This window comes from Aeromonas ichthyocola (assembly GCF_046087985.1).
In the GTDB taxonomy this organism is placed as follows: Bacteria; Pseudomonadota; Gammaproteobacteria; order Enterobacterales; family Aeromonadaceae; genus Aeromonas; species Aeromonas rivipollensis.
On sequence record NZ_JBJSWH010000006.1, the window covers coordinates 1 to 110,604 of the forward strand.

The following is a 110,604-nucleotide window of genomic DNA, read 5'->3' on the forward strand; positions in this document are numbered from 1 at the left end:
CAGTTGAGGCAGTTGAGGCAGTTGAGGCAGTTGAGGCAGTTGAGGCAGTTGAGGCAGTATCAGAATCCATTAAAAGAAAAGCCGGGACAAGCCCGGCTTTTTCTTTATCACTCAGCAGCTGCTTCAGCAGCGGCCGGGCGGTCTACCAGCTCAATGTAAGCCATAGGAGCGTTGTCGCCTGCACGGAAACCGCATTTCAGAATGCGAGTATAACCGCCGGCGCGCTCCAGGTAGCGCGGGCCCAGTTCATTGAACAGCTTAGCCACGATCGCGTTATCGCGAGTACGGGCAAATGCCAGGCGACGATTAGCAACGCTATCAGTCTTGGCAAGGGTGATCAGCGGTTCAACTACACGACGCAGCTCTTTTGCCTTAGGCAGAGTCGTCTTGATGATCTCATGACGAACCAGGGAGCTGGCCATGTTGCGGAACATAGCCTGACGATGGCTGCTGTTCCGGTTCAGTTGACGACCACTCAAACGATGGCGCATGACCTTATCCTTCTAACTAAATCTGTGAAACCCGTAATCTGGATTACTCGTCAGCGATGCTGGCGGGCGGCCAGTTCTCAAGGCGCATGCCAAGAGACAGACCACGGGAGGCCAACACATCCTTGATCTCAGTCAGGGACTTCTTACCGAGGTTAGGAGTTTTAAGCAACTCAACTTCGGTACGCTGTACCAGATCACCAATATAGTGGATAGCTTCTGCCTTCAGACAGTTCGCTGAACGAACTGTCAGCTCCAAATCATCGACAGGACGCAGCAGAATCGGATCAAACTCGGGTTTCTCTTCTTTCTTCTCGGGCACGCTGACATCGCGCAGATCCACGAAGGCTTCCAGCTGTTCGGCCAAAATAGTGGCAGAACGGCGAATGGCTTCTTCCGGATCCAGAGTACCATTGGTCTCCATGTCGATAACCAGCTTGTCCAAGTCGGTGCGCTGTTCCACACGTGCCGCCTCAACATTGTAGGCGATGCGAACGATGGGGCTGAACGCGGAGTCCAGCAGCAGGCGACCAATAGGACGCTCTTCATCATCGTTGTGAACACGAGCAGAAGCAGGCACATAACCACGACCGCGCTGAACTTTCAGACGCATGCTGATTTCAGCATTGGCCCCTGTCAGGTGGCAGATTACGTGCTCCGGGTTTACGATCTCGACTTCATCACCGTGAGTGATATCACCAGCGGTAACGGGGCCTGTTCCAGACTTGGTCAGGGACAGAGTTACCTCGTCCTTGCCTTCCAGCTTCACAGCGATACCTTTCAGGTTGAGCAGGATTTCAAGAATGTCTTCCTGTACACCTTCTTTGCTGCTGTACTCGTGCAGTACTCCGTCGATCTCGACTTCAGTAACTGCACAACCGGGCATAGATGACAGCAAAATACGACGCAGGGCATTACCCAGCGTGTGGCCAAAGCCACGCTCAAGCGGCTCGAGAGTCACTTTCGCGTGAGTCGGGCTAACTTGCTCGATGTCAACTAGCCGCGGTTTAAGAAAATCTGTTACAGAACCCAGCATTGTGTCCTCTCTTTAGAAGCTAGCTTTACTTGGAGTAAAGCTCGACGATCAGCTGTTCGTTAATGTCGGCAGACAGGTCGGAACGCTCTGGCAGGCGCTTGAAGGCACCTTCCATCTTAGCAGCGTCAACCTCTACCCAAGTCGGCTTCTCGCGCTGACCAGCAACTTCCAGGGAAGCTTTGATACGCGCTTGCTTCTTAGCCTTCTCGCGAACGCAGATCACGTCCTCAGGGGATACCTGGAAAGAAGGAACATTCACAACGCGGCCGTTTACCATGATGGCTTTGTGGCTCACCAGCTGACGAGACTCAGCACGAGTGGCGCCGAAGCCCATGCGGTAGACGACGTTGTCCAGACGACCTTCCAGCAGCTGCAACAGGTTTTCACCGGTGTTACCCTTTTGACGGGCAGCATCGCGGTAGTAGTTGCGGAACTGTTTTTCCAATACGCCGTAGATACGACGTACTTTTTGTTTCTCGCGCAGTTGCACGCCATAGTCAGACAGACGCGCTTTACGCGCACCGTGTTGACCAGGAACGGTGTCAATCTTGCACTTAGAATCAATCGCACGAACACCAGACTTCAGGAAGAGGTCGGTGCCCTCACGACGGCTAAGCTTAAGCTTAGGACCGATATATCTTGCCATCTTCTTTCTCCAACAATCCTAGACCAAGTAGCTACAGCGTTATACGCGGCGCTTCTTGGGAGGACGACAACCGTTGTGCGGGATCGGAGTCACATCAGTAATATTAGTGATGCGGAAACCAGCCGCGTTCAGAGCGCGGATGGAAGACTCACGACCGGGACCCGGACCTTTGACCATGACTTCCAGGTTCTTCACGCCGTATTCTTTGGCGATCTCACCAGCACGCTCAGCAGCTACCTGGGCAGCAAACGGAGTGGACTTACGGGAACCACGGAAACCTGAACCACCGGAGGTAGCCCATGACAGAGCATTGCCCTGACGGTCAGTAATGGTCACGATTGTGTTGTTGAAAGATGCATGAACGTGCGCAATACCGTCGCTCACTTGCTTTTTAACGCGCTTGCGAGCACGAGTCGGAGTTTTAGCCATTTTCTACCTTCCCGTTACTTCTTGATAGCCTTGCGCGGACCCTTACGGGTACGAGCGTTGGTCTTGGTACGTTGACCACGAACAGGCAGGCTACGACGGTGACGCAAACCACGGTAGCAACCCAGATCCATCAAGCGTTTGATGTTCATGGAAATCTGACGACGCAAGTCACCTTCAACGGTGAATTTACCTACTTGCTCGCGCAGACTTTCGATCTGAGCTTCGTCCAAGTCTTTAATTTTCACATTCTCAGCAATACCGGCTGCGGCACAGATGGCCTTGGAGCGGGTACGACCGACGCCATAAATCGCAGTCAACGCAATGACTGCATGCTTATGGTCAGGAATGTTAATGCCAGCGATACGGGCCACTGTTCACTCCTACTTAGCGTAGATAACGACCACCACAAAGCCCGTGAGCGGATACGTGGCGGTCAACCAATACACAACAAAAGTTGGCTGGCTATATTAGCCAGCACAACTATTTGTTGCAAGTACTAACCGTAAAAATTTAGCCTTGGCGCTGTTTATGCTTTGGCTCGCTGCAAATCACACGCACCACACCGTGACGCTTGATGATTTTGCAGTTACGGCAGATTGCCTTAACGGAAGCACGAACTTTCATTGCTTAACTCCGTAACTACGCCGACCTTTAGCGGCCGTAGCCCTTCAGGTTGGCCTTCCTCAGGACGTCACCATATTGATGAGACATCATATGGGTTTGTACCTGAGCCATGAAGTCCATGATAACTACCACGATAATCAGCAGCGAAGTGCCACCGAAGTAGAACTGTACGTTCCAGGCAGTCATCAAGAACTGGGGTACCAGACAGATAAAGGTTATATAGAGCGCACCTGCCAATGTCAGGCGAGTCATAACCTTATCGATGTAACGTGCTGTCTGCTCGCCCGGGCGGATCCCCGGGATAAAGGCTCCACTCTTCTTCAGATTATCTGCTGTCTCGCGGGGGTTGAACACCAGCGCGGTATAGAAGAAGCAGAAGAAGATAATGGCTGCTGCATAGAGCATCTCATACAAGGGTTGACCCGGCTGCAGGACCATAGAGACCTGTTGCAGGATATCAGCCACCTTGCCCTCGCCCTGACCAAACCAAGAGGTAATGGTCCCTGGGAAGAGGATGATGCTGGATGCGAAAATCGCAGGAATCACACCGGCCATATTCACTTTCAACGGCAGGTGTGTGCTTTGCGCGGCGAATACCTGGCGGCCTTGTTGACGCTTGGCATAGTTGACGACGATACGACGCTGACCACGCTCCACGAACACCACAAAGTAAGTCACTGCGAAAACAATCAAGCCCAGCAACAACAACAGCAGGATGTGCAATTCCCCTTGACGTGCCTGTTCGGCCGTAGCGCCAATGGCATGAGGCAGACCAGCAACGATACCCGTGAAAATAATCAACGAGATACCATTACCAATCCCACGCTCGGTAATCTGTTCACCCAACCACATCAAGAACATGGTACCGGTGACCAGACTCACAACGGCCGTGAAATAGAAGCCCAAACCCGGATGAGTCACGAGTCCCTGCATCATATTCGGCAGACCGGTTGCAATACCAATGGCCTGGAACGTTCCCAAAACCAGCGTGCCCCAACGGGTATATTGGCTAATCTTGCGACGGCCGGATTCACCCTCTTTCTTGAGTTCAGCAAGAGCAGGATGAACCACAGTCAGCAGCTGGATAATGATCGACGCCGAAATGTACGGCATGATCCCCAGCGCAAGAATAGAAGCACGCGAGAGTGCACCACCACTGAACATGTTGAACATCTCAATGATGGTGCCCTTCTGTTGTTGGAACAACTCGGCCAGTACGGCGGCGTCAATACCAGGAATCGGCACATAAGAGCCTGCGCGGAACACGATAATTGCCCCGAGAACGAAGAGCAGACGGCTCTTCAGTTCACTCAGACCACCTTGTGCTTTAACATCCAATCCTGGTTTCTTAGCCATTGTACTGATTATTCCTCGATTTTACCGCCAGCGGCCTCGATGGCTGCACGTGCACCTTTGGTGACGGACAGACCACGAACGGTCACAGCACGGTCAATGTTGCCAGACAGAACAACTTTAGCGAAAACGATGTTCTTGGTAACAACACCGGCTTGCTTCAGAGTGCTCAAATCGACCACATCACCTTCTACCAGGGCGATTTCGTTCAGGCGCACTTCGGCAGAAACCAAAGATTTGCGAGAGAAGAAACCGAACTTCGGCAGACGGATTTTCAAAGGCATCTGGCCACCCTCGAAACCGTTGCGGACTTTACCGCCACCGGAACGAGAAGTTTGACCTTTCACACCACGACCACCGGTCTTGCCCAGACCAGAACCGATACCACGGCCCGGACGGTGCTTAACACGCTTGGAACCAGCGGCCGGAGACAGAGTATTCAGACGCATGCTTAGCCCTCCACCTTAACCATGTAATAAACCTGGTTGATCATGCCGCGTACGCAGGGAGTATCTTCCAGCTCAACGGTGTGACCAATGCGACGCAGACCCAGACCACGCAGAGTCGCCTTGTGCTTTGGCAGACGGCCGATAGAGCTGCGAGTTTGAGTTACTTTTACAGTGTTAGCCATGTCGCATTACCCCAGAATTTCTTCAACGCGCAGACCACGCTTGGCAGCGATCTGTTCCGGTGATTGACCGTGAACCAGAGCGTCTACAGTTGCGCGAACAACGTTGATTGGGTTGGTGGAACCGTAGGTCTTGGCCAGCACGTTGTGGATACCAGCAACTTCCAGTACGGCACGCATGGCGCCGCCTGCAATGATACCAGTACCTTGTGAGGCCGGCTTCATGAACACGGTGGAACCGGAGTGAACACCGCGCACCGGGTGGTGCAGAGTGCCATTGTTCAGTTCAACCTTGTTCAGGTTACGCTTAGCCTGTTCCATTGCCTTTTGAATGGCAGCCGGAACTTCACGGGCCTTACCGTAACCGTAACCTACACGGCCGTTACCATCACCCACCACGGTCAACGCGGTGAAGGACATGATACGACCACCTTTAACAGTTTTCGAAACACGGTTTACTGCAATCAGCTTTTCTTGCAGTTCGCCGGCTTGAGATTCGACTTTAGCCATCTTCGACTCCTAGCTTAGAACTGAAGACCAGCGTCACGAGCAGCGGTAGCCAGAGCGGCTACACGACCGTGATACTTGAAACCGGAACGATCGAAAGATACGTTCTGAACGCCTTTGGCAATAGCACGCTCAGCGATTGCTTTACCTACAGCGGTAGCAGCATCTGCGTTACCGGTAGATTTGAGCGCTTCACTGATGGCTTTCTCTACTGTAGAAGCAGAGGCCAGAACTTCGGAACCGTTGGCTGCGATAACCTGCGCATAGATATGACGCGGGGTACGGTGAACAACCAGACGGGTAGCTCCCAGTTCCTGCATCTTTTTCCGAGCACGAGTAGCACGACGGAGACGAGCTGCTTTCTTGTCCATAGTGTTACCTTACTTCTTCTTAGCTTCTTTAGTACGCACTTGCTCGTTGGCATAGCGTACACCCTTGCCCTTGTAGGGCTCCGGAGCGCGGTAAGCACGGATATCGGCGGCGACTTGGCCAACCAGCTGCTTGTCCACACCACGCAGAATGATCTCTGTGGCGGACGGACATTCAGCGGTGACACCAGCCGGCAGCGCATGCTCAACCGGGTGAGAGAAGCCCAGAGCCAGCGCGACAGCATTGCCCTTGATGGAGGCTTTGTAGCCAACACCAACCAGCTGCAGCTTGCGCTCGAAGCCTTGGGTAACACCGATTACCATGTTGTTAGCCAATGCACGGGCAGTACCGGCCTGAGCGTCAGCACCAGCGATGCCGTCGCGCGGGGCGAACTTCAGTACATTGTCTTCTTTGGTCACTTCTACACCGGCGTGGATGGAACGAACCAGAGAACCTTTACCACCTTTGATGGACAGTTCCTGACCGTTCAGAGTCACCTCTACGCCAGCAGGAATAGTGACGGGTGCCTTAGCAACGCGAGACATTTCCGACCTCCTATTAAGCGACGTAGCAGATGATCTCACCACCCATGCTTGCCTTGCGGGCAGCACGGTCGGTCATCACACCTTTAGACGTGGACACGATAGCAACACCGAGACCGCCCATGACTTTCGGCAGATCAGTAGTGCGCTTGTAAATACGCAGGCCGGGACGGCTCACGCGTTGGATCAGTTCTACAACCGGCTTGCCCTGGAAATATTTCAGTTCAATTTCCAGTTCCGGCTTCACATCACCTGCTACGGAGTAGCCAGCGATGTAACCTTCTTCCTTCAGCACTTTGGCAATAGCCACTTTCAGCTTGGAAGAAGGCATGGAAACCGCAACTTTGCTCGCCGCCTGACCGTTACGGATGCGGGTCAGCATATCCGCGATCGGATCTTGCATGCTCATAGTCTAACTCCCGAGATTCTTACCAAGAGGCCTTTTTGAGGCCCGGAATTTCGCCCTTCATGGCATGCTCACGCACCTTGATGCGAGAGAGGCCAAACTTCCGCAGGAAACCGTGCGGACGACCAGTGATGTTGCAACGGTTACGCTGGCGGGACGGACTGGAATCACGGGGCAGCTGTTGCAGTTGCAAGACAGCATCCCAACGCGCTTCTTCAGAAGCGTTCATATCAACGATGATAGCTTTCAGCTCGGTACGCTTGGTCGCGAACTTGGCTGCCAGCTTCGCACGCTTTGCTTCACGTGCTTTCATGGATGTTTTAGCCATAACCCTAACCTTACTTGCGGAATGGGAAGTTAAAGGCAGCCAGCAGAGCACGGCCTTCTTCGTCGGTATTCGCGGAAGTGGTGATGGTGATATCCAGACCACGGACGCGATCGACCTTGTCATAGTCGATTTCCGGGAAGATGATTTGCTCACGCACGCCCATGGAGTAGTTACCACGGCCATCAAACGCCTTAGCGTTCAGACCACGGAAGTCACGGATACGCGGTACGGAGATGCAAATCAGCCGTTCCAGGAACTCCCACATACGCTCGCCACGCAGGGTTACTTTACAACCTATCGGGTAGCCTTCACGAATCTTGAAGCCCGCAACAGATTTGCGTGCTTTGGTGATCAGCGGTTTCTGACCGGAAATGGCAGCCATATCGGCAGCAGCATTTTCCAGCAACTTCTTGTCAGAGATCGCTTCACCAACACCCATGTTCAGGGTGATTTTCTCGATCCGAGGGACTTGCATGATAGTCTTGTAACCGAACTGCTTGGACAGTTCATTTACTACATCGGATTTGTAGTAATCATGCAGTTTCGCCATCGTTAAACTCCAATTACTTCACAAGTTCGCCGGTGGATTTGAAGAAACGGACTTTCTTGCCGTCTTCAATCCGGAAACCAACGCGGTCAGCCTTGCCAGTGGCAGAGTTGAACAGCGCGATGTTAGATACATCGATGGGGGCTTCTTTGGTGACGATACCGCCAGCCTGACCCAATGCGGGTACCGGCTTCTGGTGTTTCTTCACCTGGTTGATGCCTTCCACGATTACCTTACCTTTTGCAATCAGGACTTGAGTGACTTTGCCACGCTTGCCCTTGTCTTTGCCGGTAAGAACAATTACTTCGTCTTCGCGACGGATTTTCGCTGCCATCGTTCGACTCCTTACAGTACTTCGGGTGCCAGGGACACAATCTTCATGAACTTCTCATTACGGAGTTCACGGGTCACCGGGCCAAAAATACGAGTACCGATTGGCTGTTGGTTGTTGTTAAGCAACACAGCCGCATTGTTGTCGAAACGGATGACAGAGCCGTCCGGACGACGAACGCCTTTACGGGTGCGTACGACCACCGCGTTATACACATCACCTTTCTTCACTTTACCGCGAGGAATAGCTTCCTTGATGGAAACCTTGATGATGTCGCCGATGCCGGCATAACGGCGGTGCGAACCACCCAGAACCTTAATACACATTACACTGCGAGCGCCGGAGTTGTCGGCAACACCCAGCATACTTTGCATCTGGATCATCTTAGTGCTCCGCTTTGTTTACTTCTTATCCCTAATGGGATCTGGCTGCCTTCAAAAGGCGCGAAACTATAACACAGGTATTTTTGAAAAGGTAGCCTAAAAAACAAACGGCCCCGATGGGGGGCCGTTTGGGCTAAAAAGTACCGAATTAGGCCTTTTCTACGACAGCAACCAGGGTCCAGGACTTGGTCTTGGACAGCGGGCGGCATTCGCGGATTTCCACGAGATCGCCAGCTTTACACTCGTTGTTCTCGTCATGTACGTGCAGCTTGGTAGTGCGCTTGATGATCTTACCGTAGATCGGGTGCTTTACCTTGCGCTCGATAGCGACAGTGATGGACTTGTCCATCTTGTCGCTAATTACACGACCTTGCAGAGTACGGATCTTGTCAGTCATTACGCACCTGCCTTCTCAGTCAGTACAGTCTTGATACGTGCGACGTCACGACGCACTTGTTTCAGAGTGTGAGTCTGAGCCAGCTGGCCGGTGGACGCTTGCATGCGCATGTTGAATTGCTCACGCAGCAGACCCAGCAGCTCCTGGTTCAGTTCATCGACGCTCTTTTGACGCAGATCTTGGGCTTTCATCACATCACCGTCTTAATTACGAAAGTGGTCTGAACGGACAGCTTAGCTGCGGCCAGGGCAAACGCTTCACGCGCCAGAGCCTCAGGTACACCATCCATCTCGTACAGAACCTTGCCAGGCTGGATCGGGCAGACCCAATATTCCACGTTGCCCTTACCTTTACCCATACGAACTTCGAGGGGCTTTTCGGTGATGGGCTTGTCCGGGAACACACGGATCCAGATCTTACCTTGACGCTTTACGTGACGGGTCATGGCACGACGGGCTGCTTCGATTTGACGAGCAGTCAGTTGACCACGAGATGTCGCCTTCAGGCCAAAGGTACCGAAGGATACTTCGTTACCAGAGTTGGCCAGACCGCGGTTACGACCCTTATGGGTCTTGCGGAATTTAGTACGCTTAGGTTGCAACATTTACCGAATCTCCTTACTTAGCAGCGCGGCGCTTGTTGTCACGCTTGGGCTTTGCAGGAGCTTGCTCTTGAGCAGCGGCAGCGTTAACAGCAGCCAGACCGCCCAGAACTTCGCCCTTGAAGATCCAAACTTTGACGCCGATCACACCGTAAGTGGTGTGGGCTTCAGAAGTTGCGTAGTCGATGTCGGCACGCAGGGTGTGCAAAGGCACACGACCTTCACGGTACCATTCGGTACGCGCGATTTCAGCGCCGCCCAGACGACCGGACACTTCTACTTTGATGCCCTTGGCACCCAGGCGCATGGCGTTCTGTACGGCGCGCTTCATAGCGCGACGGAACATTACGCGACGTTCCAGCTGAGAAGTGATGCTGTCGGCAACGAGTTTGCCATCCAGCTCCGGCTTGCGGACTTCGGAAATGTTGATCTGAGCAGGCACGCCAGCAATAGCGGCTACGGCTTTGCGCAGTTTCTCAACGTCTTCGCCTTTCTTGCCGATCACGACACCCGGACGAGCGGTGTGAATGGTCACACGGATGCTCTTGGCCGGACGCTCGATAGTGATCTTGGACAAGGAAGCGTTTTTCAGCTCCTTGGTCAGGAACTGGCGTACTTGGAAATCGCTGTACAGGTTGTCAGCGAAGTCTTTGGTGTTCGCGAACCAGGTAGAATTCCAAGGCTTGGTAATACCCAGGCGAATGCCATTAGGATGTACTTTCTGACCCATTGCTTATCTCCCAGCCTTAGCGTCGGATACCACTACAGTGATGTGAGCGGTACGCTTGAGGATACGATCCGCGCGACCTTTGGCACGCGGGCGGATGCGCTTCATGGAGGGACCTTCGTCTACCATGATGGTGGCAACACGCAGGGCGTCGATGTCGGCGCCTTCGTTGTGCTCAGCGTTTGCAATGGCAGATTCCAGCACTTTCTTCACCAGAACCGCAGCCTTTTTCGGGCTGAAGGTCAGGATGTTCAGAGCCTTGTCTACGGACAGACCACGTACTTGATCGGCTACCAGACGAGCTTTCTGGGCAGAAGTACGGGCATAACGGTGTTTAGCGATAGCTTCCATCATTTATCCCTTAGCGCTTCTTAGCCTTCTTATCAGCAGCATGGCCGCGATAAGTACGAGTCGGTGCGAATTCACCCAGTTTGTGACCGATCATTTCTTCGGTAACGAAAACCGGAACGTGCTGACGACCATTATGGACAGCGATGGTCAAACCGATCATGTTCGGGATGATCATTGAACGACGGGACCAGGTCTTAACCGGCTTTTTATCCCCGCTTTCCACCGCTTTCTCTACCTTCTTCAGCAAGTGCAGGTCAATAAATGGACCCTTCTTGAGAGAACGTGGCATGGTGATTCCTCTATGTTAACAATTACTTGTTACGACGACGTACGATGTACTTGTCGGTACGCTTGTTCTTACGGGTCTTGAAGCCCTTAGCCTTCTGGCCCCATGGGGACACAGGCTGCATGCCCTTGTTACGACCCTCACCACCACCGTGCGGGTGATCAACCGGGTTCATCGCCATACCGCGAACGGTCGGACGAATACCACGCCAGCGGTTTGCACCGGCTTTACCCAGTTGACGCAGCATGTGCTCGGAGTTACCCACTTCACCAATGGTGGCGCGGCACTCGGCCAGAACTTTACGTACTTCGCCGGAACGCAGACGCAGAGTTACATAGTTACCTTCACGAGCCAGAATCTGGATGAAAGTACCAGCGGAACGAGCCAGCTGGGCACCTTTACCAGGTTTCATTTCTACGGCGTGAACGGTAGAACCAACCGGGATGTTACGCATCGGCAGGGAGTTACCTACCTTGATCGCAGCATCAGCACCAGAAGCGATAGCATCACCTGCTTTCAGGCCTTTCGGAGCCAGGATGTAACGACGCTCACCGTCTGCATACAGCACCAGGGCGATGTTTGCGGTACGGTTAGGATCGTATTCCAGACGCTCTACTTTGGCCGGAATGCCGTCTTTGTCGCGTTTGAAGTCGACGATACGGTAGTGTTGCTTGTGACCACCACCGATATGACGGGTGGTGATACGGCCGTTGTTGTTACGACCACCGGACTTGCTTTTGCTGTCCAGCAGAGCGGCGAAGGGCTTGCCCTTGTACAGCTCTTGGTTGACGATCTTGACGACGTGGCGGCGGCCCGGAGAAGTAGGCTTGCACTTAACGATTGCCATTTTTGAGAACTCCTCTTACTCGGCTGCGCCCATGAAGTCGATGTCCTGACCAGCTTTCAGGGTCACATAAGCCTTTTTCCAATCGGAACGACGGCCTACACGCGCACCTGAGCGCTTGGTCTTACCCTTCATGTTCAGGGTACGGACGGTCTCAACTTCGACCTCGAACAGTTTCGCAACTGCAGCTTTGACTTCCGCCTTGGTGGCATCAACAGCAACTTTGAACACGATAGTGTTCTGCTTTTCTGCGACCATGGTGCTCTTTTCAGAGATGTGCGGAGCCTTCAGAACTTTCAACAGACGTTCTTCGCGGATCATGCCAGCATCTCCTCGATTTGCTTAACTGCGTCAGCAGTCATCAGAATCTTGTCGAAAGCGATCAGGCTGACCGGGTCGATACCGGCAACATCACGCACGTCGACCTTGTACAGGTTGCGAGCAGCCAGGAACAGGTTCTCATCGACTTCAGCAGTCACGATCAGAACGTCAGTCAGTTCCATTTCTTTCAGCTTGGCGATCAGTTCTTTGGTCTTCGGCGCTTCGATGCCGAATTTCTCGACAACGATCAGGCGCTCTTGACGTACCAGCTCGGACAGGATGCTACGGATAGCGCCGCGGTACATCTTCTTGTTTACTTTCTGGCTGTGATCTTGCGGCTTAGCAGCAAAGGTCACACCACCGGAACGCCAGATGGGCGAACGGATGGAGCCAGCACGGGCACGACCAGTACCCTTCTGACGCCACGGCTTTTTGCCGCCACCAGACACTTCAGAGCGAGTCAGCTGCGCACGAGTACCCTGACGGGCACCAGCGGCATATGCAACGACGACCTGGTGAACCAGAGCTTCGTTGAATTCGCGCCCGAAGGTAGTCTCGGAAACTTCAAGAGCGCTCTTGGCGTCTTTCATTACCAATTCCATTACTATCTCCTCAGACGTTACGCTTTGACGGCAGGTTTGACGATCACGTTGCCGTTGGTTGCACCCGGTACTGCGCCTTTGATGAGCAGCAGGTTGCGTTCAGCGTCAACACGAACCAGTTCCAGGTTCTGAGTCGTTACACGCTCAGCACCCATGTGACCAGCCATCTTTTTGCCCTTGAATACACGGCCCGGGGTCTGGTTTTGACCGATGGAGCCAGGTACACGGTGGGACAGGGAGTTACCGTGGGTCATATCCTGGGTGCGGAAGTTGTGGCGCTTTACAGTGCCCGCAAAACCTTTACCCTTGGATGTGCCGGTAACGTCAACCATCTTAACGTCAGCGAGAAGATCTACTTTCAGCTCGCTACCAACAGTGAAAGTTTCACCGTTGTTCAGGCGGAACTCCCACAGACCGCGACCGGCTTCTACACCAGCTTTGGCGAAGTGGCCAGCTTCCGGCTTGGTCACACGGCTGGCTTTCTTGGCGCCAGTGGTAACCTGAATAGCGTTGTAGCCGTCGGTTTCTACAGATTTGACCTGAGTTACACGGTTAGCTTCAACTTCGATAACAGTCACCGGGATAGAAACGCCATCTTCAGTGAAGATGCGAGTCATACCCACTTTGCGACCTACAAGACCGATTGTCATTGTTATCAACCTCTTTCCGTAATTAACCCAGGCTGATCTGGACGTCTACACCAGCTGCCAGATCCAGACGCATCAGGGCGTCTACGGTCTTGTCAGTCGGCTCAACGATGTCTACCAGACGCTTGTGAGTGCGGATCTCGTACTGATCACGCGCATCTTTGTTGACGTGCGGGGAGATCAGGACGGTGAAGCGCTCTTTGCGAGTCGGCAGCGGAATAGGACCGCGAACCTGCGCGCCGGTGCGCTTTGCAGTTTCAACGATTTCCGCAGTGGATTGATCGATCAGGCGATGATCAAAAGCCTTCAGGCGGATACGGATTCTTTGGTTCTGCATTGACAGAGCTCCAATAGATAAAAGAACATAAATCAACACCGCCCGACCGAGATTACTCCCGCCAGAGGTGTGATTTTTCACGTTTCCTCCCATATCGGGAGGACTGTATGGCTGGCGACTCGTAAACGGGAAGCTCAGCAGCAGACATATCGTCTGGCATGCCTCATGGGCAAGCGGAGGGGATTATACGGATTTTTTCAATTCGCGCAAGAGAAGGCGGACAGATTGTGCGCAATTTTGTGTGACGGATGGATCTCGCCGGCGATCGCTCTCCTGCCAGCCACAAAGCGGTAACGACAATGTTGCAAACAGGCTGATAGACTGCCCCCTTGCCTCAGTCAGCGGAACGACCCAGATGCTCAAGAATCAGAAGAAAGCCTATCAATACGGACTCTGCGCCGTCGCCCTCTGGTCGACGGTAGCCACCGCCTTCAAGATATCCCTCGCCTACTTCGAGCCGGTGCAGTTGCTGCTGGTCGCCGCTATCACCTCAACCCTGACCTTGGGGTCCATCGTGGCGATCCAGGGCAAGCTGCCCCTGCTGCTGAGCTATCTCAGGGCCCGCCCCTTCTACTATCTGGCCCTGGGGGTGCTGAACCCCTTCCTTTACTACCTGCTGCTGTTCAAGGCCTATGACCTGCTGCCTGCCCAGCAGGCCCAGACCCTCAACTACACCTGGGCCATCACCTTGAGCCTGCTGGCAGTCCCCTTCCTCGGCCAGAAGCTCCGGCGCCGTGACGGCGTGGCCATAGTGCTTGGCTACTTCGGCGCCCTGGTGATCGCCACCAGGGGGGATGTGTTCGGCCTGCAATTCGACAGCCCGCTCGGGGTGACGCTGGCCCTGGTCTCGACCCTCATCTGGGCCGGCTACTGGATCCTCAATACCCGCAATCAGGGGGATCCCATCGTCAGCCTGCTGCTCGGCTTCCTCATCAGCCTGCCGTTCATCGTGGTGGCGACCTGGCTGCTCGCCGACTTTGCCATGACCGCATGGCAGGGCTGGCTCGGGGCCATTTATGTGGGACTGTTCGAGATGGGCTTTGGCTTCGTGCTCTGGCTGATGGCCCTGCGCCACGCCACCAACACGGCCCCCATCAGCAACCTCATCTTCATCTCGCCGTTTGCTTCGCTGGTGCTGCTCAACCTGCTGATCGGTGAAGCCATTCATCCCGCCACCCCCATAGGGCTGGCGCTGATCGTCGCCGCCCTGCTGATCCAGCAACTCAAATACGGCAAGCGCTACCGCAAGACGGCAGAGCCACAAGCCTGACAATGCAGAAGGACGCATCCACAGATGCGCCCTTCGTTCAATCCATCCACTCCAGCGGCTGGTGCTTGGGTAGCCGGATCTCCACCAGCAAGCCCCCCAGATCAGAGCGGCCCAGCTTGATGGTGCCGTGGTGCTGGGACACTATCTTTGCGACTATGGCCAGCCCCAGGCCACTGCCACCGCCGGTGCGCGCCAGATTGCCCTGGGTAAAGGGCTTGAGCACCCGGGAGTAGTCCTGCTCCGCAATCCCGGGGCCATTGTCGGAGAGCCGCAACCTGACCCAGTGACCATCGTCCTTCAGCTCGGCCTGCAACCGGGTCGCGCCGTAGCGCAGCGCATTGCCCGACAGGTTGTTGAGGATGCGGCGGATGCTGATGGGATGGCAGGCCACTCGCACCGCCTGCTCCGGCAGGAGCAGCTCCACCTCCAGCCCCTGATCGGTCTGCATCAGCAGCGCATCGTGGATGAGCTGGGTCAGGTCGATCGGATGGGCCTCCAGCCCCTCGTTCGGGCGTATGTAGTCGATGAACTGATCTATGATGCCGTTGGACTCGTCGATATCCGCATTGATGCTCTCCTTGAGGTACTCATCCCCGGAGGACATCATCTCGGTCGCCAGCCGGATGCGGGTCAGGGGCGTACGCAGATCGTGGGAGACCCCGGCCATCATCAGGTTGCGCTCTTCGATAAGGCCCTTGATGGAGTGCGACATGTGGTTGAAGGTGCGGGTCAGGCGGCGTACCTCCCGCGATCCGTGCTCTCCCAGGGCATCGGGGAACTGGCCCCGCGCCACGGCCACGGCCCCCGCCTCCAGATCCTCCAGCGGTCGCACCAGTTGGCGGGCGAAGCGCCAGGCCGCAAACAGGGTCACCACCAGCAGCACGCTCATGTAGATGATGAGAGGCTCTATGTCGTCATCCTCGATCTCGGTCAGGGGGATGCGCACCCACATCTGGCTGACCTGGGGCGGCTGGATCCAGATGATGTAATGGTCCTGGATCTCGACTCTGACCTTGGTTTCCCCCTTCAGCTCGCGGCTGATGTTCTCCTCCAGATAGGGGTAGGGCTTGGAATCCTTGAGTCCGTGCTGCTCCGCCTCGCTCTGGGTGTAGATGTCGCTGCCCGTGGTCACATAGACCAGCGCCTCGGCATCCTCGCTCAGCGCCAGCTGGTTGCTGTCGGCAGGGAAGATGAGCTTGACCTGATTGGCCAGCAGGTGGCTGATCTGCTTGACGGTGGGCGCCAGCAGATAGTTGTAGAAGGTGGCGTAGGAGACCACCTGATAGACCACCAGCACGGCGGCCAGGAACCAGAGCATGCGGGAGAACATGCTGCCCACTTTTTTCATTCCCCGTCACCGTCCGGCACGAAGACATAGCCCAGGCCCCACACTGTCTGCAGGTAACGGGGCTGGGCAGGATCCTGCTCCAGCAGACGGCGCAGGCGGGAGACCTGCACATCTATGCTGCGCTCTGTGGCTGTGTATTCCCGGCCCCGGGCCAGGTTCATCAGCTTGTCCCGGGAGAGCGGCTCGCGAGGGTGGCTCACCAATACCTTGAGGACGGCAAACTCGCCGCTGGTCAGGGCGACCGGATCCCCGTCGCGGCTCAGCTCGCGGGTCGCCAGGTTGAGTTGATAGGCGCCAAAGCTCACCATCTTCTCGGCGGTGGACGGTGCGCCGGGCAGCTCGACGGTATGGCGGCGCAACACGGCGCGGATCCGGGCCAGCAACTCACGGGGGTTGAACGGCTTGGGCAGATAGTCATCCGCCCCCATCTCCAGACCGACGATGCGATCCACTTCGTCCCCCTTGGCGGTGAGCATCAGCACCGGGATCTGGTTGCCCGCCTCTCGCAGGCGGCGGCAGATGGAGAGCCCGTCCTCCCCCGGCAGCATCAGGTCGAGTACCATCAGGCTGAAGTTCTCGCGTGTCAGCAGGCGATCAGCCTGCTCTCCATTGGCAACGCCCCGCACCACAAATCCCTGTTCGGTGAGGTAACGCTCCAGCAGGGAGCGTAGTTTCAGGTCGTCGTCGACCACCAGGACCTTGTATTGCTGACTCATTGCCGCCTCTCCTCTCTGTCTCCTCCCAATACTAGGGCTCGCTCTGGCAACCACAAAGCATAAATATGTTACCGGTTATTACCCTTGGCCGGGGGATCTCTGGGATGGAACGGCGCCGAATGGGCCGCTTGCAATGCATTTCTGCTCGACACTCGGACGCCAATGGCTAAGATCCCGAGCAAGACGACGCAACCCACCATGCAGGCAGCAGGGACTGATAAGCCCATGAAAACCAAACTCATCACCCGTGAAGGCTACAACCAGCTCCGGCAGGAGCACGACACCCTGTGGCGTGAGGAGAGACCCGAGGTCACCAAGAAGGTAGCCTGGGCGGCGAGCCTCGGGGATCGCAGCGAGAACGCCGACTACCAGTACAACAAGAAGCGGCTGCGGGAGATTGACCGCCGTGTCCGCTACCTGCGCAAGTGCCTGGAGGAGCTGACCATAGTCGATTACTCCCCCTCCCAGGAGGGCAAGGTGTTCTTCGGCGCCTGGGTCGAGGTGGAGAGTGAGGAGGGAGAGACCAAGCGCTTTCGCATCGTCGGCTATGACGAGATCTTCGGTCGCAAGGATTACATCTCCATCGACTCCCCCATGGCCCGCGCCCTGCTCAAGAAAGAGGTCGGCGACGAGGCCATAGTGCGCACGCCAGTGGGCGACGCCTGCTGGTATGTCAACGACATCAGCTACCCCAAGTGACCTTGCCGGGAGAGCGCGGGCCCACCCGCCCCCGCGGGGTCAGGCTGGCGTCCTTGCCCGGGGTGGCATCCCCGGCGTCGACCTCATATAGTGCTCACACCCGGCGCCTTGCGGCGCCAACCGGCCGCAGAAGCGCACCGGGAGTCAGCTGACGAGCCAGCAGCCCGCCGCGACAACTCCCAACCACTGCCGGCCCGTAGGACAGACCCGACCACAGAGACCCCAGATGCACAGCCATGTAATTGAGAGACAGATTGCCGGTGAGCTGAATGCCCGCCCGGAACAGGTGCAGGCCGCCGTGCGCCTGCTGGATGAAGGCTCGACCGTTCCCTTTATCGCCCGTTATCGCAAGGAGGTGACCGGCGGTCTGGACGACAGTCAGCTGCGTACCCTGGAGAGCCGCCTCGGCTATCTGCGTGAACTGGAAGATCGCCGCCAGGTGATCCTTCGCTCCATCGAGGAGCAGGGCAAGCTGACCCCCGAGCTGGCGCGCGAGCTGAACGGTGCCGACAGCAAGACCCGGCTGGAAGATCTCTATCTCCCCTACAAGCCCAAGCGTCGCACCAAGGGGCAGATGGCCATAGAAGCTGGGCTGGAGCCGCTGGCCAACCTGTTGCTCACCGATCCCATGCAGGATCCCGAGCAGGCGGCAGCCCGCTTCCTCAATGCCGACCAGGGGATCACCGACAGCAAGGCCGCCCTCGACGGCGCCCGTTACATCCTGATGGAACGCTTCGCCGAGCAGGCCGATCTGCTGGAGAAGCTGCGGGACTACCTGTGGCAGAACGCCACCCTGCGCGCCCGCGTGGTGGCGGGAAAGGAGCAGGAAGGGGCCAAGTTCAAGGACTACTTCGAACACGACGAGCCGCTGCACAAGGCCCCCTCCCACCGGGTGCTGGCCATGCTGCGCGGCCGCAACGAGGGGATCCTCAACCTGGCGCTGGTCACCGGTGACGATGAGAGTGCCAGCCCTTGCGAAGGGATCATCGCCCATCACCTCAAGCTCAATCTGCAGAGCCGTCCGGCCGACAAGTGGCTGCAGGGGGTGGTGAGCTGGACCTGGAAGATCAAGCTCTCCCTGCAGATGGAAACCGAGCTTATCGGCCGCATCCGCGAATCGGCAGAGGACGAGGCGATCAAGGTGTTCGCCATGAACCTCAAGGATCTGCTGATGGCAGCGCCGGCCGGCATGCGTTGCACCATGGGGCTGGATCCCGGCATCCGCACCGGGGTCAAGGTAGCCGTGGTGGACGCCACCGGCAAGCTGGTCGATCACGCCACCATCTACCCGTTCGAACCCAAGCGCCAGATTGACCAGAGCCTCAAGACCCTGAGCGAGCTGTGCCAGAAGCACAAGGTCGAGCTCATCAGCATAGGCAACGGCACCGCCTCCCGGGAGACCGACCGCCTGGTGAGCGATCTGTTCGAGCGCTACCCCGCCGCCAAGGCGCAGAAGATAGTAGTGAGCGAAGCGGGGGCCTCGGTCTACTCCGCCTCCGAGCTCGCCTCCCAGGAGTTCCCGGATCTCGACGTCTCCATCCGTGGTGCCGTCTCCATCGCCCGCCGCCTGCAGGACCCCCTTGCCGAGCTGGTCAAGATCGACCCCAAGAGCATAGGCGTGGGTCAGTACCAGCACGACGTCGGCCAGAGCCAGCTGGCCCGCCGGCTGGATGCCGTGGTCGAGGATTGCGTGAACGCGGTCGGTGTGGATGTGAATACCGCCTCGGTCGCCCTGCTCAACCGGGTTTCCGGCCTCTCCCAGACCCTGGCCCAGAATATCGTCGCCTATCGGGATGAAAACGGCGCCTTCAAGAGCCGCCAGCAACTGCTGAAGGTGAGCCGACTCGGGCCCAAGGCGTTCGAGCAGTGCGCCGGCTTCCTGCGCATTCGCGGCGGCAACAATCCGCTGGACGGCTCGGCGGTGCACCCGGAATCCTATCCGGTGGTGGAGCGGATCCTCGCCCAACTTGAACAGACAGTGGACAGCCTGCTCGGCAACAGCAGCCTGCTGCGCAGCCTGAAACCGGCCGACTACACGGACGAGCAATTCGGCGTGCCCACAGTCACCGACATCATAGGCGAGCTGGACAAGCCGGGCCGGGATCCGCGCCCCGAGTTCAAGACCGCCACCTTCAGGGACGGGGTGGAGAAGATAAGCGACCTGGTGCCCGAGATGGTGCTGGAAGGTGTGGTCACCAACGTCACCAATTTCGGCGCCTTCGTCGACATCGGCGTCCATCAGGACGGGCTGGTGCACATCTCCTCCCTGACCGACCGTTTCGTCAAGGATCCCCGCGAAGTGGTCAAGGCGGGTGACATTGTGCGGGTCAAGGTGCTGGAGGTGGATGTACCGCGCAAGCGCATCAGCCTGACCATGCGCCTCGACGAGAAAGCGGGGCAACCCGCCCGCAAGCCGGCGGAATCCCGCCCATCGGGTGCAGGCACCGCCAGACCCAGGCAGGAGTCGAAACAGAGCGCCCCAGCCGGTGGCGCCATGGGCAACGCCTTCGCCGCCGCCCTCTCCAAGATGAAGACGTGATTGCCCCGAAACGACAAAAGCCCCGCGAGGGGCTTTTTTACATCGCCTGCATAGACCCGGACTAGCTCAGATGTCCTGGCTGAAGGTCTGACGAGGAGCGGGCCTGACGGCCTGCTGGTAGTGCTGGGCTATCACCTGATTGCGCCTCTCCATGTAGGCACCGAGCGGCCCGATTGAAGCGCCCTTGACCTCCATCAGCTCCTTGCGGGCCTGGGCCTCTTTGGCGGTGGCGGCGCGGGCCACGCTCAGATCCTGTGACGAGGGCTCTGCCGGTGCCAGGGCGGCGGCACGCACCTGCTGCATCTTGGCGAGAGTGGCAGCCGGGTCGCCCGGGATGGCGCCGATGTCGATGGCCACCTCACCCCCGGTGGCATAACGCTTGCCATCCGGCCCATGGGAAAACTGGTAGCTGGGGCTGCCCGCATGCTCGCCGCCTGCCATCTGGTGCGCCTGCTCATGCTTGCGTACCTCGAGATCCCGCTCAACCAGCGCGGCCAGCTGGCGCTGCTGCCTCTGTTGCTCCTGCTGTTCGGGATCCTGCTGCTGCCGGCGCTGGCTCTCCTCCCCCGTGGCCTCGACGAAGCGATGGGACGGGGGCGTCGGGCTGGCCTGCGCATTATCCCGGGTCGAAGCGGCGGGCGGATTGGGATTGGCCTGGGCGGCTCTGGACTTGTCTTTCTGGGAGGCAACGCCGGACTCGGCGGCGGAGGCCTCACCCTGGCGTGCGGGAGGCACCAGCTCAGCACGGCGGTTGTCAGTCTGCGCCGATTCAGTCTGCGGTTGCAGCTGATTGGGGATCAGGGGCGGCAGGCTGACGTTGATGTTCATCTCACACCTTGATGTCTATCAGGGTGCCCAACATGTCGCTGGCGGTCTGGATCACCTTGGCGGAGGCGCCGGCATGCAGCTCGGCCACCTTGAGATTGACCAGCTCGTCCGTCACCTGTACCTGGTCGCCCGCCGGGGTGTTGAGGCGGGCGAGCTGCCCGGATGCCTGACCGGCCAGTTGCTCGGCCCGCTGGAATCCCTGTACGCCCGTGGTCATGGCAGAATCGATACGCATCGGCTCACTCCTTTCATGGTTGGCTGATTATCCACCACCTAGAGGCGTTATTGAAGCATGTCGCTCAAGGATCAGCCAATGAACTGTCGCAACAGGGTAATGAAAGGCTCTGGGTGGGAGATGAAGGGGGCGTGGGAGGCCTTCTCCAGCACCAGGCTGCGGCTCGCAGGATAGCGCTCGTCCAGCAGCGGTATGGCCGCCTTGGGCACCAGGGAATCCAGCCTGCCATAGATGCGCAACCAGGGCAGATCCAGGTCGGCCAGCTCATCCCGCAGATCCACGTCGGCCAGCAGGCCGAGACCCGCCTCCAGCGCGGCAAGCTGGGGGGCAGGACGCTCCGCCAGCCAGTGGCGCAACTGGCGAATGTCGTTTCTGGCATGCTCGCTGCCCATGGCCTGGATCGCCAGGAAGCGCTCTATGGTCTGCATGAAGTCCCCCGCCAGCATCTGGTTGAACCCCGCAAGCACCTTGGGGGCAATCCCGGGCCAGTCTTCGCGGGCCATGAAGCAGGGGGAGCTGGCGACCGTGATGAGGGAGTGAAGCCGCTCGGGCCGGGTCAGGGCCAGCTGGCTCGCCACCAGACCACCGAGGGACCAGCCAAGCAGATGGCATTTTTCCGGCAGGACTGTGGCAACCTGCTCCGCCAGCCAGGGCAAGGAGTAGTCACTCCCCTCGCCAAGGGGGCTGTTGCCAAACCCGGGCAAGTCCACCAGGTGCAGCCGATAGTGGGCCGCCAACTGCTGGGCAATACCGTGCCAGACAGCACCATTCATGCCCCAGCCATGCAACAACACCAGGTCCTGACCCTGGCCAAACCGCTCAACCGATACGCTCATCTAGACTCAAGATCCCTGTTCATCTGCTTGGAGCCTGCATGTTAAAGCGGCTGCTCGCCAAAGCAAGTCCGATCCTCGGCAGCCGGTCCGACTGGCTCGGCCTCTGCCTGCTCTGTCGCCAGCCCTGTGATGATCAGCCTCTGTTGTGCAGTTGGTGTCAGCACTCCCTACACCAGCCTTGCCGCAAATGCAGGCTGTGCGCGACCCCCTTGCCAGAGCACCATGCAGGAAACGAGCTGCTGTGCGGACGCTGCCAGCGCAGGCCGCCGCCCTGGGAGCGGCTGCAGGTGATAGGTGACTATCAGCTCCCCTACTCCCTGCTCATTCCCCGGCTGAAATACTCGGGCCAGATCCTGCTGGTGCCGCTGCTCGCCCGCCTGCTGGCCGACCATCTGGAGGGAGACGATCCCCCCGAGGCCATCATTCCGGTCCCCCTGCACTGGTGGCGCCAGTGGTGGCGCGGCTTCAATCAGGCGGAAGAGATTGGACTGGCCCTTGGCGCGCTCACCGGCATCCCCTGCGACACCCGGCTGCTGCGCAGGATCAGGGCCACTCCGCAGCAAACCCGGCTCAGTGCCGGCCAGCGGCGGCGCAACCTGCGCGGCGCCTTCCAGATAGCACCTCACAGCTATCGTCATGTCGCCCTGCTCGATGACGTGGTGACCACGGGCGCCACCGCCGGCCAGCTCAGCCGTTTACTCCGCAAAAGTGGCGTTGAGAAGGTGGAAGTGTGGGCACTTTGCCGAACGCAGAGGCACATCAAATAGCCGGGACGGCATGGATAGGAGGAAATAGCGGTCTGGCGTCTTGTCATGCGCTTGTTGCGCTCAGGGTCACATAGGGTAGCCATCGACACGCTACCCAAGCCCCGCCAAGCGAGTTATCATGAATACCCTAGTCGTACACTCAGGTTTATGAGGATAGTGATGATCAGCATTTCCGACACCGCCCAGGCCCACTTCCGCAAGTTGCTGGAGAAGCAGCCTGATGGCACCAACATCCGGGTGTTTGTGGTCAATCCGGGAACCCAGAATGCCGAGTGCGGCGTATCCTATTGCCCACCCGACGCGGTCGATCCGGAAGATCAACACCTGCCCTTCAGCGGCTTCGACTGTCTGGTCGATCCCCTGAGCGCCCCTTACCTGGTCGATGCCACCATCGACTTCGTCACCGATCAGATGGGCTCCCAGCTCACCCTGAAGGCGCCCAACGCCAAGATGCGCAAGGTGGCCGACGATGCCCCCCTGGCCGATCGCATCGAATACGTGCTGATGTCAGAGGTGAACCCCATGCTGGCCGGTCACGGCGGCAAGGTGACCTTGATTGACATCACCGACGACAAGCTGGCGATTTTGCAGTTCGGTGGTGGTTGCAACGGCTGTTCTCAGGTGGATTACACCCTGAAAGAGGGGATCGAGAAGCAGCTGCTGGAGAAATTCCCGGGCGAGCTCAACGGCGTGAAGGATGCCACCGAGCACCAGCGTGGCGATCACTCCTACTATTGATCTCCCCGCCCTGCCCATGAAAAAGGCCCTGCCAATTGGCAGGGCCTTTTGCTATCCGGCAAACCGAATGCAAGGGCGACTATTCGTCCTTCTTGTCTCGCGACAGCAGGGCGATGGCCGCCTCTTTCGGGTTCTTGCCTTCGTACAGCACCTTGAAGATCTGCTCGCAGATGGGCATCTCGACGCCACAACGGGCCGCCAGCAGATGCACCTCCTTGGTGTTGCGATAGCCTTCCACCACCTGACCGATCTCGGCCATGGCGGTATCCACGCTCTTGCCGGCCCCGAGGGCCAGACCGAAGCGACGGTTGCGGGACTGGTTGTCGGTACAGGTCAGCACCAGATCCCCGAGCCCTGCCATTCCCATGAAGGTCTTGGCATCCGCCCCCAGTGCGGCACCGAGGCGCTGCATCTCTACCAGGCCCCGGGTGATGAGCGCGGTTCTGGCGTTGGCGCCAAAACCCAACCCGTCGGAGAGACCGGCACCGATGGCGATGACGTTCTTGACCGCCCCGCCCAGTTGCAGACCGATGAAGTCCGGATTGGTATAGACCCGGAACGAGCGGCCGCAGTGCAGCAGTTGCGAGAGATCGTCGGCGAAGTCGTCGTGAGTCGATGCCACAGAGATGGCGGTCGGCAGGCCGGCGGCCAGCTCTCTGGCGAAAGTCGGACCCGAGATCACCGCCAGCGGGATAGTCTCCCCCAGCACGTCACGGGCCACGTCCTGCAGCAGCCGGCCGCTGTCCGGCTCCAGCCCCTTGGTGGCCCAGGCGATACGGGTATCCGGGCGCAGGAAGGGTTTGACCCGGGCCAGCACCTGACCGAACACATGGCTCGGCACCACCAGCAGCAACACGGGAGCGGCCTGCACCGCAGCTTGCAGATCGGCAGTCAGCTGCAGATCGGCGGGGAAAGGGACATCAGGCAAAAACGCCTTGTTGCAGCGATCTTGTTCCAGCTCGGCGACATGGGCGGGATCGTGACCCCACAGCAGGGTCGGATGGCCGTTGCGCGCCAGAGAAATGGCAAGGGCGGAGCCATAAGACCCCGCCCCCAAGACCGAGATTGCGATCTGGTCGGCCATTATCAGGCTTCCGCAGTCGCCTGCTGGGCCTGAACCTGTGCCATGTGCTGGGCAAACAGGGCGTCGAAGTTGACCGGTGCCAGGTTCAGCTGCGGGAAGGAACCCTTGCTCACCAGGTTGGCCACGGCTTCGCGGGCATAGGGGAACAGGATGTTCGGGCAGAAGGCGGCCAGGCAGTGTGCCAGCTGCGGCTCCGGCAGGTTGCCGATGGTGAAGATACCGGCCTGCTGCACTTCACACAGGAAGGCGGTCTCGGTTTCCAGCTTGCAGGTCACGGTCAGGGTCAGCACGACCTCGTACACGCCGTCAGCCAGGACATTGGTCTTGGTGTCCATGTCCAGCTTGACGTCCGGCTGCCACTCTTTCTGGAAGATGTGCGGAGTATTGGGGGCTTCGAAGGAGACATCCTTGGTGTAGACACGCTGGATGTGGAATTCCGGTTGCACTTCCTGATTGTTGATTTCGTCAGCCATTTCGTTTGATTCCTTTTTAAGACAATGAGTGGGCGCAGGCCCTTAAATCAGCGTTTTTTGGTCACCGGCAGATTATCTGCACGCCATTGGGCCATGCCACCGCTGAGCACATATACCTGTTTGAAACCGGCTTTGCTCAGTTGGCGACCCGCGCCACCAGCGGTCATCCCCGACTCGCACACCACTATGATGGGGGCATCTTTGTGCTTTTCAACCGGTCCCAGATTGTTCGCCTGGATCTGGGTGAGGGGCAGGTGATGGGCGCCGGCCAGATGACCCTTGGCAAACTCATCCTGACTGCGAATGTCCACCACAGTGGCATTTTCACGGTTGATCAGCAGGGTGGCGCCGTGATTGTTCACCGCCTTCACCGGAGAAAAACGAGCACGCACAGTGGTGTACACCAGGGTGCCTGCCAGGCCGAACCAGGCTGCTGCCAGCAGCGGGTTGCGGGCCGCAAAATCCAAATACTCTTGCATCTTCTACTATCCAGGGACCAAGACAAGGGCCCGAGTATACATGGGGCCCTTGATAAGATCAGCCATCTTGGCGGCAAAGCGAGAGCAAGCTCCCATCAGGGATTGTCCGCCCCCAAACCGGCTTGGGGACGGGGCTGCCACCCGCTGCGGGGGAGAGGCGCCAGGGGGAGAACCCTGCACAAAGACAAGCCGGCAACATGCCAAATACAGCCGGATAACAGGTAAAAACAGAGGTGGAAGAGGGACTTGGCTATCAGGTGACTATTTCGGCAGATGTAGTAATATTACGCTAGTTTCACTTCCCGCAATTCATTCCTATCCGAGAGGACATAGTCTTATGTCAACAGCTAAGAAACCTTTGGTTCTGGTCATCATGGACGGTTGGGGCTACAGCACCAAGCAAGAGCACAACGCCGTTGCCGCCGCCAAGACCCCGAACCTGGACCGCCTGGCCCGTGACTACACCAGCACCCTGATCTCCGGCTCCGGCCTGGATGTGGGTTTGCCGGACGGCCAGATGGGCAACTCCGAAGTGGGCCACGTCAACATCGGCGCCGGTCGCATCGTCTATCAGGAGCTGACCCGCATCTCCAAAGACATCCAGGACGGCGACTTCTTCCAGAACGTCGAGCTGGGCAAGGCTGTTGACGCTGCCGTGACCAAGGGCAAGGCCGTGCACATCATGGGTCTGATGTCCCCGGGTGGCGTACACAGCCACGAAGAGCACATCATGGGCATGATCGAAATGGCCGCCAAGCGTGGCGCCGAGAAGATCTACTTCCACGCCTTCCTGGATGGCCGCGACGTGCCGCCGCGCTCCGCCCAGTCCTCCATCGAGCAGTTCGACGCTCTGTTCGCCCGCCTGGGCAAGGGTCGTTTCGCCTCCATGATCGGCCGTTACTTCGCCATGGACCGTGACAACCGCTGGGATCGCGTGCAGCAAGCCTATGACCTGATGACCCAGGGCAAGGGCGAGTTCACCGCCGACAACGCCACCGACGCCCTGGCTGCCGCCTATGCCCGTGAGGAGAACGACGAGTTCGTCAAGGCCACCCGCATCGGCGACGCCGCCCCTATGATCGACGGCGATGCGCTGATCTTCATGAACTTCCGTGCCGACCGTGCCCGCGAGATCACCCGCGCCTTCGTCGACAGCGACTTCACCGGCTTCGCCCGTGCCGCCACCCCGGCGCTGAACTTCGTGATGCTGACCGAGTACGCGGCCGACATCAAAACTGCCTGCGCCTACCCGCCCACTGCCCTGGTCAATACCCTGGGCGAGTGGCTGGCCAAGCAGGGCAAGACCCAGCTGCGCATCTCCGAGACCGAAAAGTACGCTCACGTCACCTTCTTCTTCAACGGTGGCGAAGAAGATTGCTTCACCGGTGAAGACCGCGAGATCGTCGCCAGCCCGAAAGTGGCCACCTATGACCTGCAGCCGGAGATGAGCTCCGAAGAGCTGACCGACAAGCTGGTCGGCGCCATCAAGAGCGGCAAGTACGATGTCATCATCTGCAACTACCCGAACGGCGACATGGTTGGCCACACCGGTGTGTTCGATGCGGCCGTCAAGGCCTGCGAAGCCGTTGACCACTGCATAGGTCGCGTCACCGAGGCCCTGGCGGAAGTGGGTGGCGAGTGCCTGATCACCGCCGACCACGGCAACGCCGAGAAGATGCTGGACGAAGAGACTGGTCAGGCCCACACCGCCCACACCAATCTGCCGGTTCCCCTCATCTATTTCGGTCGCAAGGCCGAGGTACTGGAAGGCGGCAAACTGTCCGATCTGGCCCCGACCATGCTGACCCTTATGGGTCTGCCTGTGCCGCCGGAAATGACTGGCAAGCCCCTGATGATTCTGAAATAATCCTGCCCCATGCGGGGATGCGAAGTTATTTCACAGAAAACCAGTCGCGTCGGCCTGTTGGCCGGCGCGCTGTTTTTTTGCCTGGTCGGCGGCGCCGGCACGGCCCAGGCTGCGAACCAGCAGCTGGGGGCCATGCAGTCCGAGATCAAGGAACAGCAGAAGACCCTCAAGCTCAGCAAGCAGGAGCTTGCCAAGCTCAACACCCAGCTCAAGGCTGACGAGCAGGCCATCTCGGCCGCCGCCGCCAAGCTGGATCAGACCAGACTGCAACTGAAGCAGAACCAGCAGAAGCTGGCCGACCTGCAGCAGGACAAGCTGGCGCTGGAACAACAAGCCAAACACCAGAAACAGTTGCTGGCCAAGCAGGCGGAAAGCGCCTTCCAGGCGGGCAACCACGACTACCTCAAACTGCTGCTAAATCAGCAGGATCCGGCCAAGCTGAGCCGCTCTCTTGATTACTACGACTATCTCAACAAGGCTCGCATCGAGGCCATAGACGCCCTGCGCGCCACCCGCAACAAGCTGGCGAAAAACCAGCTGGCCACCAAAGAGACCGAGACCAGGCTGCAGACCCTGCTGAGCGAACAGCAGGAGCATCACCAGAGCCTGCTGGCCAGCCAGCAGAGCCGTGCCAAGGTGCGCAACCAGTTGCAGCAGTCGGTGCAAAACGACGAACAGAAGCTCACCAAGCTGGTCAAGGCGGAGAAGGCCCTGAAGGCCAGGCTAGAAGAGTTGCGTCGCCAGCAGGAAGAGAAGGAACGCCGCGAGCGGGCCGAGCGGGAGCGCCTCGCCAAGATCAAGGCCGAGCAGGAGCGCCAGCGCCGCCTGGAGGCCCAGCGCCTGGCCGCAGAGCAGAAGCGGATTGCGGAGCAGCAACGGATCGCGGCCCAGCAGCAGAAGGCCGGCGAACAACAACGGCTCGCCGCCGAGCAACAAAGGGTCACCGAACAGCAGAACCGGGTGGCGAAGCAGCAAGCCGCCGCGCGCAGCAGCAGCACCAAGGCCAGTGGCGGCTACAACGGCCTCAGCACCAACGGCAGCCTGCGCTGGCCGGTACAGGGCCCCATCCTCATCTCCTACGGCTCGCCGCGCACCGCCGAACTGAAGTGGAAGGGCACCCTGATAGGCGCAAGCGAGGGGACCCAGGTCAAGGCGGTGGCGCCTGGCCAGGTGGTCTATGCGGACTGGCTGGACGGCTTCGGCATGCTGCTGGTGATAGACCACGGCCGCGGCTACATGAGCCTCTACGGTCACAATCAGTCGCTGCTGCGTCAGGTGGGCCAGAGCGTGGAGCAGGGCGAACCCGTGGCCCTGGTCGGCGACAGCGGCGGCCAGGACAGACCCGGCCTCTACTTCGAGATCCGCTATCAGGGCGAGGCCATCAACCCGACCAAGTGGCTGGCCAGACGCTAAGCCCACCTTGGCGAGGCCATCAACCCGCCCACGACAGCTGGCCAGATGCAAAGCCCACCCTTGGCGAGGCCATCAACCCGGCCAACAACAGCTGGCCAGGCTGAGCCAGCGCCCCCTCATCCCCAGCCCTTCTCCCGCGAGGGGAGAAGGGAGCGAACGACGGCATACCCTCACCGCTCCCCCAGCAAAAAGCCTGCATCACGCAGGCTTTTTGCTTTGCAGGGGAAGAGCCGTACCGCCCGTCCTGGTTGATGAAAACTTACATCGTTTTCCCCGTCTCAGGGGAAGACGACCAGGCCTATCTGCTCCAGCAAGGCCTGCTGCTGCTCCTCGTTTATCTGCACCCCGTCCAGGTTGACCCGGCGCAGATCCAGCCCGGGCAGATCGCACTGGCGCAGATCGCAGCCCTGCAGGTTGAAGCTGGTCCAGTCGATCTGCCCAAACTCGGAGCCGCTGAGATCGGATCCCGCCAGGGAGGCCCCCAGCAGGCTGGCCCCCTGCCAGCGGTTGCCGCCGAGTTCGCACTTCTCCAGCAGGCAGCCGTCGAAGTTGGCGTAGCTGAAATTGTTTCCCGTAAGATGAGCCTCGCAGAAGTAGCTCTTTGCGGTGATCTGGTTGGCGAAGCTGGCGTGGCCGAAGTTGATGCCGACCGCCTGACAGTCGCGCATCTCCAGCCCAAGGCACTGGCTGCGGCTGCAATCCGCCAGAGTGAGATCGCAGCGCAAAAAGCTCGCCTCCCGCAGGTCGCAGCCTTGCAACAGGCAGCCCCGCTCACTCTCCCGATCGTAGAAGCTGCAGTCGACGAAGCGGCTATCGCTCAGATCCAGCCAGGAGAAGTTGCAGTCGATAAAGCGGCACTCCGAGAACTGCGCCCCCTCCACCTCCTGCTGCTCGAACCTCTTCCCCTCGAAACACTTGCCCTTGATCATCCCCAGCCTCTCCTGTGATGGCGTCATATGCTGACTTTGTTGCGCAAAAACGGTAATGTTACCTGTAACATTCTTTGCCGGATCCCGAGATGAACGACACCCGCAAGCGCCGCCCCACACTGCAGGACATCGCCGACCTGACCGGGGTCACCAAGATGACGGTCAGCCGCTACCTGCGTGACCCGTCCGCCGTGGCCGAAGGCACCCGTGAGCGGATCGCCGCGGCGGTGGAGGAGCTCGGCTACATCCCGAACCGGGCGCCGGACATGCTCTCCAACGCCACCAGCAAGGCGATCGGCATACTGATCCCCTCCCTCTCCAACCAGGTCTTCTCGGCGGTGATCCACGGCATAGAGGCGGTGACCCGGCCCGCCGGCTACCAGACCCTGCTCGCCCACTACGGTTACAGCCCGGAGCGGGAGGAGGAGCAGGTTGCCTCCCTGCTCTCCTACAACGTGGATGGCCTCATCCTCTCGGACACCCAGCACACAGAGCGCACCCGCAAGATGATCGCCACCGCCGGCATTCCCGTGGTGGAGACCATGGATCTGCCGCTCTCCCCCATCGACATGGTGGTCGGCATGGATCACCGCGCCGCCGCCCGGGCCATGGTAACAGAGATGCTGCGCCGGGGACGGCGCAAGGTGGTCTACCTGGGGGCGCGCCTCGATGTGCGTACCCAGCTGCGGATGGAGGGCTACTACCAGGCGATGGCGGACTTCGGCCTGGATGGCCAGCACCTGCTGACCGAACAGTCCTCCAGCTTCACCCTGGGCGGTGAGCTGCTGGAGCAGGCCATGGCCCGCTACCCCGATCTCGACGGCCTGTTCTGCACCAACGACGACGTGGCGGTCGGTGCCCTGCTGCAGTGCCAGGCCAAGTGGATACCCGTGCCCCAGCAGATCGCCATCGCCGGCTGCAACGCCCTCGACATAGGCCACGCCATGACCCCCAAGCTGGCGAGCATCAGCACCCCCCGCGAGGCCATAGGTCGCGAGGCGGCCGCCATGTTGCTGGCCAGGCTCAATGGGCAACCCCAGGCCGAGCACCGCAAGGACATGGGCTTCTCCCTCTATGAGGGGGAGAGCCTGGGCTGATCCCGCCCCTTCACACCCACCCGGCGCCACTTTGGCGCCTGTGACCGCCATGATGGCGCGTCCTCCCGGGATCCTTCCCTGCTCACAGACTTATGCTGGCGCAGCTTGTCCCACAATCAGGAGCAGAAGATGAATCACACCGAAAGATTGAAGACCTGCCTGCAGCGCGTCATCTGCGATCCCGGCTTCACCCTGGCCGAGCTCGACACCTGGTTCAGCCCCGACTATTGCCAGCAGGTGAACGGCGAGACCCTCGACTACGCCGCCTTTCGCCAGCATATCGCCGCCTTGAGAGGCCATCTGGCGGGGGCCGCCATCGAGTTTGTCGCCACCCTGGAGCTGGGGAAACGGGTACATTCTACCCATCTGGTTCGAGCCACCCGCCAGGATGGCGGCACCCTGACCTGCAAGGTGAGCGGCCTCTTCACCTTTCGCGATGGCCGGCTCTGCCACACCGAGGAGGTCACCTGCCTGCTGGCGGGGGGCAAGGAGGACGCAGACATAGGCTCAAGGCGCTGAGCCACGGCCCTGCACCCGCGCCAGGGCCGCCGAGAAGGCCTCGGGATCCTCATAGCCGAGGATCCCGGCGATCTCGGCAGGCGCCATTCCCTGGTGTTGCAACTGACGGGCCCGCCCCATCAGCACCCGCTCCCGCCACTGGCGGAAACTGCACCCCAGCTGCCGGGCAAAGAGGCGATTGAGGGTGCGCACCGAGGCGCCGCAGTCACTGGCCAGTGCCTCCAGCGTCACCTTGACGGAGGGGGCCTGGCACAGCTTCTCCAGCACCCGCAGCAGGCGCGGATCCAGATCCGCGGCCAGGGGGAGCTGCCCCGCCAGCGGAGCGGCGAGTCCCAGCTCGTGGTGAAGCACCCTCAGATAGGCGTCCCGCGTCTCTCCCTCCCCCAGCTCAGGCAGGCGGGCAAAGAGGCCCGCCAGCATGGGGCTCACCTGCAACTGACTGAAAGTGGTGCATGCCGGTTGCGGGCTGTAGAGCAGCGAGAGCCGGGAGTAGCGCAACACGCGAAACTCGTGGGCCCAGCCGGCGGGGATCAGGCAGAGCTGGCCGGCCACCAGCAAGCCGCCCCCATCGTGACCTGTGATGACCCCGCCGCCCTGGTGCAGGTAGCAGTATTGGGCCTGGGGGTGGCTGTGCAGGGTGGTGAGGTGCCCCAGCGGGTAGGAGTGGTGAAGAAAGCTCATAAGGGGCGGCAGGGTGAGGAACCGACCCCGACCTTAAGACAGCCGGCGGCTCCATGCAAATGGCTTTCCTGCCTCCCGGAGCCGGAAAAACGACAGGCCACCCAAGGGTGGCCTGTTCAATTTTTCTAAACGATGTTCGCTTAGCGTTTAACCATTTCAACCGCTTCGCGGGAGAGGCGGGTCACCTCCTCCCAGTTGCCGCTCTTGACCGCATCGGCGGGCAGCATCCAGGAGCCGCCGACCGTGGCCACGCACTTGAGCGCCAGGTAGTCGGCCACGTTTTTCGGGCCTATGCCGCCGGTGGGGCAGAATTTCACCTGGGGCAGGGGCGCGGCTATGGCGGCCAGCGCCTTGGTGCCGCCGTTGGCCTCGGCCGGGAAGAATTTCAGGTGGTCATAACCCGCTTCCAGCGCCTGCATCACCTCAGACGGTGTCGCCACCCCCGGGATCAGCGGCGCCGTGCTCCTGGCCGCGTGGGCCAGCAGCGCCGGAGTCATCCCCGGGGAGATGACGAAGCGGGCACCGGCGGCCACGGCGGCGTCAAACTGTGCACAGTTGAGCACAGTACCGGCACCGACCATGGCATCCGGCATCGCCTTGGCGATGAGGGCGATGGCGTCGAGGGCCACCGGGGTGCGCAGGGTGATCTCGAACACAGAGATGCCGCCATCCAGCAGCGCCTTGGCCATGGGCAGGGCCTGCTCCAGGTCGTTGATGACCATCACGGGTACCAGCGGAGAGGCGGCAAACACCTCGGCAGGGGTCACTTTCCAGTTCTGCATAACTCTTCCTCAGTCAAAGATGGTGGCGCCGCACTCGGCGCTCGATACCGCGCGACGCATCACGCTGAACAGTTCACGGCCCCACCCCTCTTGTTCCTGGGTGAGGTCGATGTCGGCCTGGGTGCGGCCGCTCAAATCGGTCAGGCAGTCGAGGCGACCGCTGTCGGCGTCCACCCGCAGCAGATCGCCATCCCGCAACAGGCCTATGGCCCCGCCGTGCAGCGCCTCCGGGGTAACGTGGATGGCGGCCGGGATCTTGCCGGAGGCGCCGGAGAGGCGACCGTCGGTGACCAGGGCCACCTTGTGGCCGGCCTTCTGCAGGTTGCCGAGCACCGGCATCAGCTTGTGCAGCTCCGGCATGCCGTTGGCGGCAGGGCCATTGTGGCGCACCACTATGACGGCGTCCTGATTGAGCTCACCGGCCTTGTAGGCCGCCTCCACAGCATGCTGGGAGGAGAAGACCCGGGCCGGCGCTTCAATCACCCTGTATTCGGGGGCAACCGCCGAGACCTTGACCACGGCGCGGCCCAGATTGCCGGAAAGCAGCTTGGTGCCGCCTGTGGCCTGAAACACGCTGCCAGCGACGGACAGCACGCTCGGATCCGTGCTCTCCCCCACCGGCTGCCACACCAGCTTGCCATCCACCAGCGCGGGGCGGCTGAGGTAATCCTGCATCTCGCCAAACACAGGGGTGGCATCCAGGTGGATCAGGTCCGCCTCGGCCAGACGGCGCATCAGGCCGGGCACGGCGCCCGCCTGCTCGAAGGCATTCACGTCCGCCGGGCCGTTCGGGTACATGCGCACCAAGAGCGGCACCACGTCGGAGAGATCGCTCAAGTCGTCCCAGGTCAGCTCCAGGCCGGCGGCGCGGGCCAGCGCCACCATGTGGATGCTGTGGTTGGTGCTGCCGCCGGAGGCGAGCAGGGCCACCAGGCCGTTGACCAGGGCGCGCTCGTCCAGCACCTGGCTCAAGGGGCGATAGGCCGGGGAGCCCGGGATCATGGCGCTGATGCGGCGGGCAGCCTCTTCGGTGAGGGCGTGGCGCAACTCGCTGTGGGGGTGCACGAAGGCAGAGCCCGGCAGCATCAGGCCCATGGCCTCGAACACCAGCTGGTTGGTGTTGGCGGTGCCATAGAAGGTGCAGGTGCCGGCCGAATGGTAGGCGCCGCACTCCATCTTCAGCAGGGCATCGCGGCCCACTTCGCCGGCGGCGTACTGCTGGCGCACCTTCACCTTCTCGTCGTTGCCTATGCCGCTCGCCATGGGGCCGGCGGGCACGAAGGCGGTGGGCAGGTGCGCATGGGAGAGGGCCCCCATGATCTGGCCCGGGGCTATCTTGTCACAGATGCCGAGCAACAGGGTGGCGTCGAAGGTGTTGTGGGAGAGGGAAACCGCGGTGGCCTGGGCGATGAGATCCCGGGAGAACAGGGACATGTCCATCCCCGGCTGGCCCTGGGTCACGCCGTCGCACATGGCGGGCACGCCGCCGGCGACCTGGGCGCTGTGGCCCAGCTCGGCCAGCGCACCCTTGATGATGTCCGGATAGCCCTGATAGGGCTGATGGGCGCTCAGCATGTCGTTGTAGGCGGTGACTATGGCCACGTTGGCGCGGGTCATGTCGAGGATGCGCCCCTTGTCGTCACAGCTGGAGGCGGCCACGGCGTGGGCCAGGTTGCCACAGGAGAGGGAGGCGCGGGTCTTGCCCTGCTCGGTCTGACGCTGGATGCGGGCCAGGAAGGCCTGGCGGCGGGCGACACTGCGCTCGCGGATGCGGCGGGTCACTTCGGTGATCACGGGATGGGTCATAGGATTGTCTCCAACACGGAAATACGGACGCGATCGACAAAGGCCGGGATCGCGAAATGGCTCATTGCACCTGCGCCAGGGCGGTGACGGCGCGGTCAACCACCTGCTCGAAGGTGCCATCTATGTCGACGCGAAACACACCGGCCTCGCCATCCGGCCGCTCCAGGGTCTCAAACTGACTTTTTACCATGCCTTCCCGCATGAAGTGGCCCTTGCGTGCCCGCATCCGGTCGAGAATGAGGGACTGGCTGCCGTCCAGAAACAAGAAGTGCACCGATTCGTTGCCCTCGCGGATCTGGTCGCGGTACTGCTTCTTGAGGGCCGAGCAGACGATGACGCCCAGCTCGTTCTTCTGCTCCAGGCTGTAGGCCGCATCGCGGATCCGCTCCAGCCAGGGTGCCCTGTCTTCATCGTTGAGAGGGTTGCCGCCCGCCATCTTCTGGATGTTGGCGCGGGGGTGCAGATCATCACCGTCGATGAACTTGGCGCCCAGGGCGCTGGCCACCTTGAGGCCTATGCTGGACTTGCCACTGCCACACACACCCATCACGATAATGCTCTTGCCCGCCATTATTTGACCTCTCTCTCACTTTTCAAAAAACGTTTACCTGATGGGTTCTAAGTTAGCACGTTACCGGTAACATGTTACCGGTAACGTTGCGCAATGTGAAGTGGAGCACAGAAATGTGCAGAACAACTACTAGAACCATTTGAGGACATTTTATGGACGGAGCGATGAACACACCCGATGTCGCCTACCTGCTCTCGGTAGCCGCTGGCGCTATCGTCATGCTGCTGGTGCTGATCATGCGATTCAAGGTACATGCCTTCGTGGCATTGACCCTGGTCAGCATGCTGACGGCCCTGGCCACCGGGGTCACCTATGACCAGGTGATCCCCACCATGCTGACCGGTTTCGGCGGCACCCTGGCCTCTGTCGCGCTGCTGGTCGGCCTGGGGGCCATGATAGGTAGGATCCTGGAGATGACGGGGGGCGCCAAGGTGCTTGCCGACACCCTGATCAACCGCTTCGGCTCCCACCGCGCCCCCTTCGCGCTGGGGATCGCCTCCCTGCTGTTCGGCTTCCCTATCTTCTTCGATGCCGGCCTCATCGTCATGCTGCCCATCATCTTCAGCGTGGCCAAGCAGTTCGGCGGCTCAGTCCTCAAATATGCCCTGCCCTCCGCCGGTGCCTTCGCGGTGATGCACGCCTTCCTGCCACCCCATCCGGGCCCGGTGGCCGCCAGCGAACTGCTGGGTGCCAACATTGGGCTGCTCACCATAGTGGGTCTGCTGGTTGCGCTGCCGACCTGGTATCTGGGTGCCTATTTGTTCGGGCTCTGGTCCGGCAAGAAGTTTGAACTGCCCCTGCCCCCGAGCTTCACCGAGACCGCAGAGCGACTCTCCGACAAGGCGCCGAGCTTTGGCCAGGTGCTCTCCATCCTGCTGCTGCCGCTGGTGCTCATCTTCATGGATACCGGCCTCAACACCCTGAGCGTCATGGGGGTGATCGACAAGGGTGCCGACTGGGTGAACGTGCTGCGCATGGTCGGCAAGACCCCGGTGGCCCTGCTCATCACAGTGCTCTATGCCCTCTGGCTGTTCCGTCAGACCCAGGGCAAGGTGCAGCTCGAGAAGTTCTGCAACGACGCCCTGGCCCCCGTCTGCGCCGTCATCCTGGTAACGGGTGCCGGTGGCATGTTCGGCGGCGTGCTGCGTGCGAGTGGCATTGGCACTGCCCTGGCTGACGTGCTCTCCGACACCGGCATGCCGGTGATCCTGGCCGCCTTCCTGGTCTCCACCGCCCTGCGGGTGGCCCAAGGCTCGGCCACGGTAGCCCTGACCACCACGGCCGCCCTGATGGCGCCGACGGTCGCGGCCACGGCCGGGTTGAGCGATCTGGACCTGACCTTCATCGTCATCGCCATCGCCGGTGGGGCGACCGTGCTCTCCCACTTCAACGATTCCGGTTTCTGGCTGGTCAGCCGCTTCCTCAACATGGACGAGAAGACCACCCTCAAGACCTGGACAGTGATGGAGACACTGCTCGGTACCATCGCCTTCCTCATCGTTGCCATGGCAAGCATCGTCTTCTAACTCCCCCATATCGGGGCCCCATCCGGCGGCCCCGATATGGCGTTCCATCGACATTTTTACGGATTCTTGCTTGGGCCCATCGCCGCAGGTTGCTAGAATTGCCTATTCATCGCCCCGAGTGGAACGCTTCATCCCGTGATTTCAGGCTTCTCTATGCATTCATCGGCACATTATCGACAGTTGCTGGCACGTTTACCCCAGATCGCGGTTGCCGCAGATCAGTTCCAGGTACTCAACAGCGCCAAAGATTTCAAGAGCCGTATCCTCTCGCTCATCGCCAACGCGACCCAGCGTATCTATCTGATCGCCCTCTACCTGCAGGATGACGAGGCGGGACGGGAAATCCTCTCCGCCCTCTACGCCGCCAAGCAGCGCAACCCCGCCCTCGACATCAAGGTCTTCGTCGACTTCCACCGCGCCCAGCGCGGCCTGATCGGCAAGGGCAAACAGGGGGGCAACCACCTGATGTATCAGGCCATGGCCGCCCGCCATGAACACCAGATCGAGATCTACGGCGTGCCGGTCAAGGGCCGCGAGCTGCTCGGCGTCCTGCACCTCAAGGGCTTCATCTTCGACGACATCCTGCTCTACTCGGGTGCCAGCCTCAACGACATCTACCTGCACCAGCAGGAGCGCTACCGCTTCGATCGCTATCACCAGATCCACAGCCAGGCGCTGACCCGCAGCATGGTCAACTACGTGGATGACGTCTTCCTCAAGAGCGAGGCCGTGCAGCGGCTGGATCGCACCGGCATCCCGGGCGCCAAGCAGCTCAAGGGGCAGATCCGCCGCTTCAAGCACAACCTGCGCACCAGCCAGTACCGCTTCGAGAGCATACCGGCCAACAGCCAGGAGATCGCCATCACCCCCATGGTGGGCCTGGGCAAGCGCGGCAACCAGCTCAACCGGATGATCCGCAACCTGGTAAGGGCCACCGAGCGGGAGATCTTCATCTGCACCCCTTACTTCAACCCTCCCAAGGAGTTGAACAAGGACGTGGAGGCCCTGCTCAAGCGCGGCTGCAAGGTGACCATAGTGGTGGGCGACAAGACAGCCAATGACTTCTTCATCCCGCCGGAGGAGAAATTCTCCACCATAGGCGGCCTGCCCTATCTCTACGAGACCAACCTGCGCAAGTTTGCCGAGCGCAACCAGCACCACATCGACAGCGGCCGTCTCAACCTGATGCTCTGGTGTTGCGACAAGCACTCCTATCACCTCAAGGGGATCTTCGTGGACGAGGAGTGGGCCCTGCTCACCGGCAACAACCTCAATCCCCGCGCCTGGGCGCTGGATCTGGAGAACGGCCTGTTGGTTCATGACCGTCACCACCACCTGCGCGTGCGCTTCCAGGAGGAGCGCGAGAACATACTGGCTCACACCCGTCGCATCAGCCACTTCGATCAGATCGAGCAGATCAAGGATTACCCCGAGCAGGTGCGCAAGCTCCTTGCCAGGATCCACAGGGTCAGGGCCCACATCCTGCTCAAGCGGATCATCTAGGCCTTATCAGCCTCCCCTGTCTGCCCCTCCAAAGGCCTGCCGTTTCGGCAGGCCTTTGTCCTATGTGCCCTCTCACCCAGCTTGGGGGGCCCCTGCCCCTGCAACGCGGCTTGCATCGAGACAGCAACAACCCCTATCATCTGGACATATTTACAGTGTTTTCGGGCATCTAATTGATGAAATTGGATAAAATTCCTCTCGACAGTCTCAAGGGCGTCGGCAGCAAGATGCTGGAGAAGCTCGAGCGGCTGGGGCTGGCCACGGTACAGGACCTGCTGTTCCACCTCCCCCTGCGCTACGAGGACCGCACCCAGGTATGGCCCATCGGCGATCTGCCGCCTGGGCTGCACGGCGCCGTCGAGGGCGAAATCCAGGATACCCAGCTGGTCATGGGGCGCCGCCGCATGCTGGTGTGCCGCATCAGCGACGGCACCGGCAGCCTGACCCTGCGTTTCTTCAATTTCACCGCCGCCCAGAAGAACAGCCTGGCCCAGGGCCGGTTGATCCGCTGCTTCGGCGAGGCCCGTCCCGGCAAATACGGGCTGGAGATGGCCCACCCCGAGTACAAGCTGCTCGGCGAGGAGCAGGCCGGCCAGACCGAAGAGGCGCTCACCCCCGTCTACCCGACCACCGAAGGCTTGCGCCAGCTCAGCCTGCGCAGCCTCACGGATCAGGCGCTGGCCCAGCTCGATCTCTACGGAGTGGAGGAGCTGCTGCCCGCCGGCCTCTACCCCCAGCAGATAGACCTCGCCGCCGCCCTGCGTCTGCTGCACCGCCCGCCCCCCTCGGTAGCGCTGGCCCTGCTGGAGAGCGGCCAGCACCCGGCCCAGCAGCGACTGGTGCTGGAAGAGCTGCTGGCCCACAACCTGTCGGTGCTGAAAGTCCGTGCTCAGGCGCAGACCCAGCTGGCCCGTTCCCTCAAGCCGGCCCCCACCCTGGTCAAGCAGCTGCTCGGCGCCCTGCCGTTCAAGCCGACCGGGGCCCAGAACCGGGTGGTGGCCGAGATCAGCCAGGATCTGCAACGCAGCCATCCCATGATGCGGCTGGTGCAGGGAGACGTGGGCTCAGGCAAGACGCTGGTCGCGGCCTTGGCGGCGCTGCAAGCCATAGGCAACGGCTGCCAAGTGGGGCTGATGGCGCCGACCGAACTGCTGGCCGAACAGCACGCCGTCAACTTCGCCAACTGGCTGGCACCCCTCGGCATCAAGGTGGGCTGGTTGGCGGGCAAGCAGAAGGGCAAGGCGCGGGAGGCTCAGCTCGCCGCCATCGCCGACGGCAGTGTCAAGATGGTGGTGGGCACCCACGCCATCTTCCAGGAGCAGGTGGTGTTCCAGCGCCTGGCCCTGGTGATCATCGACGAACAACACAGGTTCGGGGTGCACCAGCGTCTCGCCCTGCGGGAAAAAGGGGAGCGAGAAGGGGTGCATCCCCATCAGCTCATCATGACCGCCACCCCCATTCCCCGCACCCTGGCGATGACAGCCTATGCCGACCTCGACACCTCCGTCATCGACGAGCTGCCACCCGGCCGCACTCCCATCACCACTGTCGCCCTGCCGGACAGTCGCCGTCAGGATGTGATCGAGCGGGTGAAACTCGCCTGTACCGAGGGCAAGCAGGCCTACTGGGTCTGCACCCTGATCGAGGAGTCCGAGGTGCTGGAGTGCCAGGCCGCCGAAGACACGGCCGCCGAGCTGCAAGCCAGGCTGCCCGGCCTGCACATAGGCCTGGTCCATGGGCGGATGCGCCCGGTCGAGAAGCAGCGGGTGATGGAGGAGTTCAAGGCAGGCATCTTGCAGCTGCTGGTCGCCACCACAGTCATAGAGGTGGGGGTAGACGTGCCCAATGCCAGCCTGATGATCATCGAGAACCCGGAACGGCTGGGGCTGGCCCAGTTGCACCAGCTGCGCGGCCGGGTCGGCCGGGGCTCGGTGGCCTCCCATTGCGTGCTGCTCTACCATGCTCCCCTCTCCAAGACGGCCCAGAGCCGGCTCGGGGTGCTGCGGGAGACCAACGACGGCTTCCTGATCGCCCAGCGGGATCTCGAGCTGCGCGGCCCGGGGGAACTGCTCGGCACCCGCCAGACCGGGTTGGCGGATCTCAAGATCGCCGATCTGGTGCGCGACCAGTCGCTCATTCCCCAGGTGCAGAAGATGGCGCGCTTCCTGATGGACAAGCATCCGAGCCATGTCGAACCCCTGATCCGCCGCTGGCTGGGGCTGCGGGATCACTATTCCAATGCCTGACCCGGGTAAATAATGCAGAAGATGGTCAGATTCTTGATGGACCTGCACCCATGCCATGTCGAACCCCTGATCCGCCGCTGGCTCGGCCTGCGGGATCACTATTCCAATGCCTGAGGCGGGGATGTGCATATGCAGAAGATGGTCAGATTCCTGATGGACCGACGTCGGATCCGCCGCTGGCTCGGCCTGCGGGATCACTATTCCAATGCCTGACCCCCAACAGATCACAGGAGGAAAACACCGATGAATTCCTGGCTACGCGCCCTGCTCTATCTGTTTGCCTTCCTGCTGCTGTTCGTCTGGGTTGGTCTCGGCCTGTTCGACGCCGAGCGTGCCAAGGGCCCCATCGCCAGCTGGATCAGCCAGCAGACCGGCGTGCCTGTCACCATAGGGCGACTGGTGTTCAACCCGCTTCACCCCTACACCCTGCTGGCGGAGCAGGTGCAATACGGGGATGCGGTGCAGCTGGAGAAGATCTATCTGGAGATAGACAACATCGACTGGCTGAACCGGGACGTACGCATCGCCCACCTGGATCTCATCCGCCCCGTCATCAAGTTGCCGCTACCGAACCAGCTGCCGACCCTGCCGGTGCACTCCCTCACCATCAGCGACAGCACCATAGACAACCTGAGCCTGCTGAGCCCGGAGCTGACCCTGCGCGGCCTGAGCGCCACCCTGAGCGACTGGGAGCTGATCGACCCTAAACGCCAGCCCCAGGCCAACCTCAGCCTCGGCATCAACCAGCTGGAGACGCCGCAGCTCACCCTGGCCCGCCTCAGCCTCAAGGGGCGACTGGAGGGGCAGGTGCTGAGCACCGACAAGCTGACCACCAATCTGTTCGACGGTCTGCTGGAAACCGGCATGGTGCTGAACTGGCCGGATCGCAGCCTGCAACTGCACACCTTGAAGGCCCGTGGCATGCGGGTCGAACTGGGGGACATCCCCCAGGGTGAGTTCCCCCTGCGCCGCATCACCCTGGATCGGGGCCAGCTCGATCGGGTCAGCGTCAACGCCATAGAGCAGGAGCTCTCCCTCAACAACTTCAGCGGTCAGCTCACCGCCTTCGACTGGCAGGCGGGCAACCAGCCAAGCGGCTATCTCTCCGGCACCCTGTCAGATCTCGGCCGCGGCCTGTTCCAGCTGGAAGCCATCGAGGGCAAGCTCGCCTTCTCCCCCGGGCAGATTGATGCCGAGCTGCAGGGCAAGGCATACGACGGGGAGTTCAATGTCGAGCTTGCCCTCGACACCCAACAGCAAAAGCTGACCCTCAAGGACCTGGCCCTGAGCGGCATGGACATCAGCCTGCCGGAAGGGTGGTGGCAGGAGTGGCAGGGCTGGCGCCCGCAGCAGATCGACGTGCGCAAGCTGGCCTTCGACAAGCTCAAGGTGCTCTCCTTCGACGACACCCTGCCACTCTCCCTGACCGGCTGGCAGCTCTATCTGAGCGATCTCAGCCTGAAGGGCAACCAGCCGGGCCCGCTGCTGGGCCGGGCCAGCATCGAGAGCAAGTGGTTCGAGCTGGTATGGGACGGCTTGAGTGCCCGCAACGGCGCCCTAGACGCGGAGCTGACCCCCGGCGCCTGGCAGCTCAACAGCCTCAGCAGCGAGCTGCCGGATGAGGGCTCCCTCAGCCTCAGCGGCCAATGGGGCAAGGTGCCCGGGCAGGAGAGCCACCTGCAACTGCAGGGCAAGCAGCTGGATCTGGAGAAGTGGGGCGAACTGCTCCATGCCCCCGTTTCGCTGGCGGGCAAGGTGGATCTGGAGACGGATCTGCAGGCGGATCTGGCCCCGCAACCGGAGCAGACCACCGACAACTGGCGCCGCACCCTGCAGGGCAGCCTGAGCCTGGAGGCCAGGGATCCCTTCTGGGACAAGGTCGGGATAGACCCTCTGCTGGACAACTGGTTCAAGGAGGCGGCCCCGCCCACCCTGACCCCCGAGTCCCTGTGGCAGGCGATGCAACAGGGGGATACCCCCTTCTACCACATCAAGCTGAAGGCCAGGGCCGAGCAGGGCAAGCTGCAGATCGAGCAGGGCGGGGCCTCCACCATCACCCACCTGCTGGCGCTGCAGGGCGGGGTCGATCTCGCCAGTGACCAGTGGCAGCTGGATCTCGGCGTGCTGAACAAACGGCGCTGTGCCGAGTTGCTGACGCTCTGGCGCGGCCCCCTTGAGAGCCCGACCCTGGAATGGCGCTTCCCGACCGGGGAAGCCACTTGCGACTGGGAGACAGGCGTACGCTATCCGGCCCAGGGGCGCAGCGGCCCGCTCCGGCGACCGCAGACGCCCCCCGCCACCGCGGCGCAATGACGAACAAGGCCTCATCATGAGGCCTTGTTGCTAACGGATGTCGGACGGCGGGGTCAGTGTCCCGCCCGCTTGATGGGCAGCACCACGTACTGGCCGACAAACTCCACCGCCAGCTTGCGACCGCTGAACAGCTGCACCCGCAGGCTGAACTTGGCGGACTCCCCGTTCTTGAGCGGCGCCAGCACGGCGGGCATCCCCTCCCGGGCGACCCTGGCCTCCGGCTCCTCGCTCACGGGTCTGTAATATTTGATGTTGCCCTCAGCCAGCACTGTATCCCCGCCCAGACCGGCCTCCTTGAGCTGCAGCCAGATGAGGCCCCAGCCCGCCAGCACGCACTGACTGTAAATGCTGCCGGCGAACATGGTGTCGTGGACGTTGAGGTTGGCCGCCAGGTTGGCCTTGAGGTGGAAGGTCTGGCCATCGTAGTGGGTGATGTGCACCCCCATCTTCTCGCTGATGGGGATCCCCCTCGACCAGCGGGTGGTGAGATCCTGACACCACTCGGGGCGGTACTGTATGGTCTGCAGCGGACTGATGGATTTGATCATCTGACGATGGGGAATGCGGCCGAAGGAGACGGGCCCCTCACCCACCTCGAGAAAACCGCACCTGCGATAGAACTCCACCGCCTCCTGGCGCGCGTTCATCACCAGCCGTTTCACCTTCTCGTCCCGGGCAAGCAGCTCGAGATCCTCCACCATACGGGCCCCCAGCCCCTGACCGCGAAACTCTGGGCGCAGCGCCATAAAGCGGATCTGGGCCTCGTCCCCCCCGATGAAGAGGCGACCGACGGCAATGGGGGTGCCGTCTTCGGCCAGCATCAGCCGATGAATGGCGACGGTATCGTATTCGTCACGCTCGGAGCCCACGGGCAGATTGAAGGGCTTGCGTAGGAGTTCCCAGCGTAACTGGTAGTAGGCATCCAGCTCGGCTGGCGTTTGGGGGGTGACTACCCGGTACATAAAGAGATCCTTGAGTTTGCGCCGACGGGCAGATTGAAGAGCTTGCGCACCAATGCCTCCCAGCGCAGCTGGTAGTAAGAGCCCAGCTCGGCTGCAGTTTGAGGAGTGACCACCCGGTACATAGCGACATCCTTGAGTTACACTGGTCGAAAGCCATCTTGCCGTGCAAATTCATGGACTTCAATCTGCAAGCGTACCAAGCCGACCACTTATTGCACCTCAGCGCCAAACCCGAACGCCGCCTCTCCATCCTGGAAAATGCCCGCCACCGCTGGCTGGAAATGGACGGCGTGGTGCAATCCGCCATGAGCCTGAGCCAGCCGGAACACCTCTGCCTGCCCCATCAACAGAGCATCGCCGAGCGGCTGCCCGCAGAGGCGAGCCGGATCCTGGAGCTGGGGTTGGGAGGGGGGGATCTCACCCGCCATCTGGGGGCACGCTGGCCCGAAGCACGCCACGACTGCGTGGATCTGGACGCCGAGATCCTCACCCTGTTCCAGCAGTTCTTCCAGGACGCCTCGCAGCGCCCCCCTAGGCTGCATCATGCTGACGCCCTGCACTTCCTGCTCCAGAGCCAGGACGCCTACGATCTGGTGCTGCTGGACTTGTTCAGCCAGGACGGCAATCCCCTGCTGCTGTTCCAGGCGCCCATCTATCAGGCGCTGGCCAGATGCCTGCGCGGCACCCTCATCGTCAACCTGCTGCCACGGACCCGCCTCGAACTGGCGCAGGCCAAACGGCTGGCCGAGGAGTGGATAGGCCCCACCAGCGCCCACGGGGTGCCGGGTTATCGCAACGTCATACTGCACGCCACCAATCTCGCCTAGGGCCTGTTGCGGTCCCTCACTCTTGCTGGCGGGTCACCACGAGAGCCCTCGGCAGGGTGAAAAGCCAGGCATCTTCGGCCTGACGCCAGCAATGATACCTACACCTGCAGCCAGAAGGTCACGGGGCCGTCGTTGAGCAGCCTGACCTTCATGTCGGCGGCAAAACGTCCCGTCTCGGTCGGCATGCCGCCCTCCTTGGCCCGGGCAACGAAGTAGTCATAGAGCCGCTCGGCATCGCTCGGGTGGGCACCGCCGGAGAAGCTGGGTCGCATCCCCTTGCCGGTATCCGCCGCCAGGGTGAACTGGGAGACCACCAGCAGGCTGCCCCCGACCTGGCCCACGTTGAGGTTCATCTTGCCCTCTGCATCGGAGAAGATGCGATAGCCGCTCACCTTGTGCAGCAGCTTGTCGGCCTTGGCCTCATCGTCCCCCTGCTCTACCCCGAGCAGCACCAGCAACCCCTGGCCTATGGCCCCGGTCACCTCTCCCTCGACGGTCACGCTGGCCTCTGACACCCGCTGGATCAATGCAATCACATCCCTCTCCTCTCAAAACAGAACGACCGCCGCCGTCGTCATGACGGGGCGGTCGTTGATGCTACCAATAAATGCCCTGCCCGGGCCAACGCCTTTCCCGCCAGGGTCGGCGCTATGTCAGGCCAGCTCCTCGTTGCCCGGTTTCTCGTATTCCCCCAGGCAGGCGGTGGTCTCCGCGCCGAGCAAGACCACCAACCAACTTAGATACACCCAGACGAACAGAATGGGGATGGTCGCCAGGGCGCCGTAGATGGCCTGATAGGAGGGGAAGTTGGTGATGTAGATGGAGAAGCCACGCTTGGCCAGCTCGAACAGGGTGGCCGCCACCAGGGCGCCGATCAAGGCGTGGGTCAGCCGCACCTTGCAGTTCGGCACCACGGTATAAATAAGCAGGAAGCCGAACACAGAGAACAGGAAGGGCAGGCTGCGCAGCACCAGATAGCCGGCGCCAAACAGGCTGTCAGCGGCAAACAGCTTCAGCGACAGTATGTAGGAGGAGATGGCGAGGCTGGCCCCGATGAGCACGGGGCCCAGGGTCAGTATCATCCAGTACATGGCAAAGGCCTGGGCCAGCGGTCGATTCTGGGTCGAACGCCAGATGTAGTTGAGGTTCTTGTCGATGGCCGAGATCAACATCAGGGCCACCACTATCAGAGCGCCTATGCCGACCGCAGTGGTGTTGGTGGCATTGGCCACGAAGCCGTCTATGTACTCCTTGAGCATCTCGCCGGCGGTGGGCACGAAGTTGTGATAGACGAACTGCTCCATCTGCTGTTTCAGGGTCTGGAACACCGGGAAGGCCGACATCATGCCGAACACCACGGCGACCATGGGCACCAGAGAGAGCAGGGTCACATAGGCCAGGTAACCGGCGGTGACCGTCAGCCTGTCCTGCTGGAAACGGCCCCAGACAAACTGGGCAAAATGGGCGCCATCGTGGCGCAAGAAGGAGACTGCGTGGGCCAGGCGGCCGCGGATTTGCTGCTGCATCTTGATTCTCGTAAGCGTCATCATGCGGATATTGTGTCAGATAGGGTGCCCATCTGACCACCCATGAGCCGGTTCGCGGTCATCACCATCGACCATACCGGGGTGAGAACCCACCGCGCGACCATAAAAAAAGAGGCCATAAGGCCTCTCTTTGGTCTGTCGATGAACAGCTATCGATCAAGCACGACCGGCGCGCTTGCGATCCATCTCGGTCAGCAATTTCTTGCGGATACGGATGGCCTTCGGAGTGATCTCCACCAGCTCATCGTTGTCGATGAACTCGAGAGCCTGCTCCAGGGTCATGCGGATCGGCGGAGTCAGCACCTGGGCTTCGTCGGTACCGGAGGCACGCATGTTGGTCAGCTGTTTGCCCTTCAGGCAGTTGACGGTCAGGTCGTTGGAGCGGGAGTGGATCCCGATCACCTGGCCTTCGTACACTTCGGTCGCGTGACCGATGAACAGACGACCGCGGTCTTGCAGGCCAAACAGGGCGAAGGTCAGGGCCTTGCCGGTGGCGTTGGAGATCAGCACGCCGTTCTGACGCTCACCGATGCTGCCACCCTTGTGCGGACCGTAATGGTCGAAGGTGTGGTACAGCAGGCCGGTACCTGAGGTCATGGTCAGGAACTCGGTCTGGAAACCGATCAGGCCACGGCTCGGGATCATGAAGTCGAGACGGACACGGCCCTTGCCATCCGGGGTCATGTTGGTCATCTCGCCCTTACGCAGGCCGAGTTGCTCCATGACGGAACCCTGGTGGATCTCTTCCACGTCCACGGTCACGGTTTCGAACGGTTCGTGCAGCACGCCGTCAACGGTGCGCAGGATAACTTCCGGACGGGATACCGCCAGCTCGTAGCCTTCGCGACGCATGTTTTCGATCAGGATGGACAGGTGCAGTTCACCACGGCCGGAGACGCGGAACTTGTCCGGATCTTCGGTCTCTTCCACACGCAGGGCCACGTTGTGGACCAGCTCCTGGTTCAGACGCTCCAGAATGTTGCGGGAGGTCACGAACTTGCCTTCTTTGCCGGCGAACGGTGAGGTGTTGACCTGGAAGGTCATGTTCACGGTCGGCTCGTCGACGGAGAGCGGTGGCAGGGCTTCGACGGCATTGTTGTCACAGATGGTGTCGGAGATCTTCAGCTCGCCCAGACCGGTGATGGCGATGATGTCGCCCGCTTGCGCGTCGGCCACTTCGGTACGGGACAGACCCAGGTAACCCAGCACCTGACCGACCTTGCCGGTACGGTTCTTGCCGTTGGCACCAACGATGGTGACCTGCTGGTTGGTCTTGACGCGACCACGGGTGATACGGCCGATACCGATAACACCGACGTAGGAGTTGTAGTCCAGCTGGGAGATCTGCATCTGGAAGCCACCGGCGGGGTCACCCTTCGGCTGCTCGACGTTGTCAACGATGGCCTGGAACAGGGGTTCCATGTTGTCGGACTCGACGCTCTGGTCCAGGGTGGCCCAACCGTTCAGTGCAGAGGCGTAAACAACCTTGAAGTCCAGTTGCTCATCGGTGGCACCCAGGTTGTCGAACAGGTCGAATACCTGATCCATTACCCAGTCAGGACGAGCACCCGGACGGTCGATCTTGTTGATGACCACGATCGGCTTCAGACCCTGGGCGAAAGCTTTCTGGGTCACGAAACGGGTTTGCGGCATAGGGCCGTCAACGGCGTCGACCAGCAGCAGCACGGAGTCAACCATGGACATGACGCGCTCAACTTCACCACCGAAGTCGGCGTGACCCGGGGTATCGACGATGTTGATGCGGTAGTCATTCCAGCGGATCGCAGTGTTCTTGGCGAGAATGGTAATACCACGTTCCTTTTCCAGATCGTTGGAATCCATCAGACGCTCTTGACCATCAGTGGTACGGTCCAGGGTTCCAGACTGCTGCAGCAGCTTATCAACCAGGGTAGTTTTGCCGTGGTCTACGTGCGCAATAATCGCAATATTGCGTAAATTCTCTAACATTCTCGCCTCAAATCACCGGGTAAAATTGGGCGCTAATTGTACTCTCGCCTTTGTGATCTGCCTAGCAGAATTGCAGACCATTCGTGTACGACAGGGGATCTGGATCATGGACCCCGCGCCAAAAGCCTGCTTAGATGGTCTTGACACGTAGGCGCACCATACTGGTGCACCAAAACGATCCAACGTTGCACCACTTTGAGGCGCAGCCAAGCATGAAAGCGGGAGTCCCGACAGCCTGAAAGGGTGCAAATGCACTGAAATCAAGCTGTCACAAACTTGGCACGATACTGGCTTATGTGAATGTGATGACGCATTCACCCAAAGAGTTTTAACACCGGAGGTTACTTAGCATGTCAGCCCAGAACGTTTTGGCCCTGATCCAGGAACACGAAGTCAAGTTTGTTGATCTGCGTTTTACCGACACCAAGGGTAAAGAGCAGCACGTATCCATTCCTTCCCACCAGGTCGACGAAGACTTCTTCGAAGACGGCAAGATGTTCGATGGCTCCTCCATCGGCGGCTGGAAGGGCATCAACGAGTCTGACATGGTGCTGATGCCGGATCCGGCCTCCGCCAAACTGGACCCGTTCACCGAAGAGACCACGCTGAACATCGTCTGTGACGTGCTTGAACCCGCCACCATGCAAGGCTATGACCGCGATCCGCGCTCCATCGCCAAGCGTGCCGAAGATTTCCTGAAAGCCAGCGGCATCGCTGACACCGTGCTGTTCGGGCCGGAGCCGGAATTCTTCATGTTCGACAACATCACCTTCTCCAACACCATGGGCCACAGCTTCGTGAAGATCGAATCCGAAGAAGCTGCCTGGAACTCGGGTACCGAGTACGAGCACGGCAACAAGGGGCACCGTCCCTTCGTCAAGGGTGGTTACTTCCCGGTTGCGCCGGTTGACTCCTCCCAGGACATCCGTGCAGCCATGTGTCTGGTGCTGGAAGAGATGGGCCAGGTCGTTGAAGCTCACCACCACGAAGTGGCCACTGCCGGTCAGAACGAGATCGCAACCCGCTTCAACACCCTTACCCTGAAAGCTGACGAAGTGCAGGTGCTGAAGTACGTGATCCACAACGTGGCCCACGCCTACAACAAGACAGTCACCTTCATGCCGAAACCCATGTTCGGTGATAACGGCTCCGGCATGCACTGCCACCAGTCCCTGGCTAAGAACGGCGTCAACCTGTTCGCCGGCGACCTGTACGGCGGTCTGTCCGAGATGGCGCTGCACTACATCGGCGGCATCATCAAGCACGCCAAGGCCATCAACGCCTTCGCCAACCCGACTACCAACTCCTACAAGCGTCTGGTGCCGGGCTATGAAGCTCCCGTCATGCTGGCCTACTCCGCCCGCAATCGCTCTGCCTCCATCCGTATCCCTGTGGTGCCGAGCCCGAAAGCACGCCGCATCGAAGTGCGCTTCCCGGATCCGGCTGCCAACCCCTACCTGGCCTTCGCTGCCCAGCTGATGGCCGGTCTGGACGGCATCATCAACAAGATCCATCCGGGCGATGCCATGGACAAGAACTTGTATGACCTGCCGCCGGAAGAAGCCGCAGAAGTGCCGACCGTTGCCGGTTCCCTGGACGAGGCCCTGTCCGCACTGGATGCAGACCGCGAGTTCCTGACCCGTGGCGGCGTCTTCAGCGACGACTTCATCAACTCCTACCTGGAGCTGAAGCAGCATGACGTGGATCGTGTCCGCATGACCCCGCACCCGCTGGAGTTCGAGCTGTACTACTCCGTCTAATCCGGTGCCCATTGCTTCATCATGACAAACCCGCCATCTGGCGGGTTTTTTATCTAAGGGGCTGAAATATCATGACTCATTGCCTCACGCAGCATGGTGCTAGGGCTCGGCGAGCCCGTTCTTCACCGCGCATCCGACAATAAACCCGACATTTTTTTCTCTGATAGGATTAAGGTGAACCCCGTCAAGGAGAGATGGATGAAAACAGTACACCCGACATGGACGCTGGGCCTCTTGCTGATGATCTCCTGCACAGCCCAGGCAGCCAGAGTCTATTCCTGGGTCGATCCCCATGGGGTAACCCACTACACCGACGCCCCTCCCCCCGGCAAGAACGCCAGGGAGTTAGACCTGCGGGTCTCCCCTCTCATCGGCACCTCGCCCCATTCGGTCCAGGTCGATGACTTCAACAGCCTGACCGGGGTCGATGCCAGGAAGGCCCAGGAAGCAGCCCCCCTGGAGATAGAACTGCTCTCACCCGAGCCGGGCAGCACATTGCGCGACAACACGGGCAACATCGTCTTCCAGGCACAGGTCCATCCCCAGGCACCCGTGCAATATGACGTGCGCCTGCTGCTGAACGACAAGGCCATTCCCCTCGTTCACAACAGCCTGGCCATCCGGGTTGAGAACCTCCCTCGCGGCGCCTACGAGGCGCGGCTCGAGCTGCTCACCAAAGACGGTACGATCCTTGCTAAATCCAAAGCAGCCACCTTTTACCTGCATAGAACGACTGTGAATCCGGCTCCCAAAGCCACCCCCAAGGCCAATTAGGGGTGATGTGACGCACCGATGCGGGTAAACTCAATGCACCATATCGGTGCATAACAGGTGTAAAGCACCGTTTTAGGGAGAAACCTGTGCCAACCCGCTCGGATCACGCCAAGACACTCTTGGACAACCTGCTGACCGCCGTCATCCTGATGGATGAGCGGCTCTGCATTCAATTCGTCAACCCGGCGGCTGAACAGCTGCTTTCCCTCAGCGAACGGCGACTGATCGGGATCGAACTGCCCCATCTGCTGGAGCACATCTCCCTCGACCTGCAACGATTCAAGCAGTGCCTCATTTCGGGGCAGGGCTTCACCGACAGCGAAGTCACCCTGGTGGTGGAGGGAGAACCCAGGCTGGTGGAGATTAGCGTGAGCCCCATGGCCGACCACGAGCAGCGGCTGATGGTGGTGGAGCTGCGCAAAATAGATCAGCAGAAGAAGATCAGCCAGGAGCTGCAGCAACATGCCCAGCAGCAAGCCGCCAAGGAGCTGGTACGAGGGCTGGCTCACGAGATAAAGAATCCCCTCGGGGGTCTGCGCGGCGCGGCCCAGCTGTTGCAAAAGGAGCTGCCGGACCCGGCCCTGCGTGAATACACTGGCATCATCATAGAGCAGGCTGATCGCCTGCGGGTGCTGGTCGATCGTCTGCTCGGCCCCCAGCGGCCGGGACGCCATCAGATGCACAATGTGCATTCGGTGCTGGAGCAGGTGCGCCGCCTGGTAGACCTGGAGCTGCCGCCCCAGATCCGCATCGAGCGGGACTACGACCCCAGCATTCCCGAGTTCGAGATGGAGCCGGACCAGCTGCAGCAGGCGTTTCTCAACATAGTCCGCAATGCCGCCGAGGCTCTCGGTGATCAGACCGGGCTCATCCGCATCAAGACCCGCACCGCCTTCCAGATCACCATCCACGGCCAGCGCTACCGCCTGGCCGCCGAAATCAAGATCATCGACAACGGCCCCGGCATTCCCGATGCCATTCGCGACACCCTCTTCTACCCCATGATCACCGGCAAGGAGGGGGGCACAGGCCTCGGCCTCTCCATCGCCCAGAACCTGATCGATCAGCACAAGGGACGCATCGACTGCATCAGCTGGCCCGGCCACACCGAATTCACCATCTACCTACCACTTCGCAAGTAAGGGAACCTCATGACAGCAAAAGTGTGGATCGTCGATGACGACAGCTCCATCCGGTGGGTCCTGGAGCGCACCCTTGGTAGCGAAGGCTTCGAATGCGAGAGCTTTGCCGACGGCGAAGCCCTGCTGAGCTCGCTGGAGATGCGCTCGCCGGACGTGATCCTCTCCGATATCCGCATGCCGGGCATCGACGGCCTGAGCCTGCTGGAGCAAATCCACCGCCGCCAGGCCGATCTGCCCATCATCATCATGACGGCGCACTCGGATCTCGACAGCGCGGTCAACGCCTACCAGCGCGGCGCCTTCGAATACCTGCCCAAGCCGTTCGACATCGACGAGGCGGTCACCCTGGTGCGCCGCGCCGAGAATCATCTGAAAGAGCAGCGCACCAAGCGCAAGGCTCGCCAGCAGGAGGCCACCACCACCCCGGAGATCATCGGTGAGGCCCCCGCCATGCAGGAGGTGTTTCGCGCCATAGGCCGACTGTCCCGCTCCAGCATCTCGGTGCTGATCAACGGCCAGAGCGGCACCGGCAAGGAGCTGGTCGCCCATGCCCTGCACAAGCACAGCCCCCGCGCCCACAAGAATTTCATCGCCCTCAACATGGCCGCCATCCCGAAGGATCTCATCGAATCCGAACTATTCGGCCATGAGAAAGGGGCCTTCACCGGCGCCAACAACATCCGCCACGGCCGTTTCGAGCAGGCCGACGGCGGCACCCTGTTTCTCGACGAAATAGGCGACATGCCCCTCGACGTCCAGACCCGGCTGCTGCGGGTGCTGGCCGATGGCCAGTTCTACCGGGTCGGTGGCCATCAACCGGTGCAGGTGGACGTGCGGATCATCGCCGCCACCCACCAGAATCTGGAGAAACGGGTCGCCGACGGCGAGTTTCGCGAAGACCTGTTCCACCGCCTCAACGTCATCCGCATACATATCCCCGCCCTCAAGGAGCGGCGGGAGGACATACCCCAGCTGGCCCAGCACTTCCTGCTGAGGGCCGCCAAGGAGCTGAACGTAGAGGCCAAGAGCCTGCACCCGGATACCCAGACCTACATCAGCCGCCTGCCCTGGCCCGGCAACGTTCGCCAGCTGGAGAACGTCTGCCGCTGGTTGACCGTGATGGCCTCGGGCCAGGAGGTGCTGGTCGGCGATCTGCCCACCGAGCTGCTGACCCCCATCACCAGCACGGCGGAGCCGGGCCAACCCGCGCTGACCGGTGGCTGGCAGCAACAACTGCAGGACTGGGTGGCCGCCAAGCTGGCGCTGGGGGAGACCGACATCCTGGCCGACGCCATGCCCCAGTTCGAGCGGATCATGCTGGAGACGGCACTGGAGCACACCCATGGCCACAAGCAGGAGGCCGCCCGCCTGCTCGGCTGGGGTCGCAATACCCTGACCCGCAAGCTCAAGGAACTCGACATTCCCTGAGTCTTCGGGAAAAACGATTCCCATCACGCCTTGAGGGAAAGCCTGACCAATCAGACCCCGTTTGCCTGCAAACGGGGTATCTTTTTCAAGATCCCCGCCTAGAATGACAGGCTTTCCAACCCGACTCGCAGAAGGCGCCATCATGATTGACAGATCCCTCCCCCTGACCGACCTGCACCGCCATCTGGATGGCAACATCCGTCCGCAGACCATTCTCGAGCTGGGTCGCCTGCACAACATCCAACTGCCAGCCGATGAGCTGGAAGCCCTGCGCCCTCACGTTCAGATCGTCGAGAACGAGCCGAGTCTGGTGGCCTTCCTGAAGAAACTGGACTGGGGCGTGGCCGTGCTGGCCGATTACGACGCCTGCCGCCGGGTCGCCTACGAGAACGTGGAAGATCTGCTGCGCGCCGGCATCGACTATGCCGAGCTGCGCTTCAGCCCCGCCTACATGGCGATGGCCCACAAGCTGCACCCGCAGGGCGTGGTGGAAGCCATCATCGACGGCGTGGCCGCCGGCAGCCGCGACTTTGGCATCAAAACCAATCTGATCGGTATCATGAGCCGCACCTTCGGCACCGAGCAGTGCAACAAGGAGCTGGCCGCCTGTCTGGCCCATCGCGACAAGCTGGTCGCCATCGATCTGGCCGGTGACGAGCTGGGCTTCCCGGGGGAACTCTTTACCGAACATTTTCGCAAGGTGCGGGATGCGGGCATGCGCGTCACCGTGCACGCCGGTGAAGCGGCGGGCCCCGAGAGCATGTGGCAGGCCATTCGCGATCTGGGCGCCGAGCGTATCGGCCACGGTGTCAAGGCCGTCCAGGATCCGGCCCTGATGGCCTATCTGGCGGAGCACCGCATCGGCATCGAGTCCTGCCTCACCTCCAATATCCAGACCACCACTGTCGCCAGCCTGACCGAGCACCCGATCCGCCAGTTCCTGGCCGCCGGCGTGCTGGCCTGCCTCAACACCGACGACCCTGCGGTGGAAGGCATTGACCTGCCCCATGAATACGAGGTGGCCGCCCCGGCCGCCGGCATGACGGCGAGCGAGATCCGCACCGCCCAGCAGAACGGTCTGACCCTGGCCTTCCTGAGCGATGGCGAGAAAGCCGAACTGAGCGCCCGCGCAGCCCAACGCTGAGTGCAGGCAAACCCAATAAAAAAACCGCCGAGGCGGTTTTTTTTTATGTTCAACGCTGAGCGACGGCTCAGATCACCCGGGAGAACTGCTGCTGGCGCGCCTTGCTACGCAGGTAGACGTCGAAGCACATGCAGATGTTGCGAATGAGCAACTGACCGGTGGAGACCACCTCCAGTCCATCGTCTGTCATGCGCACCAGACCATCGTCGATGAAGGTCTGCAGCAGCTTGAGATCCTCGGCGAAGTACTCCCGGAAGACCAGGCCATGGGCCTGCTCGACGGCGGCGAAGTTCAGGGAGAAGTCGCAGATGAGGCGCTTGATCACCTCGCGGCGGATCAGGTCATCCCGGTTGAGGGAGCATCCCTTCCACTGGGCGTGGCCGAGCGTCTCCACCTGGGCGTAATAGGTTTTGAGATCCTTCTGATTCTGGGAGTAGGCATCCCCCATCATGCTGATGGAAGAGACCCCCAGCCCCAGCAGATCGCAATCTCCCTGGGTGGTGTAGCCCTGGAAGTTGCGGTGCAGCTTGCCTTCACGCTGGGCCACCGCCAGCTCGTCATCGGGCTTGGCGAAGTGATCCATGCCGATGAACTGATAACCCTGACCGGTGAGGAAGGCGATGGTGTCCTGCAGCATGGCCAGCTTCTCCCGGGGGGCTGGCATGTCTTCCTCCTTCAGCTTGTGCTGGGCGGCGAAGCGGCTCGGGAGGTGGGCATAGTTGAAGATGGAGAGGCGGGCCGGATCCGTCTTGAGCACTTCCTCCAGGGTGTGGTGGAAGCTATCCCGGTTCTGGTGTGGCAGGCCGTAGATAAGGTCGAGATTGGTGGAGCGGAACCCCAATGCCCGGGCGCGCTCCAGCATGGCACGGATGAAGTCGTTGTCCTGCTCGCGGTTGACCGCGACCTGGACCGCCTTGTTGAAATCCTGCACACCGAGGCTGATGCGGTTGAAGCCGAGCTCCCGCAGCACATCCAGCATGGAGAGTTCGATCTCGCGCGGGTCGACCTCTATGCTGATCTCCCCCTCATCCGCAAACCGGAAGTGCTCCCGCAAGATGGCCATCAGGCGACGGGTCTGCCCTTCGTTCAGATAGGTGGGGGTGCCGCCGCCCCAGTGCAGCTGGGTCACCAGCCGGTCCTTGAACAGGGGGGCCTGCGCCTTGATCTCCTGCTCGAGGTAATCGAGGTATTGATCGGCCTTGTGCTGGTGACGGGTGATCACCTTGTTGCAGCCGCAGTAGTAGCAAAGCTTGTGGCAGAAGGGGATGTGCACGTAGAGCGACAGATTGCGCGCCGGATACTGGCCCGCGGCCTGGACGAAGTCCGGATAACTGAAGCCCTCGTTGAACTCCAGCGCGGTGGGATAGGAGGTGTAACGCGGGCCGCTGTAGTTATATTTCTCGATCAGGGCCTGATCCCACACAATCTGTTCTGCTTGCACGCTTGCTTCCTCTTTCTTTGTTATCCAGGGCTCACCGGCTTAGCTGAAAGTCCTTCAGTCGGGCGACATCCTTGAGGATCTGCGCCTCCAGCTCGGCCTCGTAGCCGCTGCGTTCGAGATCCATCTTCATCACTTCGTTGCGCTTGAGGGCTCGCCTCGCCTCGTGAGTCGGCATCTCCTTCACCTTCTCGTAGAGGCCATAGAGACCAGGGAATTCATTGGCGAAGGCTCGCCCACCCTTGATCTGCAACGCATCAACAGGTTAGTCAGTCGAATGGCACCTTCGGAGTAGTCGCACTGCCCCTCCTGCACCGCATGGGCAATAACTCGCACGCTATCCAGAATTAGCTCATTGCGAGCAGCAATCGCCTGCCACTGCATCGCTTGCTGTCGTTTGAGCCTGGCTAGCAGCATGCCGGCATAGATGGCCAAGCCTGACAAAATCAGGCCGCCCAACAGGGCGGCCAGCATCCACTCACTCATCACTTTTTCTTCGGCTCAGGTTTTGGCTCAGGCTTGTAATCGACCTGAGTGAAACGATCCCACAGCTCCTCTTCGGAGCAGGCTGTTGTGGTTCGTCGAACCCGCCATCATCATCACCATCGAACGGGAGGTCATCCTCATCCTCGTCATCGTCGTTGTCGATGATGCCCAGCTCATCCATCAGCTCCTGATAACGGTCGACACGCTGATCAACCCAGGCCTGCTCGGCCGCTTCCAGCGTTTCACCGGCATCAAGACGATCCAGCAGATCATTCAAGCGATCATCATTTTCGATGGAAGCCAGCTCCTGCTCGGGCGTCATCACCAGCTTCTTCTCTTTCACCGGCTTGGTCGTCGTCGGCTTCTTCTGCTTTGTCATCCAGCACCAATACAACCGGCTTGCGGGAACCGATACGCGGATCTTTGGGCTGCTGTTGCCAGTTATTGTTTTGTTGCTCGGCTTGCTGACGAGAACCTGCCTTCAGGCCCTTGCGCTTGGCAGCCCGCTTACGCTCACGACCTTCCTGAGCACTGACATCAGATTCTTGGCGCTTACCGGTAGGCTTGCGAGTGGGTTGTTTAGCAGACATGAATGGCTAACTCCGAAAAATAACTGGATTGAACCCGAACCCGGGATGATCTGACCCGGTGGGATACGATGCGAGGAACAGTAAAGCTGGAACAAGAACAGGATCTCGCCCCAACTTGGCCAAAAGTGGCCACTGAACACCGCAGGATCGGTATCCTCTGGGCATGTTGCTGGTATTTTGACACAGAATGGCTAATCGGGTTAATGACCCAACAGAAAAAAGGCAGCCGAAGCTGCCTTGATATGTTTATGCGAGTAGATCCTGAAGGGCAAAACAGTATGCTTTACCCTTTCTACTTAAGACTTCTCATCACGTCATATCTTGGTGTGGTCATCCTGACCTTATGTTAAGTCGTTCCTGAATGTGCGTGTGCCTGTTTGACCCGCCTCGACCGCATCCTGCCATCGTGCCGGGGAGTTGCATCCCGCAACCCATCCCGCTCCGGAGATGGTCACCATCCTGATCCTTCAATCCCTTGCCAGCTCATGCAGCCCATGGCATCCCGCCACGCCTGCCATCCTCTGCTCACAACATCCCGTTGCGAAAACCGCCACCCAATCCGTGGGTGAATCCATTGAGCCTACTGTATCAACTCTATAAGGTGGCTCAATCCACTCAAAACATTCTCAATATGCCGAAAAATATCAAATTGCACATAATCGATTGATAAATAATAAATATTTCAAATTGTATGCAATTTAATGAGCCTTGGCCTGCCGCGAGAATGAAGATCTTTACAGAACGGGGGGATTAAACCGAGCATTATCGCCAAGCCATAAAAAACGGGGAGCCAAGGCTCCCCGTTTCAACTCAAATCGACCATATCGGTGGTATCAGTGCAGACCCGCCACATATTTAGACAGGACTTCGATATCCTGATCAGTCAGCTTCTTGGCAACGTCCCGCATCATACCATTCGGATCGATTGTCCCGCGCAGCTGCACGAAATGCGGTGAGCTGAGCTTTGATATACGCAGGATGCTGGCCGGACAGGCTTGGATACTTGGCCTGTTCGACACCCGAGCCTCGGGGGCCATGGCAAGCCGTACAGGCGGCCAAACCACGGCTCATATCACCGCCCATATAGAGCGCCTTGCCAGCTTCGACCACGTCGTCAGGCACGGCGATCGGGGTAACCTTCAAGCTGGAGAAGTAAGCCGCCAGGTCGTCCATGTCCTGATCGGACAGAGGCAACGCCATGGGTCCCATGATGGGAGCAACCCGACCAGTTTGGCCAGAAGCTGCAGCCTTCAGTTCAACTAATTGTTTTTTGATATATGATGCGTGCTGACCAGCAATCTTGGGATACATGTCGACTGGGCTGTTGCCGTCCGGTCCATGACAGGCCGCACAGACGGCAGCCTTGGTTTGTCCCGCAGCGGCATCGCCCTTGGCTTGTGCCATCCCAGTTACGCCAACCATCAGAGCAAGTGTAATGACTAGGTTCTTCATGGCGTTCCAACTTTCTCGTTATTAGACTTCCAGATCCCATGCCGCCGAAGGCATGTTAAAATAAACGCGTTTAAACGACGCCATTTTACACGATTTCACAAAAAAGTAACTCTATAACCCTCTATCTCTATGGGGAATTTACGTTGGATACACAAACTCTGAATTTCAATAAGGTGCATTTTGTGACCAGCGCACCCGACATCCGCCACCTGCCAAATGATGGGGGTGTCGAGATTGCGTTTGCCGGGCGTTCCAACGCCGGTAAATCATCTGCATTGAATACCTTGACCAAACACAAGAACCTGGCACGGACCAGTAAGACACCGGGCCGTACCCAGCTGATCAACCTGTTTGAACTGGAACCGGGCAAGCGCCTGGTCGACTTGCCGGGCTACGGTTATGCGCAGGTTCCACTGGAAATGAAGCTCAAGTGGCAAAAGTCACTGGCTGAATACCTGCAGCGCCGCGAATCCTTGAAAGGTCTGGTGATCCTGATGGACATTCGCCATCCGCTCAAAGAGACCGACATGAACATGCTGGAGTGGAGCTCACACCGCGAGCTGCCGGTGATGCTGCTGCTGACCAAGGCAGACAAGCTGAGCCCGGGCCCCCGCAACAACCAGGTGATCAAGGTGCGCCAGGCAGTAGCCGAGCTGGGTCCGCAGATCCAGGTTGAGGCCTTCTCCTCCCTCAACAACATAGGCGTCGAGAAGTTGGCCCAGACCCTGAGCGGCTGGTATCTGTCCAATGCCGAAACCGCTTCGATCGACACAGAAGAAGACCACCAGATCGAGGAGTAAATCGCTCCTCTTCTTGCTGCAATGAGCGGAGTTGGCCCTCCGCTGATTGAAAGACTTTCAGTTTTTCCCTGCCTGGGCCTGTCCCGCGCCCCCTTCTGTTACAACCTCTGTTACAACCCACCCCTATAGCTTATAAGTCTTTTCGATCAGAGAGATAGAGCGTTAGGCTGCTGTGAAAATTAACTTTCACTCTCTTTGACATCGTTTTCATCCGTCCCACCAAACAAACCGGGAATAATGCCGAACATCAACAAAACTGAAAATTTATTACAAGATAGGCCTGAAGAGAGATAAAAATGAGGCCAGTCTCGCTGTCGCGGACCGGCCTGAAGAAATGAGTTCAAAAAATTGGGAAAAAGCGAGTTCTCGAGAACAAAGACGATTGGTTTTCCTCAAGAAACATCCCTATTCTAACAAAAGATTGCCCAATTTAAAGCATTTACTCTAAATGCTGCGCATAAAAAAACACCCCGACGATGACTCATCGGGGCTGCTATTCAGCCACATTCAATTACGTGAAATAAAAGGTCTGAAAGATAGAACATCTTACCTCTGTACCCTACGCCGATAACTGTATAGCAAAGCAGCAGAAAGTGAAAGTAATTTATGTAATTTAGTTTCACCCAAAACGGGAAAGGTAAATTTCTATATTTTTCAAATGGATAAAAAAATCCCCAGTATAAATACCGGGGAGTTATAAAGGTGACTAGCTAGCACTTCCTCAACTATCTAGTTAGTCAGCACCATTTCGCACAAGTTCCGCTGCTTTGAGAAAAAACTTGATAAACGTGAGCGACACTAGCCTGAAATCATCGCAACCCATTGTTACCTATCGATTTATATTTATTTTTATAATGGTGCTAATTTCATTCTCCCACGCACGGGGAGCACTTTCCCCCCGAGGAAGAGAGAGATTCTGCTCAGACATAGGGTGTGACATCGCAACAGCCCGTCAGCAGGAGCGCACACTCGCGGTTGTGCCACTCCTCACCCGCTTGATAAGCGGACCGATTTACAGGGTGCCCAGATTGCGCTTCAGTTCTCTCAATACCTGCTTGGTGCCAGGCCGGATGCCGCGCCACACGGTAAAGGCTTCAGCAGCCTGCTCCACCAGCATGCCGAGCCCGTCCATGGTCTGACGAGCGCCATGCTGCTTGGCCCAGCCGATGAAGGCCGTGTCCGTCGCACCGTACATCATGTCGTAAATGGCGATATCGGCGTGGATCAGGGCCGGTGCCAGCGGTGGCAACTCCCCTTGCAGACTGGCGGAGGTGGAATTGATGATGAGATCGAACGGCCCCGCCAGCTGCTCATAAGTCTTGGCACTGAGCGCTCCCAGATCCTGGAATTCGGCAGCCAGCTGCTGCGCTTTTCCATGAGTGCGGTTGGCGATCACCAACTCGCCCGGCTTCTCCGCCAGCAGCGGCGCCAACGCACCGCGAGCCGCCCCACCGGCCCCCAACAACAGGATCCGGCTGTCCGCCAGCGTCACCCCATGGGACTTGAGATCGGCTACCAGCCCGGCACCATCTGTGTTGTCCCCCAGCAGCACGCCGTCATCGGTCAGCTTGATTGTATTGACCGCCCCCGCCCGCTTGGCCCTTGGACTCAACCGATCGACCAGGGCGAACGCCTGCTCCTTGAAGGGCACCGTGACATTGCACCCCTTGCCCCCCTGGGCAAAGAAGCTGCGCAGGGTAGCGGCAAACTCGTCGACGGCGGGCTCGGCCAACCCATACTCCAGCTCTTGCTGGGTCTGTCTGGCGAACAGGGTATGAATGAAGGGGGACTTGCTGTGGCGCACCGGGTGGCCAAAAACCAGATAACGATCCATCAAAGAGTTCCATCAGAGGGTGATCACCCGATTTAACGGGTTTTCTCAGTCGGGAACAAGCCGAATATCGGCCAGTAAAAAGGGGCCCGTCATGGCCCCTCGAGTCACAGCCACTCTCGTGGCGTGAGGTAGTCGGTATAGAGCAAAGCCTCGGGGCTGCCTGCCTCCGGCTGCCAGTCATACTCCCAGCGGGCCAAGGGGGGCATCGACATCAGGATCGACTCGGTACGTCCGCCAGTCTGCAACCCGAACAGGGTACCCCTGTCATACACCAGGTTGAACTCCACGTAACGACCACGGCGATAGAGCTGGAACGCCCGCTCCCGCTCGCCATAGGGCAGCGTCTTGCGTTGCTCGACAATGGGCAGATAGGCATCGAGATAACCCCGACCTACCGCCTGCATGAAGGAGAAGCAGTCGGCAAAGGGCCAGCGGTTCAGATCATCGAAGAAGAGGCCGCCCACCCCTCTGGTCTCGTTGCGATGCTTGAGGAAGAAGTAGCGATCGCACCAGGACTTGAACTCGGGGTAGATATGGTCGCCAAAAGGCTGACAGAGATCGTGGGAGACCTGATGCCAGTGCTGCACATCCTCGGCAAACGGATAGAAGGGCGTCAAATCGAAACCGCCGCCAAACCACCAGATGGGCGCCTCGCCCTCTTTCTCGGCGATGAAGAAACGGACGTTGGCATGACTGGTCGGCACATAGGGGTTGTGCGGATGGATCACCAGCGAGACGCCCATGGCCTCGAACTTGCGGCCGGCCAGTTCGGGGCGGTGAGCGGTCGCCGATGCCGGCATGGCATCGCCATAGACATGGGAGAAGTTGACCCCACCCTGCTCGATCACAGCGCCGTGGCGCAACACCCGGGTGCGGCCGCCACCACCGCCTTCGCGGCGCCAGGCATCCTCCACGAAGTGTCCGGCGCCATCAGCCTGCTCCAGCCCCCGGCAGATCTCGTCCTGCAACTGCAGCAGGAAGGCCTTGACCTGGGCCACATCCGGTTTGCTCATTTTGTCTCCAGTCAGGCAGGATCTTGATCGTCCCGTCCATTTTATATTGTGGTGTCACGCCATGAGCACATCGCCCGTCATGGCTGCAAATCAGCGCCCCCTCAGGAGGGACGAATGATGGCGCCGGTACGGGCGTCCTTGATCTCGGATGGATTGGCCTGTCCCCCGACTTCCCCAGGCAGGATATGGGCCAGCTGACTTGCCAGCAGCTCACCTATATCGGCCACCCGACGGGCAGGCTCCTCGCCGGTCAGGTTGGCACTGGTCGAGACCAGGGGCTTGCCAAAGGCGCGGCACAGGGCCTGCACCTGAGGATGGGCCGTGACGCGCACCGCCAGGGTATCGAACTGTCCGGTCAGCCAGGTCGGCGTGGTCGCGCGGGCGGGCATGATCCAGGTGAAGGGGCCGGGCCAGCTCGCCTGCACGCGAGCAAGCTGCTCGCTACTGAGCTGGCTCAGGTCGATGTAATCCTGCAATTGGGTCAGATCGGCGGCAATCAGGATCAGGCCCTTCTCCACCGGACGCTGCTTGATGGCCAGCAGGCGCTGAACCGCAGCCTCGGAGTCGGGATCACATCCCAGGCCAAAGACGGCCTCGGTGGCATAGGCGATCACCCCTTCGCGGTGCAGGGCGGCGATCGCTTGTTCAAATTCGTTTGGCATAGAAAAAATGCGACAGCCAAGCTGCCACCTCTCATCACTGGGTTGTAAGTTGAACCGACATGAGGGCACCTTGGAGCCCTCACCTCTTCAGTACATTCGGACGTTTGACCCGCCATCAGAGCCTCGGCTCATCATTGGCCACTGCAACGCCTGAGATGCCGGACCACATGAACAGACCAAGAGGCTGGCGGCACGGCAGCATCGGGATCGGCGCCCAACGGCACGGCCGTAGAAGGGCGGTTCACCGCAAGAAGATAAATCCAGATGAAGCACCCTCTTGCCAGCAAGCTGCCAGCCGGCTCATGGCGGCAGGATTATACCCGCTCAATCTGATGACAGCATTTCTTTTGCGGGCAGACCCAGCGTAGACTCCCTCTCACTTTCTTCTCGATCATGATGCCCCAGCCACACTCGGGGCAGGGCATGGGAACAGGCTTGTCATTCACCACGTACTTGCAGTGAGGATAGGCATCACAGGAGTAAAACTGTTTGCCATAGCGGGAGGTGCGGCTCACCAGATGACCCTTGCCGCACTCCGGGCAGAGGATCTGGGTATCGGCGCTCTCCTGCAGGGACTCGATATGCTGGCAGGCCGGATACTGGGTACAACCCACGAACAGGCCGTAACGCCCCTTCTTGATCGCCAGAGGCTGGCCGCAATCAGGGCAGGCGGAGCCTTCGAGCACCTTTTCGATGTCGCGGCCGGAGGGCGTCAGGGAACGAATGTAGTCACAGGAGGGGTAGGCCGAGCAGCCCAGGAAGGGGCCATGCTTGCCCTGACGGATCACCAGCTCGGCGCCACACTGCGGGCACGGTTCGCGCTCGAATGCATGTTCGTGGGCCGAAAAGAGGTGATGATCTATTTTTGACATGGGCCGCGCCTTGGAATCCAGATGGCCTGAATTCTACCAGCGCGGCACCGGACTGTCAGTGAATGACACCGTCTGACTCGTCAAACACCAGCTCCTCCATCTGCTGGTAGGCATTCTCGCTGCCTGGTACGTTGAACAGCACCATCATGACGACCCACTTCAGGTCATCCAGCTCGATATCCGGCTTGTCCAGCTCCAGCAAGCGTTCGATACAGATTTCGCGGGTTTCGGCGTTCAGCACCTGAGCCTGTTCCAAGAACAGCAGGAAACCACGGCACTCGGTGCTGAGGCGGGCCAGCTCTTGTGGGGCGTAGATCCGCATCGAGCCTTGCGCGCTGGCGGTGACATACACCTCCCGCTCGCTGTCATGCAGATTGGCCAGTCGTTCCAGCCAGTTGAGTGCCTTCTCAATCTCGTCCTGATTGAAACCGGCCCGGCTAAGTTCGTCGGTGAGTTCATCCTGCTCGACCATCACATCTGCATCGCTGTGGATGTAGGTCTCGAAAAGGTACATCAATACATCAAACATGATTCGCCCTCCTCGCTCTGACGTATCCACCGGCTACCGCCATCACTGCACCGGCCAGCTCCAGCTCTACCAACCTGCCCAATACCACTTCGACAGGAAGCTGGGCCCGCTCGGCAACGGTATCCACGCTCGTGGTCTCATAATCTACGTTATCCAACAAATCGGCATAAGGCAATTCGCTATTATGCAATGGCTCGGGAGAAGGGTTCGCCAGCCTCTTTAATGGCACAAGGGCAGGCAGCTCTTCCATCACATCTGCCGCATTCAAGACCAGTTTGGCCCCCTGCTGAATTAATCTGTTGCACCCTATCGCCTGGGCATTTTGCGGGGCGCCGGGCACCGCAAACACCTCGCGCCCCTGTTCCAGCGCATAGCGGGCGGTGATCAGCGAACCGCTCTGCTCGGTCGCCTCCACCACCAGAGTTCCCAGCGACAGACCACTGATAATACGGTTGCGACGAGGAAAATGTTCAGCCAGCGGCCCCTTATCCGGCGCCAGCTCGGAGATAAGCAAACCACCACTCTCCAGAATCTGGCCTGCCAGCCCCTGATGGCGTTTGGGTAGAGGCTGTCCAGCCCGGAGCCCAACACCGCAAGGGTGATACCGCCCGAAGCCAGCGCCTGCTGATGGCAAATGCCATCAATGCCCAGCGCCAAGCCCGGAGGTGATCGCCAACCCGCACCCAACCAGCTCGCACAAAGGCGGGAGGCATTATCTTTGCCTGCATAGGTGGGATGGCGCGTCCCCACCATCGCCAGCTGGGCAGTGACAGGGCAGCAAGATCGCCCGCGACAGTAGAGCAACAGGGGGCGGCGGGAATTTCCCGCAACAAGGGTGGATAAGGCGGTGACTTGCGGGAAGCAGGTGATTGTCGGCGCACGCGGCCCAAGCCAGGCTCTGCTCAACCACCGGCGATGGCCAGCGCAGTTGCCTGATCTGCTCTGATGACAACCCCATACCATGCAGTTGCGCTTCATCGCTCTGGAAACAGGGCATCAATACTTCCTCCGGCCCGCTCCAAGCAGACGTGCAGCGGTCACCGGGCCTATACCGGTGACCGCATCCAGCGTCAGCCACAGCGCCAGACGCGCGTGGAAGTGTTCACGTCAGAAGTGAGTGACCTGATAACCCGACTCACCATGTCGTTACTCTGCATGATGAGACCATAACTCAGCTTGTCATACACCTTGAACAACATGACACGGGCAATCGCTTCGGAGGGCAGTGGTGCCGACTTGCCAGCTGCTGGAACACCTTGTTAAAGACCGACGAAGCTCCTTGTACTGTACATCGCCATTCTTGGTCACCATCGCGGCTCCCGGACGCTGACATCCAGCACATCCCCGGCGACCAATTGATCCGGCTGCCCCTTGTTGATCAGGACCACATCAAACTTGCCACCCCCCGGGTCTTGTTCGGCAGCTCGATGATATAGCCCGGCGTGATGGCAGGTGCCGCTTTCGGCATGAAGACGGCGGGCATGTTCTCCTGAGCGGGCAGCGGCATCACCTTGTCGCCCTGCAGCACTTCGCGCTGGTTGTGAGTCAGAGTCACCTTGGTCCGGTCGCCATCAAGACGCCACGGCCCGCACCACACCAAAAATCGCCTCCTGGCCCAGCAGTTCACCGGTTTCGCGATCCTTGTAGACCACCCCGGGGTGATAGATGCCATAACTCTGACCCGGATTCAGCGCCCCCTGCACATAGAGGGTGTCCCCCTCCAGCATGCCGATATGCTTGTCGTTATTGCCAAGCACATAGGGCAGATCCTTGCTCTGCTGGCTGTCGGCCAGAATGTGATCGGTTTGCAGGAAGGGCACTATCTCGCTGAGGGGCAGGGTCGGAATGGGGTTGGCCTTGTTCTCGTAGCGGTTCTTGGGAGACAGGTGAATGACCTGTTTGCCGCCCTGGCTGGCCTTGCCCAGACGCGGCTCACCATTGACCCAGCTCAGCTGCAGCATGTCACCGGGGTAAATCCAGTGTGGATTGGCGATCTGGGGATTGATGTTCCAGAGACGTGGCCAGAGCCAGGGTTCGGCCAGATACTGGCCCGAGATATCCCAGAGGGTATCCCCCTTCTGCACCACATAACTCTCGGGATAACCGGATTTCAGCGTCAACTGCTGTGCCATGGCACCATTGGCCAGGGCTGTCGCCAGACAGGCGAGGATGATTTGCTTCAGATGCATAACACTCCCTGTTACTTCTGCACGCAAAGTGTTGCTGTTTTTTGTCGACGTAAATGACTAGAATTACGTCAATATTGACTGCGTTTATATGAAACTAAAGAAAAAACTATGGCCATTCTAGATGTATTGCGTTTCCCCGATGAGCGCCTGCGCACAGTCGCAGCCCCTGTCGAGACCATTACACCCGAGTTACAACAGATTGTAGATGATATGTTCGAAACCATGTACGCGGAGGAAGGCATAGGCCTGGCCGCGACTCAGGTCGACATTCATCAGCGCATCATCGTCATCGACGTCTCTGAAGACCGTGAAGATCAGCTGGTGCTGATCAACCCGGAGATCCTTGAGCAGTCAGGCAGCACTGGCATCGAAGAGGGTTGCCTCTCGGTCCCCGGCAGCCGCGCTCTGGTACCGCGTGCCGAGTGGGTCAAGGTCCGGGCGCTGGATCGCCACGGCAAGCCATTCGAGCTGGAAGCCGACGATCTGCTCGCTATCTGTATACAGCATGAGATGGATCATCTGGTCGGCAAGCTGTTTGTGGATTACTTGTCCCCGCTCAAGCGCCAGCGCATCCGTCAGAAGCTGGAAAAAATGGCCCGTGAAGATCGCAAAGTCCTCTGAGGATCTGCCCCATTGAATAAGCTGAAACTGATTTTTGCCGGTACCCCCGACTTCGCCGCCCGTCATCTGGCGGCGTTGTTGTCTTCCGACCATGAGGTCGTCGCCGTTTACACCCAGCCCGACAAGCCGGCGGGCCGCGGCCAGAAACTGACCGCCAGCCCGGTCAAGGAGCTGGCGCTGGCCCACGATCTGCCGGTCTACCAGCCGGCATCCCTGCGCAATGAAGCCGCACAGGCCGAGCTGGCCGCCCTTGGCGCAGATCTCATGGTGGTGGTGGCCTACGGCCTGATCCTGCCCAAGGCGGTGCTCGACACCCCGCGCCTCGGCTGCCTCAACGTGCACGGCTCCCTGCTGCCACGCTGGCGCGGTGCCGCCCCCATACAGCGCGCCATCTGGGCGGGAGATGCCGAAACCGGCGTCACCATAATGCAGATGGATGTGGGGCTGGATACCGGCGCCATGATCCGCAAGGTGAGCTGCCCCATCGCCTTTGATGAGACCTCCGCCAGCCTCTATGACAAGCTGGCAGAGCTAGGACCGCAGGCGCTGGTCGACACCCTTAACGCCATGGCCGCCGGTGAAACTACCGCCGAGGCGCAGGACGATGCGCTGGCCAACTATGCCCAGAAGCTCTCCAAGGAAGAGGCGCGCATCGACTGGTCCATGGAGGCCGTCGCCATCGAGCGCTGCATTCGCGCCTTCAACCCCTGGCCCATCAGCTGGTTCGAGGCCGCGGAGCAGACCATCAAGGTGTGGCAGGCCGAGGTCATCGACAGCGACCATGGCCAACCCGCCGGTACCCTGCTCAAGGCCGACAAGCAGGGGATCGACGTCGCCACCGGCAAGGGGGTGCTGCGACTGCTGACCCTGCAACCGCCCGGCAAGAAGGCCATGTCCGTCCCGGATCTGCTCAACTCTCGCCGCGACTGGTTTGAACCCGGCACGCAATTGCATTGAACTGGATTGAATTGACACAAGCGGGGCCCAGGCCCCGACTTGCGCATCTAAGGTAACTCTATGAAAACACGTGCACAGGCCGCTCTCGTTATTCAACAGGTGCTGGATCAGGGCCAATCCCTCTCCGCTGTTCTGCCTGCTGCCCAGGAGAAGGTGGCGCCTCGCGATCGCGCCCTCCTGCAAGAACTCTGCTACGGCACCCTGCGCTGGCTGCCCCGCCTCGACGCGGCGGTGAGCGAGATGATGGACAAGCCGCTCAAGAACAAGAGCCGCATCTTCCACTATCTGATCCTGGTCGGTCTCTATCAGCTCATCTACACCCGCATTCCGGCTCATGCCGCCGTGGCCGAGACCGTCAATGCGGTCAAGCTGCTCAAGGGCACCTCACTGCGCGGCCTCATCAACGGCGTGCTGCGCAACTTCCAGCGCAGCGCCGAAGTCATACTGCTGCGCATCGACCGGGTGCCCAGCATCCGCCTCGGTCACCCCGAGTGGCTCACCAAGCGCCTGCGTCAGGCCTATCCGGAGGATTGGGAATTCATCATGGAGGCCAACAACCAGCGTCCCCCCATGTGGATCCGCAACAACAGCCAGCGCCAGAGCCGCGAGCAGATGCTGGCCCGCATGGCCGAAGTGGGCATCAATGCGGTGGCCGGCGAAGAGGGTGAGGACTGCATCCTGCTGGAGCGCCCTTGCGACGTGACCAAGCTGCCCGGATTCGAAACCGGTGACTGCTCGGTGCAAGACGGTGCCGCCCAGCAGGCCGCCCGTCTGCTCGATCCCCAACCTGGTGAATGGGTGCTGGACGCCTGCGCCGCCCCCGGCGGCAAGACGGCCCACCTGCTGGAGCTGCAACCCGCCCTCGCCGGTGTGGTGGCCGTGGATGCGGACGAGCACCGCCTCACCCGGGTGCAGGAGAACCTGGATCGCATCGGCCTCACCGCCCGGGTGATCCACGGGGATGCCAGCACGCCGGACCAGTGGTGGCCAGAGGGTCAGTTCGATCGCATCCTGCTGGATGCCCCCTGCTCCGCCACCGGCGTCATCCGCCGCCATCCTGACATCAAGTGGCTGCGCCGGGATCAGGACATCCGCGAGCTGGCCGAGCTGCAGCGCCGCATTCTGAACGCCCTCTGGGGCAAGCTCAAAAGCGGCGGCACCCTGCTCTATGCCACCTGCTCTGTGCTGCCGGAAGAGAACCGCGACCAGATCCGCGCCTTCCTGGCTGACACCAAGGATGCCCGTCTGGTGCCGCTGCACGAGCAGGACAACCCGGATTGCCCGGGTCGCCAGTTCCTGCCTGGCGAGGCGGAGATGGACGGCTTCTATTATGCCAAGCTGATCAAGCTGTAGGCCCTGCCCCGGGATGTCGAGTCCGGGCGGCAGGCTGGCTTGCCTCGTTTCGAAGCAACAATCTTGAGTAAGATGTCCATATGAAAATCATCATTCTGGGTGCGGGTCAGGTGGGTGGCACGCTGGCGGAAAACCTCGCCGGCGAGAACAACGACATCACCATAGTCGACACCGACAGCGACCGCCTGCGGGAGCTGCAGGACAAGTTCGACCTGCGGGTGGTGAACGGTCACGGCGCCCACCCCAGGGTGCTGCGCGAGGCGGGGGCCCAAGATGCGGACATGCTGGTCGCGGTCACCAACAGTGACGAGACCAACATGATCGCCTGTCAGGTGGCCTACTCCCTGTTCAACACCCCGAACAAGGTGGCGCGCATTCGCTCCCCGGCCTATCTGGTGGAGCGGGATCGGCTGTTCCTGCCGGAATCCGTGCCGGTGGATCACCTGATCGCCCCCGAGCAGCTGGTGACAGACTACGTGCGCCGGTTGATCGAATACCCGGGTGCGCTGCAGGTGGTGGACTTCGCCGGTGGCAAGGTGGGTCTGGTGGCGGTCAAGGCCTACTACGGCGGCCCCCTGGTGGGCAATGCGCTCTCCACCCTGCGGGATCACATGCCGAACATAGAGACCCGGGTCGCCGCCATCTTCCGCCAGGGCCGCTCCATCCGCCCGCAAGGCACCACCATCATAGAGGCGGATGACGAGGTGTTCTTCGTCGCCGCCGCCGGCCACATCCGGGCCGTGATGTCGGAGCTGCAACGGCTCGAGAGCCCCTATCGCCGCATCATGATAGTCGGGGGTGGCAACATAGGTGCCGGTCTCGCCCGCCAGCTGGAGAAGCGCTACAGCGTCAAGCTCATAGAGCGCAACCAGAAGCGGGCGGAGCAGCTCTCGGAGAACCTGGAAAACACCATAGTCTTCTGCGGCGACGCGGCGGATCAGGAGCTGCTGGCGGAGGAGCACATCGATCAGATCGACGTCTTCATCGCGGTGACCAACGAGGACGAGGCCAACATAATGTCGGCCCTGCTCGCCAAGAAGATGGGTGCCAAGAAGACAATGGTGCTGATCCAGCGCGGCGCCTACGTGGATCTGGTGCAGGGCGGCTCCATCGACATCGCCATCTCGCCCCAGCAGGCCACCATCTCGGCCCTGCTGACCCACGTGCGCCGTGCCGACATCGCCAACGTCTACAGCCTGCGCCGCGGGGCGGCCGAAGCCATCGAGGCCATAGCCCACGGTGACGAGAACACCTCCAAGGTGGTGGGCAAGACGGTGGGTGAGCTCAAGCTGCCGCCGGGCACCACCATAGGCGCAGTCGTACGGGGAGATGAGGTGCTGATCGCCCACGATCGCACCCAGATCCAGCAGGATGACCACGTGGTGATGTTCCTGGTGGACAAGAAGTACATCCCGGAAGTGGAACGCCTGTTCCAGCCCAGCCCTTTCTTCCTGTAAGCCCTCCATGCAACAGGCTGCGACATCCAGACCCGGACATTTCCCAGAGGGAAGGTCCGGGTCTTTTTTCAATCAACGACCAGGTTATCTTGCATGATCAAGCTGCGTCCCATCGTCTTCACCCTCGGGCTGGTGCTCTCCAAGCTGGCCCTCTTCATGTGGCTGCCCACCCTGCTGGCGCTGTTCACCGGCTCCGAGGGCTTCGTCGAGTTTCTCAAGTCCGTGCTGATCACCCATGGCGCCGCCCTGCTCTGCCTGCACCATGGGCGCAAGGTGGAGTTTCACCTAGGGGTGCGGGAGATGTTCCTGCTCACCACCTCGGTCTGGGTGGTGGCCTGCATCTTCGGCGCCCTGCCTTTCTTCTTCATCAACCACATCGACTTCACCGACGCCTACTTCGAGACAATGTCGGGGGTCACCACCACGGGATCCACAGTGCTGTCGGGGCTGGACGGCATGGCCCACAGCATCTTGCTGTGGCGCTCCATTTTGCAGTGGCTGGGGGGCGTGGGTTTTATCGTGATGGCGGTGGCCGTGCTGCCCTACCTCAACGTCGGCGGCATGAAACTGTTCCAGACCGAGAGCTCGGATTGGTCAGACAAGAGCGCGCCCCGCGCCAAGACGGTGGCCAACAACATAGTGGTGGTCTATCTGGTGCTCTCCATGCTCTGCTTCCTCGCCTACTGGGTGAGCGGCATGACGCTGTTCGAGGCGGTCAACCACGCTATGACGACGCTGAGCACCGGGGGCTATTCCACCTCGGATCAGTCCATGTCCCACTTCTCCAACTCGGCGCACTGGATTGGCACCCTCTTCATGTTCCTCGGCGGCCTGCCCTTCCTGCTCTATGTGCAAGCCCTCTCCCGCCGTGACAACAGCCTGCTCAAGGATGCACAGGTCCAAGGCTTCTTCTGGCTGGTGGTCTGGGTCACCGTCGTCGTTACCTTCTATCTGTGGGTCCGGGACATCTACGGCTTTATGGATGCCCTGCGCATCAGCAGCTTCAACATAGTCTCGGTGATCACCACCACCGGCTATGGCCTCGGCGACTTCGGCACCTGGGGGCCCCTCACCAGCATCATCTTCATCATCTTGCTGGCGCTCGGCGCCTGCTCCGGCTCTACCGCCGGCGGGCTCAAGATCTTCCGGATACAGGTGGCCTTCGCCCTGTTCAAGAAACAGATGCGCCAGCTGATGCACCCCTCGGGGGTCTTCCCCCAGAAATACAACGGCCGTCCGGTCAACGACGCCATCATCCGCTCCATGATCTCCTTCGTGCTGGCCTACTTTGCCATCATCTTGCTGATCGCCGCCCTGCTCGCCGCCATAGGCCTGGATCCCCTGACCGCCATCTCGGGCTCCATCACGGCGGTGGCCAACGTGGGCCCCGGCATGGGGCCCGTCATAGGCCCCAGCACCAACTTCGCCAGTCTGCCGGATACGGCCAAGTGGATACTGTCGTTCGGCATGTTGCTGGGACGGCTCGAGATCCTGACGGTGGCGGTGATCTTCTTCCCCTCGTTCTGGCGCCAATGAGGCCGGAGTGGCGGATCACCATGACAAAAAGGGCAGCCCGCGGGCTGCCCTTTTTGTCTGCGTTCGACCGTCGCCCTTGCTTCAGTCGGCGGAGTCTTCCCGCTCCAGCGCGCGGTTGACCAGGGGCTCCGGCAGGGGCTTGGTGACCTCCACTCCCAGCTCGCGAAAACGCTCGACCTGGGCGATCAGGTTGCCACGGCCGTTGACCAGCCGACCCATCGCCTTGTCGTAACTCTCCTGCGCCTTGTGCAGGCTGCCCCCCATCTGCTGCATCTCCTCCACGAAGAGCCGCAGCTTCTCGTAGAGGCGGCCGGCCCGCTCCGCTATCTGGCGCGAGTTCTGGTTCTGCCGCTCGTAGCGCCACAGGTTTTCTATGGTGCGCAGCGCCACCATCAGGTTGGTGGGGCTCACCAGCAGTATGTTGTGATCCAGCCCGTAACGTACCAGGGAGGGGTCGGCCTCCAGGGCGGTGAGGAAGGCTGGCTCCACCGCCACGAACATCAGCACATAGTCCAGGGTGCGCACCCCGGGCAGTTGCTGGTAATCCTTGCGGCCCAGCTCGCGGATGTGGTTGCGCACCGAGGCAACGTGCTCCTTGAGCGCCACCGCCTTCTCCAGCTCGTCGTCCGCGTTGTACCAGCGCTCGTAGGCGGTCAGCGACACCTTGGCGTCTATGATGATGTCTTTGTCCTGCGGCAGGTGGACGATGACGTCGGGCTGATAGCGCTTGCCCTTGTCCACCTCGATGTTGACCTGGGTGTGGTACTCGTGGCCCTCCCGCAGGCCGCACTCGGAGAGGATACGGGCCAGCACCACCTCACCCCAGTTGCCTTGCTGCTTGCTGTCCCCCTTGAGGGCCCGGGTCAGGGCTGCGGCCTCTTCGGTCATGCGGGCATTAAGCTCGGCGAGGCGCTCCAGCTCGAACTTGAGGCTGTGGCGCTGGGCCGTCTCCTGAGCGTGGGTCTCCCCCACCTGGCGACGGAAACCCTCGAGCTGCTCCTTGAGCGGTGTCAGCAGCAGATCCAGGCTGTTCTGGTTCAGTTCGCGGAAGTTACCTGAGTTTTGTTCGAAGATACGGTTGGCGAGGTTCTCGAACTGCTGGCTGAGGCGGGCCTCCGCCTGCTGTTGCAGTTGCAGCTTCTCGGCGCTGGCAATGCGCTCGCTGCGCAGTGTGGCTTCGGCATCCTTGAGGCGAGCGGTGAGCTTGAGCAGCAGGGCCTGCTGCTGCTCCAGCTTCTGCTGGCCCAGCATCTTCTCGTCCTGCAGCTCGTCGAACCTGTCCTGCAACGCCTGATGGCGCTCCTCGGTGAGCAGTGTCTCCTCACGGGCCGTGCGACGCCCCGCCAGCCAGCCGAGGAGCAGGGCCAGCAGACCCGCCAGCAAGACAGGCAGCCAGGTCGTCATCGGGATCATCGCCGACTCCGCTGACACAGGAAGCGCTGGACATCAACGCGTGCGGCGATCATCGGCGGCTCCGCTGGCGCAGGAAGAGTTCGAGATAACGGTTGAGCAGCAACCAGAACAGCACATAGATGAGGTAGGCGGCCAGCACCACCCACTTGTGACTGTTGACCCCGGTGTCGAGCTCGGTGAACTCGATCTCCTTGATGCGGCAGTAGGCCCACATCAGCAGGGGGAAGATATACAGCAGAGAAGCACGCCACAGAAATAACCACATGAGTTCATCAGATCCCGCAAAAAGACCCGCCTAGCTTACACAAGGGCAACCCGGCTTGCGATCCTGGCCGGCGCTATTCTCTGGCTTGCCGGCGGAAAACTGGATAAAATTAACCCCTAATAGGTATAGGGGTGAGCATGACTCATTTTTTCTGTCGCTGGCTGACGCACGCACTGGGGGGCTCCCGCAAACCGGACATGGTTTGCCACGAGGCGCGCCCGCCCTGGGCCATCGAAGAGTCGCAATTCCTCGCTCTGTGCCGCCGCTGCGGCGAGTGCTTCAAAGCCTGCCCCAACGGCCTGCTCAAACCCGCCGACCAGCCCGAATATGTCGGCACCCCCATAGCCGGCACCCCTGTGCTGGATCTCGCCTGCGGCCAGTGCAGCTACTGTGGCAGCTGCGCCAGAGCCTGTCCCACCGGGGCGTTGGATCTGCGGCTCGGCCGCCAGGTGCAGACCCGGGTCAGGATAGAGGCGAGCTGTCAGGCCCGTAAAGGCTTCTACTGCCTGCTGTGTGAGGATGCCTGCCCCCAGCAGGCGATCAAGGCCAGCAGCGAGGGGGTGAGCGTCAACATGGCGGCCTGCGACGGTTGCGGCGCCTGCGGCCTCGCCTGCCTGCACGGCGCCATCACCCTGATCCCCCAGCTCTGACGACTCCGGCATCCCGACGCACTCACATCCATCCCCGGCATTCATGCCAGACAGCAAAAAGGGCCCCGAGGGGCCCTTTCAGCGTCATGACCCTCAGGCCATGGTCAGGATATTGTCCTGCTCGATGCCAAGCAGGTGGCACAGCCGGGTCGGATCCCGCACCGCATCCGCCAGGGTGTATTCCCCCAGCACCTCGAGGAAGGCGTTCATGGCGCGGCGCAGTATCCCCTGGATGCGGCAGCCGCCGGAGAGGCGGCAGTTCTCGCGCTTGCAGTCCACCGGGCAGAGCACGTGCTCCATGTCCATCACCACATCGCGCAGGTTGATGGAGACGGCGGAGCGGCCGAGACGGATGCCACCATGCTTGCCACGTACCGTTTCGATGTACCCCTTGATGCCGAGCTGATGCACTATCTTGACCACGTGGTTGCGGGAGATGGCGAAGGTGTCGGCCACTTCCGTGATGGTCGACAGGCGATCACCGGGCTGGATAGCCAGAAAGGTCAGGGTACGCAGGGCGTAGTCGGTAAATCGTGTCAGTTGCATGGTCGCACTTGCCTCTTACTACAAGCCAGAAATCAGGACGACAGCCAGTGGCCAGAGAGGTGAGACTGCACGTGCGCCCGCACAGGTGTCGCTTCTTCAGCCGGGTCGTGGAGTGACAAGGTTAAGAGCAGCTCTGGCGGGTGTCGACGAAGATGTACATAAATCGACACTTTCTTTGATTGATCGCAAACTTGCCGGCTCGGGGCGGGGTTTTGGTCATTTCCGGCGGCTAAATTCCATCGGCAGGCAGGGGGCCACAGTCCGGCGAGCAGGCCGGTTAGAGTCTGTCAGTGGGGATGTTTCAGCCAGGTTTTCAGGGCCTGGGAAGGGATGGAACTCTCGGAGGCGACCGCGAAGGCGCCCCAGTCCACCGCGCACTGCAGGGCATCCCCCATCGCCATGCCGCGTGCCAGACCGTGGATAAGGCCGCCGGCGAAGGCATCCCCCGCCCCCGTGGTGTCGACCACGGACACCGGCCGCGCCGCCACCCGCACCTGCTCCTCGCCGTGGATGGCAACGGCCCCCGCCTTGCCCTCGGTCAGCACCAGCCATTCGAGCTGCTCCCCAGCGAGCTCCCGGGCATGCCGCCAGGGATCGCCCACCTCGGCGAGATCCGCGCGGGAGGCCACCAGCACGTGACAGGGGCGGCGGCTCTGCCCGCCCTTGGGGTACTGGGCCACCACGAAGCTCTTGCCAAGCATCTGGCGCATGTAGCCGATGATGGCGGTGCCGGGGTAGTTGACGTAGAGGCAATCCACCCCCTCCAACGGCAAGTCGCCTGGCAGATCCGGGCGGCGCGGACGCCTTAGAATGGTGCGCTCCCCGGTGGAGTCCACCAGCACCAGCAGCTCCCCCGTCTCGCCGCCAAAGCGCTCCACGTGGGAGCAGTCCAGCCCATGGCCCGTGGCTTGCTCCAGCAGCCAGTCGCCGGTCTCGTCCAGCCCGATGCGGGAGGCAATGATGACCTCGTGCCCCGCCCACACCAGCCCTATGCCGGTGTTGGCGGCGCCGCCGCCGAGCCTGCGCCCCTGATCCACGTATTGCAGGCGCGCCCCGGCCACCAGGGGTTCGGCCAGGGAGAGCACATGATCACAGTTGAGATTGGCAAGCAGCAGGATGCGGGACATGGGGACCTCGGCAGGGCGGGTCCGGCATCCAGCGACGCCGGACCGATGACGGAAGACGACTCAGTAGACGGGCAGCTCCACCCCGACCAGCAGTTCGTCGATGCGCGCCTGGGTCGGCTGCTGCATCACGTTCTGGATCATCTCCTTGGTGAGATGGGGGGAGAAGGAGCTGATGAAGTCATACATGTAGTTCTGCAGCAGTATGCTCTTGCTGAAGCAGAGCTGGGCCGGGCAGGGCTCGAACAGGTGCTCCAGGTTGATGGCCACCAGGCTGGGGGCATCGTGGTCGTTGGCCACCAGGGATGAGATGATGCCGATGCCAAAGCCCAGCTCCACGTAGCGCTTGATGACGCCCGCATCCATCACAGTCATGTAGTAGTTGGGGCTGAGGCCGGCCGCCTGGAACACCCTGTCCTGCACCTGACGCCCGGTAGCGCCGCTCTCGTAGCTGAGGATGGGGTACTGGCAGAGCTGCTCCAGAGTCGGTTTCTTCACCTTGGCCAGGGGATGATCCTGCGGCACCACCAGCGACAGGGTCCAGAGGTAGGCGGGCAGCGCGATCAGCTCCTTGTCGAAGCCTATCTCGTGGGCCACGATGGAAAAATCCGAGTAACCCTTGCTGATCTGCTCCTTGGTGGCCGACATCACGGGGTGCAGGTGGAACGAGATCTTGGGGTACTTCTTGGTGAAATAGGTGACGCTTTTCGGCAGCAGGTAGCGGGCTATGGTGTGGGTGGTGTGGATGTTGAGGGTGCCCACTGTCGGGTCCAGGTACTCCCGGGAGATGGCCTTGATCTTGCTCTCTATGTTGAGCATGGCCTCGGCGCACTTGATGATCTCCTCCCCCACAGGGGTGATCCTGTGCAGGTGCTTGCCGCGACGCTCGAAGATGCGCACCCCCAGCTCGCTCTCCAGCAAGCCGATCTGCTTGCTCACCCCAGGCTGGCTGGTATAGAGCGCATCGGAAGCGACGGAGACGTTGAGATTGTGGTCCCGCACCGCGATCAGATACTTCAACTGCTGTAGTTTCAAGGTTGCACCCTCACAGGCTGGCGCGGCTGTCATCAGATGGACAAGGCCGCCACAAATGGCGGCCAGTGTACCATCCGAACTCGGCATATCACCGCTTGATCCTTCATTTTGCTACAAAATCTAGCATCTGCCGGGGGGATATGACAAACGGACACTCAGCGCACTGCGGGGCCGACCGGTAGCATGCCGAGGAACTGCAGCAACCACTGCATCATGGTGGCCGAGTCCACTTCCCCCTCCAGGGAGGAGAGGCTGCTCTGGTAGTGCTCGTCGGGCAGCCGATCCCGCCGCCGCTCGATCAGCGCCCGGTTGTATTCCACCGAAAACTCCGGATGACCCTGGATGGCGACTATGTGATCCCCCTGCAGGAACATGAAGTTCGGGCAAAAATCGTTGCCCGCCAGCAGGGTCGCCCCCGGGGGCAGCTGCTCCACCTGATCCTGATGACTGGCCAGGATCCTGATGGTCTCCAGCCCCGGCTGCATCCAGGGTTTCGCCTCCTGCATGGGGTGGACGGAGACGCCGAGCCCCCAGCCCTTGGTGGACTTCACCACCTCTCCCCCCAGTGCCTGGGCGATCACCTGATGGCCGAAGCAGATGCCGGCCAGCTTGACGTTGGCATCGTGGGCCCGCCGGATCCAGTCGCGCAGCGCCAGGATCCAGGGGATGTCGCTGTAGGCATCGTGGCGCGATCCTGTGATGAGCCAGGCATCGCACTCGTTCAAGTCGCTCGGCAGCTCCCCATCGAGCGCCGACCAGACCCGGTATTCCAACGCCGGGGCCAGCGCCCGGAATCCCTTGATAAACATCTCGGAGTAAACGGGGCCGAAACTCCCAACCAAGTCGGGGTCCAGCCGGTCACAATCGAGAATTCCCAGTCGCATCTGTTACTCCTTCACAGGGATAGCGGGACACGCCGGCGGACTCCTTCCGCCGGGCCATGCCAGGGCTAGCTGCTGCATGTTGATCATTTCATGGTCGGCATGGAGAACTCGGCGCCGGCCCGCAGGCTCTGGGGCCAGCGTGCAGTCACCGTCTTCATCCGGGTATAGAAGCGTACCCCGTCCGGCCCGTGCATGTTGAGCGGCCCGAAGATGGACCGCTTCCAGCCACCGAAGCTGTGAAACGCCATGGGCACAGGTATGGGTACGTTCACCCCTACCATACCGACCTGAACCCTTGTGGTGAAGTCCCTTGCGGTATCCCCGTCGCAGGTAAAGATGGCGGTGCCGTTGCCGTACTCGTGTTCGTTGATGAGGCGCAGGGCTGTCTCGTAGTCCGGCGCCCGCACTATGGCGAGCACGGGGCCGAAGATCTCCTCCCGGTAGATGCGCATCTCGGGGCCGACCCGGTCGAACAGACTGCCGCCGATAAAGTAGCCCTCACCGTGGCTGACACCGCGCCCATCGACCACCAGACTGGCACCCTCTGCCACCCCCTGATCCACGTAGCCACGCACCTTGGCCAAGTGCTCGCGACTGATGAGGGGGCCCATCTCGTTCTCCGGGATCGGACCAAGGCCGGGCCCGACTCGCAGCGCCTCCACCAGCGGCTTGAGCTTGGCCACCAGGGCATCGGCGGTGGCATCGCCCACCACCAGGGCCACCGAGATCGCCATGCAGCGCTCGCCGGCCGCACCATAGGCCGCCCCCATCAGGGCGGAGACCGCCTGATCGAGATCCGCATCCGGCATCACCAGCATGTGGTTCTTGGCGCCGCCCAGGGCCTGCACCCGCTTGCCGTGGGCCGAGGCGGTGGCATAGATGTACTGGGCTATGGGGGTGGAGCCGACGAAGGACACCGCCTGTACACGCGGGTCGGTCAGCAGCACGTCCACCACCTCCTTGTCGCCGTTGACCACGTTGAGCACCCCGTCCGGCAGACCCGCCTGCTTGAGCAGCTCGGCCATGCGCAGGGCCAGGGAGGGATCCTTCTCGGACGGCTTGAGGATGAAGCTGTTGCCGCAGGCCAGCGCCACCGGGAACATCCAGAGCGGCACCATGGCCGGGAAGTTGAACGGCGTGATGCCGGCGCACACCCCCACGGGCTGCATCATGGAGTGGCTGTCCACCCCCCGGCCCACGTTGAGGGAGTGTTCCCCCTTGAGCAGATGGGGAATGCCGCAGGCAAACTCCACCACCTCCAGCCCCCGGGTCAGCTCCCCCTGGGCGTCGGAGAAGACCTTGCCGTGCTCGCGGCTGATGAGGCGGGCCAGCTCGTCCCTGTGCTGCTCCATCAGCTCCTTGAAGCGGAACATCACTCGTGCCCGCACCAGCGGCGGGGTCTGGGACCAGTCGGCGAAGGCGCGCTCGGCGCTGGCGATGGCATCGAGGCACTCGGCGGCGGTGGAGAGGGCCACAGTGCCCTGCTGCTGGCCGGTGGCCGGATCGAAGATGGCGCCGAAACGCTCGCTGCGACTCTCTGTGGTTTCGCTGTCGATGAAGTTGTCGATCCTGTAACTCATAAATCCTCCGTGATGGGTCATTCGCGTCATCCTTGTGCGCAGCCGTGGGCATCAGGCACAGGAAGAGGGCGCCCGGCGGGCGCCATGCAACAAAGGGTAAGTATCAGTCCTGGGCCTGCAGGACATCCTGCAGCAGGGTGAAGAGGTCGTCGATCTCGCTGCGCTCGATGATGAGGGGTGGCGACAGGGCTATGATGTCGCCGGTCACCCGGATAAGCGCCCCCTTCTCGAAGCAGCGCACGAACACCTCGTAGGCCCGCTTGCCCGGCGCATCCGGCATGGATTCGAGCTCTATGCCCGCCACCAGCCCGTAGTTGCGCACATCCTTCACATGCTTGCAGCCCTTGAGGGAATGCGCCGCCTCCTCCCAGTAGCCAGCCAGATCGGCGGCGCGATGGAGCAGGTTCTCGCTGCGGTAGATCTCGAGGGTCGCCAGACCCGCGGCGGCCGCCACAGGGTGACCCGAGTAGGTGTAGCCGTGGAACAGCTCGATGGCGCCCTTGCCGGCGGCCATCATGTCGTCATAGATGTGGTTCTGCACCAACACGGCCCCCATGGGGATGGCGCCGTTGGTGAGCCCCTTGGCGCAGGTGATAAGGTCGGGAATGACGTCGAACTCCTGGGCGGCAAAGGCGGAGCCCAGGCGGCCGAAGCCGGTGATCACCTCGTCGAAGATCAGCAGGATGCCGTGTTTGGTGCAGATCTCTCTCAGCTGCTTGAGGTAGCCCTTGGGGGGCATGATGACGCCGGTACTGCCGGCTATGGGTTCGACGATGACGGCCGCTATGTTGCTGGCATCATGGAGGAAGACGATCTTCTCCAGCTCGTCGGCCAGGGTGAAATCTTCCGCTGGCAACCCCTTGGTGAAGGCATTTTTGGCGATGTTGAGGGTGTGGGGCAGGTGATCCACACCCCCAAGCAGGGAGCCGAACCACTTGCGGTTGCCGGGAATGCCCCCCACCGAGATGCCACCGAAGCCGACCCCGTGATAACCGCGCTCGCGACCTATGAGCCGGGTGCGGGTGCCCTGACCGCGGGCTCGCTGCCAGGCCAGCGCTATCTTGAGCGCCGTATCGACGGATTCCGAGCCTGAGTTGGTATAGAAGACGTGGCCGAAGCCCTTGGGGGCTATCTCCACCAGCTGGTTGGCCAGCTCGAACGGCAGAGGGTGGCCCATCTGGAACGTGGGGGCGAAATCGAGGTGCGAGATCTGCTGGGAGACCGCCTCGGCAATCTCGCGCCGACCATGGCCCGCGTTGCAACACCAGAGCCCGGCGGTGCCATCCAGTATCTTGCGGCCATCCTCTGAGTGATAATACATCCCCTCTGCCGACTTCAGGATGCGCGGCGCCGCCTTGAACTGCTGGTTGGCGGTGAAGGGCATCCAGAAGGCGGACATGTCGGAAGGGGTATTGATGTCGCTAATCGGTTTCATGGTCACCTCATCCTTAAGGCGTTTAGTAACACTTGGCTGATGCCTATTAAATTAAACACCTGAATCCATAAAAAAGGGCCTTTCATCGCCCTGCTTGGTGTCACCCCCTCGGGGTGGTATAAGATATTTAACACAATTTTAATAATAGTAAACAGTCAAGGAGTGTCTATCGATGGATATCGGTCACCGCCTCAAGGCGGTTCGCACCAAGGCGGCCCTCTCCCAGCGCGAGCTGGCCAAGCGCTCCGGTGTGACCAACGGTTTTATCTCCCAGATCGAGAAAAATCAGGTGAGCCCCTCGGTCGCGTCGCTGCGCAAAGTGCTGGAAGGCATCCCCATGTCGCTCGCCAGCTTCTTCACCGATGAGACGGAGATGGATTCCGAGGTGATCTTCCGCGCGGACGACATGCCGGATCTCGGCACCCACCCCATCAGCTATCGACTGGTGGGCCACAGCCGGGCCAACCGCGCCATCGGCATGATGCAGGAGGTACTGCCCCCTGGCGCCGACACCGGCGACGACATGCTGAGCCACGAGGGGGAAGAGTGCGGCATCGTCATCCAGGGTCAGGTGGAGGTCACCGTCGGCGAGCAGGTACACCTGCTGGCGCCCGGTGATGGCTACTACTTCGACAGCCGCACCCCGCACCGTTTCCGCAACGTGGGGGAACAGGAGTGCGTGCTTATCTCGGCCAACACGCCAGCCAGCTTCTGATCCCCATGGGTGACCAGGGCAGCTCGCCCCTCCACGAAACGGCCCCGCTGCCTGGGTAAAGTCCGCCGCAGATCGGGGCCTTTTCTCCGACATTTTGGGCAGCAAGTGTTTAATGAATTGTTACAAGATGGATTTACAAGCGGCAGGATGTTTAGCATATTGATACGCGGAGACTATCTTTGCCGGTTCAAGGAGTGAACATGAGTGACCTGACCCTGGCCCAGTGGCAACACAAGGCCGCCCATCTGACCCTGCCCTCGCAAGCCTTTATCGACGGCAGCTACCGGGACGCCGTCAACGGCGCCACCTTCGATTGCATCAACCCGGCCAACGGCCAGTTGCTGACCAAGGTGGCCTCCTGCGACGCCGCCGACGCCGAGCTGGCGGTGCAGGCCGCCCGCGCCGCCTTCGATGACAAGCGCTGGAGCGGGCTCTCCCCGAAACAGCGCAAGCTGATCATGCAGCGCTTCGCCGAACTGATGCGCCTTAACCAGGTGGAGCTGGCCCTGCTGGAATCCCTGGACATGGGCAAGCCCATCGGCGATGCCATGGGCTATGACGCCCCCGCCGCCGCCAACTGCATCGCCTGGAACGCCGAGGCCATCGACAAGATCTACGATCAGGTCGCCCCTGTGGAAGAGTCCGCCCTGGCCCTGGTGACCCGCGAGGCGCTCGGGGTGGTTGCCGCCATAGTGCCCTGGAACTTCCCCCTGGTGATGGCCTGCTGGAAGCTGGGCCCGGCGCTCGCCACCGGCAACTCCGTCATCCTCAAGCCGTCCGAAAAATCCCCCCTCACCGCCCTGCGCATCGCCGGCATAGCGAAAGAGGCGGGCATCCCGGACGGGGTGTTCAACGTGCTGCCGGGCTTTGGCCACACAGTGGGTGAGGCGCTGGCCATGCACATGGACGTAGACTGCATCACCTTCACCGGCTCCACCAAGATCGGCAAGCATCTGGTGCAGTGCTCCGGGAAATCAAATCTGAAACGCGCCTTTATGGAGTGCGGCGGCAAGAGCCCCAACATAGTGCTGGCGGACGCGCCTGATCTGGACGCCGCCGCCAGGAGTGCCGTGGGCGCCATCTTCTACAACCAGGGCGAGGTGTGCACCGCCGCCTCCCGCCTGCTGGTGCAAAACAGCATCAAGGTGCAGTTCATGGAGCGACTGCTGGCCCATGCCCGCGAGTGGATCGCCGCCAACCCGCTGGACCCCGCCACCCGCATCGGCGCCATGGTGGACGGCATCCAGATGGAGCAGGTGTTGAACTACATCGCCATCGGCCAGCAGGAGGGCGCCAAGCTGCTGCTGGGGGGCAAGCGCACCCACACAGAGAGCGGCGGCTTATATCGAGCCCACGATTTTTGACGAGGTGACGCCGCAAATGCGCATCTTCCGCGAGGAGATCTTCGGCCCTGTGCTGGCGGTGACCGGCTTCGACACGCTCGAAGACGCCATCGCCCTTGGCAACGACACCGACTATGGCCTGGCGGCGGCGATCTGGACGGCGGATCTCAACAAGGCGGTCAAGGGCTCCCGCGCCCTGCGCGCCGGCACCGTCTTCGTCAACAACTGGGATGGGGGCGACATGACGATGCCGTTTGGCGGCTTCAAGCAGTCTGGCAACGGCCGCGACAAGTCATTGCACGCCCTGGAGAAGTACACAGAGCTGAAAAGCACCTGGATCCAGCTCGAATAAGATCAGAAATGCCGCTCACCGATCGAATTGGGGGAGAAATCCCCCTTTTTCATTTTTACCCTTTCCTCAACGGCCTCAATCGATATAATCATCAAATAGACAAGCCCTTAAATATAAAGATAAAAATGCTGTTTTTTCTGGGAAGTGTACTGTTTCTGGTAGTGGGCCTGCCGCTGCTCTTCTTCATGCTGGGCGAGGGTGAGGCCTATGTGACCTGGGGTCCCTGGATCTCCGCCATCGCACTCATGCTGTGGCTGCTCATGGATGTAGAGAAGATCCGCCGCGGTGGCCGGCGCTGAGTCGATTCCATGCTGTAAAAATCTCGCCAAACGGCATTTATTAACTTCTTTCCCCCCAAAAGGATCGCTACACTGATTTTTTGCGATGTTTTCCAACATCCGACTCTCCAGTGAAGGTTATCCGTATGCAGCAACAGATCCAGCGCCAGGGCATCATCTATGCCCTGTGCGCCTATACCCTTTGGGGCCTGGCGCCCATCTACTTCAAGACCATTTCCGCCGTCCCGGCCGCCGAGATCCTGACCCACCGCATGATCTGGTCCTGCGCCCTGCTGATGGTGCTGACCCTGATCGGCCGCCAGTGGCACAAGGTGCAGGTCGTGCTGCGCCAACCCAAAGTGCTGCTCACCCTGGCCTTCACCTCCATCACAGTCGGTGGCAACTGGCTGCTGTTCATCTGGGCCATCAACAACGGTCACATGCTGGATGCCAGCCTCGGCTACTACATCAACCCCCTGTTCAACGTGCTGCTCGGCATGGTGTTTCTGAGCGAGAAGCTGCGTCGCCTGCAGTGGTGGGCGGTGGGACTGGCGGTGATAGGGGTCGCCGTCCAGCTCATCGCCTTCGGCTCCCTGCCCTGGATAGCCCTGGTGCTGGCCTCGAGCTTCGCCATCTATGGCCTCATTCGCAAGAAGCTGGCCCTCGATGCCCTTACCGGCCTGCTGATCGAGACCATGATCATGCTGCCACCGGCGGCCATCTACCTGTGGGGATTCGCCGACAGCCCCACCAGCCACCTCACGCAAAACGACTGGCACCTGAACCTGCTGCTGATCGCCGCCGGGGTCGTCACCACGGCGCCCCTGCTCTGCTTCACCGCAGCCGCCACCCGGCTCAAACTCTCCACCCTGGGCTTCTTCCAGTACATAGGCCCCAGCCTGATGTTCATCCTGGCGGTCACCCTCTACGGGGAAGCGCTGGCGCTGGACAAGATGATCACCTTCGGCTGCATCTGGAGCGCCCTGGTGCTGTTCAGCCTGGACGGGCTGCGCAGCGGCAAGCGGCGTCAGCAAGCCGGTTGAGAAGGCGAGCGCGCGGTCCCTGCAATAATCTACAAGCCAGGGGCCGGCTTTCGGGTTATCAATAGACCATGAGCGCTTCTCCACGCTTCTCCATCCCGCATCCGCTACTGGCAATCCCCGCACCTGCCGGGGGTCGAACTCTCCCACTCCCATCACAGGGAGTTCAGCTATGGCCGCCACGTGCACCTGGACTACCACATAGGTCTGGTGCAGCAGGGCGGCCAGAAGTTCATTCACAAGGGCAGCAGCCACAACCTGGTGCGCGGCGAGCTCTCCACCGTCAACCCGGACGAGATGCACGACGGCCTCAGCCTGCTGCCGGAAGGGTACGAGGTGAGGGTGTTCGCCATAGCCCCCGAGCAGCTGGCCCGCTGGCTGCCAGACAAGCCGGAGCCCTTCTTCGACAAGGGATTGCAGAGCCGCCCCGACCTCTATCAGGGCTTTGCCCAGCTGCACGGCTATCTCGACAACCCCAAGGCCGATGGCCTGCTGATCGAGAGCCAGCTGCTCGCCCTGCTGGGGGAGCTGCTGCATCTGGCCTCCCGAGGTGCACCAGCTGGCGGATCCCCAGTTGCGATTCCTGCGCGACTACCTGATGGCCAGCTCTCGACGAGCCCCACTCGCTGGAAGAGCTGGCGGGGCTGCTCGGGCTCGACCGTTTCGCCTTCCTGCGCCAGTTCAAGAAGCGCAGCGGCATGACCCCCTACGCCTGGCTGAAACGGCTGCGGCTGGAGCAGGGCAAGCGGCTGCTGGCGAGCGGGATGGCGGTGAGCGAGGTGGCGCTGGCGGTCGGCTTCTTCGATCAGAGTCACTTCCACCACGGCTTTCGCCAGGCATTCGGTCTGACGCCCGCCGAATTTCGTGCCCAGATGCAATCTTTTACAAGCCGCGCCCCCCGCTGATCCGCCATGCTGGTTCTCCGTCGTTAAAGCGAGAGTTGTTATGCTGACCAGTCTGTTCGTTACCCTTGGCCTGATGCACCTGATTGCACTGGCCAGCCCCGGCCCCGATTTTGCCCTGATCCTGCGCACCAGCCTGCACCGGCCGACCGCCCTTGGCGCGGCGCTGGGCATCTCGCTGGCGATCATGGTGCACGCCACCTTCAGCCTGACCGGGATCAGCATGCTGATCGCCAGCCACCCGCTGCTGTTTATGGTGATCAAGTGCTGCGGCGCCCTCTATCTGGGCTGGTTCGGGTGGGGCGCCTTGATGGCGGCTCGCCAGCAGAGCAGCACCGTGATGGCCAGCGCCGCCAACGAGCTGCGCGGCTGGGGCAGGGGCGTGCGCACTGGCCTTGCCACCAATCTGCTTAACCCCAAGGCGCTGGTGTTCTTTATCGGTCTGCTGGCCGCCATGGTGACGCCAGAGGTGGATGGAATGACCCGCAGCCTGCTGGTGGGCGAGCTCTTCATCATCTCCCTCTGCTGGTTCGGGTTGCTGGCGTGGAGCCTCTCCACCGATCGCGCCCAGCGCCTGCTGCTACGGGTGCAGCGGCCGCTCAATCTGGTGACCGGCGTGCTGTTTGCGGTGGTCAGCCTCTCCATTCTGGCGAGCTGGTGGATTTGACAAAACCCCTGATGGCTTGAGATAGAGGTTCAGCTGACCGACCACGGCAGGTCACCGGTCTGCTGTTCGGTATCACCAGCCCAGCCTCTCCATCCTGGTGGAGCTGGCCGTCGAGGCGAGTGCCTATGTCTGAGGCCTTGGCCTGGCCCTGACAGCGAGATTACCCCAAGCAAGCTGGCATCGGACTCATTGTGGGATTAGGATGCACGCCTTCACCACAATAACGTTACGGATGTATCGGCATGACTCGACAATGGTCGCTCCCCATAGTGGCACTCGCGGGGGTAGCCTTGCTCTGGCTCGGCACCACCTTCGGCATGAAGTGGGCCCTGATGGCACTGATCGGCTTCGGTTTCGGCTTCACCCTCTCCTTCAGCCGCTTCGGCATAGTATTCGGTTGGCGCGAAATGCTGACCAGGCGCAACAGCTACTATGTGCGGGTGCACCTGCTCACCATCGCCATCGAGATCCTGCTGTTCACCACCTTCCTCTCCTTCACTCATGCCCTCTTTGGCGATGCCATGGTGGGCAACGTCATGGCCATAGGCGTCCCCTTCATCGTCGGCGCCTTCCTGTTCGGCATCGGCATGCAGCTAGCGGGGGTCTGCGCCACCGGCACCCTCTACTGCTGTGGCGAGGGGCAACCCCGCTTCTGGCTGGTGCTGATCTGCTACGGCATCGGCACCCTCATCAGCAACCAGTTTCGTCCCGAGCTGGAGGCCAGCTTCTCCAGCCAGGTGGTGCTTGCCAAGGATTTGACCGGCAATATCTGGAGCGGCATGCTGCTCAACCTGGCCCTGGTCGCCGTGCTCTTCCTGCTGTTTCGCAAGAGTGAATTGAAGTGCACCGGTGAGGTGAAGCCCCTCTTCGGCGGCGGCAACCTGTTCTGGCGCGACGGCCGCTTCACCGTGCTGACCGGCGGCATCCTCATCGCCCTGCTCAACTCCGCCGTGGTGGCCCTGCACGGTTCGGCCTGGACCATCACGGGGGCCGTCTATGACATGGCGCTGCGCGGCGCCTCCTTGTTCGGCCTGTTCGAGGGCAACCCCAAGCTGGCCCAGCCGCTCTTCATCAATCCCATGGTCGGCATGTTCTGGCTGGGGATCCTGGGAGCCGCGCTGGCCCGTTGCCTGAGCGGCGGCGGCAACCACACCCCGATCCGCATAGGCAACAGTCTGGCGGCCATCATAGGCGGTCTGCTGATGGGGATGGGGGCCATGTACAGCGCCTGCAACCTGGGCGGCTTCTTCGACGGCACGGCGTCCGGCAGCCTGCACGGCTGGGTCTGGATGCTGATGGCCCTGGCGGGCAGCATCATTGGCATACGCCTGCGGCCGCTGTTCAAACTCTGATGCAGTAGCGGGATGGCGCTATCCGGCGCCATCCCGCTCTTCTTCGCCAGGCGGGGTGCCCCGCCCGGCCCTCTCTCAGCCCAGCGCCCTTATCAGCAGCAGGATCGCGAAGCCGGTGAACATCACAGCCGACAGCCGGTTGATGCCCCTGGCGAAGCGCTCGCCATAGCCCTGCAGTCCCACCCAGCGAAACACCAGGCAGTAGCCGCCGTGCACCACCAGCACCACGGCGCTGAAGGTCAGCGCCAGCAGCAGGCACTGGCCCAGCGCCCCCTGGCGAAAGTCGATGAACTGGGGAAACAGGCTGGTGAAGAAGATGATCGCCTTGGGGTTGAGCAGGCTGATGAGCGCCCCCTTGACGAAGCTGCGCCAGCAATCCCTATCCGAGCTTTTGCCCATCACAGGGCTCACCGCGCGCTGGCGCCAGGAGTTCACCCCCAGATAGAGCAGATAGAGGGCGCCCCCCAAGGTGAGGATCTGCTGGCCCCCGGCCAGCCAGTGGGTAAACCAGATCACCGCCAGCGAGGCCAGGGTCGCTACCATCAATATCCCCACCGCCACCCCCACAAAGCCGGCGATGGCGTGGCGGCTTCCCCGGGTCAGGGTGTTGCCTATGGTGTAGATCACCGCCGGCCCGGGACTGAGCACAGTTCCCAGGGCGAGCAGCAGGTAGAGGGCGTAATAATCGAGACTCATCGCAGGGCATTTCCCGGTCGGTTGGATGCCGCCCAGTATATTGACAGCCGCTTCGCCAGCCAGACATAGTGGCGCTCGGCTTTATAAACCAGGAGTTTAGAGTGGACCGTCTGACCGCCATCGAGATCTTCGTCGAGGTCGCCCGCGCGGGCAGCTTCAGTGCCGTGGCGGACCGCTTCGAGATGACACCGGCCATGATCGGCAAGTACATCAAATGGCTGGAGGCCAGGGTCGGCTCCCGCCTGCTCAACCGCAACACCCGCTGCCAGAGCCTGACCGAGGCGGGCAGGGAGTACCTCGGCGGTTGCCAGAGCCTGCTGCAACACTACAGGGCGCTGGAGCAGAATACCCAGGCCCATACCGGCCAGGCGGCGGGCAAGATCCGCATCAATGCCCCCATCACCTTCGGCAGCTATCGGCTGACCCCCTTGCTGTGCCGCTTCATGGCGCAGTATCCGCAGATCCGCATCGAGCTGGATCTCTGTGATCGGCTGGTCGACGTGATCGGTGATGGCTTCGACCTCATCTTCCGGGTCGGCACCCCCAAGGATGCCGCCTACATAGCCCGCCCGCTGGCCCACTCGGCCTCGGTGTTCTGCGCCTCCCCGCGCTACCTGCAACGGCACGGCACCCCGCAGGAACTCGCGGATCTCGCCCGTCACCACTGCCTGGGCTTCGCCCCCTGGCTGACCCAGTCGAGCCTGGCCACTGAGTTTCCCCTCGAGCAGTTGCACCTGTGGGACAGCCCCTTCATCAGCAACCATGGCAGCGCCCTCAAGGTGGCAGCGCTGAATCATGCGGGCATAGTGCTGCAACCGCGCGCCCTGCTGAGCCAGGAGCTGGCCAGCGGCGCCCTGCTGGAAATACTGCCGGATGCCCTGCCCGCCCCGCGCCCGGTCAACATGCTTTATCCGGCGAGAGAGCCCATGCCGCTGCGGCTGCGACTGCTGATCGACTACCTCAGCGAGCACCGCCAGGCGCTGGACATACAGGCGTGACACGGCGCCGTCCGGCTCATTCCCCCCGTTGTTTCACCTTGCGCAGGTAGAGATATCCCTCCCCCGGGCTGCCCCAGCGCTGGCGGGCGCCGTTGTCATAGGCCCTGTCCAGCAGCCTGACGCTGTTGGGGCCTATCCAGAGGTACTGCACCAGGGTAGTGGCGCCGCCAAAGTCGGTGGCACAGCTGCCGACCTTGCTGTGGCCCGCGTACTCTCCGCTGGCCTGGCGGGTCAGCCAGATCTCGCACCCCTGGCGCAGGGAGAGTTGTTGCGGAGTGAGGGTGTCGAGCAGTTCGGGCTGGCGCCAGGCGCCGGCAAAATCGGTGGCCCTCGGCATGGTCAGCTCGGCCATCAGGATGCGACCATCGGGCAGCGGGGAGAAACGGTAGATGCGCTGACGGAAGGGGCGCACCGCCCGCTCGGTCAGAAACTGCTCGGCATAGACCCAGCGAAAGGGGCCTTCCCCGGGCCAGATCTCCACCAGTCGCAGCTCGGCACTGGTGAAACGCGGGTCGTAACCGGCCTGCTCCTGGCTGGAGAACTCCCCGGTGAACCAGGAGAGCAGCGGCTCCATCTTCCCCTGCACCGGTGACGGACTGGCCACGAAGGGAACGGGGTTGGCCCACACCAGGCAGGCGTAAAACAACCCCAGCAGGGCCACCATCGGCTTTGTCATCGAATCCTTCCGAGTCGCTTGCATGGCGGCGATTATATGAGCGAACGGCGGCAATAACCTCTACCTTGATCAACTCCTCGCCAATCCGCTGAAAAATCACTGCGTTAGCGAAGAAGTACGACGCAGGACAGGGATAATGACAGCAGCAGGGGCCATCCGCTGCGCCAGGCTTGACGGCACCTGACTGGCGCACCGGGTCTCCTTGATCTTGCCGTGGGCCGCTTCCATGCTCATGTCTCAACGTCCATCCAGAGACAGCCCCATGAACCCACCCCGTTTTTCCCCCATAGACCCCATCTCCCGCTACTCGGAGATCCTGTTCGGCCTGCTGATGGTGCTCACCTTCACCGGGTGCTTCAACGCACTCGAGGCGGGGCGCGCCGAGATCAGGGATCTGCTGATCGCCGGCATCGGCTGCAACATCGCCTGGGGCATGATAGATGCCATCGTCTACCTCATCACCACCCTGACCGAACGAAGCCGGGCCCTGCGGTTGTTGCAGCAGTTGCGCCTGCTGACACCCGGTGACGAGAGGGGGATAGCGGCGCTGCGAGACGCCCTGCCCGGCCCGCTGGCGGCGATCTGCCGCGACCCTGAACTCAGGGAGTGGCAGGTGCGTCTGCAACAACGCCCCGAGCTGGGTCAGGGGGGTGTCTGGCGCTGGAATGATCTGCTCAACAGCCTGGGGGTCTTCCTCATGGTGTTCCTCTCCACCTTCCCCGTGTTGCTGCCCTTCATCTTCATGCAGGATCCCGTGCCGGCCCTGCGTCTCTCCCACGCCATCGCCCTGCTGATGCTGATGGGGATTGGTTACGGACTCGCCCGCTATGCCGGTTCCCCCCGCCCCCTGCTGATCGGCGTGCTCTTCGCCGCCGCAGGCGTCGCCATAGTACTGGCCACCATAGCCCTCGGCGGCTGAGGGAAAGCCCGGCAGCGGCCAACATCGCCGTGGGCGGCTGAGGGAAAGCCCGGGCAGCGGCCAACTCCGGCGTGGGCGACTATTCTTGCTGCGGACCAACCGAGGAGGTATCCCCCATGACGACTGGAACTGTGACACTGCACCGCGTACTCAAGGCCCCGCCGATGCGGGTATACAGAGCCTTTATCGAGGTGGACGCCCTGGCCAAATGGCTGCCGCCCCATGGCTTCACCTGCCGGGTGGAGCATCTGGAGGCACGGGTCGGCGGCACCTTCAGGATGTCGTTCACGAATTTCGGCAGCGGCCACAGCCATGCCTTCGGCGGCGAGTATCTCGAGCTGGAGCCGGGCAAGCGCCTGCGCTACACGGACAGTTTCGACGACCCCAAGCTGCCCGGTGAGATGCGGGTCACCATCACCCTCACCCAGGTGCTGTGCGGCACCGAACTGGCCATAGAGCAGGCCGGCATACCCGCGCTCATCCCGGTCGAGATGTGCTATCTCGGCTGGCAGGAGTCCCTGACCCAGCTCGCCGCCCTGGTGGAGCCCGAGATCCCGAGCGAATAAGCCGGTGCCATCCCGGGAATGCCGGGGCCCAAGAAGCAGAGAGCCTGCCGGATGGCAGGCTCTTTTCATTCCGGCAGGGCAGCGGCTTACAACCTATCCCAATAGGCGTCATTGTCGAAGGCAGTTTGGACACAGCCAGCGCGCAGAAACCGGAGCGTACTGGAGTACGTGAGGATTTCGAGCACTGCCTGGGTTCAAAATGGCGAGTTAAATAGCCTGATGGGATGGGTTCTTATTGCAGGTTCAGGCCACCCAGGTAGTCCTTCTTGCCGAGATCGACCCCGGCCTGGCGCAGCAGGGCATAGGTCATGGTCAGGTGGAAGTAGAAGTTGGGGATGCCGTACTCGTGGACGCAGCTGTGGCCGTCCATCCCCTTGCCACCCGCCCAGTAGGGGTAGTAGTGGCCGCTCGCATACTGGCTGAAGTCGGCGTCCAGCTTGCTCTGCAGATAGGCGATGGTCTTGGCTGCATGAGCGCGCAGATCCGCCATTGTCTTGGGATCATCCCCGAGCACCGGCGGCTCGCTCAGGCTGGCGGTGGCCACCAGGGCGCGGGCGCTGTCGCAGCAGATCAGCACCTGCTTGCTCAGCGGCAGCATGTCGACGATGAGGCGCTCATTGAAGAAGTTCTCCACATTGAACTTCTTCGCCGCGGCATGGGCCTCGGCCTTGGCCAGACACTGGTCCAGGTTGGTCAGCATCTTGATGAACTGGGCGGCAATTTCACGATTCATAATGGGATCCCGGTTGGTTGAAGGCAGTTAAACGAGCGGCACCACTATAACCCATCCCTTTTCCGGTTCGAGCCTGTGGCGATGAAAAGCAGAGGCGACCCGCGTACCCTGCGACAGGCAATGGCGGCCTCGACGAGGCCCTCTTGCCAGCGCGCCCGGCTTGCCCGCCACCCTGAGTCCCTCTTTCCCCTTTTTTTGATCTGTGACAGGCATCTCGTTTTTTCGGAGGCGTAGTCTGGGCCCGTTGCCCCGGCACGGGCCGGGGCCCACACCCGAAAAGGAGAATGCCATGAAGATCTACGATAGAAACCGCAATGTGCTGACCCTGGGCCAGCGCGTCATGATTGCCGCCACCGGCGCGGTCGACACCCTGAAGGAGGCTCACACCGACAACCTGACCCCCTATGAGGCGGAGCATGAGAAGTGCGTGCTGCTGGCAAACACCCAAGAGCGTTACGCGCCCATAGAGTTGATTAGACTAGGCTGATCCCCTTCCCCGTCACCCTACTCTTTACAATTCACCCGGCCGCCGCGCCCCAGCTGACGGCCGGGTTTCTGACTCCCAGCTTTTCCTATCCCCAAGATGTCGCCCGCCACCGGACGGCACAAGTCACTTGCATAATGGAAGTAAGGGCCGTATGGTTACTTCCATTATGCAAGTAACCTGATGACCCCAGATGCGCAAGAAGAGTCTGAGTGAACAGCAGTGCCCCATCGCCCGCAGCCTGGATCATGTCGGCGAGTGGTGGAGTCTGCTGATTATCCGCGATGCCATGCATGGCCTGTCGCGCTTCGATGAATTTCAAAAGAGCCTTGGTATTTCCCCCAACATACTGACCCGGCGCTTGACCGCCCTGGTCGAGGGGGGGCTGATGGAGAAGCGGCTCTACTCCGAACGCCCCCCTCGCTATCAATATGCGCTCACCCCCCGCGGCCAGGATCTCAGCGCCGTGCTGATCGCGCTGCTCACCTGGGGCAATAACCACCTTGCGCCCGAGGGAGCCAGCATCCAGCTGAGGGATGCCCAGACGGGCGAGCTGGTCGAGCCCATGCTGGTGGACAGGCGCACGGGTCAGGAGATTTCACCCTCGCGCCACACCCTGGTGCCGGGACCGGCCGCCAGTGACGGCATGAAGCAGCGTCTGCGCCATACCAATGGCGTGATGAGCGGCGATAACCCTTCGAAACAGGAATCAGAATCATGAGCTCAACTCGCATCGTGGTGACAGGAATGGGAGCTGTGACCCCGCTTGGATATGGGGTGGAAACAGTGTGGCAGCGGCTGCTGGCGGGCCAGTCCGGCTTGCGCCGCCTGCCGGAGGCCTTCACCGAAGGGCTGGCCGCCAAGGTGGGCGCCATGGTGCCCTCCCTGGCAGAAGATCCCCTGGCCGGGTTTGATCCTGATGCAGTGGTGCCGATCAAGGAGCAGAAGAAGATGGATCGCTTCATCCTCTTTGCCATTGCCGCGGCCAAGGAGGCCCTGCTGCAAGCCAACTGGGCCCCCAGGACGGCGGCGGAGCAGGAGCGCACCGCCACCATCATCGCCTCGGGCATCGGCGGCTTCCCCGCCATCGTCGATGCGGTGCGCACCACGGATGAGCGGGGACCGCGCCGCTTGTCCCCCTTCACCATCCCCTCCTTCCTGGTCAACATGGCGGCGGGCCATGTCTCCATCAACTTCGGCTTCAAGGGGCCGCTCGGGGCACCGGTCACGGCCTGCGCCGCAGGGGTGCAGGCCATTGGCGACGCCGCCCGGCTCATTCGCTGCGGTGAGGCCGACATCGCCATCTGTGGCGGGGCCGAAGCCACCATTGACCGCGTCAGTCTGGGCGGGTTTGCCGCTGCTCGCGCGCTGTCCTCAGCCTATGCCGATGACCCCGAAGCGGCCTCCCGCCCCTTCGATGTCGACCGCGATGGGTTTGTCATGGGCGAAGGGGCCGGGATCCTGGTGATTGAATCCCTGGAACACGCCCTGGCCCGGGGCGCCACCCCCATAGTGGAGCTGGTGGGCTATGGCACCAGTGCCGACGCCTATCACCTCACCGCCGGTCCCGAAGATGGCGACGGCGCACGCCGCGCCATGATGGCGGCCCTGGCTCAGGCCGGCATTCAGGCGGCGGATGTCCAGCACCTCAATGCCCATGCCACCTCGACTACGGTGGGTGACAGGGGGGAGCTGGCCGCCATCAAACGCGTATTTGGGGATGACAACCAGATTGCGGTGACCTCCACCAAGTCTGCCACCGGCCACCTGCTGGGGGCCGCCGGGGGCATAGAGGCCATCTTCACCGCCCTGGCCATTCGCGATCAGAGAGTGCCTGCCACCCGCAACCTGCTACAACCCGACCCGTTCGCCGACGGCGTGGACATAGTGCGGGGCACGGCTCGTGACATGGGGATAGAGCACGCCATCTCCAACGGCTTCGGCTTTGGCGGCGTGAATGCCAGCGTGCTGTTCAAGCGCTGGCAGGGGGCCTGATCTCGCCGACGTCATCATCCTGGGACACCCAGACTTTCTGCCATAAAAAGACCCAAACTGAAGGGCTCAGTTTGGGTCAGATTGCGAGTCGGTTGACTAGCAGAGGGTCATTTTTTGCTGCTGATGTCGTCCAGGATCAGCAGCTCAGGATCCACGCCACCGACACTGTCAGACAGGGCCGCGGCTGTCAGCACCTGGCCATTGGCCAAGGTGACCGGCAGGGGACCTATGACAGGGGTCTTGTCACCCGAGGCCGTGACGGTGACCTGGTAATCACCGGCGGCAATGGCAAGATAGCCGCTGTCTGCCTTGAAGGGCACGGCCTTGAGTGCCGGTGACGCGCCACTGATGTCAGTGCCCGCAGTCAGATAGATGTCGACTGCCGGCGCCGTGGGGGCGGCATGGAGCACCCGCAGTTGGGCCTCGGTAGCCACCGAGCGACCGGTGTCCATCAGCAGCAAGGGCTCTATGGTTTCACCCGAGGGATCCAGCAACTGGCCCACGGCAAACAGGGAGTAACGAACCCCCGCCTTGAGCGGCACGTCGCTGGCACTGATCACCTCAGGGGTGGCGGCTCCGGTTGGCGTGACCACAAAGTCATAATCGGCGGCGGCCAGCCCCAGATACCCGGTGTTCCCCTTGAAGGCCAATCCTTGCAGCGGGGCCGCTGTCGGGGCAACGCCATTCACCCAGATGTCGACGGCAGGGGCATCGGCAACCGCATGGACCACCCTCAACTGAGCCTCTTCATCGACAGACAGGATGGGGGTTGCGCCAGCATCGCCGATGGCGAGCAACTGCACCGGACTTGGCCCCGCCCCCAGATTGTCTATTGCCGCGATCAGCAGGTCAGCCCCGGCGTTGAGCGTCTGCGGGCCAGAGTCATAAACCACATCCACTGTCCCCGGCAAGGTCAGCCTGATCTGGTATTCGCCTGCCGGCAGGGTGAGGGGATCGCTGTAGGTCTTGAACGGAATATTGGCCAGCGTCGGGCTGCTCAGGGCGGCCCCCGGCGCGGTGACATGGATGTCGACCGCCGGTGCACCCGGTGCGGCATGCAGCACCTGCACACGAATATCACCGCCGGTTGGCGCCTGGTTCGGCCGCTCAATCACCAGGGGACCAAAGGCGGTATCACCGCTGCCAGCCAGTTTGCCGACGGCCAGCACGTCATACTGAGTGTCGGGTTTCAGCTCGAGAGACACAGGGCCTATGACAGTCGTCGTCGTCCCCCCTGGCAAGATGCCGTCGACCGCGACTTCATGACTGCCAGCGGCAACCGGCTTGAGTCCGCTGCTGCTGCCGTAGTCAACGGCCGTCAGGAAAGCCGCACCATCGACCCTTACATCAACCTTGGGGGCATCAGGGGCCAGATGGCTGATCCTGATGGTGGCATTGGGCGGGCTGCTGTCATTATCACTCCCCCCACAGGCTGCCAGGGTTAATCCCATGGCAATGGCTGCACAACGCTGAAACCATTTCATTTGATCAATCTCCATTTGGTAAGTGGCCAGAGTGATATGACTGTCCCGAACGATTGGATCACAGCGCTCTGTGTGATGGCGGTTGACGAGATGAAAGGAGGGATGGGCATTGGCATTCCAGGGTCAGCAGCGACACGGGGAAAGGCGGCGTGAATGCAGGCGAGTGGTTCAGGGGGACTGATCTCGCCGGCGGGTGAACATCATCATGCTGGCTGCCCGGGCGGCGAACTCCCGGCCCGGGCGTTCGCCGACTTTTTTCATCTTGGGACACCCAGCATCCCCAGGGGGATCCCCGCTCACTTGAATTTCGACTGGGCCTCCGCCAGACCGCTTTTCAGATCGTGCCACATCTGGTCGGCGGTCAGCTTGACCTGCTCCCAGGACTCGCCGCTCTCCCTGCCGAGCACCTCCATGCTGTCGGAGGCGGCATGCTGCCTGGCACGCAGGGCCTGAAGCTCCTTGCTCCCCTTGACCCTCATGTCGGCAGAGAGGGTCTCCAGCCTGGCTTCCAGCAAATTGATCTGGCAGCCCCACTCCTTGAGCTGGGCGCTCATTCTTTCCCGGTAGGCTTGGTGCATTTCCATCTTGTGCTCCTTGAGCAAACGACCCTATTGGGTCGCGGTGAGGGTCAGCTGATTGACGACATTCTCGACGCCATCCACCGCCATCGCGATCGCGCTGGCCTTGTCGCTGTTGGCTTGCGAATCGGCCGTCCCGGTCAGGGTGACGACACCGCCGACGGTATCGACGCTGATCTGCAGTGATCTCAGGCCGGGCTCGCCGAAGAGCTTGGTCTTCACCTTGGTGGTGACTTCGGTGTCTGCCCAGGCCTGGGCGCTCTCGGCACCTTGCTGGCTCACCTTGTCTTCATACTTGTCGAGGGTGGCATCGACCTTCTTGCCAGTCTCGCTGGCCGCATCATCTATGCTCTTGCCGGCCTGTTCCGCCGACCCCGGTTTGTCGCATCCGCTCAGCCCCAGGGTGCAGAGCAGCGAGATGGCGACGAGGGTTAGGTTGCTGTGTGGCATCTGTTGATTTCTCCGAAGTGAACTTGGCTAGATCTTGCCGAGCAAGACCAGGATGAGCAGTACTGTCAGTACCAGTCCGATAACGCCGCTTGGCGCGTAACCCCAACCCTGGCTGTGCGGCCAGCGGGGAATGGCGCCGATCAGTAGCAGGACAAGCACGATCAGCAGAACGGTTCCAATGGTCATGGCTTTCTCCTAAAGGTTGCATCTGGGCGACATAAACGACCCATCTGATAGTGCGACCCGTCCACAGGCCCGGTCTGTACGCAAACACACAGACGGGGGAGATATATGGATCTTTTCCAAGCCAGGCGGGATCGACCGGCAGGCCCCTCTCCTCTTCGATTCATTACCAGCAGTGAATTTTGATATCAGTTGAGTGCCATTTCAGTGAACACTTCACCGCCCTAGACTGCTTCTCGAACCTGAACGAGGAGTCTGTTATGAATTTCCCCCATATCCCTTTCCTGGCTGGCGCCATCGCCTCTGCCATGTCTTTCAACACCTTCGCCGGTGACCTTGTCTCGGTGCAGTTCAGCGATGGCCACCCCGCCGTCAGCGGGATCGAGGCGGTCAACGGAGTGCTCAACCCCATAGGGGTCAACGTGGTCACCGTCGAGATTCCCGACGGGGCCAGGCCGCTGCTCGAGGCCTCCCACCGCCGCGCTTTGACCCGTGCGGAGCACGGCGCCCTGATTGCGGCCTTCAACCTGAGTCAGGGGGAGCTGCTGGAGCAGGCCAGGCTCGCAGGGCGCGAGCCTGCGGTGAAAGGAGGGGGGGTGGCGACCGAAGAGACCGGCGTCGGCCCCTACCCCAAGGTCTATGACCTGATGGCGCTGGACGATCGCACCCGCAGCGCCGTGCTGGGGAAATACGGCCGCATGCACGTCAACTCCGCAGAAGACGGGACCGACATCGACGAGGTGATGACAGTGGTCAGCGGCGGCCCCTTCCGCTGGGGCTTTACCCTCGAAGACGGCAGCATAGCCCGCTTCCAGATCGACAAGGTGGGCCTTGAAGACAAGGCCGTGCGGATCAGCTATCACGGGCTGGGCATGCACGCCGGGCTGATGGACGCCAAACAGGGGCTGCTGGTGGCCTTCGCCCATGGCCCTAAGGCATTCACCATGCGCTACCAGGCCGATGTGCCCCACGCCCAGTTGCTCGGCACCAACCCCTGGGCCGATGTCGGCATCAGCCTGCCCCCCGCGCCGGGCAAGGCGCAGTAAGCCGGTTCGAGCCATCTGGCGGCGGGGCCCGGGCCCTGCCGCCTGCTTTATGCCTGTCGTCACGGGGCCGGGGTGCGAAGGGCCATTCCCAGTCCCCCGTCTGCGTGTCTGCCGGGCCCGCCACTCCCCCGGAAGGCCATTATCCGGGCCGGTATTCCCACGGGCCGCTCTGCGTCTGGCGGCTGATGGCCGGGGATGGGGGATGGACAGCCCCGGGATCCGCACTATTGTGATAAAAGTGCGCAATGATGGCGCCATCATTTACCAGTAGTGAATTAACGGGGGCAGGATGAACAAGATCACGGCGCTGAACGTCTTTCGCCGGGTGGTGGAGATGGGCACCTTCAGGGCGGCGGCGGACGACCTGCGCCTCTCTCAGGCGGCGGTCAGCAAGAACATCAACGAGCTGGAAGCCTTTCTCGGCATCGCCCTCATCAACCGCACCACCCGGCGGATGAGCGTCACCGAATCCGGCATGGCCTACTACGGCCAGATATGCGCCGTGCTGGACAGCCTGGACGCCGCCGACCAATCCATCATGGCCGCCTCCTTCACCCCCAGGGGCAGGCTGAGGATCGGCATGCCCATGTCCTACGGGCTGATCCGCCTCAACCCCCTTGTCTGCGAGTTCCAGCGCCGCTACCCGGAAATCAGCATCGAGGTGATCCTGAGCGACGCCTATATGGATCTGGTGGATCAGGGGCTGGATCTGGTGATCCGGGGGGCCGGCACCCTGGAGGACTCCACCCTGCGCGCCAAACCCCTGTGCGAGGTGCGGCGGGTGCTCTGCGCCGCCCCCGACTACCTCGAGGAGGCAGGCCAGCTCGCCCACCCTGAGGATCTCAAGAGCCACAACTGCCTGCTCTACAGCCTCTCATCCTCCCCCAACAAGTGGTTCTTTACCCGGGACGCGGAGAGCGTGGCGGTGGAGTTGAAGCCCGCCAGCTTCTGCGCCAACAACGGCATAGCCCTGAAACAGGCGGCGGTGCAAGGGCTTGGGGTCATCCTGGTGCCCAAAGAGTTTGTGTCTAGCGAACTGGCAGACGGCACCCTGGTTAAACTCATCCCCGACTGGCAACCCGACCCCCACGCCCTGTTCGCCGTCTACCCCTTCCACAAGGAGCAGTCCCGCAACGTGCGGCTCATTATCGAATTTATCGTCAAGGCGTTTCAGCTGAGGTGACTCTGACAAGCGGGAGCTTGGGACCCGCCTGTCGGGCACACCGATAACCTACGGATCTGCCCCATGCCGTTTAATTGTCGGAATATTGAATCCCGTCACATCGGTGGCGGTTTGAGTGGTTGCCCGGCAGCAAAGCCTCATGCGAACCTTTATTTGCCTTTCTTCCAACCAAAACAGAGTGCACCGGGCAGCCGCATCTCTTACAGGTCAAAGAACGATGCCACCCAGACTCTTAGTGCCGAGGCGGGCAAAAACTGCTGCGTTTGGCATGAGGTCGAAATGGATCTACTGATGGCCAGCTCCAAGCTGAGTCAGGTCAGTGAAGAGGAGGATAAGCAAGGGGTGATGGAGAGCAAGTTGGTCAAGTAATCAGCCAGCTTAGCTAAGCAAACAGGGCGTAGTCTCAACAGCTACGCCTCTGTCATAAAGGTGAGTGTCCCAGCAGTATCCCAATTTTCTCCCAGAGATACTTAACGTGGGTCAAGAGCTATAGCAATTGATTTTTGATGTAACTCATTCAAATCCTCATCCCAAAACTTTGCATTAAGTAACAAGTCTTTTAATATTGTATAATCTTTATTCGAATGCAAGGCGTATGCAATAAATGCGGAATAAGGGTGGTTAACTTGACAGGATTGTAATAGCCGAGTAATCCCATTCCTTATTTTATTTAGATCATAAGGTTTATGACCTAGACCTGATAGTTGTGCCCCTATCTCATTCGACGCTAAAAATCTAGGTAAAACAACACGATCGTCATCATTAAGATAAAGCTCTGTTATAGTTCTTGTCCCCTTAGCGTCTTTACCATACAGCCTGAATGCTTGTTGACTTAAATGAGACTTTGGATTGTCGATATATGGGTTTATTATTGGATTTGCTACCACATCCAAAGTCCATTTCTTACGGTTGCAGCGTCCACATGATGGAAGTAAATTATCCCAACTGACAACATCATCAGGGTATGAATCTTTATCTTTAAAATGCTCAACTTGCATATATGAATCTTCTTGTTGTAGCTTGCACTCACAATATGCACACTTGTAGGAACTACTTTTTAAAAGTGCATCTCCTATTTCTTTATTTTTCCAGACTGTTTTACTGTTATCTTTTTTAAAAGCCTCTGTTAGTTCTTTCACCTTCTCATCCGTCAAGTATTCTGGTTTGCCACCCTTTGCGAGTTTTATCATTTCTCACCATCCAGTATCTTATCGAGCTGAATTTTGAAAACAGGTCTCAATGGATATTGTGGATGAAGCATTTTATCTAACTGCTGATAAGCCAGCCTAGCCATATCTCTATTACCAGTATCAAGCGCACAATCAAACCTTCGCTTTATTTCATCATATTTTCTTGTTCTTAAATCTGGCATACCCATAATATCTTCAAGAATTTCTTCAACTGTCCATCCTTGATAACCATACTCTGAAACAGGAAGAGATCTTCGACTAACAATACCACTATTATTTCTCTCAAGCGCTATAACTTCACCATAAGCAGCAGTTTGAACAACATGAGGGCTATGTGTTGTAATGAAGAATTGAGCTTTAGAAAAAATTGCTTTTAGAATAGTACAGATTTTCCCCTGCCATTCAGGATGCAGATGCAGTTCAATCTCATCGATTAAGATGATACCCTCATAATCGGCAGCGGCTATTCTATTCTTTTCAAATCTATAATCTATTTCCTTGATCAAACCCAACAAGATATAAATTATTGACTTGAATCCTGAGGATAGGTATTCAAAATAAATTTCCCCTGTAGGGGTCATTAAGAAAATTTCATTTTTAGTGTCAAGACGACTATAGGTATACTCGGGATTAAGGATGCTGAAACATTTTTTGGAAAGTTCAAGATTACTTAGTTGCGTTTCAGATAGATGCTTTCTATGTCCACTATGTAAGATTCGATTAAGTAACCATTCTTTAATATCTCCGTTGTTTATCCCAGAGGTATTATTTCTTGTTCTATGAGTTACATCAGGATCCGACTGAATTGCTGCAATCTTTCTGTAGTTGATTCCTCTACTGGTTTTCAAATAAAGCATCTGCTGCTTATGGTCATGATACAACGGATTTCGTATATACTTATCTGATTCAGTAGGCTCAAATTCATTTACGTCAATTGAAAAGGATATTGGTTTTTCCTCAAACATTTCAGTAGTTTCTATTTTTATTTCCCCTTTAATACTTCCAGACCTTTTACTTAAGGTGTTAGCATCAAACTCGCTAAAACAAAATGCTACTGAATCAAGTATGTTTGTCTTGCCCACTCCATTTTCACCACAAATTATATTTATTTGTGAGTTGAGATTTTCTAAAAAAAGTCCTGAAATCCCACCCACGTCTGTTATGTTGATATTTTTGATTTTCATTTCTTTCCTTTTAACTGATACTAATTAAAATTTCATTACCCATCAATACTGAATTTTACATAATTGACCATAGACAACACAACATAAATTCAAGTTGTTATTACACAAATATATTGTAAGAAAAAAATATATTCATGCCTACACTATCTCTTCTTCAAATCTCGGATGGAGCACCCAAGCCGAAGGCAGGCACGGTATTGATCCCCCTCCAATCCGCTGAGGTTCAGAGGCCACGTCAGGGACGCCATCAGGGATGATGGCTTGGCCGCAGCGGACAGGGGCCAAATCAGGTCAGGACGAGCACAGCTCGACCCCGATTTGGCGCGAGAACAGGGATGTTCGAAGCGGGCTTTGGCCGAAGCCATGGATGGCGCAGGCCAAAGTGCCGTCTGCGGCGGCCCGTCCGACGTTGGCTCTGAACTGAGGGCACTGGCGAAGCCAGCGGATTGGCGGGGGTGGCCTTTCTTTTGGTGACTTTTCTTTGGCCACGCAAAGAAAAGTTACTCGCCCAAGCCCGAAGGGCGGGCGAAACCCTGTCGAGGGCCACGCCCTCGCGTCCTGCACGGCGCCAGCCGTGCCATCAGCAAGCGCCCCCTCATCCCCAACCCTTCTCCCGCAAGGGGAGAAGGAGGCAAAAACTATCTCGGGGATGATCCCCTCTCCCGTTGGGAGAGGGTCAGGGTGAGGGGATTAAAGCGCCTCCAATCTCGCGTAAGCAGTGACGAGCCACTTGGCGCCGACCTCGTCGAACTGGATCTGCACCCGGCTCTGCTGGCCGACCCCTTCGAAGTTGAGTACCACCCCTTCCCCGAATTTCGGATGGAGCACCCGCTGGCCGAGCTTGATGCCGCTGGCGTCGAAGCTCTGCTGCACCTCGTTCTGGCTGAAGCGGCCGTACTGGGTGGGTCGGCTGACCTGGGTGCGCAGCCGGATCTCTTCCAGACACTCGGCGGGCATCTCGCGGATAAAGCGGCTCGGCTTGTGGAACATCTCGCGGCCGTAGATGCGGCGGCTCTCGGCATAACAGATGTAGAGCTTCTCCATGGCGCGGGTCATGCCGACGTAACAGAGGCGGCGCTCCTCTTCCAGCCGGCCCGACTCCTCGGTGGATTGCTGGCTGGGGAACATGCCCTCTTCCACGCCGACCAGCAGCACCAGGGGGAACTCCAGCCCCTTGGCGCTGTGCAAGGTCATCAGCTGCACCGCATCGGCGTACTCGTCCGCCTGATTCTCGCCGGATTCCAGCGCCGCGTGGGCGAGGAAGGCGGAGAGATCGCTCATGTCTTCCAGCTCGTCCGGGCGCTGGTACTGGCGACAAGCGGTGACCAGTTCGTCCAGGTTCTCTACCCGCGCCTGGGATTTCTCGCCCTTCTCCGCCAGATACATCGCCTTGAGGCCGGAATTCTGGATGGCGATATCGGCCTGCTGGTGCAGGGGCAGCATGCCAACCTGCTCTTCCAGGGCATCGATGAGATCCACAAAGCCGCGCACCGCATTGCCGGCGCGGCCGGTCAGCACCTTGTCGTTGAGCAGCGTCTTGGCCGACTGCCAGAGGTTTTGCCCCTGATCCCGGGCGTTGTTGCGCAATATCTCCAGGGTGCGATCGCCTATGCCCCGGGTCGGGGTGTTGACCACCCGCTCGAAGCTGGCGTCGTCGCCCCTGTTGTTGATAAGGCGCAGGTAGGCCATGGCGTCCTTGATTTCCTGGCGCTCGAAGAAGCGCAGGCCGCCGTAGATGCGATAGGGCATGGCGTCCTGCATCAGCGCCTCTTCCAGCACTCGGGACTGGGCGTTGGAGCGATAGAGGATGGCGCAGTCGGCGAGCAGGCCGCCCTTCTCCTTCCAATCCTTGAGACGGCCGACCACGAAGCGCGCCTCGTCCACCTCGTTGAAGGCGGCATAGAGGGAAATGGGATCCCCTTCTGCCCCCTCGGTCCACAGCTCCTTGCCGAGCCGCTCCGAGTTGTTGGCGATGACGCAGTTGGCGGCCTTGAGGATATTGGCGGTGGAGCGGTAGTTCTGCTCCAGGCGTATGGTCTCGGCCCCCTGATAGTCGGTCAGGAAGCGCTGGATGTTCTCTATCTTGGCGCCGCGCCAGCCGTAGATGGACTGGTCATCGTCACCGACGATCATCACCTTGCCGGACTCCCCTGCCAGCATCCGCAGCCAGGCGTACTGGATGCCGTTGGTGTCCTGAAACTCGTCCACCAGTATGTTCTGGAAGCGGTCACGGTAGTGCTCGAGGATATGGGGCTTGTTCAGCCACAGCTCGTGGGCGCGCAGCAAGAGTTCGGCAAAGTCCACCAGCCCGGAGCGATCGCAGGTCTCCTGATAGGTCTTGTAGATCTGCTGATAGGTGCGGGTGACGGGGTCGCCGTAGAGATCGATGTCGCCGGGGCGCAGCCCCTCGTCCTTCTTGCCGTTGATGTAGCCCATCACGGCGCGGGGGGCCCAGTGCTTCTCGTCGAGGTTGAGCGCCTTGAGCACCCGGCGGATGAGACGATACTGGTCGTCGGAGTCGAGGATCTGGAAGTCCTGGGGCAGGCCCGCATCCAGATGGTGGGCCCGCAGCAAGCGGTGGGCGATGCCGTGGAAGGTGCCTATCCACATGCCGCGCACCCCGTCCCCTATCACCTTCTCGACCCGGCCGCGCATCTCGGCCGCCGCCTTGTTGGTAAAGGTCACGGCGATGATGGAGAAGGGTGAGCAACGCTCCACCTGCATCAGCCAGGCGATGCGGTGCACCAGCACCCGTGTCTTGCCCGAGCCGGCGCCTGCCAGCACCAGCAGATTGCTGCGAGGGGCCGCCACCGCGTCTCTTTGCTTGTCGTTGAGCCCGTCGAGCAGGGTTGAAACGTCCATCACCACTCCTGTTTATTTATACAGGCGGCGATTATACGGCCTGAGCGGCCAGAGACCAACCGGCAGGATCAACGAAGGGGGCGGTGATAGTTCCGATATTGGCCCAACACATCACCGGAGAAGCTCAATAACATGGCGCGTGGTGCATCCAACACCTGATGGACAGGGTCAAAACGAAGGGAGGCTGCGTGCAAACGGCCTTCAGGCAAGGTCACTTCCGTGCCCCCCATCATGAGCTGGCCATCCTGATAATACCCATGCTGGAAGTGCACTATGGCGGCATCCACCATCAAGGTGCCCTGTTTCAACTGCAGTGACTCACGTTGCATTTCTCGCAACGCAAAGAGACTGGACAATGACGGACGCCCGCTGGGCATCCGCTGCAAGTATTCGCGGGTGATCAATTGATATTGCAACTGACCCTGACGATCGAAGACACGCTCCCGATAATCCTTGTAGCGTGCCAACATACCGGCAGCTTGCGCCGCCGGCATCTGCAAAAAGAGCGCTCCCAACAGGAGCGCTTTGCATTGTTTACAGCTGATCGGCACAGCTGACCTTGTTGCCATCCAGATCGGTACAGGAGACGAAGACCTTGTCAAAGGTCGAACCGGCCAGCGGCGTCATCCGGGTTGACCAGTCATAGCTCACACCCTTGGCATAGATGGTGGTGTAGCTGTTATCAGGTTCCTGCATCCAGCCAATGTACTCCAATGCACCGCGATCGCTCTCGGCAAGTGCCTTGAACTCGTCGCTCGAGATGAGACACATGGGCATACCCATTGCCTTGGACAACTCGGCATCCCGCTCGCCCACAGAACCAGCGCAGGCGCCCGCCACCTTGATGGTCACATCACTGCGATCCAGCATCTCATCGAAGAACGGCAACACATTGATGTTGTACTTCACCCCTACGTCCTGAGGCTCCCAACTCATGCCAGTGTTGACGTACTCGGTCTCGGTATCTTCCCACTGGATAGTGGCCACCTTGCCCGAGAAATGGTCGGCCAGCTGCTTCAGGGTCGCGGCATTGGCATCGATCTCCTCCTGGGTCAGCGACTCGTCCAACTTGCTCTGATCGATGGTCAGTGCGATGGCCACTGCATCCTTCAACTGCGTCTTGGCCTTGTCCAGACGAGACTTGGCATCGTCGGTCAAACGGAAGAAGTCGGCATGATTCACCAGGTAGTCCGGCTCGATATCCAGCTGACTGAACTGAGCCTTGAAGGTGTTGGCGCTCTCTTCATAAGTGGTGCTGGGCTGCATGCCCCAGGACTGTTTGATGTGCATGCGCGGCAAGGTCACCTCTTCTTCCTGGGTGGCATAGGCATTGTCCGGACCGTACTGGTAGGAGGCGGCAATATTGAGTGCCGATGCCATCGCCATCGCCGAGGCCCGCAGGGCCTTGGCACCGTCGAAGTTGAGGGTGACAGACTCGTCATCACCATAGGTTGAGCTGTAACCCGGGTCCTGGATATCGGCCAGGGTGGCGGGCGACCTTGTCCATACTATCGGCATAGGCCCCCATCAGCTGGGCTACGTCACGGGTATATCCTTTGCTACCTTTGAAAGGCCACGGAGCGGTGCCCGGGTGTGGATAATGACATCGATCACTTTAGCCAGGTTGGTGCTGTAATTAACGCCCATCTCAGAAGAGGTAAAGCCTAAGCGTTCTGCAACAACAGGGTCGTTGGTTACTTCGAGCATGGCCAGCATGGCCAGCACTATCTGGCGATCGGTTTTGCCAGTGTCTGTGGTCTCGGCCTGCAGCGTGCTCTTTGTACTCCTGAGCTTATCTTCGACATCCAGGGTTTTCAGGTCGGTCAGCGCCTGCAGATCGGAGAGTACCTTGTCGACTGCAACTGAGCGGCCATTGATCGCTGCCAGCGTGGCATTCATATGTGCTCGCGGCGGCCAGAGATCGACGGCCTTTTTGTCGAGCTGTGCCTGTTTCAGCGCTTCATTCAGGCTGGTGTTGAAAGCGTCATCGCTTTCAAAACGATGGTATTGCCCAGTTGCGCAATGTGCATCTTGTCGAGGGTGATGCCATTTTCTGGATTGCTGTCGCTGTCCATGCGTTGCAGCAAGGCGGCAATGCGAATCGCTCGATCTCCTTGTCGTCACCGGCCAGGGTGTATGGCGTCACCAGCGAGTTGCCAGCCTTGAGGGTCACCTGGTTTCCCAAGCTGGTTACCCAGTGCGAAGGACAGGTGTCACCGTCATTAAAGAGGAACTGGCCTTGCTCATTGGTTAACGCGCTGTAATTGCCACACTGATAGTCGACCTGCTACCGCACTATCAATAAAGGTGGCTGTCAACGCAGGTTTGGTGGCGTTTCCACCATTGCCACTGTTATTGCCATTATCTGTGCTGGCACCGTCGCCACCACCGGACAGCACGCAAGCTGGATAACGCCCATACCTCAGCCACGTTTTTTTTCATTTTTATTTCCTGAAACAAATGCAAAAATCACCGGCACCTGGCTGGGGAAGTCAGAATGGGTGGCATAACGTACTGATATGAAAAAGCCCAATTGATGTTTTTGTTAGTTTCATTTTCCATATGCGGCGGGTGTGGTCATATGGTTTTCACTAACGACAACCGCATATGAATTGTGAGCTTGCTCAACCTGGTGGAAGTGGGGGCTGATTGTTGGTTAGGGAATGTTGACTGGAGAGTATGGAGAAAGGGTTTGTGAGCGTTGGCCCCACTCACCAGCTGCAGCCAATCCTTGATCGCGCGGTTTGTGGGGATTTTGGAGCCGGATCACGGGCTTGCCGGGGGGCTTTGAATCGTCAGAGGAAAACGCTTTACAGTAACCTTATGAACAATAACAGAAATGTCGTTTGGCACTTTTATTAATCAGCATTTAACTCTGCAAACAAACCTAAAAACAAACACTTATAAAGCAATTTGCTTATATTTCAAACCGTTAACGCAAACGTTTTTCCTCTATGATCCCCTTGACCCACAGGCTGGCTCACTTACAGTTAGCCAGCGTGCTTTATGACCTGCCAAGACAGGTTGTGGACCCTCACATAACAATCAAGGATACGATCGTGACTAAAGTGCTCAAGCTGGCCACCGTGGCCGCCCTCACCCTCGCTGCCCTTTCTGCCCAGGCAGCCTCCGAGCCCGCCGTCATCTATGACACCGCAGGCAAATTCGACAAGTCCTTCAACGAAGCCGTGTTCCGCAACGGCGTCGAAGTCTACAACAAGGACAAAGGCGTCAAGGTCAAGGAGTTCGAGCCCCAGAACGAAGCCCAGCGCGAGCAGGGCCTGCGTCGTCTGGCCAGCCGTGGCAACGGCCCCATAGTCGCCGTCGGCTTCAACATGGGTTCTGCGGTAGAGAAGGTTGCCACCGAGTTCCCGAACACCCAGTTCACCATCATCGACATGGTGGTCGACAAGCCGAACGTCCAGTCCCTCATCTTCAAGGAGCATGAAGGCTCCTTCCTGGTGGGTGCCCTGGCGGCCATCGCCTCCAAGACCGGCAAGGTCGGCTTCGTGGGCGGCATGGACATCCCGCTGATCCGCAAGTTCCAGTGCGGCTATGAGCAGGGCGCCAAGTACATCAATCCGAAGATCGACGTCTATCAGAACATGACCGGCTCCACCCCGGCCGCCTTCGCCGACCCGGCCAAGGGTGCCGAACTGGCCAAGTCCCAGTTCGCCAAGGGCGCCGACGTTGTCTATGCCGCCGCCGGCGGTACCGGCATAGGTGTCTACCAGGCTGCCAAGGACGAAGGCAAGCTGGCCATCGGCGTGGATTCCAACCAGAACCACCTGCAACCGGGCACCATGCTGACCTCCATGGTCAAGTCGGTCGGTCTGGCCGCGTACAAGAGCTGGGATGATTCCGCCAAGGGCAGCTGGAAGCCGGGTATCCAGTCCCTGGGTCTGGCCGAAGGCGGTGTTGACTGGGCGCTGGACGAGAACAACGCCAAGCTGATCACCCCGGAGATGAAAGCCAAGGTCGAAAGCATCAAGGCCGACATCATCGCCGGCAAGATCAAGGTGCACGACTACATGAGCGACAACTCCTGCAAGTACTGATACTGCGAGTACTGAGTCTCTGCTACGACTCTCAACCCAGACCGGCCCGCACGGGCCGGTTTTTAGTCTCTACTTCATGACCCGCAAGGACTGCATCATGGACCAGACAGATCGCTATGCCATCGAATTAAGAGGTATCGATAAGCGGTTCGGCGAAGTGTACGCCAACAAGCAGATCGACCTTCAGGTTCAAAAAGGCAGCATTCACGGCATAGTCGGCGAAAATGGCGCCGGCAAGTCGACCCTGATGAGCATCATCTACGGCTTCTATCACGCCGACAAAGGCGAGATGCTCATCGACGGCAACCCCTTCAAACCCCATGGCTCACAAGATGCGATCGCCGCAGGCGTGGGCATGGTGCACCAGCACTTTATGCTGGTGAACAACTTCACCGTGCTGGAGAACGTCATCCTCGGCGCGGAAAACGGCTGGCACCTGGGCAAGAGCCTGGCGGCGGCCGAGAAACTGCTCGGCGAGCTGGCCCGGGACTATGGTCTCGAGGTGCCGCTGCACGAGAAGATCGAGGATCTGCCGGTGGGCCTGCAACAGCGGGTCGAGATCCTCAAGGCGCTCTATCGCGGCGCCCGCATCCTGATCCTCGACGAACCGACCGGGGTGCTGACCCCGCAAGAGGCGGATCACCTGTTCGAGGTGCTGAAAAAGCTGCGGGATCAGGGCGCGACCATCATCCTCATCACCCACAAGCTGCGGGAAATCCTGGCCATCACGGATCAGGTCTCCATCATGCGCCGGGGCGAGATGGTGGCTCACGTCGCCACCAAGGACACCGACAAGGAGCAGCTCGCCGAGCTGATGGTGGGCCGCAAGGTGCGCCTCAAGGTTGACAAGGGCACAGCCCAGCCGGGCGAGGCCAAGCTCAAGGTCGATGGCCTCTCTTACGTCGATGACGCCGGGGTGGAACGGGTCAAGTCCGTCAGCTTCGCGGTGCGGGCCGGGGAAGTGGTCGGCATCGCCGGGGTCTCAGGCAACGGTCAGTCCGAGCTGCTCAGCCTGCTCGGCGGCATCCTTCAGCCCAGCAAGGGCAGCTTCACCATCTCGGGTGACGCCCAGAGCCACGAGGTGAGCCTGACCCATCCGGCCGATCCGGAGCGGGTACGCAACTTCGGCCTCGGCCACATTCCCGAAGACAGGCACAAGATGGGGCTGATCAATCGCTTCGAGGCGAAAGAGGCCTTCATCCTCGGTTATCACCGCCGCCCCCAATACAACAAGGGCTGGCTGCAGGACAAGGAGGCGATCCGCCAGGATTGCCAGGCCAAGATGGAGAAGTGGGACGTGCGCCCGCCGAGCCCGGAACACAAGACGGCCAACTTCTCCGGCGGCAACCAGCAGAAGCTGGTGATCGCCCGGGAAGTGGAGCAGGACCCGGATGTGCTGCTG

At 60.5% G+C, this 110,604-nt stretch carries 115 protein-coding genes and 8 pseudogenes (1 of these 123 only partly in view); 43 read left to right on the top strand and 80 right to left on the bottom strand.

Going from position 1 to position 110,604, the window contains the following annotated elements; all coding sequences use genetic code 11:
* Window positions 1-107: 107 nt before the first annotated feature.
* The 28 genes from rplQ to rpsJ all read right to left on the bottom strand — a co-directional run bounded on the left by rplQ (window position 108) and on the right by rpsJ (window position 13,730).
* Window positions 108-491 (bottom strand): 50S ribosomal protein L17, encoded by a 384-nt coding sequence (rplQ, locus tag ACF2JD_RS17080; RefSeq protein ID WP_005307999.1) that lies wholly within the window; start codon window positions 489-491, stop codon window positions 108-110.
* A gap of 43 nt (window positions 492-534) precedes the next feature.
* Window positions 535-1,524, bottom strand: coding sequence for a DNA-directed RNA polymerase subunit alpha (locus ACF2JD_RS17085; RefSeq protein ID WP_005307997.1), 990 nt, complete (start codon window positions 1,522-1,524; stop codon window positions 535-537).
* Window positions 1,525-1,549: 25 nt separating this feature from the next.
* Window positions 1,550-2,170 (bottom strand): 30S ribosomal protein S4, encoded by a 621-nt coding sequence (gene rpsD, locus ACF2JD_RS17090; protein WP_010672568.1) that lies wholly within the window; start codon window positions 2,168-2,170, stop codon window positions 1,550-1,552.
* A 39-nt stretch (window positions 2,171-2,209) separates the two neighbouring features.
* Window positions 2,210-2,599 carry a 30S ribosomal protein S11 gene (gene rpsK, locus ACF2JD_RS17095; RefSeq protein ID WP_005319702.1) on the bottom strand — a complete coding sequence of 130 codons (390 nt, stop codon included), beginning with the start codon at window positions 2,597-2,599 and terminating at the stop codon, window positions 2,210-2,212.
* Window positions 2,600-2,613: 14 nt separating this feature from the next.
* A complete protein-coding gene (gene rpsM, locus ACF2JD_RS17100) occupies window positions 2,614-2,970 on the bottom strand; it encodes a 30S ribosomal protein S13 (RefSeq protein WP_005307991.1) in 357 nt (118 codons plus the stop codon).
* 139 nt (window positions 2,971-3,109) lie between these two features.
* Window positions 3,110-3,223, bottom strand: coding sequence for a 50S ribosomal protein L36 (gene rpmJ / locus ACF2JD_RS17105; protein WP_005319705.1), 114 nt, complete (start codon window positions 3,221-3,223; stop codon window positions 3,110-3,112).
* Between the two features lie 27 nt (window positions 3,224-3,250).
* Window positions 3,251-4,579 carry a preprotein translocase subunit SecY gene (secY, locus tag ACF2JD_RS17110; protein WP_005307989.1) on the bottom strand — a complete coding sequence of 443 codons (1,329 nt, stop codon included), beginning with the start codon at window positions 4,577-4,579 and terminating at the stop codon, window positions 3,251-3,253.
* Between the two features lie 8 nt (window positions 4,580-4,587).
* Window positions 4,588-5,025: a 50S ribosomal protein L15 gene (rplO, locus tag ACF2JD_RS17115; RefSeq protein WP_025325390.1), complete on the bottom strand. Its 438-nt coding sequence runs from the start codon at window positions 5,023-5,025 to the stop codon at window positions 4,588-4,590.
* Window positions 5,026-5,027: 2 nt separating this feature from the next.
* Complete coding sequence (gene rpmD, locus ACF2JD_RS17120; RefSeq protein WP_005307985.1) at window positions 5,028-5,207, bottom strand: 50S ribosomal protein L30; 180 nt, start codon at window positions 5,205-5,207, stop codon at window positions 5,028-5,030.
* Window positions 5,208-5,213: 6 nt separating this feature from the next.
* Window positions 5,214-5,714, bottom strand: coding sequence for a 30S ribosomal protein S5 (gene rpsE, locus ACF2JD_RS17125; RefSeq protein WP_005340605.1), 501 nt, complete (start codon window positions 5,712-5,714; stop codon window positions 5,214-5,216).
* A gap of 14 nt (window positions 5,715-5,728) precedes the next feature.
* Window positions 5,729-6,082, bottom strand: coding sequence for a 50S ribosomal protein L18 (gene rplR, locus ACF2JD_RS17130; RefSeq protein ID WP_033130012.1), 354 nt, complete (start codon window positions 6,080-6,082; stop codon window positions 5,729-5,731).
* Between the two features lie 9 nt (window positions 6,083-6,091).
* A complete protein-coding gene (gene rplF / locus ACF2JD_RS17135; protein WP_025325388.1) occupies window positions 6,092-6,625 on the bottom strand; it encodes a 50S ribosomal protein L6 in 534 nt (177 codons plus the stop codon).
* Between the two features lie 13 nt (window positions 6,626-6,638).
* Window positions 6,639-7,031: a 30S ribosomal protein S8 gene (rpsH, locus tag ACF2JD_RS17140; protein ID WP_005307980.1), complete on the bottom strand. Its 393-nt coding sequence runs from the start codon at window positions 7,029-7,031 to the stop codon at window positions 6,639-6,641.
* Between the two features lie 19 nt (window positions 7,032-7,050).
* Window positions 7,051-7,356: a 30S ribosomal protein S14 gene (rpsN, locus tag ACF2JD_RS17145; RefSeq protein ID WP_005331161.1), complete on the bottom strand. Its 306-nt coding sequence runs from the start codon at window positions 7,354-7,356 to the stop codon at window positions 7,051-7,053.
* Window positions 7,357-7,366: 10 nt separating this feature from the next.
* Window positions 7,367-7,906 (bottom strand): 50S ribosomal protein L5, encoded by a 540-nt coding sequence (gene rplE, locus ACF2JD_RS17150; protein ID WP_005331162.1) that lies wholly within the window; start codon window positions 7,904-7,906, stop codon window positions 7,367-7,369.
* A gap of 13 nt (window positions 7,907-7,919) precedes the next feature.
* A complete protein-coding gene (gene rplX, locus ACF2JD_RS17155; protein WP_025325387.1) occupies window positions 7,920-8,237 on the bottom strand; it encodes a 50S ribosomal protein L24 in 318 nt (105 codons plus the stop codon).
* Between the two features lie 11 nt (window positions 8,238-8,248).
* Window positions 8,249-8,617 carry a 50S ribosomal protein L14 gene (gene rplN / locus ACF2JD_RS17160; RefSeq protein ID WP_005307975.1) on the bottom strand — a complete coding sequence of 123 codons (369 nt, stop codon included), beginning with the start codon at window positions 8,615-8,617 and terminating at the stop codon, window positions 8,249-8,251.
* A gap of 148 nt (window positions 8,618-8,765) precedes the next feature.
* On the bottom strand, window positions 8,766-9,014 hold the full coding sequence (rpsQ, locus tag ACF2JD_RS17165; protein WP_005307966.1) for a 30S ribosomal protein S17: 249 nt from the start codon (window positions 9,012-9,014) through the stop codon (window positions 8,766-8,768).
* Window positions 9,014-9,205: a 50S ribosomal protein L29 gene (rpmC, locus tag ACF2JD_RS17170; RefSeq protein ID WP_005319733.1), complete on the bottom strand. Its 192-nt coding sequence runs from the start codon at window positions 9,203-9,205 to the stop codon at window positions 9,014-9,016. Before rpmC ends, rpsQ begins: the two co-directional genes overlap by 1 nt.
* Window positions 9,205-9,618 (bottom strand): 50S ribosomal protein L16, encoded by a 414-nt coding sequence (gene rplP, locus ACF2JD_RS17175; RefSeq protein ID WP_005307963.1) that lies wholly within the window; start codon window positions 9,616-9,618, stop codon window positions 9,205-9,207. The genes rpmC and rplP overlap by 1 nt, the downstream gene beginning before the upstream one ends.
* A gap of 13 nt (window positions 9,619-9,631) precedes the next feature.
* Window positions 9,632-10,345, bottom strand: coding sequence for a 30S ribosomal protein S3 (gene rpsC / locus ACF2JD_RS17180; RefSeq protein ID WP_005331168.1), 714 nt, complete (start codon window positions 10,343-10,345; stop codon window positions 9,632-9,634).
* Window positions 10,346-10,348: 3 nt separating this feature from the next.
* Window positions 10,349-10,693, bottom strand: a complete 345-nt coding sequence (gene rplV, locus ACF2JD_RS17185) for a 50S ribosomal protein L22 (RefSeq protein ID WP_005319741.1) — start codon at window positions 10,691-10,693, stop codon at window positions 10,349-10,351.
* Between the two features lie 10 nt (window positions 10,694-10,703).
* Entirely contained in the window at window positions 10,704-10,982 is a 279-nt protein-coding gene (rpsS, locus tag ACF2JD_RS17190) for a 30S ribosomal protein S19 (RefSeq protein WP_005307960.1), read from the bottom strand.
* A gap of 22 nt (window positions 10,983-11,004) precedes the next feature.
* Window positions 11,005-11,826, bottom strand: a complete 822-nt coding sequence (rplB, locus tag ACF2JD_RS17195; RefSeq protein WP_005331177.1) for a 50S ribosomal protein L2 — start codon at window positions 11,824-11,826, stop codon at window positions 11,005-11,007.
* Window positions 11,827-11,841: 15 nt separating this feature from the next.
* Window positions 11,842-12,144, bottom strand: a complete 303-nt coding sequence (gene rplW, locus ACF2JD_RS17200) for a 50S ribosomal protein L23 (protein ID WP_005331199.1) — start codon at window positions 12,142-12,144, stop codon at window positions 11,842-11,844.
* Window positions 12,141-12,746: a 50S ribosomal protein L4 gene (gene rplD, locus ACF2JD_RS17205; protein ID WP_025325386.1), complete on the bottom strand. Its 606-nt coding sequence runs from the start codon at window positions 12,744-12,746 to the stop codon at window positions 12,141-12,143. Before rplD ends, rplW begins: the two co-directional genes overlap by 4 nt.
* Window positions 12,747-12,763: 17 nt before the next feature.
* Complete coding sequence (gene rplC, locus ACF2JD_RS17210; RefSeq protein WP_025325385.1) at window positions 12,764-13,396, bottom strand: 50S ribosomal protein L3; 633 nt, start codon at window positions 13,394-13,396, stop codon at window positions 12,764-12,766.
* Window positions 13,397-13,418: 22 nt separating this feature from the next.
* A complete protein-coding gene (gene rpsJ, locus ACF2JD_RS17215) occupies window positions 13,419-13,730 on the bottom strand; it encodes a 30S ribosomal protein S10 (RefSeq protein ID WP_005307944.1) in 312 nt (103 codons plus the stop codon).
* A gap of 355 nt (window positions 13,731-14,085) precedes the next feature.
* Between rpsJ and ACF2JD_RS17220 the strand changes: the two genes are divergently transcribed.
* Window positions 14,086-15,000, top strand: coding sequence for a DMT family transporter (locus ACF2JD_RS17220; RefSeq protein ID WP_139745052.1), 915 nt, complete (start codon window positions 14,086-14,088; stop codon window positions 14,998-15,000).
* A gap of 37 nt (window positions 15,001-15,037) precedes the next feature.
* On the opposite strand, the gene envZ is transcribed toward ACF2JD_RS17220, so the two are convergent.
* Together envZ and ompR are read right to left on the bottom strand one after the other, a co-directional pair.
* Window positions 15,038-16,348 (bottom strand): two-component system sensor histidine kinase EnvZ, encoded by a 1,311-nt coding sequence (gene envZ, locus ACF2JD_RS17225; protein ID WP_440987850.1) that lies wholly within the window; start codon window positions 16,346-16,348, stop codon window positions 15,038-15,040.
* A complete protein-coding gene (gene ompR, locus ACF2JD_RS17230; protein WP_111911588.1) occupies window positions 16,345-17,064 on the bottom strand; it encodes an osmolarity response regulator transcription factor OmpR in 720 nt (239 codons plus the stop codon). The genes envZ and ompR overlap by 4 nt, the downstream gene beginning before the upstream one ends.
* A 225-nt stretch (window positions 17,065-17,289) precedes the next feature.
* On the opposite strand from ompR, the gene greB reads away from it, so the two are divergent.
* Entirely contained in the window at window positions 17,290-17,763 is a 474-nt protein-coding gene (greB, locus tag ACF2JD_RS17235) for a transcription elongation factor GreB (RefSeq protein ID WP_025325381.1), read from the top strand.
* A 226-nt stretch (window positions 17,764-17,989) separates the two neighbouring features.
* Complete coding sequence (locus ACF2JD_RS17240) at window positions 17,990-20,302, top strand: helix-hairpin-helix domain-containing protein (RefSeq protein ID WP_440987851.1); 2,313 nt, start codon at window positions 17,990-17,992, stop codon at window positions 20,300-20,302.
* Window positions 20,303-20,368: 66 nt separating this feature from the next.
* Here the strand turns inward: ACF2JD_RS17240 and ACF2JD_RS17245 are convergent, their stop codons facing one another.
* From ACF2JD_RS17245 to bioH, 3 genes are all read right to left on the bottom strand, one after another.
* Window positions 20,369-21,130, bottom strand: a complete 762-nt coding sequence (locus tag ACF2JD_RS17245; RefSeq protein ID WP_440987852.1) for a putative metalloprotease CJM1_0395 family protein — start codon at window positions 21,128-21,130, stop codon at window positions 20,369-20,371.
* A gap of 1 nt (window position 21,131) precedes the next feature.
* Window positions 21,132-21,365 (bottom strand): flagellar hook protein FlgE, encoded by a 234-nt coding sequence (locus tag ACF2JD_RS17250; protein WP_025325378.1) that lies wholly within the window; start codon window positions 21,363-21,365, stop codon window positions 21,132-21,134.
* A gap of 71 nt (window positions 21,366-21,436) precedes the next feature.
* A complete protein-coding gene (gene bioH / locus ACF2JD_RS17255) occupies window positions 21,437-22,201 on the bottom strand; it encodes a pimeloyl-ACP methyl ester esterase BioH (RefSeq protein ID WP_440987853.1) in 765 nt (254 codons plus the stop codon).
* A gap of 38 nt (window positions 22,202-22,239) precedes the next feature.
* Here bioH and ACF2JD_RS17260 point away from each other — a divergent pair, with 38 nt between their 5' ends.
* Both ACF2JD_RS17260 and nfuA read left to right on the top strand, forming a co-directional pair.
* A complete protein-coding gene (locus ACF2JD_RS17260) occupies window positions 22,240-22,968 on the top strand; it encodes a ComF family protein (protein ID WP_440987854.1) in 729 nt (242 codons plus the stop codon).
* A gap of 159 nt (window positions 22,969-23,127) precedes the next feature.
* Window positions 23,128-23,706, top strand: coding sequence for a Fe-S biogenesis protein NfuA (nfuA, locus tag ACF2JD_RS17265; protein ID WP_033129997.1), 579 nt, complete (start codon window positions 23,128-23,130; stop codon window positions 23,704-23,706).
* Between the two features lie 79 nt (window positions 23,707-23,785).
* Here nfuA and gpsA read toward each other — a convergent pair whose 3' ends face one another.
* Genes gpsA through ACF2JD_RS17280 form a run of 3 tightly spaced genes read right to left on the bottom strand, consistent with a single transcriptional unit; the run spans window position 23,786 to window position 25,742 of the window.
* Complete coding sequence (gpsA, locus tag ACF2JD_RS17270) at window positions 23,786-24,790, bottom strand: NAD(P)H-dependent glycerol-3-phosphate dehydrogenase (RefSeq protein ID WP_303807740.1); 1,005 nt, start codon at window positions 24,788-24,790, stop codon at window positions 23,786-23,788.
* A 2-nt stretch (window positions 24,791-24,792) separates the two neighbouring features.
* The gene (gene secB, locus ACF2JD_RS17275) at window positions 24,793-25,263 is read right to left on the bottom strand and encodes a protein-export chaperone SecB (protein WP_005328525.1); all 471 of its coding nucleotides are present in this window, start codon (window positions 25,261-25,263) and stop codon (window positions 24,793-24,795) included.
* A gap of 47 nt (window positions 25,264-25,310) precedes the next feature.
* Window positions 25,311-25,742, bottom strand: a complete 432-nt coding sequence (locus ACF2JD_RS17280; RefSeq protein ID WP_106885241.1) for a rhodanese-like domain-containing protein — start codon at window positions 25,740-25,742, stop codon at window positions 25,311-25,313.
* Window positions 25,743-26,079: 337 nt separating this feature from the next.
* Here ACF2JD_RS17280 and gpmM point away from each other — a divergent pair, with 337 nt between their 5' ends.
* Together gpmM and ACF2JD_RS17290 are read left to right on the top strand one after the other, a co-directional pair.
* Entirely contained in the window at window positions 26,080-27,609 is a 1,530-nt protein-coding gene (gene gpmM / locus ACF2JD_RS17285; protein WP_106885242.1) for a 2,3-bisphosphoglycerate-independent phosphoglycerate mutase, read from the top strand.
* 9 nt (window positions 27,610-27,618) lie between these two features.
* A complete protein-coding gene (locus ACF2JD_RS17290; RefSeq protein ID WP_392415726.1) occupies window positions 27,619-29,022 on the top strand; it encodes a peptidoglycan DD-metalloendopeptidase family protein in 1,404 nt (467 codons plus the stop codon).
* Window positions 29,023-29,300: 278 nt separating this feature from the next.
* Here the strand turns inward: ACF2JD_RS17290 and ACF2JD_RS17295 are convergent, their stop codons facing one another.
* Window positions 29,301-29,951, bottom strand: a complete 651-nt coding sequence (locus tag ACF2JD_RS17295) for a Qnr family pentapeptide repeat protein (protein ID WP_440987855.1) — start codon at window positions 29,949-29,951, stop codon at window positions 29,301-29,303.
* Between the two features lie 89 nt (window positions 29,952-30,040).
* Here ACF2JD_RS17295 and ACF2JD_RS17300 point away from each other — a divergent pair, with 89 nt between their 5' ends.
* Together ACF2JD_RS17300 and ACF2JD_RS17305 are read left to right on the top strand one after the other, a co-directional pair.
* Window positions 30,041-31,048, top strand: a complete 1,008-nt coding sequence (locus tag ACF2JD_RS17300) for a substrate-binding domain-containing protein (protein WP_106885245.1) — start codon at window positions 30,041-30,043, stop codon at window positions 31,046-31,048.
* A gap of 129 nt (window positions 31,049-31,177) precedes the next feature.
* Entirely contained in the window at window positions 31,178-31,567 is a 390-nt protein-coding gene (locus tag ACF2JD_RS17305; protein WP_440987856.1) for a nuclear transport factor 2 family protein, read from the top strand.
* On the opposite strand, the gene ACF2JD_RS17310 is transcribed toward ACF2JD_RS17305, so the two are convergent.
* From ACF2JD_RS17310 to ACF2JD_RS17325, 4 genes are all read right to left on the bottom strand, one after another.
* Window positions 31,556-32,248, bottom strand: a complete 693-nt coding sequence (locus ACF2JD_RS17310) for a helix-turn-helix domain-containing protein (protein ID WP_440987857.1) — start codon at window positions 32,246-32,248, stop codon at window positions 31,556-31,558. The two genes, ACF2JD_RS17305 and ACF2JD_RS17310, sit on opposite strands and share 12 nt — an antisense overlap.
* A gap of 140 nt (window positions 32,249-32,388) precedes the next feature.
* Window positions 32,389-33,030: a bifunctional 4-hydroxy-2-oxoglutarate aldolase/2-dehydro-3-deoxy-phosphogluconate aldolase gene (locus ACF2JD_RS17315; RefSeq protein WP_139745061.1), complete on the bottom strand. Its 642-nt coding sequence runs from the start codon at window positions 33,028-33,030 to the stop codon at window positions 32,389-32,391.
* A 9-nt stretch (window positions 33,031-33,039) separates the two neighbouring features.
* Window positions 33,040-34,836: a phosphogluconate dehydratase gene (gene edd / locus ACF2JD_RS17320; RefSeq protein WP_440987858.1), complete on the bottom strand. Its 1,797-nt coding sequence runs from the start codon at window positions 34,834-34,836 to the stop codon at window positions 33,040-33,042.
* Window positions 34,837-34,897: 61 nt separating this feature from the next.
* A complete protein-coding gene (locus ACF2JD_RS17325) occupies window positions 34,898-35,407 on the bottom strand; it encodes a gluconokinase (RefSeq protein WP_025325364.1) in 510 nt (169 codons plus the stop codon).
* A gap of 164 nt (window positions 35,408-35,571) precedes the next feature.
* On the opposite strand from ACF2JD_RS17325, the gene ACF2JD_RS17330 reads away from it, so the two are divergent.
* The 4 genes from ACF2JD_RS17330 (at window position 35,572) to ACF2JD_RS17345 (ending at window position 42,995) form a co-directional block, all read left to right on the top strand.
* Window positions 35,572-36,933, top strand: coding sequence for a GntP family permease (locus tag ACF2JD_RS17330; protein ID WP_234570133.1), 1,362 nt, complete (start codon window positions 35,572-35,574; stop codon window positions 36,931-36,933).
* 153 nt (window positions 36,934-37,086) lie between these two features.
* Window positions 37,087-38,436 (top strand): CDP-diacylglycerol--serine O-phosphatidyltransferase, encoded by a 1,350-nt coding sequence (gene pssA, locus ACF2JD_RS17335; protein ID WP_162520212.1) that lies wholly within the window; start codon window positions 37,087-37,089, stop codon window positions 38,434-38,436.
* A 176-nt stretch (window positions 38,437-38,612) separates the two neighbouring features.
* Window positions 38,613-40,682 carry an ATP-dependent DNA helicase RecG gene (gene recG / locus ACF2JD_RS17340; RefSeq protein WP_440987859.1) on the top strand — a complete coding sequence of 690 codons (2,070 nt, stop codon included), beginning with the start codon at window positions 38,613-38,615 and terminating at the stop codon, window positions 40,680-40,682.
* A gap of 243 nt (window positions 40,683-40,925) precedes the next feature.
* Window positions 40,926-42,995, top strand: a complete 2,070-nt coding sequence (locus ACF2JD_RS17345; RefSeq protein ID WP_440987860.1) for an AsmA-like C-terminal region-containing protein — start codon at window positions 40,926-40,928, stop codon at window positions 42,993-42,995.
* 53 nt (window positions 42,996-43,048) lie between these two features.
* Here ACF2JD_RS17345 and ACF2JD_RS17350 read toward each other — a convergent pair whose 3' ends face one another.
* A complete protein-coding gene (locus tag ACF2JD_RS17350) occupies window positions 43,049-43,957 on the bottom strand; it encodes a YiiD C-terminal domain-containing protein (protein WP_440987861.1) in 909 nt (302 codons plus the stop codon).
* Between the two features lie 173 nt (window positions 43,958-44,130).
* Between ACF2JD_RS17350 and ACF2JD_RS17355 the strand changes: the two genes are divergently transcribed.
* Entirely contained in the window at window positions 44,131-44,784 is a 654-nt protein-coding gene (locus ACF2JD_RS17355) for a spermine/spermidine synthase domain-containing protein (RefSeq protein ID WP_440987963.1), read from the top strand.
* Between the two features lie 98 nt (window positions 44,785-44,882).
* On the opposite strand, the gene dtd is transcribed toward ACF2JD_RS17355, so the two are convergent.
* The 3 genes from dtd to typA all read right to left on the bottom strand — a co-directional run bounded on the left by dtd (window position 44,883) and on the right by typA (window position 48,299).
* A complete protein-coding gene (gene dtd, locus ACF2JD_RS17360; protein WP_106885255.1) occupies window positions 44,883-45,320 on the bottom strand; it encodes a D-aminoacyl-tRNA deacylase in 438 nt (145 codons plus the stop codon).
* Window positions 45,321-45,437: 117 nt separating this feature from the next.
* Window positions 45,438-46,310 (bottom strand): virulence factor BrkB family protein, encoded by an 873-nt coding sequence (locus ACF2JD_RS17365; RefSeq protein WP_025325356.1) that lies wholly within the window; start codon window positions 46,308-46,310, stop codon window positions 45,438-45,440.
* A 177-nt stretch (window positions 46,311-46,487) separates the two neighbouring features.
* Window positions 46,488-48,299, bottom strand: a complete 1,812-nt coding sequence (typA, locus tag ACF2JD_RS17370) for a translational GTPase TypA (protein WP_041206669.1) — start codon at window positions 48,297-48,299, stop codon at window positions 46,488-46,490.
* A 350-nt stretch (window positions 48,300-48,649) separates the two neighbouring features.
* Between typA and glnA the strand changes: the two genes are divergently transcribed.
* The 5 genes from glnA (at window position 48,650) to add (ending at window position 54,547) form a co-directional block, all read left to right on the top strand.
* On the top strand, window positions 48,650-50,059 hold the full coding sequence (gene glnA / locus ACF2JD_RS17375; protein WP_025325354.1) for a glutamate--ammonia ligase: 1,410 nt from the start codon (window positions 48,650-48,652) through the stop codon (window positions 50,057-50,059).
* A gap of 198 nt (window positions 50,060-50,257) precedes the next feature.
* Entirely contained in the window at window positions 50,258-50,833 is a 576-nt protein-coding gene (locus ACF2JD_RS17380; RefSeq protein ID WP_440987862.1) for a DUF4124 domain-containing protein, read from the top strand.
* 86 nt (window positions 50,834-50,919) lie between these two features.
* Entirely contained in the window at window positions 50,920-51,975 is a 1,056-nt protein-coding gene (gene glnL / locus ACF2JD_RS17385) for a nitrogen regulation protein NR(II) (RefSeq protein ID WP_041206667.1), read from the top strand.
* A 9-nt stretch (window positions 51,976-51,984) separates the two neighbouring features.
* Window positions 51,985-53,403 carry a nitrogen regulation protein NR(I) gene (glnG, locus tag ACF2JD_RS17390; protein WP_106885257.1) on the top strand — a complete coding sequence of 473 codons (1,419 nt, stop codon included), beginning with the start codon at window positions 51,985-51,987 and terminating at the stop codon, window positions 53,401-53,403.
* A gap of 142 nt (window positions 53,404-53,545) precedes the next feature.
* Entirely contained in the window at window positions 53,546-54,547 is a 1,002-nt protein-coding gene (gene add, locus ACF2JD_RS17395) for an adenosine deaminase (RefSeq protein WP_168236202.1), read from the top strand.
* A 67-nt stretch (window positions 54,548-54,614) separates the two neighbouring features.
* On the opposite strand, the gene hemN is transcribed toward add, so the two are convergent.
* The 4 genes and pseudogenes from hemN to ACF2JD_RS17415 form a co-directional block, all read right to left on the bottom strand.
* Window positions 54,615-55,988, bottom strand: a complete 1,374-nt coding sequence (gene hemN / locus ACF2JD_RS17400; RefSeq protein WP_163148938.1) for an oxygen-independent coproporphyrinogen III oxidase — start codon at window positions 55,986-55,988, stop codon at window positions 54,615-54,617.
* A 31-nt stretch (window positions 55,989-56,019) separates the two neighbouring features.
* Window positions 56,020-56,471 (bottom strand): annotated as a pseudogene (locus tag ACF2JD_RS17405) (DUF2489 domain-containing protein).
* A pseudogene (yihI, locus tag ACF2JD_RS17410) lies at window positions 56,464-57,061 on the bottom strand (Der GTPase-activating protein YihI). Before yihI ends, ACF2JD_RS17405 begins: the two co-directional pseudogenes overlap by 8 nt.
* 833 nt (window positions 57,062-57,894) lie before the next feature.
* A pseudogene (locus ACF2JD_RS17415) lies at window positions 57,895-58,513 on the bottom strand (c-type cytochrome).
* A gap of 143 nt (window positions 58,514-58,656) precedes the next feature.
* On the opposite strand from ACF2JD_RS17415, the gene yihA reads away from it, so the two are divergent.
* A complete protein-coding gene (gene yihA, locus ACF2JD_RS17420) occupies window positions 58,657-59,313 on the top strand; it encodes a ribosome biogenesis GTP-binding protein YihA/YsxC (RefSeq protein ID WP_106885262.1) in 657 nt (218 codons plus the stop codon).
* Window positions 59,314-60,325: 1,012 nt separating this feature from the next.
* Here yihA and aroE read toward each other — a convergent pair.
* The 8 genes and pseudogenes from aroE to ACF2JD_RS17460 form a co-directional block, all read right to left on the bottom strand.
* Entirely contained in the window at window positions 60,326-61,147 is an 822-nt protein-coding gene (aroE, locus tag ACF2JD_RS17425) for a shikimate dehydrogenase (protein WP_163137754.1), read from the bottom strand.
* 104 nt (window positions 61,148-61,251) lie between these two features.
* Window positions 61,252-62,160: an oxygen-dependent coproporphyrinogen oxidase gene (gene hemF / locus ACF2JD_RS17430; protein WP_111911647.1), complete on the bottom strand. Its 909-nt coding sequence runs from the start codon at window positions 62,158-62,160 to the stop codon at window positions 61,252-61,254.
* 101 nt (window positions 62,161-62,261) lie between these two features.
* On the bottom strand, window positions 62,262-62,822 hold the full coding sequence (locus ACF2JD_RS17435; protein ID WP_412705680.1) for a Sua5/YciO/YrdC/YwlC family protein: 561 nt from the start codon (window positions 62,820-62,822) through the stop codon (window positions 62,262-62,264).
* A 314-nt stretch (window positions 62,823-63,136) separates the two neighbouring features.
* Window positions 63,137-63,694: a DNA topoisomerase family protein gene (locus ACF2JD_RS17440; protein WP_106885266.1), complete on the bottom strand. Its 558-nt coding sequence runs from the start codon at window positions 63,692-63,694 to the stop codon at window positions 63,137-63,139.
* A gap of 55 nt (window positions 63,695-63,749) precedes the next feature.
* Window positions 63,750-64,223: a DUF494 family protein gene (locus tag ACF2JD_RS17445; protein ID WP_025325340.1), complete on the bottom strand. Its 474-nt coding sequence runs from the start codon at window positions 64,221-64,223 to the stop codon at window positions 63,750-63,752.
* Window positions 64,216-64,473 (bottom strand): DprA-like winged helix domain-containing protein, encoded by a 258-nt coding sequence (locus ACF2JD_RS17450; protein WP_440987964.1) that lies wholly within the window; start codon window positions 64,471-64,473, stop codon window positions 64,216-64,218. The genes ACF2JD_RS17445 and ACF2JD_RS17450 overlap by 8 nt, the downstream gene beginning before the upstream one ends.
* 75 nt (window positions 64,474-64,548) lie before the next feature.
* Window positions 64,549-65,201, bottom strand: a pseudogene (locus ACF2JD_RS17455) (DNA-processing protein DprA); the annotation flags it as partial.
* Window positions 65,202-65,330: 129 nt separating this feature from the next.
* Window positions 65,331-66,412 (bottom strand): annotated as a pseudogene (locus tag ACF2JD_RS17460) (LysM peptidoglycan-binding domain-containing protein).
* 108 nt (window positions 66,413-66,520) lie between these two features.
* Between ACF2JD_RS17460 and def the strand changes: the two are divergent.
* The 5 genes from def (at window position 66,521) to ACF2JD_RS17485 (ending at window position 72,336) form a co-directional block, all read left to right on the top strand.
* Entirely contained in the window at window positions 66,521-67,033 is a 513-nt protein-coding gene (gene def, locus ACF2JD_RS17465) for a peptide deformylase (RefSeq protein WP_025325337.1), read from the top strand.
* Between the two features lie 12 nt (window positions 67,034-67,045).
* Entirely contained in the window at window positions 67,046-67,990 is a 945-nt protein-coding gene (fmt, locus tag ACF2JD_RS17470) for a methionyl-tRNA formyltransferase (RefSeq protein ID WP_440987863.1), read from the top strand.
* A 60-nt stretch (window positions 67,991-68,050) separates the two neighbouring features.
* A complete protein-coding gene (gene rsmB / locus ACF2JD_RS17475; protein ID WP_440987864.1) occupies window positions 68,051-69,343 on the top strand; it encodes a 16S rRNA (cytosine(967)-C(5))-methyltransferase RsmB in 1,293 nt (430 codons plus the stop codon).
* Window positions 69,344-69,423: 80 nt separating this feature from the next.
* A complete protein-coding gene (trkA, locus tag ACF2JD_RS17480) occupies window positions 69,424-70,800 on the top strand; it encodes a Trk system potassium transporter TrkA (protein ID WP_025325334.1) in 1,377 nt (458 codons plus the stop codon).
* A 93-nt stretch (window positions 70,801-70,893) separates the two neighbouring features.
* Window positions 70,894-72,336: a TrkH family potassium uptake protein gene (locus tag ACF2JD_RS17485; protein ID WP_106885271.1), complete on the top strand. Its 1,443-nt coding sequence runs from the start codon at window positions 70,894-70,896 to the stop codon at window positions 72,334-72,336.
* 81 nt (window positions 72,337-72,417) lie between these two features.
* Here ACF2JD_RS17485 and rmuC read toward each other — a convergent pair whose 3' ends face one another.
* Together rmuC and ACF2JD_RS17495 are read right to left on the bottom strand one after the other, a co-directional pair.
* Window positions 72,418-73,749, bottom strand: a complete 1,332-nt coding sequence (gene rmuC, locus ACF2JD_RS17490) for a DNA recombination protein RmuC (RefSeq protein ID WP_111911662.1) — start codon at window positions 73,747-73,749, stop codon at window positions 72,418-72,420.
* A 49-nt stretch (window positions 73,750-73,798) separates the two neighbouring features.
* Entirely contained in the window at window positions 73,799-74,014 is a 216-nt protein-coding gene (locus tag ACF2JD_RS17495; RefSeq protein ID WP_025325331.1) for a hypothetical protein, read from the bottom strand.
* A 137-nt stretch (window positions 74,015-74,151) separates the two neighbouring features.
* Between ACF2JD_RS17495 and ACF2JD_RS17500 the strand changes: the two genes are divergently transcribed.
* A complete protein-coding gene (locus ACF2JD_RS17500; protein ID WP_234691248.1) occupies window positions 74,152-74,664 on the top strand; it encodes a ferredoxin-type protein NapF in 513 nt (170 codons plus the stop codon).
* Between the two features lie 93 nt (window positions 74,665-74,757).
* On the opposite strand, the gene ACF2JD_RS17505 is transcribed toward ACF2JD_RS17500, so the two are convergent.
* From ACF2JD_RS17505 to ACF2JD_RS17530, 6 genes are all read right to left on the bottom strand, one after another.
* Window positions 74,758-75,210 carry an Rrf2 family transcriptional regulator gene (locus tag ACF2JD_RS17505; RefSeq protein WP_005326180.1) on the bottom strand — a complete coding sequence of 151 codons (453 nt, stop codon included), beginning with the start codon at window positions 75,208-75,210 and terminating at the stop codon, window positions 74,758-74,760.
* A 287-nt stretch (window positions 75,211-75,497) separates the two neighbouring features.
* On the bottom strand, window positions 75,498-76,337 hold the full coding sequence (locus tag ACF2JD_RS17510; protein ID WP_408782227.1) for a PfkB family carbohydrate kinase: 840 nt from the start codon (window positions 76,335-76,337) through the stop codon (window positions 75,498-75,500).
* Window positions 76,338-76,397: 60 nt separating this feature from the next.
* The gene (locus ACF2JD_RS17515) at window positions 76,398-77,369 is read right to left on the bottom strand and encodes a LysR substrate-binding domain-containing protein (protein ID WP_025325328.1); all 972 of its coding nucleotides are present in this window, start codon (window positions 77,367-77,369) and stop codon (window positions 76,398-76,400) included.
* Between the two features lie 155 nt (window positions 77,370-77,524).
* Window positions 77,525-78,253, bottom strand: a complete 729-nt coding sequence (locus tag ACF2JD_RS17520; protein ID WP_042650122.1) for a glutamine amidotransferase-related protein — start codon at window positions 78,251-78,253, stop codon at window positions 77,525-77,527.
* An 83-nt stretch (window positions 78,254-78,336) separates the two neighbouring features.
* Window positions 78,337-79,833: a CoA-acylating methylmalonate-semialdehyde dehydrogenase gene (locus ACF2JD_RS17525; RefSeq protein WP_440987865.1), complete on the bottom strand. Its 1,497-nt coding sequence runs from the start codon at window positions 79,831-79,833 to the stop codon at window positions 78,337-78,339.
* A gap of 103 nt (window positions 79,834-79,936) precedes the next feature.
* Entirely contained in the window at window positions 79,937-81,268 is a 1,332-nt protein-coding gene (locus ACF2JD_RS17530; protein WP_440987866.1) for an aspartate aminotransferase family protein, read from the bottom strand.
* Between the two features lie 172 nt (window positions 81,269-81,440).
* Between ACF2JD_RS17530 and ACF2JD_RS17535 the strand changes: the two genes are divergently transcribed.
* The 7 genes and pseudogenes from ACF2JD_RS17535 to ACF2JD_RS17565 all read left to right on the top strand — a co-directional run bounded on the left by ACF2JD_RS17535 (window position 81,441) and on the right by ACF2JD_RS17565 (window position 87,917).
* Window positions 81,441-81,983: a cupin domain-containing protein gene (locus tag ACF2JD_RS17535; protein ID WP_025325324.1), complete on the top strand. Its 543-nt coding sequence runs from the start codon at window positions 81,441-81,443 to the stop codon at window positions 81,981-81,983.
* A gap of 200 nt (window positions 81,984-82,183) precedes the next feature.
* Window positions 82,184-83,678, top strand: a pseudogene (locus ACF2JD_RS17540) (aldehyde dehydrogenase).
* An 8-nt stretch (window positions 83,679-83,686) separates the two neighbouring features.
* A complete protein-coding gene (locus tag ACF2JD_RS17545; protein WP_049828095.1) occupies window positions 83,687-83,977 on the top strand; it encodes a hypothetical protein in 291 nt (96 codons plus the stop codon).
* Window positions 83,978-84,102: 125 nt separating this feature from the next.
* Window positions 84,103-84,999: an EamA family transporter RarD gene (gene rarD, locus ACF2JD_RS17550; protein ID WP_111911672.1), complete on the top strand. Its 897-nt coding sequence runs from the start codon at window positions 84,103-84,105 to the stop codon at window positions 84,997-84,999.
* Between the two features lie 99 nt (window positions 85,000-85,098).
* A pseudogene (locus ACF2JD_RS17555) lies at window positions 85,099-85,901 on the top strand (AraC family transcriptional regulator).
* Window positions 85,902-85,941: 40 nt separating this feature from the next.
* A complete protein-coding gene (locus ACF2JD_RS17560) occupies window positions 85,942-86,565 on the top strand; it encodes a LysE family transporter (protein ID WP_440987867.1) in 624 nt (207 codons plus the stop codon).
* Window positions 86,566-86,807: 242 nt separating this feature from the next.
* Complete coding sequence (locus ACF2JD_RS17565; protein ID WP_440987868.1) at window positions 86,808-87,917, top strand: YeeE/YedE thiosulfate transporter family protein; 1,110 nt, start codon at window positions 86,808-86,810, stop codon at window positions 87,915-87,917.
* A 75-nt stretch (window positions 87,918-87,992) separates the two neighbouring features.
* Here the strand turns inward: ACF2JD_RS17565 and ACF2JD_RS17570 are convergent, their stop codons facing one another.
* Entirely contained in the window at window positions 87,993-88,613 is a 621-nt protein-coding gene (locus ACF2JD_RS17570) for a LysE family translocator (protein ID WP_106885282.1), read from the bottom strand.
* 101 nt (window positions 88,614-88,714) lie between these two features.
* On the opposite strand from ACF2JD_RS17570, the gene ACF2JD_RS17575 reads away from it, so the two are divergent.
* Window positions 88,715-89,611: a LysR family transcriptional regulator gene (locus ACF2JD_RS17575; protein WP_106885283.1), complete on the top strand. Its 897-nt coding sequence runs from the start codon at window positions 88,715-88,717 to the stop codon at window positions 89,609-89,611.
* 16 nt (window positions 89,612-89,627) lie between these two features.
* Here the strand turns inward: ACF2JD_RS17575 and ACF2JD_RS17580 are convergent, their stop codons facing one another.
* Both ACF2JD_RS17580 and ACF2JD_RS17585 read right to left on the bottom strand, forming a co-directional pair.
* Window positions 89,628-90,287, bottom strand: coding sequence for a chromophore lyase CpcT/CpeT (locus tag ACF2JD_RS17580; RefSeq protein WP_440987869.1), 660 nt, complete (start codon window positions 90,285-90,287; stop codon window positions 89,628-89,630).
* Window positions 90,288-90,383: 96 nt separating this feature from the next.
* Window positions 90,384-90,521, bottom strand: coding sequence for a hypothetical protein (locus tag ACF2JD_RS17585; RefSeq protein WP_440987870.1), 138 nt, complete (start codon window positions 90,519-90,521; stop codon window positions 90,384-90,386).
* A 28-nt stretch (window positions 90,522-90,549) separates the two neighbouring features.
* On the opposite strand from ACF2JD_RS17585, the gene ACF2JD_RS17590 reads away from it, so the two are divergent.
* Both ACF2JD_RS17590 and ACF2JD_RS17595 read left to right on the top strand, forming a co-directional pair.
* On the top strand, window positions 90,550-91,206 hold the full coding sequence (locus ACF2JD_RS17590) for a VIT1/CCC1 transporter family protein (protein ID WP_111911680.1): 657 nt from the start codon (window positions 90,550-90,552) through the stop codon (window positions 91,204-91,206).
* A 116-nt stretch (window positions 91,207-91,322) separates the two neighbouring features.
* Window positions 91,323-91,772 carry an SRPBCC family protein gene (locus ACF2JD_RS17595; protein ID WP_440987871.1) on the top strand — a complete coding sequence of 150 codons (450 nt, stop codon included), beginning with the start codon at window positions 91,323-91,325 and terminating at the stop codon, window positions 91,770-91,772.
* Window positions 91,773-92,004: 232 nt separating this feature from the next.
* On the opposite strand, the gene ACF2JD_RS17600 is transcribed toward ACF2JD_RS17595, so the two are convergent.
* Complete coding sequence (locus tag ACF2JD_RS17600; RefSeq protein ID WP_168236183.1) at window positions 92,005-92,505, bottom strand: DUF1993 domain-containing protein; 501 nt, start codon at window positions 92,503-92,505, stop codon at window positions 92,005-92,007.
* A gap of 289 nt (window positions 92,506-92,794) precedes the next feature.
* Between ACF2JD_RS17600 and ydfZ the strand changes: the two genes are divergently transcribed.
* The 3 genes from ydfZ to fabF all read left to right on the top strand — a co-directional run bounded on the left by ydfZ (window position 92,795) and on the right by fabF (window position 94,984).
* Complete coding sequence (gene ydfZ, locus ACF2JD_RS17605) at window positions 92,795-92,992, top strand: putative selenium delivery protein YdfZ (protein ID WP_106885287.1); 198 nt, start codon at window positions 92,795-92,797, stop codon at window positions 92,990-92,992.
* Window positions 92,993-93,182: 190 nt separating this feature from the next.
* Window positions 93,183-93,710 carry a winged helix-turn-helix transcriptional regulator gene (locus tag ACF2JD_RS17610; protein ID WP_171277064.1) on the top strand — a complete coding sequence of 176 codons (528 nt, stop codon included), beginning with the start codon at window positions 93,183-93,185 and terminating at the stop codon, window positions 93,708-93,710.
* Window positions 93,707-94,984 (top strand): beta-ketoacyl-ACP synthase II, encoded by a 1,278-nt coding sequence (gene fabF, locus ACF2JD_RS17615; RefSeq protein ID WP_440987872.1) that lies wholly within the window; start codon window positions 93,707-93,709, stop codon window positions 94,982-94,984. Before ACF2JD_RS17610 ends, fabF begins: the two co-directional genes overlap by 4 nt.
* A 107-nt stretch (window positions 94,985-95,091) precedes the next feature.
* Here the strand turns inward: fabF and ACF2JD_RS17620 are convergent, their stop codons facing one another.
* The 4 genes from ACF2JD_RS17620 to ACF2JD_RS17635 form a co-directional block, all read right to left on the bottom strand.
* Window positions 95,092-96,435 (bottom strand): DUF4397 domain-containing protein, encoded by a 1,344-nt coding sequence (locus tag ACF2JD_RS17620; RefSeq protein WP_440987873.1) that lies wholly within the window; start codon window positions 96,433-96,435, stop codon window positions 95,092-95,094.
* A 329-nt stretch (window positions 96,436-96,764) separates the two neighbouring features.
* Entirely contained in the window at window positions 96,765-97,052 is a 288-nt protein-coding gene (locus ACF2JD_RS17625; protein WP_111911690.1) for a sll1863 family stress response protein, read from the bottom strand.
* A gap of 24 nt (window positions 97,053-97,076) precedes the next feature.
* Complete coding sequence (locus ACF2JD_RS17630; protein ID WP_106885291.1) at window positions 97,077-97,496, bottom strand: BON domain-containing protein; 420 nt, start codon at window positions 97,494-97,496, stop codon at window positions 97,077-97,079.
* 27 nt (window positions 97,497-97,523) lie between these two features.
* Window positions 97,524-97,682: a DUF3309 family protein gene (locus ACF2JD_RS17635; RefSeq protein WP_106885292.1), complete on the bottom strand. Its 159-nt coding sequence runs from the start codon at window positions 97,680-97,682 to the stop codon at window positions 97,524-97,526.
* A gap of 257 nt (window positions 97,683-97,939) precedes the next feature.
* Here ACF2JD_RS17635 and ACF2JD_RS17640 point away from each other — a divergent pair, with 257 nt between their 5' ends.
* Both ACF2JD_RS17640 and ACF2JD_RS17645 read left to right on the top strand, forming a co-directional pair.
* Entirely contained in the window at window positions 97,940-98,725 is a 786-nt protein-coding gene (locus ACF2JD_RS17640; RefSeq protein ID WP_440987874.1) for a hypothetical protein, read from the top strand.
* A 289-nt stretch (window positions 98,726-99,014) separates the two neighbouring features.
* On the top strand, window positions 99,015-99,908 hold the full coding sequence (locus ACF2JD_RS17645; protein ID WP_440987875.1) for a LysR substrate-binding domain-containing protein: 894 nt from the start codon (window positions 99,015-99,017) through the stop codon (window positions 99,906-99,908).
* A gap of 470 nt (window positions 99,909-100,378) precedes the next feature.
* Here the strand turns inward: ACF2JD_RS17645 and ACF2JD_RS17650 are convergent, their stop codons facing one another.
* The 7 genes from ACF2JD_RS17650 to ACF2JD_RS17680 all read right to left on the bottom strand — a co-directional run bounded on the left by ACF2JD_RS17650 (window position 100,379) and on the right by ACF2JD_RS17680 (window position 107,231).
* Entirely contained in the window at window positions 100,379-101,098 is a 720-nt protein-coding gene (locus ACF2JD_RS17650; RefSeq protein WP_440987876.1) for an HNH endonuclease, read from the bottom strand.
* Window positions 101,095-102,282, bottom strand: coding sequence for an AAA family ATPase (locus ACF2JD_RS17655; RefSeq protein ID WP_440987877.1), 1,188 nt, complete (start codon window positions 102,280-102,282; stop codon window positions 101,095-101,097). Before ACF2JD_RS17655 ends, ACF2JD_RS17650 begins: the two co-directional genes overlap by 4 nt.
* A gap of 690 nt (window positions 102,283-102,972) precedes the next feature.
* Window positions 102,973-105,144 carry a DNA helicase II gene (gene uvrD / locus ACF2JD_RS17660; protein WP_440987878.1) on the bottom strand — a complete coding sequence of 724 codons (2,172 nt, stop codon included), beginning with the start codon at window positions 105,142-105,144 and terminating at the stop codon, window positions 102,973-102,975.
* Window positions 105,145-105,212: 68 nt separating this feature from the next.
* Complete coding sequence (locus tag ACF2JD_RS17665) at window positions 105,213-105,659, bottom strand: hypothetical protein (RefSeq protein ID WP_111913271.1); 447 nt, start codon at window positions 105,657-105,659, stop codon at window positions 105,213-105,215.
* A 19-nt stretch (window positions 105,660-105,678) separates the two neighbouring features.
* Window positions 105,679-106,662 (bottom strand): hypothetical protein, encoded by a 984-nt coding sequence (locus tag ACF2JD_RS17670; protein WP_440987879.1) that lies wholly within the window; start codon window positions 106,660-106,662, stop codon window positions 105,679-105,681.
* Window positions 106,663-106,680: 18 nt separating this feature from the next.
* Window positions 106,681-107,043 carry a hypothetical protein gene (locus tag ACF2JD_RS17675; protein ID WP_440987880.1) on the bottom strand — a complete coding sequence of 121 codons (363 nt, stop codon included), beginning with the start codon at window positions 107,041-107,043 and terminating at the stop codon, window positions 106,681-106,683.
* 65 nt (window positions 107,044-107,108) lie between these two features.
* On the bottom strand, window positions 107,109-107,231 hold the full coding sequence (locus ACF2JD_RS17680) for a hypothetical protein (protein ID WP_440987881.1): 123 nt from the start codon (window positions 107,229-107,231) through the stop codon (window positions 107,109-107,111).
* Window positions 107,232-108,203: 972 nt separating this feature from the next.
* On the opposite strand from ACF2JD_RS17680, the gene ACF2JD_RS17685 reads away from it, so the two are divergent.
* Together ACF2JD_RS17685 and ACF2JD_RS17690 are read left to right on the top strand one after the other, a co-directional pair.
* The gene (locus ACF2JD_RS17685) at window positions 108,204-109,202 is read left to right on the top strand and encodes a BMP family lipoprotein (RefSeq protein ID WP_042648471.1); all 999 of its coding nucleotides are present in this window, start codon (window positions 108,204-108,206) and stop codon (window positions 109,200-109,202) included.
* Window positions 109,203-109,299: 97 nt separating this feature from the next.
* Window positions 109,300-110,604, top strand: a pseudogene (locus tag ACF2JD_RS17690) (ABC transporter ATP-binding protein); its annotated part runs 243 nt beyond the window's last position; the annotation flags it as partial.

Bases quoted from the DNA above. Each gene is read 5' to 3' on its own strand.
- rplQ (WP_005307999.1), bottom strand. From the start codon at position 491: ATGCGCCATCGTTTGAGTGGTCGTCAACTGAACCGGAACAGCAGCCAT.
- ACF2JD_RS17085 (WP_005307997.1), bottom strand. From the start codon at position 1,524: ATGCTGGGTTCTGTAACAGATTTTCTTAAACCGCGGCTAGTTGACATC.
- rpsD (WP_010672568.1), bottom strand. From the start codon at position 2,170: ATGGCAAGATATATCGGTCCTAAGCTTAAGCTTAGCCGTCGTGAGGGC.
- rpsK (WP_005319702.1), bottom strand. From the start codon at position 2,599: ATGGCTAAAACTCCGACTCGTGCTCGCAAGCGCGTTAAAAAGCAAGTG.
- rpmJ (WP_005319705.1), bottom strand. From the start codon at position 3,223: ATGAAAGTTCGTGCTTCCGTTAAGGCAATCTGCCGTAACTGCAAAATC.
- secY (WP_005307989.1), bottom strand. From the start codon at position 4,579: ATGGCTAAGAAACCAGGATTGGATGTTAAAGCACAAGGTGGTCTGAGT.
- rplO (WP_025325390.1), bottom strand. From the start codon at position 5,025: ATGCGTCTGAATACTCTGTCTCCGGCCGCTGGTTCCAAGCGTGTTAAG.
- rpmD (WP_005307985.1), bottom strand. From the start codon at position 5,207: ATGGCTAACACTGTAAAAGTAACTCAAACTCGCAGCTCTATCGGCCGT.
- rpsE (WP_005340605.1), bottom strand. From the start codon at position 5,714: ATGGCTAAAGTCGAATCTCAAGCCGGCGAACTGCAAGAAAAGCTGATT.
- rplR (WP_033130012.1), bottom strand. From the start codon at position 6,082: ATGGACAAGAAAGCAGCTCGTCTCCGTCGTGCTACTCGTGCTCGGAAA.
- rplF (WP_025325388.1), bottom strand. From the start codon at position 6,625: ATGTCTCGCGTTGCTAAGGCACCCGTCACTATTCCTGCTGGCGTAGAG.
- rpsH (WP_005307980.1), bottom strand. From the start codon at position 7,031: ATGAGCATGCAAGATCCGATCGCGGATATGCTGACCCGCATCCGTAAC.
- rpsN (WP_005331161.1), bottom strand. From the start codon at position 7,356: ATGGCTAAAACATCCATGAAAGCACGTGAAGCAAAGCGTGCGAAGCTG.
- rplE (WP_005331162.1), bottom strand. From the start codon at position 7,906: ATGGCGAAACTGCATGATTACTACAAATCCGATGTAGTAAATGAACTG.
- rplX (WP_025325387.1), bottom strand. From the start codon at position 8,237: ATGGCAGCGAAAATCCGTCGCGAAGACGAAGTAATTGTTCTTACCGGC.
- rplN (WP_005307975.1), bottom strand. From the start codon at position 8,617: ATGATCCAGATGCAAAGTATGCTGGGTGTTGCCGACAACTCCGGCGCT.
- rpsQ (WP_005307966.1), bottom strand. From the start codon at position 9,014: ATGACTGACAAGATCCGTACTCTGCAAGGTCGTGTAATTAGCGACAAG.
- rpmC (WP_005319733.1), bottom strand. From the start codon at position 9,205: ATGAAAGCCCAAGATCTGCGTCAAAAGAGCGTCGATGAACTGAACCAG.
- rplP (WP_005307963.1), bottom strand. From the start codon at position 9,618: ATGTTGCAACCTAAGCGTACTAAATTCCGCAAGACCCATAAGGGTCGT.
- rpsC (WP_005331168.1), bottom strand. From the start codon at position 10,345: ATGGGTCAGAAAGTACATCCTAATGGCATTCGCCTGGGTATTACCAAG.
- rplV (WP_005319741.1), bottom strand. From the start codon at position 10,693: ATGGAAGCTATCGCTAAACACCGTTATGCCCGTACTTCTGCCCAGAAA.
- rpsS (WP_005307960.1), bottom strand. From the start codon at position 10,982: ATGCCACGTTCTCTCAAGAAGGGTCCATTTATTGACCTGCACTTGCTG.
- rplB (WP_005331177.1), bottom strand. From the start codon at position 11,826: ATGGCAATCGTTAAGTGCAAGCCTACTTCTCCGGGCCGCCGCCACGTC.
- rplW (WP_005331199.1), bottom strand. From the start codon at position 12,144: ATGATCCGCGAAGAACGTCTGTTGAAAGTTCTGAAGGCTCCGCACATC.
- rplD (WP_025325386.1), bottom strand. From the start codon at position 12,746: ATGGAATTGGTAATGAAAGACGCCAAGAGCGCTCTTGAAGTTTCCGAG.
- rplC (WP_025325385.1), bottom strand. From the start codon at position 13,396: ATGACAATCGGTCTTGTAGGTCGCAAAGTGGGTATGACTCGCATCTTC.
- rpsJ (WP_005307944.1), bottom strand. From the start codon at position 13,730: ATGCAGAACCAAAGAATCCGTATCCGCCTGAAGGCTTTTGATCATCGC.
- ACF2JD_RS17220 (WP_139745052.1), top strand. From the start codon at position 14,086: ATGCTCAAGAATCAGAAGAAAGCCTATCAATACGGACTCTGCGCCGTC.
- envZ (WP_440987850.1), bottom strand. From the start codon at position 16,348: ATGAAAAAAGTGGGCAGCATGTTCTCCCGCATGCTCTGGTTCCTGGCC.
- ompR (WP_111911588.1), bottom strand. From the start codon at position 17,064: ATGAGTCAGCAATACAAGGTCCTGGTGGTCGACGACGACCTGAAACTA.
- greB (WP_025325381.1), top strand. From the start codon at position 17,290: ATGAAAACCAAACTCATCACCCGTGAAGGCTACAACCAGCTCCGGCAG.
- ACF2JD_RS17240 (WP_440987851.1), top strand. From the start codon at position 17,990: ATGCACAGCCATGTAATTGAGAGACAGATTGCCGGTGAGCTGAATGCC.
- ACF2JD_RS17245 (WP_440987852.1), bottom strand. From the start codon at position 21,130: ATGAACATCAACGTCAGCCTGCCGCCCCTGATCCCCAATCAGCTGCAA.
- ACF2JD_RS17250 (WP_025325378.1), bottom strand. From the start codon at position 21,365: ATGCGTATCGATTCTGCCATGACCACGGGCGTACAGGGATTCCAGCGG.
- bioH (WP_440987853.1), bottom strand. From the start codon at position 22,201: ATGAGCGTATCGGTTGAGCGGTTTGGCCAGGGTCAGGACCTGGTGTTG.
- ACF2JD_RS17260 (WP_440987854.1), top strand. From the start codon at position 22,240: ATGTTAAAGCGGCTGCTCGCCAAAGCAAGTCCGATCCTCGGCAGCCGG.
- nfuA (WP_033129997.1), top strand. From the start codon at position 23,128: ATGATCAGCATTTCCGACACCGCCCAGGCCCACTTCCGCAAGTTGCTG.
- gpsA (WP_303807740.1), bottom strand. From the start codon at position 24,790: ATGGCCGACCAGATCGCAATCTCGGTCTTGGGGGCGGGGTCTTATGGC.
- secB (WP_005328525.1), bottom strand. From the start codon at position 25,263: ATGGCTGACGAAATCAACAATCAGGAAGTGCAACCGGAATTCCACATC.
- ACF2JD_RS17280 (WP_106885241.1), bottom strand. From the start codon at position 25,742: ATGCAAGAGTATTTGGATTTTGCGGCCCGCAACCCGCTGCTGGCAGCA.
- gpmM (WP_106885242.1), top strand. From the start codon at position 26,080: ATGTCAACAGCTAAGAAACCTTTGGTTCTGGTCATCATGGACGGTTGG.
- ACF2JD_RS17290 (WP_392415726.1), top strand. From the start codon at position 27,619: ATGCGGGGATGCGAAGTTATTTCACAGAAAACCAGTCGCGTCGGCCTG.
- ACF2JD_RS17295 (WP_440987855.1), bottom strand. From the start codon at position 29,951: ATGATCAAGGGCAAGTGTTTCGAGGGGAAGAGGTTCGAGCAGCAGGAG.
- ACF2JD_RS17300 (WP_106885245.1), top strand. From the start codon at position 30,041: ATGAACGACACCCGCAAGCGCCGCCCCACACTGCAGGACATCGCCGAC.
- ACF2JD_RS17305 (WP_440987856.1), top strand. From the start codon at position 31,178: ATGAATCACACCGAAAGATTGAAGACCTGCCTGCAGCGCGTCATCTGC.
- ACF2JD_RS17310 (WP_440987857.1), bottom strand. From the start codon at position 32,248: ATGAGCTTTCTTCACCACTCCTACCCGCTGGGGCACCTCACCACCCTG.
- ACF2JD_RS17315 (WP_139745061.1), bottom strand. From the start codon at position 33,030: ATGCAGAACTGGAAAGTGACCCCTGCCGAGGTGTTTGCCGCCTCTCCG.
- edd (WP_440987858.1), bottom strand. From the start codon at position 34,836: ATGACCCATCCCGTGATCACCGAAGTGACCCGCCGCATCCGCGAGCGC.
- ACF2JD_RS17325 (WP_025325364.1), bottom strand. From the start codon at position 35,407: ATGGCGGGCAAGAGCATTATCGTGATGGGTGTGTGTGGCAGTGGCAAG.
- ACF2JD_RS17330 (WP_234570133.1), top strand. From the start codon at position 35,572: ATGAACACACCCGATGTCGCCTACCTGCTCTCGGTAGCCGCTGGCGCT.
- pssA (WP_162520212.1), top strand. From the start codon at position 37,087: ATGCATTCATCGGCACATTATCGACAGTTGCTGGCACGTTTACCCCAG.
- recG (WP_440987859.1), top strand. From the start codon at position 38,613: ATGAAATTGGATAAAATTCCTCTCGACAGTCTCAAGGGCGTCGGCAGC.
- ACF2JD_RS17345 (WP_440987860.1), top strand. From the start codon at position 40,926: ATGAATTCCTGGCTACGCGCCCTGCTCTATCTGTTTGCCTTCCTGCTG.
- ACF2JD_RS17350 (WP_440987861.1), bottom strand. From the start codon at position 43,957: ATGTACCGGGTAGTCACCCCCCAAACGCCAGCCGAGCTGGATGCCTAC.
- ACF2JD_RS17355 (WP_440987963.1), top strand. From the start codon at position 44,131: ATGGACTTCAATCTGCAAGCGTACCAAGCCGACCACTTATTGCACCTC.
- ACF2JD_RS17365 (WP_025325356.1), bottom strand. From the start codon at position 46,310: ATGCAGCAGCAAATCCGCGGCCGCCTGGCCCACGCAGTCTCCTTCTTG.
- typA (WP_041206669.1), bottom strand. From the start codon at position 48,299: ATGTTAGAGAATTTACGCAATATTGCGATTATTGCGCACGTAGACCAC.
- glnA (WP_025325354.1), top strand. From the start codon at position 48,650: ATGTCAGCCCAGAACGTTTTGGCCCTGATCCAGGAACACGAAGTCAAG.
- ACF2JD_RS17380 (WP_440987862.1), top strand. From the start codon at position 50,258: ATGAAAACAGTACACCCGACATGGACGCTGGGCCTCTTGCTGATGATC.
- glnG (WP_106885257.1), top strand. From the start codon at position 51,985: ATGACAGCAAAAGTGTGGATCGTCGATGACGACAGCTCCATCCGGTGG.
- add (WP_168236202.1), top strand. From the start codon at position 53,546: ATGATTGACAGATCCCTCCCCCTGACCGACCTGCACCGCCATCTGGAT.
- aroE (WP_163137754.1), bottom strand. From the start codon at position 61,147: ATGGATCGTTATCTGGTTTTTGGCCACCCGGTGCGCCACAGCAAGTCC.
- hemF (WP_111911647.1), bottom strand. From the start codon at position 62,160: ATGAGCAAACCGGATGTGGCCCAGGTCAAGGCCTTCCTGCTGCAGTTG.
- ACF2JD_RS17435 (WP_412705680.1), bottom strand. From the start codon at position 62,822: ATGCCAAACGAATTTGAACAAGCGATCGCCGCCCTGCACCGCGAAGGG.
- ACF2JD_RS17440 (WP_106885266.1), bottom strand. From the start codon at position 63,694: ATGTCAAAAATAGATCATCACCTCTTTTCGGCCCACGAACATGCATTC.
- ACF2JD_RS17445 (WP_025325340.1), bottom strand. From the start codon at position 64,223: ATGTTTGATGTATTGATGTACCTTTTCGAGACCTACATCCACAGCGAT.
- ACF2JD_RS17450 (WP_440987964.1), bottom strand. From the start codon at position 64,473: ATGGAAGAGCTGCCTGCCCTTGTGCCATTAAAGAGGCTGGCGAACCCT.
- def (WP_025325337.1), top strand. From the start codon at position 66,521: ATGGCCATTCTAGATGTATTGCGTTTCCCCGATGAGCGCCTGCGCACA.
- rsmB (WP_440987864.1), top strand. From the start codon at position 68,051: ATGAAAACACGTGCACAGGCCGCTCTCGTTATTCAACAGGTGCTGGAT.
- trkA (WP_025325334.1), top strand. From the start codon at position 69,424: ATGAAAATCATCATTCTGGGTGCGGGTCAGGTGGGTGGCACGCTGGCG.
- ACF2JD_RS17485 (WP_106885271.1), top strand. From the start codon at position 70,894: ATGATCAAGCTGCGTCCCATCGTCTTCACCCTCGGGCTGGTGCTCTCC.
- rmuC (WP_111911662.1), bottom strand. From the start codon at position 73,749: ATGATCCCGATGACGACCTGGCTGCCTGTCTTGCTGGCGGGTCTGCTG.
- ACF2JD_RS17495 (WP_025325331.1), bottom strand. From the start codon at position 74,014: ATGTGGTTATTTCTGTGGCGTGCTTCTCTGCTGTATATCTTCCCCCTG.
- ACF2JD_RS17500 (WP_234691248.1), top strand. From the start codon at position 74,152: ATGACTCATTTTTTCTGTCGCTGGCTGACGCACGCACTGGGGGGCTCC.
- ACF2JD_RS17505 (WP_005326180.1), bottom strand. From the start codon at position 75,210: ATGCAACTGACACGATTTACCGACTACGCCCTGCGTACCCTGACCTTT.
- ACF2JD_RS17510 (WP_408782227.1), bottom strand. From the start codon at position 76,337: ATGTCCCGCATCCTGCTGCTTGCCAATCTCAACTGTGATCATGTGCTC.
- ACF2JD_RS17520 (WP_042650122.1), bottom strand. From the start codon at position 78,253: ATGCGACTGGGAATTCTCGATTGTGACCGGCTGGACCCCGACTTGGTT.
- ACF2JD_RS17525 (WP_440987865.1), bottom strand. From the start codon at position 79,833: ATGAGTTACAGGATCGACAACTTCATCGACAGCGAAACCACAGAGAGT.
- ACF2JD_RS17530 (WP_440987866.1), bottom strand. From the start codon at position 81,268: ATGAAACCGATTAGCGACATCAATACCCCTTCCGACATGTCCGCCTTC.
- ACF2JD_RS17535 (WP_025325324.1), top strand. From the start codon at position 81,441: ATGGATATCGGTCACCGCCTCAAGGCGGTTCGCACCAAGGCGGCCCTC.
- ACF2JD_RS17545 (WP_049828095.1), top strand. From the start codon at position 83,687: ATGCCGCTCACCGATCGAATTGGGGGAGAAATCCCCCTTTTTCATTTT.
- rarD (WP_111911672.1), top strand. From the start codon at position 84,103: ATGCAGCAACAGATCCAGCGCCAGGGCATCATCTATGCCCTGTGCGCC.
- ACF2JD_RS17560 (WP_440987867.1), top strand. From the start codon at position 85,942: ATGCTGACCAGTCTGTTCGTTACCCTTGGCCTGATGCACCTGATTGCA.
- ACF2JD_RS17565 (WP_440987868.1), top strand. From the start codon at position 86,808: ATGACTCGACAATGGTCGCTCCCCATAGTGGCACTCGCGGGGGTAGCC.
- ACF2JD_RS17570 (WP_106885282.1), bottom strand. From the start codon at position 88,613: ATGAGTCTCGATTATTACGCCCTCTACCTGCTGCTCGCCCTGGGAACT.
- ACF2JD_RS17580 (WP_440987869.1), bottom strand. From the start codon at position 90,287: ATGACAAAGCCGATGGTGGCCCTGCTGGGGTTGTTTTACGCCTGCCTG.
- ACF2JD_RS17585 (WP_440987870.1), bottom strand. From the start codon at position 90,521: ATGAGCATGGAAGCGGCCCACGGCAAGATCAAGGAGACCCGGTGCGCC.
- ACF2JD_RS17590 (WP_111911680.1), top strand. From the start codon at position 90,550: ATGAACCCACCCCGTTTTTCCCCCATAGACCCCATCTCCCGCTACTCG.
- ACF2JD_RS17595 (WP_440987871.1), top strand. From the start codon at position 91,323: ATGACGACTGGAACTGTGACACTGCACCGCGTACTCAAGGCCCCGCCG.
- ACF2JD_RS17600 (WP_168236183.1), bottom strand. From the start codon at position 92,505: ATGAATCGTGAAATTGCCGCCCAGTTCATCAAGATGCTGACCAACCTG.
- ydfZ (WP_106885287.1), top strand. From the start codon at position 92,795: ATGAAGATCTACGATAGAAACCGCAATGTGCTGACCCTGGGCCAGCGC.
- ACF2JD_RS17610 (WP_171277064.1), top strand. From the start codon at position 93,183: ATGCGCAAGAAGAGTCTGAGTGAACAGCAGTGCCCCATCGCCCGCAGC.
- fabF (WP_440987872.1), top strand. From the start codon at position 93,707: ATGAGCTCAACTCGCATCGTGGTGACAGGAATGGGAGCTGTGACCCCG.
- ACF2JD_RS17620 (WP_440987873.1), bottom strand. From the start codon at position 96,435: ATGGGATTAACCCTGGCAGCCTGTGGGGGGAGTGATAATGACAGCAGC.
- ACF2JD_RS17625 (WP_111911690.1), bottom strand. From the start codon at position 97,052: ATGGAAATGCACCAAGCCTACCGGGAAAGAATGAGCGCCCAGCTCAAG.
- ACF2JD_RS17630 (WP_106885291.1), bottom strand. From the start codon at position 97,496: ATGCCACACAGCAACCTAACCCTCGTCGCCATCTCGCTGCTCTGCACC.
- ACF2JD_RS17635 (WP_106885292.1), bottom strand. From the start codon at position 97,682: ATGACCATTGGAACCGTTCTGCTGATCGTGCTTGTCCTGCTACTGATC.
- ACF2JD_RS17640 (WP_440987874.1), top strand. From the start codon at position 97,940: ATGAATTTCCCCCATATCCCTTTCCTGGCTGGCGCCATCGCCTCTGCC.
- ACF2JD_RS17645 (WP_440987875.1), top strand. From the start codon at position 99,015: ATGAACAAGATCACGGCGCTGAACGTCTTTCGCCGGGTGGTGGAGATG.
- ACF2JD_RS17650 (WP_440987876.1), bottom strand. From the start codon at position 101,098: ATGATAAAACTCGCAAAGGGTGGCAAACCAGAATACTTGACGGATGAG.
- ACF2JD_RS17655 (WP_440987877.1), bottom strand. From the start codon at position 102,282: ATGAAAATCAAAAATATCAACATAACAGACGTGGGTGGGATTTCAGGA.
- uvrD (WP_440987878.1), bottom strand. From the start codon at position 105,144: ATGGACGTTTCAACCCTGCTCGACGGGCTCAACGACAAGCAAAGAGAC.
- ACF2JD_RS17670 (WP_440987879.1), bottom strand. From the start codon at position 106,662: ATGCCGATAGTATGGACAAGGTCGCCCGCCACCCTGGCCGATATCCAG.
- ACF2JD_RS17675 (WP_440987880.1), bottom strand. From the start codon at position 107,043: ATGAATGCCACGCTGGCAGCGATCAATGGCCGCTCAGTTGCAGTCGAC.